The organism is Brevundimonas viscosa, from assembly GCF_900116065.1.
In the GTDB taxonomy this organism is placed as follows: Bacteria; Pseudomonadota; Alphaproteobacteria; order Caulobacterales; family Caulobacteraceae; genus Brevundimonas; species Brevundimonas viscosa.
In genome coordinates this window covers 1-107,895 of record NZ_FOZV01000009.1, presented here as the reverse complement: position 1 = coordinate 107,895, position 107,895 = coordinate 1, and the positions used below count along the sequence as shown (strand labels likewise).

The window sequence follows — 107,895 nt, the reverse complement described above, 5'->3', positions numbered from 1 at the left end:
CGACCACATCCAGCCGGCGTTCCCCCTGTTCGACCTTGGAGATGTACGACTGCGGCTTTCCTAAGCGGGCGGCGACTTCGGCTTGTGTCAGACCTGCCTCAAGACGAGCAGACGCAAGGATGGGCAGGATCGCCTGATAGGCCTCTGCCTTGATCGATTTGACCATCTGCGCCGCCTTCGAAGAACGACGCTTCCGGTAGAACCCGAAATGGAATATCCCAGATTGGGATATCGGGAGGGTTGCATGACGGAGGGGAGGATCGAGCCGGAGGCGGAGGCAACTCCTGAAGCTGAGTTCGCCCCCCGACTGTCGCGCCTCGACAAGAGCCAGAAGCTCCAAGCGAAGACGGAGATGTACGTTGCAGGCGTAGGCTGCCTAGGCGTGTTGGCGCTGGTGCTGTGGGGTCTGTACGCTGCAGGTGTAGGCGCAGCGAAGGGTGTTGCCACTGTCATGCGGGAGGGCGCTGAAGTACAGGCGCTTCTCGCTGAGGGCGATGCTCGTGATCGGCCTCGCGACCCAGCCTATTCCGATGCGGCTGTCATGGGCTCCGCCATGTCTCGAGTGAAGGACAAGCTGGTCGACCCCGGCTCCGCCCGCTTTCGGAACGTGAACGTTGTTCTGCAGCCGAGCGGAACAAAGGCTGTTTGCGGGGAGGTGAACGCTAAGAGCCGCGCCGGTGGCTACAGCGGGTACGAGCACTTCATCTCTGCGGGCACCGCGGAGTTCACGTGGCTGGAAAGTCAGGTCCCCGATTTCGCTACCGCTTGGAATGAGGTCTGCGTTCGCTAAGGCCTACGTCCGCTCTTCAAGGGTCTGCTTACGGCAATACGGCCAAAGGGAGCTTCCGACCCGTTGCGGACAATCCCTCCGTCACTCCTACTGAATCAAACGAGCACCGCCCCGTGGTCCGACCCCGGCCGGCACCGGCACATCGCTGGCGTCGTAGTTGGCATTGATGAACAGCGAGGGCGAGCCCTTCAGCTGCACGGACCGGGCGACGATGACGGTCCAGGCGCTGTCGCGCGCAACATCGGACTTGCCCTCCACGATGAGCTGGGCGGAGGGGACGTAGATCACGCCAAGAAGGCTGTCGACGTGGTCCGCGGAGATGATGAAGTCCTGCGTGTTGTCCCGGGTGCCCCCCATGACGATCCCCGCATATGGTCCCTCTTTCCTCCCGTCGAGGCGTATGAGGGCGCGGTCCTTGAAGTCGAACTTGGAGGCTTTGTCGAAGAACAGGACAACGTCCGACCCCTCAAGACGAGCGTCCTCCTTGACCGTCAGGTGGCCGCCCAGAAAGAAGTGCTCGCCCGAGTCAAGGATAAGCCGCGCCGTGCCAGAGGCGTCGATCCCCGCGCAGTGCTTGCCCGGAGGGATGTAGTGGGTGCCGCTCGAGACCTTGAGCGGCTTTCCTTTCTCGGCCGGCGTGCAGTCGGCCTTTTTGGACAAATCCAGATCGAGGGAGGTGAACGGATCCTCGATAGGCGCGGCGCCATTGTTGCCGGCCGGGCTGATGAAGCCGCGCGCCGTCGTCACCGCCTGTGTCGCAGCGGCAGAGATGCCGCCCCCTTCCACGTCGATGTCACGGTTCGAGTGAACCATGCAGGCGGGCGCGTTCATCCGCCCCGAATCCTTGATGTTGAGGAGTTTCGAGCCGGAGGAACCCGTGACCAGCACACACAACGGCACCAGCCCGGCCGTGGAGGCCGTCGCATCCGCGATGAAATCCCATCCGCCCGGCGGCAGCAGGTTTGCGAAGAAGGAAGGGCGGTTCGCCTCGATCAGAACGCGGATCGCCCGCTGACCGCCCCGGTCGAGAACCTCGTAGGTCGCCTCGTAGGACGGCGCATCGCCCCATTCAGAAATCTGCCCTTTGACAAAAGCATCGGCGCGCTCCCGGGCCGTCGAGCCATCGCTCGCCAGCGAAAGGGAGGGCGCGGCAACGAGCGCGGCGGCGTCGGCGATGGCCTGCAGGCGTCCCTTGGCGGAGTTCACCGCCATTAGGTCCATGCCACCCGCGCCCAGCATGATGATTGCGGGGCCGACCAAGGCGAACTTAAGCGCAATCGTGCCCTCATCCGCCCAGAGCAGAGTTCGGACGAACTTCGCCAGCATTTGGAATGGTGTGTTCGTGGCGGCCAACGAGTTGAACTCCTTCGTCGCCGCTCATCTGAACTGCGAAGTGCTAAGGTCTGGTTTTCTCTTAATGTCGGGCGTTTAACACAACGCTGGAGATGTCTGGCAGGCGATGGAACTTCCGCTGTCCACCCTCAGGTGACACTCAGCACGTCGGCTTCCGGCCGAGGAGCCCAAGCCAGTGCAACGCTTGCAACGGCCCTCACGCGAGGAAGGATTTTGTGGCGCGTTCTAGCTTCCTCAGGGAAAGGGGGCGGCAGGTAAGATTGCTGGAACTCGTCAAACCACCGGGCTCCCAATCGTAGCGGAGCCGTGAGACGCTGCCGCTCATGTGCAACCTCTACAGCCTCTCCAAACACCAAGCCGGCATTCGGCAGATGGTCGATGCCATGACGCCGGAGGTCGGCAACTTCCCACCCTTGCCGGGAATCTTCCCTGACTACCCCGCTCCGATCATCCGCCTGACTGAGGACGGATCGCGTGAGCTTCGGATGGCGCGTTGGGGCATGCCGAGTTCGAAGAAGGCGATCTTCGACGCTGCCGTGAAGCGGGCAGACAAACTGAGGGCGAAAGGCAAGGAAGTCGACTTTGACGAACTCCTGCGGATGGAGCCGGATGGCGGGACCACCAATGTCCGGAACACCAACAGCGCCCACTGGAAGCCCTATCTCAAGCCGGAGGCCAGGTGTCTCGTACCCTTCAGCGCCTTCAGCGAGCCCGACCAAGTGAACCGCGGTCCTGCGCCTGTGTGGTTTGCCCTTGGCGAGGATCGACCGTTGGCCTTCTTCGCCGGTGTCTGGACGCGGGAATGGGGCTGCGTCCGCAAGATCAGCAAGGGTTGGGAGGTCTGCGATCTCTTCGCCTTCCTGACCACCGACGCCAACGCTGAGGTGGCTGAGTTTCACCCCAAGGCCATGCCTGTGATCCTCACCACCGAGGAGGAGCGTGAGACATGGCTACGCGCCCCTTGGGAGGAGGCGAAGTCCCTGCAAAGACCCCTGCCAGACGGCTCCCTCAAGGTGGTGGCGAGGGGTGCGAAGAAGGATGGGGCCGAATAACAGGGCTCATCCACAGCGGCAGAACGAATGCGGAACATTTCTCTTGCTGCGCGCTCTGGCGGTCTCCTAGATCGCTTCCGGGTCGGTTGGCTCAGAGTTGGAGCGACCGTGATGGATCAGACTGTGTGCGATGCCGAAGGGCTCGCAAAGGTGCTCAAAGGTGTGGACCTCAGGAGCGCAGACGGACGGGCCGGGCTTGGCTCCCTGCTTCGGGAAATCGAGCGTGCCGAGCCGGGCATCGTCCAGCGCCTTTGTGCAGAGATTGAGCTAGGCAAGCTGCGACAGAGCCTGCCTGCCGCCTGACATGGGCCGACGGAATCCGGATCGTTACACAATCTCAGACTGGCGAACCGCCTGCCCAACCGTCCGATGGATGCGCGCGGAGCGATGGGATGTGATCACCGTCTGCACATCCTGCGGGCTGAAGATGCAGGCCAACCTTGAGCGGATCGAGCGCGAGAAGGGCAGCGACTTCAGCCTGTGGGATCGAACGGCGCCATGCAGGCGGCTAGGCTGCTCCGGGTTCGTCGAGTTTCGGGCGCTTCCAAGGAATGCGTCGGTTCGGTTCTCCTTAGGGGCGCGAGGCAAACCTAGGGCATGAATCAGTCTTCGCTTGCGAGATACGCACAATCGTGATATCCATATCGATATAACGTAAAGGGAGGCTTCTGTGGGTGATCGAAAAGCGCAGAACTGGTCGGCGGAAGAGTATGTCGAGCTCGGAAGGTTCGATGAGCGGGCAGCCAAGTCCATTCTCGTCCCAATCTCGATTGCTGCCGATGCTCTCGGCTACGAGCAGACAACGGTGCGGGCGCACGTCCGACAAGGGAAGCTGGCGGAAATCGTTGTCGCCTGTGGCGATCACAAGGTAAAAGGGGTGACCCTCGCGTCTATTAGAGAGGCGCTCGAAGCGCGAAGTGCCCGGATCGACGATCTAAAAGAGCCTCTGCGCGACATCATTTGGCACAATGGGCCACACTCCATTGAGTACAAGAAGGTCATGGAGGGCGTCGGCCTTTCGAGTAGCAATCCGCACGACCGCCGGCTAATTGGCGCGGCTCTTGACGGTCTAAGCAAAGAAAGTTTTGAAAGGGAAGGTTTTCTCATATCCGCGCTAGTTGTTCTCAAATCTTCGGGCCGCCCCAGCGAAGGCTTCTACAAGCTTGCTCGGAGTCTGGGTCTCGGGGGCGGTAAGGACGACGAGGCAATCTGGCAGGCCCAGATGCGCCTTATCCGGCGATGGTTCGACCCTCACGCGGATTGAGGATCAGAGCGCGCTGAAAGTCGAAGAGTTGGCCCTGTCTCGATGAAGCGACCGGGCTTCTGCTTGCCAGCCTGAGGCGACATTCAGCATGGCCGCTTCTGCCTGGAGGGGGCAAGCCAGTGCAACGTTTGCAACGTCCCTCACGGGAGGCTGCATTCTGTGGCGACTTATAGCTCTCTCGGGGAAAGGTGGTGGCGGGTGAGATTGCTGAAGTTCAACAGCCATTGATCCTCCCAAAGACTAGGGGCACGGTCGGGTGCTGGTGAGTCTTGGAGAGAGATATGGCTGAGGACGAACTGAACGAACTTCGCGGGATGACGGTCGAACTTGCGGCTGCCTATGTGTCCAATACGAACGTTCGGCTCGACCCTGAAGACTTTCAGAAGCTGATCCGAGACACGTTCGCTACGCTCAGCCCCTTGACCACCGCTCAGACGGAACAGGAGCCTGCAGAATCCATCACGCCTAAAACCAAGGCCGAAATCCGAAAGTCGATCACGCCGGATACCCTGATCAGCTTTGAAGATGGTCGGCCCTACAAGACGCTGAAGCGACACCTGACGGTAAGAGGGCTCAGCCCCGTTGAGTACCGTGAGAAGCATGGGCTGCCGGCGGATTATCCGATGGTAGCCCCGAACTACAGCGCCGCTCGGAGCCAGATGGCCAAGAATCTAGGGCTTGGCCAAAAGGGACGGAGGGCGAAGGTCTCCGCTAAGCCCAAGTCTCGCTAACCCTGATGAAGCAAACGACGATCATTGTCGGGGCTGGAGCGAGCGCGGACTTCGGTCTGCCTCTCGGGCGCGGTCTCGCTGAGCTCATCTATGCCCAACTGGATGAGAGCTTCGGCCCACACCACAGGGACGACGGAGCACTCCGCGGAGCGCTGGCACGGAGAGTTGGGCGTGGGCTGGCCCAAGAGGACGTTGGCGCGGCTTTGGCTCTGCGAGATGGGCTTATCGGCGCTTCGACGATTGACGATATCCTTGGCCAGAGAGGTCATCAGAGACCGATTGTCGAAATCGGCAAGATGGCCATAGCCAATGCTATTTTGTCAGCAGAGGCCGAGTCGCCGCTTGCCTTCGATAATCACGACAGGGAGGCGGCGAGAGCAGGTCTTTGGCGATGCAGAGACACTTGGCTAGCACGCTTGGTCCGAACGACCATCGGAGTCCCCAGCGCTGACCGGTTTGTGGATGCGCTTACATCCGTCTCATTCGTCACCTTCAACTATGATCGGTGCATCGAGAAATACTTTTACGCCTACCTTAGGTACGTCGTAGGTTTACCGCCAAGCGATGCGGCAAAGGCTCTCTCGAGGATTCATATCCATCATGTCTTTGGCTCACTAGGCGATGGAGTTCATGAGTCAGATTGCAAGGTGCCATTCGGCTCGGCAGTAAGACTCGAAGCGTGTGGACAAGCTATCCGCACGTTCACGGAGCCGATGACGCACGATGAACTTCGTCGGCTCTACGACATTTCTCGCCACGCAGAGCAGATAGTCAGCATAGGATTCGGATTCGCTGAAACTAACGTCGATAAGGTCTTCGGAAACGCGACAGTTTCGTGCCCCGTCTATTGCACTACTAAGGGTATGCGACAGCAGGCCGTGCAACGGATCGCGCATAGGTTTGATGACTTTAGGCCCTTCGACGGAACCGGCGCGGAGTTGTTCGATGAGTTCCCCGAGATTTTCGAGCGCTGATCGCTTCTGCATCGGAATTGACCGTTTTCGATTCACCACCGCAGCCCGTAGCGAAAACTAGCTTGCAGGCAATTACGATACAGCTACAATTCCGAACCTGAGTTTCGATACAGGAGGGGGATTGTGAGCCGTACGTTTGCCTATTGCCGCGTCAGCACCGCGGACCAGACCACCGATAATCAGGTGGCAGAGTTGAGGGCTGCCGGGTTCGAACTGGCGGACCACCGGATCATTACTGAGACAATCTCGGGCTCCGTCGCGGCCAGTGAACGTCCTCAGTTCGCCCGCCTGCTTGATCGGCTTGAGCCGGGCGACGTGTTGCTTGTGACCAAACTGGACCGCCTCGGCCGCAATGCCATGGATGTGCGGGCGACAGTCGAGCGGCTGTCTGTGTCTGGAGTGAGGGTCCACTGCCTTGCGCTCGGCGGAGTCGACCTAACTAGTCCTGCGGGCAAGATGACCATGAGCGTAATCGCCGCGGTGGCAGAGTTCGAGCGAGACTTGCTCATCGAGCGCACGCAATCAGGGCTTCAGCGCGCAAGAGCGAACGGGACTAAGTTGGGACGACCGGCCGCCCTTACTGAAGCACAACAAATAGAGGTATTCGCCAAGCGACTAGCTGGCGGTTCGCTCGGAGCCCTTGCAAGGGAATTCGGCGTGACGCGTTCGGCAATCCAAAGGATCGAACGACGTCTTTCCAAGGGTTAGACCCACCCCTGTTGATCCTCACCCTTCCTCCACGGAGCCAAGGGGGGGAGTGAGGCGTCTATAGCAGGGCTTTTACCTTATCCCGCCGATCCATCCTTGAATCGGAGCCCCACGAGAACCTTCAGTCGCTTGAGAGTCATAAGCAGAGTGAAGGTAAAGTTCACAAGAAGCGCAATTATTACGCCGCTGACCAGTCTCTCCAGTAAATCGTCGAATAGCGGAGCAATGCATAGAAGTACGATAGCTGTTATGGAGATGAGTACGGCAAAAAGTAGGTTTGCGTTGACCTGCTTTATTAGCGTGATCTGTTTTTCAACCTCCGCCTCTCCTGGCCCTACGGCCTTAACCGCGTATAGCAGAACCAGAACGTTAACCATCAGCCCGGCCATAATAGACAGCGCGCCAATCCAGATTCCGACTGATGTAGAGTCAAAGCCGTTCTCGCTGTAAATCATCAGGCCTCCGCCTATAATGACGGGAAGAACGAAGAAGACGAATAGGTCGAGCTTTGATGCCTTGCCGGTAGACTCATCACGCAATGTGGCGACGTGCTCAATAAACACATCGCGCAGATCAATCTTGGTCGTCATATCTTGATGCCGGTAGCATTTGCCAGCTCCTTTATAAGTATGACGGTCTGTGCGTCTACGTCTGCGCGTGCCGGGTATCCAGAAGAGGCAAGCTTCACATCATCAGTGATGTCGAAGGATGATCTAACGTTCCGCTGATTTTGTAAGCTGATTGTGCGGAGCTTGCCGTTGACATCGACCGTCATCTTGACATCGTCGGGTTCAAAGTCATCGAATGCGTAAACGGACTTGATACCTTGGGTTGATGTGATTGCGTTGGCGACCTCCTTCTTTCGAAAGAAGCCTTTCTCTTTCGACTTGTAAGTTACTTCAATGCTTCCTTCGGACTGAACGGACTTGCCTGATACTACGTCCGCGTAATCGGGGGGTATGGAGTGCTTTATAAACGTCACGGAGCGCGGCTCTCCGCCCTTAATAAAGCGCTTAACGATGAAGTCTGGCGCTAGGGAGCGGATATCGACAATGTATTCCGGGTGAGCATTCTCGAAATACTCGCGAAAGATGCTTTTTAGGTTTCCGCTTACGCCGCTCAAGCCAAGACGTTGTGTAATAAGATAACCCTTGTCCGCCCCAAGCGGAACGTAAACACGAAAGTAATACGGTATCTTTTCGGCGTGATGCTTCTTCTTCTTAAGTACGGAATTGCCTGTTGTAACGTCGATTACGTCGCCCTCTCGGCCGTAGGCACCCTGTTCGAAGGTGCCGATGAACCCGACCTTGTCCGTCTTCAGGTTTTTGACCGTAATCGTCTTTTCCGGAATCCCCTTGTAGTTCCCCTTCACCATTGGGATTAGAGATTTGGCGAGTTCGGCGACACCGGAGGTGCCTTTGCCATCGAAGTCGTGGAACGGAAGAAGCTTCAAGCCGCGCTTCCGCTTCCGACGGATCGAGATGAGGTAAAAATCGATTGCGACTTCCAAGATGCCCTCGTGCCCATTCCCCGAACCGATCCAACTTCAAATTGCGAATGGCCGCAACCTACCCGCAGCCTGCGTCAGTTCCGGTCGTAGTCACCACGGTCAGGTCTAGCGCTGCCTCGAATCCATTCTGTGGATAGTCCCTCTAGGGCGCAAATTAGGGCGCGGGGTGGGGATGTCACGTAAGCGGCGAAAAAAACAGGAAAAAACGGGACGCGGTGGCGGACAGAGAGGGATTCGAACCCTCGATAGGCTTTCACCTATACACGCGTTCCAGGCGTGCGCCTTCAACCACTCGGCCACCTGTCCGTATCCACCCGCGGCGGAAGGCCCGCCGGGAGTGGACCGGCGGGAGGGGCGCTGATTAGAACAGTCGGCCCCCCTCGGCAAGCGCCGCCTGAAGCCCCATATCGGCGGCGAGCGATCCGCCCGGAGTGACCCATGCTGTTCCAGAAGACCCACGACATGCCCACCGCCGACACCGCCCTGCCCGGGCGCGACCAGCCGGTTCGCACCGACGAGGTGCACTATGTCAGCGGCCGGCCGCTGAAAGGCCCGCATCCGGAGGGTTTCGAGACCGCCGTCTTCGGCATGGGCTGCTTCTGGGGCGTCGAGCGGGTGTTCTGGCAACTGCCGGGGGTGTGGGTGACCTCGGCCGGCTACGCCGGCGGCTTCACCCCCAATCCGACCTACGAGGAAGTCTGCTCGGGCCGCACCGGCCACGCCGAGGTGGTGCAGGTGGTCTTCAATCCGAAGGAGATCAGCTACGGCGAACTGCTGAAGACCTTCTGGGAAAACCACGACCCCACCCAGGGCATGCGCCAGGGCGGCGACGTCGGGACCCAGTACCGCTCGGCCATCTTCACCCTGGACGACGACCAGCGCGCCGAGGCCGAGGCCAGCCGCGACGCCTACCAGTCGGCGCTGACGGCGGCGGGGCAGGGGACCATCACCACCGAGATCGTCCCGGCCGGGCCGTACTGGTTCGCCGAGGACTACCACCAGGGCTACCTGGCCAAGAACCCGGGCGGCTACTGCGGCATCGGCGGCACCGGCGTGACCTGTCCGATCGGCGTCGGCGTCATGGCGGATTCGGGGGCCTGAGCATGGACCGGGCGGGGGTCGGCAAGGTCTGCCTGGCGCTGCCGGGCGCGACGCTGGACCACCCGTTCGGCGACGATCACGACGCCTACAAGGTCGGCGGCAGGATGTTCGCCATCGTCGGCGGCCTGGGCGGGCTGTCGTTCAAGGTCTCGGACATCGCCTTCGAGGTGCTGACGGAGGATGGCCGGGCGCGCCCGGCGCCCTATCTGGCGCGGGCGAAGTGGGTGCACCTCGAGGACCCGGCCGACTGGCCGGACGACGAGCTGGCGGAACACCTGACGATCGCGCATGGACTCATCGCGGCGAAGCTGCCGAAGACGCAGCGGGCGGCGCTCGGCCTCGCCTGAGGGTCAGTCCGCCCGCCGCGCCTTCTCCCCGGTGATCCAGCGGTCCATCCGCGCATCCAGCAGGCCCAGCGGCAGGGGCCCGTCGACGAGCAGGGCGTCGTGGAAGCGGCGCACGTCGAAACGGTCGCCCAGCTCGCGTTCGGCCCGGGCGCGGATCTCGCGCAGGCGGATCTCGCCGATCTTGTAGGCCGTGGCCTGGCCGGGCCAGCCGATGTAGCGCTGCAGCTCGGTCTCGATGTTCAGCGGGGCCAGCGCCGAGTTGTCGCGGAAGCAGGCGCGGGCCTGTTCGATGTCCCAGCCCAGCCAGTGGATGCCGGTGTCGGCGACCAGCCGGCAGGCGCGCCACATCTCGTAGCTCAGCCGGCCGAAGCGTTCGTACGGCGTGCGGTAGAAGTCCATCTCCTCGCCGAGGAATTCGGCGTACAGGCCCCAGCCCTCGGTGAAGGCGGTGACGTCGACGCTGCGCCGGAAGTAGGGGCCGGCCTCGGCCTCCTGCTGCAGCGCGATCTGCAGGTGATGGCCCGGCACGGCCTCGTGAAGGGTCAGGGCCGGGAGTTCGTAGAGCGGTCGCTGGTCGAGCGCGGAGGTGTTGACCATGTAGCCGCCGGCCACCCCGTTCTCCATCGAGCCGGGGAAGTAGCGGCCCGTGGTGTAGTTGGCCTCGATCTCCCGGGGGACCGGCCGAACGCCGTAAGGGGTGCGCGGCAAGGTTCCGAACAGGGCCGGCAGGCCGTCGTCGGCCCGCTTGGCCATCTCCGAGGCCTTCTCCAGCAGATCCTCGCGGGTCGGCGCGTAGAACCGGGGATCGCTGCGCAGGAAGGCGAGGAAGCCGGCGAAATCGCCGGTCCAGCCCGCGGCGCGCATCTCGGTCTCCATGCGGGCGCGGATGCGGGCGACTTCCTGGAGCCCCAGCTGGTGAACCTCGTCCGGGGTCATGTCGGTGGTGGTGTAGCCGCGCACCAGGAAGGCGTAGAGCTCGCGCCCGCCCGGCCGGTGCACGAGGCCGAGCGTCCCGGGCGCCCGCGGCAGGTAGTCCTCGCGCAGGAAGCGCGCCCATTCGCGCCGGGCCGGCATGATCCCCTCCGCCACTGCGCGGGCGGCGCGGGCGCGCAGCGCGGCCTGCTCGGCGGGGGGGATGGAGGCGGGAAGGGTCTCGAACGGCCGCAGCAGCGGGTCGGTTTCGGCGGTCAGGGCCGCCTCCGGCTCGATGAGGGTCAGGGCGTTCTCGACCGTGGGCCGGGGCTGGATCAGGCCGGTCTCCAGCCCGCGCCGGGCGCTGGCCAGCTGATCCTCGTAGAAGCGCGGCAGGGCCTCGAGGCGGGCGATCCACGCCTCGGCGTCGGCCCGGCCGGCGATGCGCGTCACGCTGGCCAGATAGCCCGCGGTCTGGCCCGGTCCGCCCTCGGAGCTGAAGGCGTCGATGCGGCCGGTGTCCAGCGGAATGCGGTCCAGCGCCCGTCGAAGCACGTAGCTGAGGAAGGCGTGGTTCAGGCGGTCGTCTTCGGACAGTCGCGCGGGATCGACCTGCGCAAGGCGCGCGGCCAAGCCGCTCAGCACCGGCTCCTGCGCCGCCTCGAAAGCCCGGGAGACGTCCGGGAGGCGCCGCTTGGCGTCCGCGTCGCCCTCCATCCCGGCCGTGACGGGATCCACGCTGCGCAGCCAGGCCTCGTAGTCGGCGAGGACGGATGCGAGCGCCGGATCGGCGGCTTGGCGCACCGTGCCGGCCGGGCGCGGATCGGTCTGCGCCATGGCCGGACCGGCGGCGAGAAGCAGGGCGGCGGCGCCCGCGGCGAGTATGGCTTTCATCGAGTCCCCCTCCGGAAGGGCGCAACTGCACCGGACGGGAGGCGGGGCGTCAACCGCAGAAGGCGAAGAAGCGTTCGATCCGGCCCGCCGACCCGGCGTGTGGAACATAGACCTCGCGTTCCCCGTCGTGCCATCGCGCCAGCCAGGCGAGGTGTCGGAACTGTCGGAAAACGGGCTCGTTCGTCCGGGCGGTGGCGCTGAGAATCAGGCCGTCGTGGATCAGATCGGTTTCCCCGGAGGCCGCGAACGTCCCTGCCTGTCCGCCGGACTCCAGCTGGATCACGGGCTCCGCGTCGGCCGCTGCGAGGGCGACCACCTCAAGGCGCCCTTCGCCGGGGCGGCAGTCAAGCGCGATGCGAAGGTCGTCGCTCTCGGGCGCGCCGTAGGCCAGTCGGGCCTCGCCGGCTTCCTCGTGGAGAATCCAGTCGTAACCCTCTGTCGGGGCCGGCGGCGGTTGCGGCGGCGCGCGGTCGACGGAGGGCGGCGTGCCGGCGCAGGCGGCGAGCGCCGCCGTCCCGATCAGCACCGACAGTGGGGCGCGGATGCGCATCCGGGTCTCCGGTTCAGCCGGAGCAGAGTTCTGCGAACCGGCGCAGCTTGGCAAGATGCGCCGGCGCCACCTCGACGATCCGTCGACGCTCCCCCGCCGTCACGGTCAGCTGCCCGTCCACCCCGAAGGCCGCAAACACCGGATGATCCGTGCGCAGGGCGAGCCTCAGGCCGCCGGCCCTGGCGGCGCTGGCTTCGGCCACGGCTGTGGCGTCGCCAGCCGTGACGCGGGCCATGCCGCCGCCGTCCTCGCCGCCGTACAGCGTCAGGTGAGCGACGCTCTGACCGGGCTCGCACTCGAGCGTGGCGCGGAGGTGCGCCGTGTCGGGCACTTCATCGGCCAGGACGATCGGCGACTCCTCGGCGTAGAGCGTCCACGTCCAGCCGGCGTCCGGCGGTGTTTCGGCGCGTGTCTGTCCGGCCGACAACATCAGCGCCCCGGCGGCGAGCAGGTCGATCATGGTCCAGCCCCTGTCGCCTGCCCGCGAAGGAGTCAGGCCTGGTTTCCGCCGCACCAGGCGAAGAACTCGCCGATCAGCCGGCGCTCCTTCGAGGTGGCGGTCAGCTCGAACCTACCCCCGTCGCCGTCGACCGCCAATGTTCCAGTCCGGACCAGTCGTCGAAGGACCGGATCGGCGGTCGGAATGCGGGTCTCGTCGAGCAGGCCGCCGCCCAGCGGATCGATTTCCGCGGGTCCGCTCGACGCATGAACGAGGCGCGGACTGTCGGGCTGGACGTCGCCGTAGACGGTCGCGGTCGGACGCCCCGGCTCGCAGGTCATCATCAGCGCAAGTTGATCCGAATTGGGCAGGCCGTAGGCGAGCTTGGCCATCGACCCCTCATGGCTCAGATGCCAGCCCATGCCGTCAGCGGCCGGCGGCGACGCGGAGTTCGTCGCGCCCGACTGGGCGGCGGCGGCGATCAGCCCTAGGGCGGCGACGGCGGGGATGGCGAACCGGAACATGAAGAGTACTCGCGTCTGACCCGGCAAACGCTGCTCTTCCGCAAGGGTTCACGGCCCCGCTTCGGCGAATTCCAACCGCGCCTTGATCTGTTGCCGATTTATCGCGAGCCCCTACGCCGCCCCTAGAAGGGGCTGAAGCGCTCCACCAGGGACTGGGCCGCCGGCGTCGCCTGCACCCGGCTGATGTCGCCGCGGCCGCCGTAACTGATCCGCGCCTCGGCGATCTGGGTGTGGCGGATGGTGTTGGCGGAGGAGATGTCCTCGGGCCGGACGATGCCGGCCACCGTCAGTTCGCGCACCTCGCGGTTGGTGCGCACTTCCTGCCGACCCTGGATCACCAGGTTGCCGTTGGCCAGCACGTCGGTGACGACGGCGGCGATGGTCAGATTGACCCGTTCGGAGCGGTTCACCGTGCCGGAGCCGCTCGCGTTGGACTCGCCCTCCATGCCGATCATGTTGCCGGCGTCGAAGCCGCCCGGGAAGGCGCGGCCGAGGCTGGTCTCGAGGCCGAACAGGTTGGTGACGCCCCCGGAGATGTCGTTGGAGCGGCTGCGCTGGGTCGAGTTCTGGGTCTGGGCGCGGTCGTCGATGTTGATGTCGACGGTCAGGATGTCGCCGACGTGCCGGGCGCGCTGGTCGCCGAAGAAGGTCCGGGCCCCGACGCGCCACAGGCTGTTGGCGCTGGCGGCGCGATCGGCGCGCTGTTGCTCGGGGGAGGGGAGGTAGGTCTGGCTGGTCGGCACCAGGGCGGCGGGATAGCCGATCGGAGCCAGTTCCGGCCCGCGCACCGCCTCGACGGCGGTTGAGCAGGCGGTCAGCGACAAGGCGGCGGCGGCGACGGTCAGGGCGGTGCGCATGGGTACTCTTCCCTCTAGCGGGCGGCGAACTGGTGGGTGCGGGCGGCGGGACCGGCGACGGCCCGGCCGGGGGCGACGGCGACGGCGTCGAAGATTCGCCCGGACTGCAGATTGCGGATGGCCAGCCGCTGGCCCTCGGCGGCGGCGCCCTCGGCCCGGCCCGAGATGGTCAGGCGCAGGCCGTCGGCCTCGTAGAGCACCTCGACGATGTCGTTGCGGCTGATGATCCGGTCGGCGTAGGCGCTGCGACGCGGGGCCGGGGCGAACGACGCCGCGACCGGCGCGGCGGCGGTCGTCGGCGAGCCGGCGTCGGCCGGAGCGGCCGCGGCGTGGCGCACGACCACGCGGCGCAGGCCGTTGGGATTGGTCCAGTCCAGCCCCGCCTGCCGGGCCATGGCCTGCAGCTGGCCGGCCTCGAACACCACCGACGGGCCCGAGCGGCGGCCGACCACCACGCCGGCGGCGGAGCCGGCGCCGTCGAAGACGTCGCCCAGCGTCACCGCGCCGTCGATGTCGACCGGATTGGCCTTCAGGCTCACCGGTCCGGCCAGCGCCGGAGCCGCGACCAGCAGGGCGGCGGCCGCGCCGAGGATCAGAGCCCTCACGACTTCACCTGCGCGCTGACCGACAGCATCTGGTCGGCGGTGGTGATGACCTTGGAGTTCATCTCGTAGGCGCGCTGGGCGATGATCAGGGCGCTGATCTCGGCCACGGCGTCGACGTTCGAGGCCTCGGTGTAGCCGTGCAGGATCTCGCCGAACCCGACCTCGCCCGGCGTGCCGACGTTGGCGGGCCCCGAGGCCGCCGTCTCCAGCAGCAGGTTGTCGCCGACCGCTTCCAGTCCGGCCTCGTTGAAGAAGCTGGCCAGCTCCAGCTGCCCGACGATCTGCGGCTCCGGCTCGCCCTGGGTGATCACCTGCACCTGGCCCGACTTGGAGATCGAGATGTCGACCGCGTCCTGCGGGATGGCGATGTTGGGCTGCACCGCATAGCCGTCGTCGGTGACCAGCTGTCCCTCGCCGTTGACCGCGAAGTTGCCGGCGCGGGTGTAGGCGGTCTCCCCGGAGGGCAGCAGGATCTGGAAATAGCCGCGGCCGTCGATGGCCATGTCGTAGCGGCCGCCGGTCTGGGTCGGGGTCCCCTGTTCGGTGACGCGATAGACAGCCCCCGCCTTCACCCCGGCGCCGATCTGGATGCCGGTCGGCACCACAGTCCCCTGGCTGGAGGACTGCGCCCCCATCCGTTCGACGTTCTGGTACAGCAGGTCCTGGAACTCGGCCCGCTGACGCTTGAACCCGACCGTGTTCATGTTGGCGATGTTGTTCGAGATGACCTCGACGTTCAGCTGCTGGGCGGCCATGCCCGAGGCGGCGGTTCTGAGCGCGCGCATGTCTCAGCTCTCCCTTACGAAACCCGGCCCAGCCGCTCGACCGAGCGGCGCGACAGGTCGTTGGTGTTCTCGATCATCCGCGTCACGCTCTCGTAGGCGCGCTGGATCTCGATGAGGTTGGTGATCTCGAGGATCGGATTGACGTTGGACCCTTCCAGCATGCCTTGCCGGATGCGGGCGTCGTTGGCCTCGACGGCGGCGGCGTTGGAGGCGTTGCGGTACAGGCCGTCGCCGCCCTTCTCGAGCACCCCCAGGGTGGCGAAGCGCACCACCGAAAGGCGGCCGACCGGCTGCCCGTTCTGGCTGATCGTGCCGTCCGCGCCGACCTGCGGCTCGCCCAGGGTGCGGTCGAGAATGATCTCGCCGGCGTCGCCCAGCACCGCCTGTCCGGCTTGCGTGGTCAGCCGGCCCTCCGGGTCGAGGGTGAAGGCGCCGTCCCGGGTGTAGGCTTCGCCCGCACCGTCCTGCACCTTGAAGAAGGCGCCCTCGCCCTCGATGGCGAAGTCCAGGGTCCGGCCGGTCTGCTCCAGCGCGCCCTGGCCGTAGTCGCGACCGACGCCGTTATCGAGCACGAAGCTGACGCCGGGCCGCACGAAGGCGTTGCGGGCCCGCTCGCCGACCTCGGCGCCGACCAGCAGCTGTTCGACCTTGAACCCGGTGGTATCCGCATTGGCGATGTTGTTGGCCACCACGTCGAGCTCGCGGCGCAGCGTCATCTGGCGGGACAGTCCGGCGTAGGCGGCGTTTTCCACGGGCGGCTCCTTTCGCCGGTCCATGTCGCAACCCCCGTGCCAGGGGGCCGAATCCAGTCGCAGCGGGCATTCCAGCGGCGAAGCTGGCTCCGGCGCCCGGCAGGATTTGCCGGTTCTAAACGGGTCGTTAACCAAACCCGGCTGGAATGACCCTGAGATTCTCGGGGCGTCGCGGCATGCTGAAGTTCGGCAAGAAGAAGGGCGGGAAGGGCGACGACGCCAATCTGCCCGCCGTCGCGGACGGCGAGGGCGGCGAGGGCGAGGCTGCGCCCGCGAAGAAGAAGCTGCCGCTGCTGTTCATCGTCATCCCCGCCGCCCTGCTGGTGCTCGGCGGCGGCGGCGGCGCGGCCTTCCTGCTCATGCAGCCGAAGTCGGCGGAGGCGGGCGACCATGCCGCGCCGAAGAAGGGCGGCCACGAGAAGAAGGCCGAGAAGAAAGGCGGTCACGGCGGCGGCGGCGGCGAAGCAGACGCTTCGCTCGGGGTGATCTCCGAGGGGCCGGACGGCGTGGTCTTCTACGCCCTGCCGGATATGGTGGTGAACATCCAGTCGGCTGACGGACGGCCGACCTTCCTGAAGCTGAAGCTCACGCTCGAGATGCATGACTACGCGCTCGCCGAGCACCTGCAGGCCGAGATGCCGCGGATGCAGGACATGTTCCAGGGCTTCCTGCGCGAGCTCAGGCCCGAGGACCTCGCCGGCTCGGCCGGCAGCTTCCAGCTGCGCGCCGAGATCCTGCGTCGCGTCAACCTGATCGCCGCCCCCGGCGAGGTCGACGCTGTGCTGATCGAAGAAATGCTGGTGCAGTAGGGATGAGCGACGCCGCCTTCGCTGACGCCGCCGATCCGTTCGCCGAGCCGCTGGAGCCCCCGATGGACGAGCGGCCCGCGCTGGGCGAGAGGGTGCTGAACCAGGACGAGATCGACAGCCTGCTCGGCTTCGATCTGGGCGAGGACGACGCCTCCGAACGCTCGGGCATCCGCGCCATCATCAACTCCGCGCTCGTCAGCTATGAGCGCCTGCCGATGCTCGAGATCGTCTTCGACCGCCTCGTGCGGCTGATGACGACCTCCCTGCGCAACTTCACTTCGGACAACGTCGAGGTCAGCCTCGACAACATCTCCTCGATCCGCTTCGGCGACTATCTGAACTCCATCCCTCTACCGGCCATCCTGGCGGTGTTCCGGGCCGAGGAACTGGACAACTACGGCCTCCTGACGGTCGACTCCAACCTGATCTACTCCATCGTCGACGTGCTGTTGGGCGGCCGGCGCGGCACCGCCGCCCTGCGCATCGAGGGGCGGCCCTACACCACCATCGAGCGGGTGCTGGTGCAGCGGATGATCGAGGTCGTGCTCAACGACGCCCGCGCCGCCTTCGAGCCGCTGACCCCGGTGCACTTCAACCTCGATCGGCTGGAGACCAATCCCCGCTTCGCCGCCATCGCCCGGCCCGCCAACGCCGCCATCCTGGTCAAGCTGCGCATCGACATGGAGGATCGCGGCGGGCGCATCGAGCTGCTGCTGCCCTACGCCACCCTGGAACCCATCCGGAAGATGCTGCTCCAGCAGTTCATGGGCGAGAAGTTCGGCCGCGACAACATCTGGGAAGGCCACCTCGCCACCGAACTCTGGACCACCGGCACGGAGGTTCGCGCGGTCCTCGACGAGCAGCAGCTGCCGCTCTCCAGGGTGCTCGACCTCAAGGTCGGCGACACCCTGATGCTCAACGCCACGCCGGACTCCGAGGTTTCGGTCCGCGCCGGCGCCATCCCGCTGACGGTGGGTCGCATGGGCCGCAAGGGTCAGCACATCGCTGTCCGGGTCGAGGCGCCGGTGAACGTCGAGGCCGCCTCCAGTCTGATGAAGGGAAGACGCTGATGACCGGAATGATCCTCGATGGCGTGCTGATGCTGCTGCTGGTCGCCGCGCTCGGCTACGGCGTCCGTCTGGAGAAGAAGCTCGGCGCCCTGCGCGCTGGTCAGCAGGCGTTCGCCTCGGCGGTGACGGAGCTGAACGCCGCCGCGGGTCGGGCCGAGGCCGCCCTGGCGTCGCTGCGGGCCTCGGGGCAGGAGACCGACCTGCTGCACGACCGCATCATCAAGGCGCGCGAGGTCAAGGCCCAGCTGGAGACCCTGATCGCCCGCGCTCCGGCGCCGGTCGTCGCTCCGTCCGCGGCTCCCGTCGCAGCCGCCCCGACCCCGCCGGCGACGGCGGTCCGTCCGGCCGCCGTTCCCGGTCCGTCCGCGGACGAGGAGCGCGCCCGTCGCATGGCCGCCCTCGCCGACCGCATCCAGGGTCTGGCCGCGCCCGCCCGTCCGGCCGGCCGGGACAACGTCGCCGCCATCGTCGGCGCGTTGACCGCTAACCAATCGGCGAAGCGAAGCCTCAACCGCGCGCGTCGTAGTCTCGACGAAGACCTGTTCGCCGCCTGATCCGAGTAGCCGATCATGAAGATTCCCCGTCTCCTGCCGCTCGTCGCCGTCGCCATCGGCGGGGTGGTCGCGGTGCGCGCCGCCGGCGTCGCTCCGGAGCTGTTCGAGGGGGCGCAGGCCTGGGCCGAGGAGGCGGTTCCGGCCGCCGGGTCCGGCGCCGCATCGGCTGCGCCGCCGGCGGTCTGCGCCCTGACACCCGAGCAACTCGCCCAGCAGGCCGGCATCTCGCCCGCCGAGCTGCGCGTCATCCAGTCCCTGTCCCAGCGTCGCACCGAACTGGACGCCCGTGACGCCGACCTGGCCTCCATGCTGCCGCTGCTGGCGGCGGCGGAGCAGAAGCTGGACGCACGGGTGCAGGCGCTCCAGACCGTGAAGGGGGAGGTCGAGCAGCTGCTCGGGCAGGTCGACGAGCGGGAGAAGGCCGAGCTCGACCGGCTGGTCGCCGTCTACTCCGCCATGCGGCCGCGCGACGCGGCGCGCGTGTTCGGTTCGCTGGACGACGACGTCCGTCTGCCCGTCGCCGCCGCCATGCGCCCTCGCGCTCTCGCCGCCGTCATGGCCCAGATGGACCCCGCCGCCGCCCGCGAACTGACGGAGAAGCTGGCCCGTCGGTTCGAGGGGCAGCAGCGCGCCGCCCGTGCGGCCGTAGCCGCGGCCGAGGCGGAGCCTGCGCCGGCAGCCGCCCCGGCTGCGCCGGCCGCCCAGCCCGCGGCCGGGACCACGCCTCCGCCGGCGGCACGCCCCGCCGCCCGGCCCCCGGCCCGCCGACCGGCGCCGCGACCCGCGGCTCGCACGCCCTCTCCGGCGCCGGCGCAGCCCGAGCCTGCAGGCGAACGCCCCTACCAGCCGTCGGCCCCCGCGCCCGCCGCTCCGGCCCAGCCCCGCCAGTCGGTAGAGTAGGCGCAGACCTCTCCGGCCGGGGCTGACTGACATCCAACGAGAAAGGGCCGCGTCCTTCCCGGACGCGGCCCTTCATGTCTCCGAACGGGCGTGACGCCTATTCGATGTCCTCGTTCAGCAGGCCGACCTTGTAGAAGCCGTTCTCCTGCAGGGTGTTCATGACTTCCATGAACTGGTTGTACTTCACCTCGGGCTGGGCGCGGACGAAGATGCGCTCTTCCTTGCACGCCGGGAAGCCGCCGCCCAGGGCGGTGCAGGCGTCGGCCGGCAGCGTCTCGATGGCGGACTGGCGGTCGGCCAGGAAGATCGAGCCGCTTTCCTGGATGGTGATGTAGACCGGCTCCTTCGGATTCTCGCTGGGATCCGGCGGCGTGGCCGGCGGCAGGTCGAGGCGGATCGACACGGTGGCCAGCGGCGCGGCGACCATGAAGATGATCAGCAGCACCAGCATGATGTCGACGAACGGCGTGACGTTGATGTCCGAGTTCTGCTCGATCGTGTGGGCCTTGCCGCCGCCCGGTCCCGAAAGTTTGGCGCCCATGCGCGAGATCTCCATCAGGCCCGCGCATCATGCGGCGAGCGTCGCTGAAAGCTTCGGTCCGTGTCTTGGCGTCCCGGAACCGCCTTGTAAAGCGGCTTCGGCCACGTTGCGGTTCCGGAGCGCCGCCGGGGAGGCGGAATTCGCCCGGCGCGGGAAGCCTCAGCCCCTCGCCAGCTTCAGAAACCGGTCCTTGAGCGCCGCGTCGGACTTGAAGACGCCAGTGAAGCGCGTTGTGATGGTCGAAACGTGGCGATGGTGCACACCGCGGGTGGTCATGCACTGGTGCTCGGCGTCGATCAGGATGGCCACGCCCCGCGGCTGCAGATTCGATTCGATGGCCTCGGCGATCTGGTTGGTCAGGACTTCCTGGGTCTGCAGGCGGCGCGCGTAGATCTCGACCACCCGCGCCAGCTTGCTGATGCCGACCACCTTCTCGTCCGGGATGTAGGCGACGTAGGCCTTGCCGAGAAACGGAGCCATGTGGTGCTCGCAGTGGCTCTCCACCTCGATGTCGCGCAGCAGGACCATGTCGTCGTAGCCCTGCACGTCCTCGAACGTCCGGCTCAGTTCCTTCGCCGCGTCGGCGTCGTAGCCGTCGAACCATTCGGCATAGGCGTCGACCACCCGCTTGGGCGTGTCCTTCAGCCCTTCGCGATCGGGGTCGTCCCCGGCCCAGGCGAGCAGGGTCCGCACCGCGTCCAGCGCCTGTTCGCGGCTGGGGCGTTTGATCTCGTCGTTGTCGCCGACCAGCACGGGCTTGACGGGGGTGACGCTCATTCTCGATCCTTCAGGCGGCGGGAAAGCGCGCGATGAAGCCCACAGCTCTCCCTCTATTCTCGGCCGAAACCCTGTCGAGTATGCGGCAAGGCGGCTATATGGGCGATCCCGCCCGTATCGCAAGAAAACTCAAGGCCCCGCAGCCGATGCCGCTGACGATCCATGACACCCTGCAGCGCGAGAAGCGCGTCTTCGAGCCGCGCGATCCGGGCCGGGTGACGCTCTATGTCTGCGGCCCGACCGTCTACGACTACGCCCATATCGGCAATGCGCGCCCGCCGGTGGTGTTCGACGTGCTGGTCCGGCTGCTGCGCCGCACCTACGGCGCGGACAAGGTGATCTACGCCCGCAACGTCACCGACGTGGACGACAAGATCAACGCCAAGGCCGCGAAGGAAGGCGTGCCGATCGGCGAGGTCACAGCCCGCTACGAGGCCGCCTATCTTGAGGACATGGCCCGGCTCAACGTCTCGCCGCCCGACATCGCGCCGCACGTCACCGACCACATGGCCGCCATCGTCGCCCAGATCGGCGCCATCATGGACCACGGCTGCGCCTACGCCGCTGAAGGCCATGTGCTGTTCGACGTCTCCTCCTACGAGACCTACGGCCGTCTGTCGGGCCGCAACCTCGACGACATGATCGCCGGCGCCCGCGTCGAGGTCGCGCCCTACAAGAAGAACCCCCACGACTTCGTCCTGTGGAAACCCTCGAAGGAAGGCGAGCCGTCGTGGCCGTCGCCCTGGGGCGAGGGCCGCCCCGGCTGGCACATCGAATGCTCGGCCATGATCGAGGAGACGCTGGGCCTGCCCATCGACATCCACGGCGGCGGCATCGATCTGGTCTTTCCGCACCACGAGAACGAGATCGCCCAGGGCGTCTGCGCCCACGGCCACGCCCATGAGGCGGGGGCCCATGCGGAGTACAGCCGCTACTGGATGCACAACGGCTTCCTGACCATGGACGCCGAGAAGATGTCCAAGTCGCTGGGCAACGTCCTGCTGCTGCACGACCTGGTTCAGTCCATCCCGGGAGAGGTGGTGCGCTGGGCGTTGCTGTCGGCCCACTACCGTCAGCCGCTTGACTGGAACCAGGCGCTGCTGGAGCAGAGCCGCAAGTCGCTGGACCGTCTTTACGGCGCCCTGCATCGCGCCGCCGCGGTGGAGTCCACGACCGACGCGCCGCCGGCCGAATTTCTCAAGGCGATCGAGGACGATCTCAACACGCCGGGCGCCATGGCTGTGCTGTTCAGCCTGTCCAGCGAGATCGAACGGGGCATGACCGCAGGCGATACGGCCGCCGTCGCCGCGGCGAAGGGGCAACTGGTCGCCTCCGCGGCGCTGCTCGGGGTGCTGCAGAGCGATCCGGCGGCCTGGCTTGAGGGCGACGTGCCGGATGACCTGAGAACCGAGGTGGAGGCGCTGCTCGAACAGCGCGCGGCCGCCCGGGCCGCGAAGGACTGGCCCGAGGCCGACCGCATCCGTGATCGCCTGAACGCCCTGAGCGTCGTCGTCATGGACGGACCGCAGGGGCCGACATGGCGGCTGAAAGGCTGACTGGAAAGCGGGACTCCCGAGACGTTCCCTCGCCCTTTCAGAGTCCCGAAGGTCAGAAGCGCGTAACCGTCAGGTGATCCGCTTCGCCGCTACCGGATCGCTGGCCGGAAAGGTCTCCTCGACCCCTTCGTCGACAAGCGCCTCCTGGCGGCTCTCCGCCATGCGTTCCTCTTCGCAGAGCTGATCCGGCTTCCCGGTTTCGGGCGCGGCCTTGCGGGCATGGGGCACGTCGTCGGCGGGCGCCTGCTGGTGATCGGGGTTATGGCCGTGAGGCAGGTTGGTCATGTTCGCTCCTCAGCTTGAGGGATGATCTTCATCGCCATCGGGGCCGTAGCCCAGGTCGGCGATATCGTCGTCGGAAAGGCGCTTCGCTTCCCAATGGGCGGCGCTGGCCTGGGCTCCGCGCACGTCTTCCATGAGGCCGGCGTAGACCAGCTCGACCTCGTCGTGCGTGCGGAGGTCACCGCCGCCGGCGTCGATCTCGGCGACCCGCGGGCTGTCGACGCCATAGAGAGGGTCGGCCTCCGGCTCCACTCCCGTGGCGGTGAGTTCGTCATCGATGTCGAGATCGCCCTCGTCGAGGGTCTCCACATCCTCCTCGGAGTCCTCGTCGTCTGCGTCGCCGACCGCCCGGGTTACGTCCAGGACCTCCGGCAGTTCCTCGAAGGTCTTGAACTCGTTGGTCGGCGCTCCGCCGTCGGCTTCGTCGAAATTGTCTTCGTCGAACACTTCGGAGAAGTCCTGGTCGTCGGGGCCGTTGTCGTCGATCTCGGGCATGGCGAAGCTCCTTCGCCCGATCAACGCCTCCCGGTCAGGCGGCGTTCCGTGCCTCAGCCGCGCGCCGCCGTCAGTTCCTCCAGCGCCATCCGAATCCGTCCGATGGTCTTCTCCCACTCGTCGAAGGCCTCGCGTCGGAAGAAGCGCAGGTGGGGATAGAAGGGGTACCGGTCGGTCCCGAGGAAGTGCCAGTCGTCAGGCGCGGCGATCATCCACGTGTTCGCGCCCACAGCCGCGGCGAGGTTGGTCCCGGCGATTCCGGGCCCGATCACCAGGTCAAGCGCCACCGAAAGCGCGGCGACGTCCTCAAGGTCGTCCTTGAGGTTGATCGGCGGCGTCCATATCCGCACTCCGGCGGCTTCCGCTGCCGCCAGGTCTTCGGACACATCGCCGCACTGCAGGTTCACCATCACCGTTCCGGGCGTGGTCAGCACCGGCTTCCAGCGCTCGAAACTGGAGAAGTACCGCGCCCGCGATCCGTTCAGCACCAGACTCTTCCAGTGCAGACCGACCTTCAGGCCGGGGCCCAACTGCTCGAGTTCACCTCGCCAGTGCGCCATCCGTTGCGGATCCGCCGACAGATAGCCGCGGCGCTCCGGGAAGAGGTCCAGCGTCGGCCGGAACACCGCCAGCAGCGAGGCCATCGGCGTCCAGCGGTCGACCCCGTCTTCCCGCGCCTCGACGAAGGGCGCGTAGCGGGTGATGCGCCCCTCCAGCTTCACTGTCCGGTGGGCCCCGACCTCGACGCCGGGGAAGGATCGCTGGAACAGGCCGATCAGGCGGGGCTCCACGGCGAGGATGACCTTGCCTTCGGGGCCGACAGCCTCGACCGCGTCCCCCACGCAGGTTCCGAACACCATTTCGTCGGCGATGCCCTGCTCGCCGATGATCAGCAGGCGCTCGCCCCGGATGTCGTCCTTCTCCGGATCCCATCGCGGGGCTTCGACCGCCACCTGCAGGGCCTCGGGGAGGTGCCGGTCCAGCCGGACTTCATAGGCGTTGAAACCCTCCGGAATCCGGCCGAGCGCCATCAACAGCAGAGCCCGCGCCATGTTCATCATGGCCTTCTCGTAGGGGCTTTCGGCCCCCGGCAGCGCCGCTTCGAGATCCTCCAGCGCCCCGGCCGCATCGCCCATCGGCTGCCGCGCGTTGGCCCGGTTGTAGCGGGCCTTGGCGAAGGCCGGGTTCAGTCTCAGCGATTCCTCGAAGAAGGTCAGGGCCGTAACCATGTCACCCTGGTCGCTCAGGACCGTGCCCAGCGTGTTCCACAGCACCGGCGATTCCGGCTCCACGGCCAGCATCGCTCGCAGCGTCTCGACCGCGTCGCCATAGCGCTTCTGCTCGCGCAGGACGCAGGCGAGATTGTTGGTCGCCTCGATGTGGCCCGGATGGGCTGCGAGGAACTTCAGCAGCAGCTTCTCGGCGATCTCAAGGTAGCCCAGTTGCTGGGCCAGACGACCCAGGTCCTGGGCCACATCGGTCTCGTGAGGCAACAGCTTCAGCGCCGCCTCGTAGGCCTGCAGCGCCTGGCCGAAGGCTCCGGACTTCTCCCGGCAGATGGCCAGCACATGCCACGCCACGCCGCTGGTTTCGTCCATCCGCAGGGCGTCGAGGGCGCGCCGGCCGCCGAGGTCGAAATCGCCCGCGCGTACGGCGGCCACCGCCGCCTTCAGCTTCTCGGCGACCTTGCGCTGGACCTTGGCGGCCTTCGTCCCCGCCAGCTGCCGGTTCAGCCGGCGCAGGGCGTCCGGCGAAGCGGCGTCGCCGGCGACGCCCTGCGCGGCCGGAGCCGGAGCGTGGATCTGTTCGGGAGATATCTCGGCAGCGGACATCGGTGAGTTCCTCCGGCGGCGGCACGAGGCTCGCGGACCGGTCACAAGAGACGGTTAACCACGTCTGTTTAATCTGCGTTCGTTCCCGGCTTCCTAACTTTCGGCCGGGCTCGAGGGGAACCCGCCGAGATGCCGCTGAAGCTGTCGCTCAAGCCGGGCGAAAAATTCGTCCTGAATGGCGCCGTCGTCCAGAACGGCGACCGTCGCGGTGTTCTGATCCTGCAGAACAAGGCCAGCGTCCTGCGCGAGAAGGATATTCTCCAGCCCGAGGACGCCAACACGCCGGCGAAGCGAATCTACTTCCCGGTCATGATGATGTACCTCGACGAGGCTGCGGCGCCGAAACTCTACGACGAGTTCGCCATTCGTCTGACCGAGTTCATGGGGGCCACGCGCAACCCCGCCGTGCTGGCCGACTGCGTCGCCGCGTCCCGGTTCGTAATGGGGCGCGAGTATTACAAGGCGCTGATGGCGGCCCGAAAGATAGTGGATTACGAGGAAGGTCTGGTGAATGTCGCTTCAGGCGTACAAGGCGGCCGCCACCCGGGCTGAGAACCCGCGTGAGATGGAGTACCGGCTGTTCGGGCAGGTGACCCGGGCGCTGATGCACGCCGCCACGGTGGATGCATCGGACATCGCCACCCGCATCGACGCGCTCGACTGGAACCGGCGGCTGTGGTCGGCGCTGGCTACCGACTGCGCCAGCCCCGACAATGGCATGGACCAGGCCCTTCGGGCCCGGATCATCTCGATCAGCCTGTTCGTCGGCCGGCACTCGTCGGCCGTGATGCGCGGCGAGGAGGACTTCGAGCCCCTCATCGACATCAATCGCACGATCATGCAGGGGCTTGCCGGACCCGGGGCTCCGGCGCAGGCCGCCTGACCCCGTCCCGCTAGGCAAGTTCGACCTCCCGCGGCGGAACCTGCCGCCCGGTGTCGGCCGGGCAACCGAGCTATCCATCGGAAAAGAAGCGACTTTCCATTGTCGGGGGAGCGGTCCGGGTCTTGCGTGGACGTGCGCGAACCAGAACCGGTTCGACGGCCAGAAGGCCGTTAACCAACCCGACCAGAATGGAAGGAACAGCCGATGGTCATGTCGGTCAACACCAACGTGGGCGCGATGATCGCGCTCCAGAACCTGAACGCGACCAACGCCCAGCTGGCGACGACGCAGAACCGGATCAACACCGGCAAGTCTGTGGCCAACGCCAAGGACAACGGGGCCATCTGGGCGATCGCCCAAGGCCAACGAGCCGAGATCGGGGCTTTGAGCGCGGTGAAACAGTCTCTCGATCGTGGCGTCGCCGCGGTCGATGTGGCGCTGGCGGCGGGCGAGACGGTTTCCGACCTCTTGCTCCAGATGAAGGAGAAGGCACTCGCGGCGACGGATGCGTCGCTGCTGACCGCGGCCCGGGCCGCCCTTAACGAGGACTTCGTCTCCCTGCGCGAGCAGATCGCATCGGTCACCGCCAATGCCGAATTCAACGGGATCAACCTGCTGAAGACGGGGGCGACGGGGTTCGAGGCGCTGGCCAATGCGCAAGGCACGTCGACGCTCACCGTCGACGCCGAAGTCATGGCTTTGGGCGGCACGATCGTCTCGGTAGGCGCGGCGCAGACGATCAGCACCCAGGCCGCGGCCGCGGCCGCCCACACGGCGGTCAGCAACTCCATCGATGCGGTTTCGGGCGCGCTCGCGCGTCTCGGCACCATGTCGAAGGCGCTCTCGACCCACACCACATTCGTCGGCAAGCTGACGGATGCGCTGGAGGCGGGAGTGGGCAACCTGGTCGACGCCGACCTGGCGAAGGAAAGCGCCAAGCTCCAGGCCCTGCAGACGAAGCAGCAGCTGGGGGTTCAGGCGCTGGGCATCGCCAACCAGACGCCGCAGCTGGTCCTGTCGCTGTTCCGCAGCTGATTCACGTCAGGTTCTCGCAGGCGCCGGAGAGGGAGACCTCTCCGGCGTCTCGCGTTCAGCCCAGGCCCGTGGCCTGGAAGAAGGAGGAGACGGCGGCGCTGACCAGCTCCCAGGCCAGCCAGATGAACAGGCCCACCCCGGCCACGCCCAGCCAGCCGAGCAGCACGACCAGCCCGTCGCGCTGCATCAGGCCGAATCCGAAGGTCGAGATGATCAGCGCCGGCACAAGATTGCCGCCCCAGATCGGCAGCACGAGAATGCAGGCGAGGGCGACCGTGGCGACGCCGATGAGCATCTCCGACAGCTCGCTGGTCATCACGTGAAGCCGGGGGCGTGACAGCCGCTCCACCATGCGCACGCGCGGGAGCACTTTCTCGACCCCCTCCCGGTAGGTCTTGCGCTCGATCCAGCGCTTCATCGCCCAGCGCGGCAGCCACAGCTGATCCGCCCGGGTGGCCAGTTGCAGGCCCATGAGCAGCAGGGGCGCGCCGAGAACGGTGGTCGTGCCCGGAATGATGCCGATGGCGATGTTGAGCAGCCCGAAGAACAGCATGAGCGCGCCGAAGCCGCGCTCGCCGAAGGCGTCGACCAGTTCTCCGAGATAGAGCCTGGGATCGTCCTTGCGGCCGATGTCCTCGATCACCTGGGAGAAGGACCGGATGTCGCTCTGATAGTCGTAGTCGGGCATCGGGCGACGGCCTGGCTGGACGGTTGTAGCGGCGATCTATGCACGTCGGGGCGCAAGCGCCACTTAACAAACATCCACATGCTGGGTCGCAGGCCAGGGCCTGGGACGGTGGTCAGTCGTCCGACTTGTGCTCCGGCTTGTCCTTGCGGCTGGTGCTGGCCATCTTCTCGAGCTCCTTCTCGCTCATCGACTCGGCCATCGACTTCGAGGGCCCCTTGAGCTCCGATTTCGGCGTATCGCCGCGCTTGGCCGACAGGGCGGCTCCGGCGGCCTTCTGCTGGGCGGCGGACTTGGCGGGCATAGCGGTTCTCCTTCCGTACGGAAGGCAACCGACAGGCTAGCCAGCCGGTTCCGAGGAAATCTCCAGCGTATATGCGGTGTCCACCAGCTCGCCGGCGCCATTCGGAGGAGGCGCATCTCCCTGCAAGCCGAAGACCATCCCCGAGATCATGAGCAACGGAGCCGCGGAATAGAAGAGCCGGCTCGCGATCACCAGGTTTCGCAACAAAGGACGATCTTTCGGCAGCCGGATCGTAAGGATCAGCCACACCAGACGGTTCATCCTCAGTGGCGCGTAAAGGTCGAACTCAGGAACGTCGACCGGTGGCGTCTGCCGCCGGAGATAGGCGCCCAGACGCGGCGCGGTGGCATAGATCAGAGCCATGCTCACGGCGAGGCTTCCCATCCCTGCGAAGAAGAGATTGATCGCGGCGAGCGGCACCTCAGCCTCCCAGAAGCTCCCGTCCGATCAGGAAGCGCCGGATTTCGTTGGTGCCGGCGCCGATGTCGTAGAGCTTGGCGTCGCGGACCAGACGCTCGACCGGCCATTCCTTCGTATAGCCGGCGCCGCCGAGGGCCTGCACGGCTTCCAGCGTCACCTTCACCGCGTTCTCCGAGGCCAGCAGGATGGCGCCGGCGGCGTCGTAGCGGGTGGTCAGGCCGGCGTCGCAGGCGCGGGCCACCGAGTAGACGTAGGCGCGGGCGCTGTTCAGGGCCACGTACATGTCGGCAATCTTGCCCTGCATCAGCTGGAAGGAGCCGATGGCCTTGCCGAACTGCTTGCGCTCGCGGACGTAGGGCAGAACCACGTCCAGCGCCGCCTGCATGATGCCCAGCGGACCCGCCGACAGCACCGCCCGTTCATAGTCGAGGCCCGACATGAGCACGGCCGCGCCGCGCCCCTCGCCGCCCATGATGTTCTCTTCGGGGACCTCGCAGTCCTCGAACACCAGCTCGGCGGTGTCCGAGCCGCGCATGCCCATCTTGTCCAGCTTCTTCGAGACGCTGAACCCCTTCATGCCCTTCTCGACCAGGAAGGCGGTGACGCCGCCGTTGCCGTCGCCGGTGCGGGCGTAGACCACCAGGGTGTCGGCGTGCGGGGCGTTGGTGATCCAGAACTTGGTCCCGTTGAGGACGTAGCGGTCGCCCTTCTTCTCGGCACGGGTGCGCATCGACATGACGTCCGACCCCGAGCCGGCCTCGGACATGGCCAGCGAACCGACGTGCTCGCCGGAGATCAGCTTCGGCAGGTAGCGCTGCTTCTGTTCGTCCGTGCCCCAGCGGCGGATCTGGTTGACGCACAGGTTGGAATGGGCCCCGTAGCTGAGGCCGATCGAGGCCGAGGCGCGGGAGACTTCCTCCATGGCGACCACATGCTCAAGGTAGCCGAGGCCAAGGCCGCCGTACTCTTCCTCGACGGTGATGCCGTGCAGCCCGAGCTCGCCCATCTCGGGCCACAGCTCGCGCCGGAACAGGTTGGTCTCGTCGATCTCTGCGGCCAGCGGGGCCAGACGGTCGGCGGCCCAGCGGGCGGTGGTCTCACGGATGGCGTCGGCGGTCTCGCCGAGGCCGAATTCCATGGATTGGGGGGCGTTGGGAATGCTCATGGCCGCGGGCGTAGCATCGCGGGCGCGCCGGGCAAAGTCAGTCGCGCCGACCCCAGCGCCGATACAGGTTCCATGAGGAGACGCCGACGCAGGTCAGGCCGATCAGCGCCAGCACCCACCCGATGATGGCGAAGTCGCCGGCGCCCCCGGTCATGGCCTTCCGGAAGGACGCGGCGGCGGCGGCGCAGGCGCCCAGTCCAACCATGCCCATGATCAGGAAGGCGCCCGTTTCGCCCCAGTCGAAGCGACGCGGACGTGGCGGCTCCCTCTCGTGTCGAAGCACCGAGAGCGAGGCTTCGTCGTCGAACAGCTCCGTTTCACCCTGCAGCGCGGCGGCGGGCTGCTCCGCCCCCCAGGGCTCGCGTTGGACCTCGGCGAAGTCGCCTTCCCGCGCCGGGGTGAGGACCAGCGGCTCGACCGGCTCGGAAGCGGGCCGGGCCTCAGGCGCGGGTTCCGGTTCGACCCGCGGCGCCTCGGCGGCGGCCGCGACAGGGTCGAATGAGGGCCCGGGCGTCGGCTGCGAGTCCGCGGATGGCCCGGACCCGGGTTCCGCGTCCCCGGCGGATGCGGGCGCATCGAGTGTCGGGAGCCCGGGCAACGGTCCGGTGGTCACCCCTGCGTAGGGTGAGAACCGCTGGTGCACCGAGGTCTGGGCCGGCGCGAGGAAGGCCGGCTCCTGCGGCGCCCAGCTCCCGAGGGCGGAGCCGACCGGCGCAGCAGCGGCCTCGTCGGGCTCCGCCGCTTCTCCCAGCAGGGCCGCGATTGCGGCCGCCCGGGCGTCGGAGGAAGCTGGCGACGTGCGCGGCGGGGGCAGGGGGGCCGCCAGCAGGTCGGCGAGATGGATCGGCGCCAGCGGATCGGCGACGAAAAGGGCGCGCTCCGCGGCGCGGCGGCGCAGCGCGCTGTCCGGCGCCGGCGGCTCGGGCCAGTCGAACAGGGCGTCGGCGGCCTCGCCGGCGTGACCGGCGTTCAGCCGCAAAAGCACATCTGACCGCAGGAAGCGGTCGACGCCGACGGAGACGGCGAAGCTGGCCAGGGCGTCGAACTGGTGCTGGTTCAGGGGGATGGCGACCTGCTCGTTCAGAGCCTTCACCACCGGCAGCAGATCGTACTGCAGCAGCAGTTCGGCGTCCTGTTCGCCGACCGTCAGGCCTTCGCGGGCCGAGGCCGTATGGCCGTAGCCGATCGTCCAGCGGCCCTCCTCATTGAGGACGGCGCGCGGGCGGAAGCCCTCGAAGCTCTTGATGAGCACGATCCCCTCGCGGGAGACCTTCAGACGTGATCTGGCCGTGTCGGACACCGGATTGACCCAAATCGAGACGCAAACGCTCGCTCGTCAAGGGAACCAGCAAGCCCCGGGCCTACAGCAGGACGACCGTCGCCAGGCCGAGGAAGATCAGGAAACCGAAGAAATCGGTCGTGGCCGTGACGAAGACGGCCGAGGAGACGGCCGGGTCGAACTTCAGGCGCGACAAGGTGAGCGGCGTCAGCACGCCCACGGTTGCGGCGACCAGCAGGTTGAGCACCATGGCGGCGGCGATGACCAGGCCGATCCTCCAGTCCTCGTCCCAGAACCAGAAGGCGGTGGCGACGCCGATCAGGGGCGCCAGCACCAGCCCGTTGGCCATGCCCACCAGCATTTCGCGCCAGAAGGTCCGCGGCGCGTTCGAGCTGTTCAGTTCGCGCGTGGCGAGGGCCCGGACGGTCACTGTCAGAGCCTGGGTGCCCGCGTTTCCGCCGATCGCTGACACAATCGGCATCAGAATGGCGAGGGCGACGATCTCCTGGATGGTGCCCTCGAACCAGCCGATGACGCTGGCTCCGAGAACCGCGGTGGCGAGGTTGATCGCCAGCCACGGCACCCGGCCGCGGACGATCTCGGACACCGAGGAGCCGCGGTCCTCGTCGGCGACGCCGGCGAGGCGGAGGATGTCCTCGCGGTTCTCCTCCTGGATGATGTTGACGATGTCGTCGACGGTGACCTGGCCCACCAGCCGGCCGGCGCTGTCGATGACCGGGGCCGAGATCAGGTGGTATTTCTCGAAGATGTAGGCGACCTCTTCCTGGTCCTGGTCGACGGCGATCTCGTTGACCGGGTCCATTATCTCGCTGAGCGGGGTGGCCCGCGGCGTGCGCAGCAGCCGGCTGACGGGGACGCCGCCGACGGGGCGGTTCAGCGGGTCGACGACGTAGATGTCGAAGAACAGCTCGGGCAACTCCTCGCCCTGGGCGCGGACGTGGTCGATGGTGTCGCCGACGTTCCAGAACTGCGGCGCGGCCATGACCTCGCGCTGCATCAGGCGGCCGGCGGAGTCCTCGGCGTAGCCCAGCGAGCTTTCGATGGCGGCGCGGTCGACCTCGGGCATGGCCGCCAGCACCTTCTCGCGCTGATCCTGCTCGAGGTCCTCGACGACGGCGGCGGCGTCGTCCGAATCGAGCTCCTGCAGGGCCTCGGCGAGGGTCAGGTGGGGGACTCGCTCGAGCACCTCCTCGCGGATGCCGTCGTCAAGCTCGGGCAGGGTCTCGGCGAGCAGATCCGGCGGCAGCCAGAGGGTGACGACGGCGCGATGCTCGGCCGTCAGGAAGCCCATCAGGTCGGCGACGTCGGCAGGGTGCAGGTCCTCGAGCAGGCCGCGGAGCTTCAGGCCGTCGCCGTCGTCGGCGGCGTCGACCACCTTCTCGACGAAGGCCGGGGTGAGGACGTAGTCCTCGTCGAGGGCGACGTGCTCGATGTCCTCATCGGCGACGGGGAGGGGCATTGTATTGGAGTTCATGCCGCGACTCCCGAAACGTCAGCTAGAAGCCGATGATTTTCCTCGAAAATAAATTCGGTTCCGATTTGGTGCGGTCGAGAAGACTCGAACTTCCACGGGTTGCCCCACAGCGACCTCAACGCTGCGCGTCTACCAATTCCGCCACGACCGCTCGCATCGGAGGGGGGCAGATAGCGGGTGTCGGGGCGAAAGGGAAGGGGCCCTACGCCGCCCCCGCCATGAAATCGTATACGTCGGCCGGGCGGGTGACGGTGATGGCGATGCGGTCCTCGCGGATCTCGATGGCGCCGCGGGCGACGGGGTGGTTGTTGGCGAGGATCCAGACCTCGTCGTTCTCGGAGGCGTCGAGCGGAATGACGGCGCCGCGGCCCATGCGCAGCAGCTGGGCCATGGGCAGCACCGAGCGCCCCAGCACAACCGAGATCTCCACGTCGACGGCTTCGATCTGGCTCATGGGGGGACTCGACGCGGACTGAACTTCGGAGGGGTGATCTTGCATGACGCTCCCGACCCCCACATTGGAGCGTCATGGTTTCCCCAACCTTAAGCGAATCGACGGCGAAGCTGGTCCGGGCCGACGGACGGCCGGCGGGCTGGGCCGTGTCGCCGGGCTACGTCGGCTACCCCGAGGCGGTGGCGGCGATGGAGGCCCGGGCCGCGGCCATCGCGGCCGGCGAGGCCGACGAGCTGGTCTGGCTGCTGGAGCACCCGCCGCTCTACACCGCCGGGGTGTCGTCGAAGGACAGCGACCTGCTCGATCCCGGCCGATTTCCGGTGCACCGCACGGGGCGCGGGGGGCAGTTCACCTATCACGGTCCCGGCCAGCGGGTGGCCTATGTGATGCTCGACCTCGACCGGCGCGGCCGCGACGTGCGCGCCTTCGTGCGCGGGCTGGAGCAGTGGATCGTCGGCGCGCTGGGCGAGTTCGGGGTCCCCGCCGGAACGCGCGAGGGCCGGGTCGGCGTGTGGGTCGAGCGCAAGGGCGCGGGGTGGTCGCGGCCCCCCCTCGTCGGCTACGCCGACACTCCCCCCGCGAGCGGGGGAAGAGATGACAAGATCGCCGCCATCGGGGTCAAGGTGCGCCGCTGGGTCAGCTTCCACGGCGTCAGCCTGAACGTGGAGCCCGACCTGTCGCACTTCGCCGGCATCGTGCCGTGCGGCATCCAGGAGCACGGCGTCACCAGCCTCGTCGACCTCGGCGTGCCGGCCACGCTGGACGAGGCCGACGCGGCGCTGAAGACGAGCTTCCGCCGGGTGTTCGGAGCGGTGCGGGAGGCGGAGGCGCCGGTGAGAGGCGAGATCGCTGCCGACACACCGCGGCGATTCTGAGCGTCGCCTGAGGTGCAAGACGCAGCATCACCCAGTTTGGCGGGGCTGACCGTCAGCGACGGACAATCGCTCGCTCTCCGGCGGCGCTGGTCGAGCGACCTGTTGGAAGCACGGACCGGAGGTGGGGCCTGCTCGGAGCCAAGGGCGCCGATGACGCGATCTGACCGCTGCCGCTCGAGCCCTTGACGCCTTGGTCGACGACGGTTTCAGTCAAGCTGTTTCTCACCGGCTCGGGCGCTCCAGGCGAGATCAATCCCGAGGCGATCCACAGTTCGAGCTGCAGGTTTATTCTATGGGCAAGGGTCTGAAATTCCGCTCGCTGGCCTTCGCCAGCCTGATGCTCTTCTGTCTTGATAGTCCGGTTAAGGCGCAGCAGGCCGAGGGCGGCGGCTCCCGGGCGGTCGTCAGCCGGGTCCAGTTCATCGGGCCAATGATCGCGCTGGACGAGGTCTTTCGCGAAGGCGTCAAGCGGACGGCGCGGCGGGTGACGGGCGTGGAGGGCTGCCGGGCCCCCTGCACCCCGCTTCGGCCCGGGATGCGGGTCACCGTGGTGGGTCACTCGCACTTCCGGGACACCAAGGAGATGGATCGCGCCATGCGCTCGCAAATCCGGGCCAATCTGGTTCGGGAGCTGCTCGTGGAAGGCGGCATTCCTGCAGACCGCGTCTGGACGATCGCTTGCGGAGATGCGGTCGCGTGGGCGGTGAACGACGAGCGTGTCGAGATCGTGGTCGAGCCGGAGAACGCACAACCGACCTGCGGATGACGGGGCGACTGGAGCTTCCCTGGACGCCAGCGTGAAGCTCTCCTCAGCTGACAGACCTCGCCCGGTACGTCGTCTGGAGCGGCTGCCCTGTCGGGAGAGGTGCGGGACCCCAAGCGCAGCATGACGCAATCTGACGCACGTCCGGTTCAACCTTGACGTTTTAGACAAGGCCGGTTCCAGTCACGGTCGGCGCGGGGGTGAGAAATGTCGGTCGCACGGACTATCGTGGCCTTTGCAGCGGCTCCCTTCGCCTCCAGTTTCGCATTGGGAGCGGCCCTCAGCGCCTCGTCGGGCGCAGAGCCTGCGTCATGGTTTTTCGGCGCGCTCGCCTACGCGCTTTTCGGTCTTCTGTTCACTGTTCCGGCCGCCCTGATCGGCGGCCTGCCGTCCTTCCTGATTCTGAAAGCGGTCCGGCGGGACAGCCTGCCCTGGTTCGTGGCGGCGGGCGCGATCGTCGGGCTGCTCGCCGGGGTGCTCCTCCTCTCCAGCGGCGGAACCCCGGACGACCAGCGAGAGCCGGGCTGGATCCTGTTGCTGATGACGGCGGGCGCGGGCGCGGTCGGCGGCGCCGTCTTCGGCCTGGTTCGCGAAACCCGCGGGCGGCTTGCTGTCGGCGGCGGGAGGGCTGCTGATGTTGTTTGAGCTTCTGGTGGACGAAATCGCGCCAGCGCCCTGGCAGCAGAGTCCCGCTGAATGCCGAGTGGCTTCTCCAGAACAAATCGCCCGCATCGAAGCGGCGCGGAGCGATCCGTCAACGGCCGAGCTGCGTGCTCGCAACATGGCCTATGAAGATCAGCTGTTCGCCGAATTCGTGATCCCCGAAGGGCCATGGCCCTCACCACCCCGTGACGCGCGTGTGTTGTTTCGAACGATCGCCCCGCCGGGCGGCCTTTACGGCAACACCATCTGGACGGCCGTCTGGCAGGAGAGCGACGGCTCGTGGTGGTTCTGGAAACAGGACCGTGACCCACGGGTGGTCCAGCAGCCACCCCATCCCGGCAGCGCCCCGAGGGTTGTATTGGACGCTGAGCGATGGCGACCGGCCAGCGGTCGCCTGCGCGCGCAGGATGTGCAGGCTATCGAAGCCAGCCTCTCCGACCCCTGCCGCGCCGCGGCGGGTCCCTTCTGGCCCGGCGAGGCCCCCTATGTGCCGCCGCCTCCGCCTCCCGGAGCGCCCATGCTTCCGCCGCCGCCACCCACTCCGCCCGTTCCTGATTCGACCGCCGTCCATGTCCAGATGACCGAAGAGGGAGTGCCCATGCGGCGGCTCGGCGCCTGGCGCACGGGGCACGGCAACCGCCTCATCAGCGCCGTCGCCTGGCCTCAGCCGGAGGTGGAGTAGGCGATGTTCCGAGCCGCTCTCGCTCTGGCGCTCGCTTTCGCGCCGCCCAGCCCTGTAAACGGCGCTTCCTCCGTGCCCGAGGCGGAAATCGTCGTGCTCGCCACTGGCGGGCCTGGCGACCCGCTTGCCGGCCAGACCGTGCGGCTGCTGGAGGCGCTCGAAGCCGACGGCCGCTTGCGTTACGGCCGCCCCTCGTTCGACGGCGAAGTTTTCCGCCACTGCCTCACCCACGACCCCGACCCCACGCACGAGCGCGTCGACTGCGTGCGAACTTCCACACCCGAACGTGCAACCGCGGCGCCATTGGTGGTCATCGTGCTGGGCTACACGCGCGAACGCGGCTCGTATCAGCGGATGCAGTGCATCGGCCGGGCGAGAGAGGGCTTCCTCCGGTCGATCTACGTCCGGGACTTCGATCATCCGAGACCCGACGTCTCGGGCGGGACCCGCACCGCGGCGCTTCGATGTATCGAGGAAGCGCTGGGTTCCCGGCCCCAGAACAGAGATTGATCCCCTCGCACTCCAGCCGCGGACCTGCGGGCCGCATTCCGGGAGCCAGTTGAATGAGGCACCTCACACCCATCGCCCGCTCGCTCGCGACCCTCGCGATCCTGTCGTCCGGGGCGGCAAGCTGGCCCGCGGCGGCGCAGCACATCGAGCCCGAGCGTCCCTCGTCGACCCAGCAGCGGGGCAGCATCGGTCAGCCGTTCCCGGGCATCGTCAAGGATCTTGAAGTGATCGGGCCCGATCGCTTCGTGCTCACGATCAGTGATCGGCCCGAAGGCCGAGGCATGGATCAGGTTCAGGTCTACACCTCCTCCGAGGGCCTGGTTGGCCGCCCCTTCGTGCCCGACCAGAGAACGGTCTTCGATGTGGCGCCCGCCTCGGATGGCGGTTTCTGGGTGCTCTACTACACAGCCGATGAGGTCGCCGAAGCGCATGCTCCGGCGGCGGGCATGAGGCTCCAGCGGTTCGACAGGTCGGGGGAGCCTGTCGGGGAGAGCCGGCTGCTGACGGAGTCGTTGGCCGACGGCGCCGCCGCCCAGGAGGCCCGCAGGGGATGGATCATCCCCCTCAGGGACAACGCGGTGGCCGTCGCATTCACGAGCTTCACCGCGGCTACCCGATTGCACGCCTTGCGGTTCGCGGCCTTCGATCCCCACGGTCGGGAGGGATCGACGGAAACGCTTGAGGACAGTCTCTCGCACATGCCGAATGTATCCTCCCACGCGCTTCTCGACGGCGGCGCGGCTCTGGCATGGGGAACCGGCGATCCGTTGGGCGAGCGCATGTCCCTGACGACCCTGGACCCCGATGGTGGATGGATCGACTCCGTACAGTCGATCTGGTCGTCGTCGCCCCGTCGAGGCTCCGCCTTCAACGTCCGCCTGACGCCCGTCGCCGGCAGCGACCAGTTTGCGGCAGTCTTCCTGACGCAGTCCGGCCATGTCTGGCAACGCTTCGGCCAGAATGGCGTGGCCACATCCGGCGTTGAGGGCCACGGCTCGATCAGTTCTTTCCTCGCCCCCATCGCGCTCGACGGACGGCGCCTTGTGTATGTTGCGGGTGGCCGTGGCTGGCCGGCCCGCCTTTACACCGGCGGCGCAGGTGAACCTCCCGTTGAGAGTGGGGCGGGGCCGGATGGAGAGATCACGGCCCTTGCGGCGGAGAGTCCCGAAAGCGTCGTCGTGGCCGCGGTCGTGCCTCCCGTCGCCGATCCGAACGGTCAGCGGCAGCCGTTCTCTTACCTCTTCCGTTTCCGGCCCTGACGCCGGCGGAGCAGTCCCGGGCCACCGGTCCCGCGGGCGTCTCGGCCGCCCGCCCCGGCGCGGGTCGAGCGCGTACGGGGGGGGGGGGGATGGGCGCGGAGGCCTCCTCGACCCCTCCACCCCGCTTCGCCTGGTCCCCCTCCACATCGCATGGGGAGGAGACGGAGGACGGGTTCAGGCGCCGGGGTGGGGCCGGCCGCCGCCGTGGTCGTCGGCGCGGCGGCGGAGGATGTCGGCCCAGTGGTCCGCCAGCACCAGCAGGGCCTGGCGGCGCTCGGGGTCGTCCTCGGGCACCGCGTCGCCGATCAGGGCCGAGAGCTCCTCGCGTATGTCGTCGACCGACTTGCTCATGCGGATTCAAGGCGTTGGCGGGAAAGAGGTTTCAGCGGAGCGGCAGATTTCCTGCGGCGCCTGGCGCGGGCGGTCAGGCGGCGCGGCGCAGGCGCTGGAGGTGGAGTTCGGCGACCATGCGCTCGAGGGCGGCGGGATGGTGGGTCTGGACGTGGCGGAGCAGGGCGCGGACGCCGACCACGGCGTCGGAGCCGCCCTGGGCGACGAGACCGGCGGCGAGGGCCACGAGGGGGTCGTCCCGGCTCTCCGCTTCGCTGCGGGCGGGATGACGGGGGTGGTCCGCTTCGGCGGAGGCGGCTGGGGGTGGGGTGTGGGTCATGGTCAGGCTCTCCCGGGGCGCCATCCGACGGGAGGTCGACACGAGAACAAAACCGGAACGGGTGGCGAGGGGGCGGGCGCGATGGTCCACAGGAAGGTGGAGGGGCGCGGGCGACGCGGACCGGCGGCGCGGTCGGGAATTGCGCCGGCGCGCGAAACCGGACAAGAGCCGCGCCATGCGCACGCCCTCTCCGACCACGATGTTGCTGCCGCTCGCCCTGTGCGGCGGAATTATCGCCGGGGGCGAGGCGCGGGCGCAGGTCGCGGACGACGCGGCGGCCCGGCTCGGCGAGGTGGTGGTCACGGGCTCGCTGATCCCGCGGCCGAACGCGGCGGCGCCGGTGGAGACGCTGGGGCGGGCGGAACTGGAGCGGCGCGCCGTACTGGACGCCTCGGCCCTGCCGTCGCTGACGCCGGCCAACTCGGGCTCGGAGTGGCAGGTCGACCAGCTGGGCCAGCCGCAGACCTCGGGAACGTCGCAGTTCAACCTGCGCAACCTCGGCCTCGGCTCGACCCTGGTGCTGGTCGACGGCCGGCGCTCGGCGGTCAGCGCGGTGGCGGCCACCGACGGCTCGACCTTCGTCGACGTCGGGACGCTTGTCCCGCTGATCGCGCTGGAGCGCATCGACATCCTCAAGGACGGGGCTTCGGCGACCTACGGTTCGGATGCGGTGGCCGGGGTGGTCAACCTGATCACCCGCCGGCGGGTGGACGGGATTGAGGCGCGGGTGCGCCATGCGGCGGCCGACGGCACGGGCGAGACCGCGCTGGAGGCCGTCGGCGGCGGCCGCTGGCTGGGCGGCGACCTGGTGCTGGCGGGGGCGGTGTTCCACCGCGCCTCGCTGGGCAGCGACGACCGCGCCTTCACCCAGGCGGCGACCTACGGCTATGCGCCGTGGGCGGCGGTGACCAGTTTCGGCCAGCCGGGATCCTACTTCCGGCCGTCGACCGGCGGTTTCGCGCCCGATCCGGACTGCGACGACCCGGCCTTCGGCAAGGCCTTCCGCGCCTCGGCGAGCGATCCGTTCTGCCGGCTGGACTACTCCGACTTCTTCGACCTGGCGGCCGGGGAGGATCGCGGCCAGGCGTGGGCGAGCTGGCGCGGGGCGCTGACGCCGACGGTGGACCTGCGCCTGCAGGCCGGCTGGGCGCGGACGGAGACGACGGTGCGGCAGTCGCCGTCGCTGCCCATCCTGGCGGGGTCGCCGGTCGTTCCGGCGAGCCACCCGGACAACCCGTTCGGCGAGGACGTGGGCTTCCGCGGCCGGCTGCTGGGGGCCGAGGCGGGCGCGTCGACTGCCGACTTCGCCTATGATGCGCGGCGGGCGGCGGCGGAGCTGGACGGCGGCTGGGGCGGCGGCTGGCGGTGGAACGTGGCGGCCGCGGTCAGCCGGCAGACGGTCGCCTACGACAAGCCGGACGTGATCGGCAGCGCCTTCGCCAACGCCCTGCGCGGCCTCGGCGGGCGCGACTGCGACCCGGCCACGGGGCAGCCGGGGCAGGGCGGCTGCCTGTACTTCAACCCGTTCGGCAGCGCGCAGCTGGGAACCGGGACCCCCAACCCGGCGGCGCTGATCGAGGATCTGACCGGCTCGACCGGACTGCGCGGCGCCTCGAGCCTGGCGACGCTGGACGGGCTGGTCGCCGGACCGGCGGCGGAGGGCCGCTGGGGCGCGCTGGACGTCGCCGTCGGGGCGCAGGCGCGACGCTCTGCCTTTCGTCAGGACTGGAGCGACCTGGCCAATGCGGGCGAACTGCTGACCGCGGGCCTGTCGCCGGACTTCGGCGGCGCGCAGACGGCGGGCGCGGTGTTCGGCGAGGCGCGTCTGACGCTGGGCGACCGGCTGGAGGCGCAGGTCGGGGCCCGCTACGAGCGGGAGGCGGGGACCGGCTCGCTGAGCCCGAAGGCGGCGGCGGCCCTGCATCTGTCGGACCGGCTGACCCTGCGCGCCTCCTGGGCCGAGGGATTCCGCTCGCCGTCGGTGTTCGTGCGCGAGGGGGCGCAGGCGTCGCAGCCCTCGGTGTTCGACGGGGGAGCCTTCGTCTTCGTCAATACGGTGACGCGGGGCGATCCCGACCTGAAGCCGGAGCGGTCGGAAACGTGGACGCTGGGCGCGGTGTGGCGGCCGTTCGAGGGCGCGGTCGTGTCGCTGGACGGCTGGCGCTTCGACTATCGCGACCTGGTGGTGAAGGCGCCGGCCCAGCCGCTGATCGACCAGGCCCGGGCCGACGACGCGGCGGGGCTGAGCGGCACGGAGGCGCAGCGGCGCGTGCAGCGCGACGCGACCGGCGCGCTGAGCCTGGTCGAGCTGGACTTCATCAACGCCGCCTCGATCGAGACCAGCGGGCTGGATGTGGCCGTGCGGCTGGATCGATCCACGCGATGGGGAAGGCTGTGGGCCTCGACGCAGTGGGCCTGGGTGCACAGCTACGAGGTGCGGCTGACCGTCGACGCCCCGCCGGTGTCCGGGGTGGGTTCGACCAACCTGTCGAACATCGCCCGCTCGCTGCCGCGCCTGCGCGGCGAGGCGGAGATCGGCTGGGCGGGTGACGGCTGGTCGCTCGCCGCCCTGGCGCACCATGTCTCGGGCTATCGCAACGACCGGGCCGGGATCCCCGACCCGCACATCCGCTCGCAGCTGACCTTCGACCTGGTGGGAGAGACGGCGCTGGGCCCGGACCTGTCCGTCAGCCTCGGCGTCCGCAACCTGGCGGACCGCGACCCGCCGCTGGCCCAGTTCGCCCTCGGCTACGACCCGATGGTGGCCGATCCGCGCGGGCGGGTGGCGTTCGTGTCCGTATCGCGGCGGTTCTGATCGCGCAGACCGGGGGGCCTCGCTCAGACCCGATGTGGGTGGAAGATAATCGAGATCAAGGATTGGCGGCGGGCCGATTTTTCGCAGGCTGGGGCGCTTCGCAACCCGGGAGAGCCGCCCATGACCGCCGCCGCCACGCCGTTCGCCGCCGCCTATTTCCACGGGACGCGCGCCGCGCTGACGCCCGGAGAGACGCTCGAGGCGGGACGGGCGTCGAACTATGGAGCGCGCCGGGCGGCGGGGTGGGTCTATGTGAGCGCGACCCTGGACGCTGCGGTGTGGGGCGCGGAGCTGGCGGTCGGCGACGGTCCGGGACGGATCTATGTGGTCGAGCCGACCGGGGCGCTGGAGGACGATCCGAACCTGACCGACCAGCGTTTCCCCGGCAATCCGTCGCGCTCGTACCGGACGCGGGAGCCGCTGCGGGTGCTCGGCGAGGTGGTCGGCTGGGTGGGGCATTCCCCCGCGCAGGTGGCGCAGATGAAGGCGGGGGTGGCGGAGCTGGAGGCCCGGGGGATCGGGGCGATCGAGGACTGAGGCGCGACACGCCGCCGCGACGTCGAAACATTAACTCCTGACATATCGGCGCGCCTCCGCCCCTTGATCGGAAAGGGTTTTCAGGAGGAGGCAGCGTCATATTCCCGACGGCTTTCCGGACCGGCGGATAATGCCGTTCGGGATGAACCGGACGGGGCGAAGGGCGTGGCGGAGCGGGCGGCGACGAGGGCGAAGGCGAAAAGGCGGGGGGCGAAGGCCGGGCGGCCGTTGAAGGCGGACTGGGTCAAGGTGGTCGACCGCTACCTGGCGGGGGAGCCGGTGGCGGCGGTGGCGGCCGCCTGCGGGGTGTCGCCGAGTTCGATCTTCCACCACGCGCGGAAGCAGGGACGGCGCAAGCGCGACCTGGGGATTCCGACCCTGGCCAAGGGGCCGCCGCCGGTGCTGCTCGAGGTGGCGAGCGCCGTGCCGGCGGCGGTCGGCGAGCGGGAGGCGCCGCATCCGGAGGTGGTGCGGATGACCGTGCGCTGCGCCGAACTGGCTTTCGACTTCGATCCGGGCGACCCGGCGGGCGCGGCGGAGGCGGTGCTGGCGAGGGCGGCGCCGACGGCGGCGGCGGGGGCGTGGAAGCTCGTCGGCTGGCAGGTGCGCATGGCCGGGGCGCTGCAGCGCTTCGCCGAGGGCCAGTGGCGGGCGCGGTCTCGGGCGGTCGCGACCGGGGCGGCGCGCGCGGCGGCGGCCGGGACGCCGCGGCCGGCGCATGTGCTGCGCGACAGCCAGCGGCCGCCGGCGGGAGGCTGGACGACCTGGCTGTTCCTCGGCGGGCGCGGGGCGGGCAAGACCCTGGCCGGGGCCGAGTGGCTGGCCGACATGGCCGAGGCGCTGGGGCCGGAGGGACGGCTGGCGCTGGTCGGGCCGACCCTGCACGACGTGCGCGAGGTGATGATCGAAGGGGTCTCGGGGCTGCGGTCGCTGCCGCGCTGGACGACCGCGACGCGGCCGGTGTTCGAGGCGGCGCGGCGGCGGCTGCGGTTCGCCAGCGGGGCGGTCGCCTACGCCTTCTCGGCCGAGGATCCGGACAGCCTGAGGGGGCCGCAGTTCGCGGCGGCCTGGGCCGACGAATTCTGCGCCTGGCGGGCGAAGGGTAGCCGCGGGGCGGCGGAGACGCTGGCCCTGCTGCGGATGGGGCTGCGCCTCCCGGGGCCGGGCGGGGCGGCGCCCCGGCTGTGCGTGACGACGACGCCGCGGGCGACCCGGGCGCTGAAGGCGCTGCGGGAGGAAGCGGGCGGCGTGGAGACCCACGCCCCGACCACGGCCAATGCGGCGCACCTGTCGGAGGGCTTCGTCGAAGGCCTGCGGGCCGTGTACGGCGGCACCCGGCGGGAGGCCCAGGAACTGGAGGGGCGGGTCGTGGACATGGACGGGGCCCTGTTCACGGCGGAGATGCTGGCGGCGGCGCGAGAGGTCGTCTCCGCCCCGCCGGATGGGCGGACGGGATGCGGCGTCCCCTCCACCGCCCTTCGGGCGGTCCAGGGATGCGGCGCCCCCTCCACCGCCCTTCGGGCGGTCGCCCTCCCCCAAGGGGGGAGGATCGAGGGCTTCGAGCGGCGGGTGGTGGCGGTGGATCCGCCGGCGACGGCGGGCGGGGACGCCTGCGGCATCGTGGCGGCCGGGGTGCGACGGCGGGCGGACGGGCGGCGCGAGGCGGTGGTGCTGGCCGACCGCTCGATCGCCGGGCTGGGGCCGGACGCCTGGGCGCGGCGGGCGGTGGAGCTGGCGCGCGAGATCGGGGCGACGACGATCGTGGCCGAGGTCAACCAGGGCGGCGACATGGTGCGGCAGGTGCTGCGCACGGCGGGCTGTTCGATCCGCCTGCGGGAGGTGCGGGCGACGAAGGGCAAGCGGTTGCGGGCCGAGCCGGTGGCGGCGCTGTACGAGCAGGGGCGGGTGCGCCACGCCGGCGCCTTCCGAGAGCTGGAGGAGGAGCTGATGGCGCTGGGCGGCGAGGGCGAGGGGTCGCTGGACCGGGCCGACGCCCTGGTCTGGGCGGTGACCGACCTGCTGGTCGATCCGCCCGGCCCGGAGCCGAGGATCCGGCAGGCCTAGGCGGCCACGGCCGCCGGTCGGTCGGTGAGCGCCCACGGGCCGGGACGGGAGGCGGGTTCAGCGAGAAGACGCTCGACCGTCGCAGCGAAGCTCGCCAGCCGCAGCGGCTTGGTCATCACCTCGTCGGCCCCGAAGACCCGCGCCGCCTCCAGATAGCTGAGGGCGCCGCCGCGGCCGCCGGACGAGATAGCGAGGATGCGGATGTCGGGGTGCGAGCCGCGCACCCGTCGGATGACTTCCAGTCCGTCGACGTTCGGCATCAGCAGGTCGAGTACGATCAGGTCGACCTGGGCCGCCTCCACGATCTTCATGGCCAGGGCGCCGTCGGCCGCCTCCACGATCGCATGATCGCTCCTGCGCAGCAGTTCGGTGGCGATCAGACGCACGGTCGGGTCGTCGTCGACAATCAGGATCGAAGCCATGGCGGTCCCCCAAACCGGTTGAGCCCGACGAAACACAGGTCAAGCCGGACCGTTGCAAACGGCGGCGCTTGCTAACCCTCTTTCCGGGACTTGAGCGGCCGGCGGCCATGGCGCATGCAGGGAGACTGTCCGGAGGGGAGCCCGATGCAGCACGAACAGACCGCCGACCTGCCCTATCTGCGCAAGGTGGTCGGCGCCTCGATGGCCGGGACGGTGGTCGAGTGGTACGAGTTCTTCCTCTACGGCACCGCCGCCACCCTGGTGTTCGGGCAGCTGTTCTTCCCGCAGACCGGCAACGAGCTGGACGGCATCATCGCCGCCTTCGCCACCTATGCCGTGGGCTTCATCGCGCGGCCGCTGGGCGGGGTGGTGTTCGGACACATCGGCGACAGGGTGGGGCGGAAGTCGCTGCTGCAGTTTTCGCTGCTGCTGATCGGCGCCTCGACCTTCCTGATGGGCTGCCTGCCCAGCTTCGCCTCGATCGGCTACCTGGCGCCCGTCCTGCTGGTGACGCTGCGCTTCATCCAGGGCTTCGCCCTGGGCGGCGAGTGGGGCGGGGCGGTGCTGCTGGTGACCGAGCACAGCCCCAACCGCAGCCGGGCCTTCTGGGGCAGCTTCCCGCAGGCGGCGGTGCCGGTGGGCAACCTGCTGGCCACGGTGGTGATGCTGGCCCTGTCGGCGCTGCTGAGCGAGGCCGACTTTCTGGCCTGGGGCTGGCGCATCGGCTTCTGGCTGTCGGTCGTGATCATCGCCGTCGGCTACTACATCCGCACCCAGGTGACGGACTCGCCGATCTTCACCAAGGCGCGGGAGGAGGCGGAGCAGCGGGCCGCGGCCGGCTACGGCCTGACCGAGGTGTTCCGGCGGGAGCCGCGCGGGGTGTTCACCGCCATGGGCCTGCGGTTCGGCGAGAACATCCTCTACTACATGGTGGTCACCTTCTCGATCACCTACCTCCACCACCGCGAGGTGGACACGACGCGCATCCTGGCGCTGCTGTTCCTCGCCCACATCCTGCACGTGGTGGTGATCCCCTTCGTCGGGCGGGCGGCGGACCGGGTGGGCCGGCGGCCGGTGTACCTGGCCGGGGCGGCGCTGACGCTGGTCTGGCCGTTCGTCGCCTTTCCGATGTTCGACACCGGCGGCACGGCGATGATCCTCGGGGCGATCATGCTGGGGCTGGCGGTGCACGGGCTGATGTACGCGGCGCAGCCGGCGATCATGACCGAGATGTTCCCGACGCGGATGCGCTATTCGGGGGTGTCGCTGGGCTACCAGGTGACCGCCATCGTGGCCGGCAGCTGGGCGCCGCTGATCGGCACGGCGCTGCTGCGACAGTACGATTCCTGGGTTCCGATCGCCTGGTACATCCTCGCGGCGGGGGCGGTCAGCCTGGTCGCGGCCCTGATCATGCGCGAGAGCCGGGGCGCCTCGCTGGCGGCGATCGACGCCGCCGACCTGCAGCGGCTGGAGGCCGGCGGCCGCTAGAGGAAGGCGCCGGCGGTGCGGACCAGCATGTAGATCGCCACGACGAAGATCAGGCCGGCGAACAGCAGGTTGAGGGCGCCGCGGCGACGGCCGAGGCTGCGGGCGGCGCGGGCCCCGAGCAGGCCGCCACCCATGCCGCCGGCCACGAACAGGCCGGCGACGGGCCAGTTCACCAGTCCGGCCGCGGCGTAGCTGGAGGCGGTGGTGACGCCGAAGCCGGTGACCGCCAGCAGCGACGAGGCCATGGCGTTGAGGATCGGCATGCCGGTGGCGGCGATCAGGCCGGGCACGATCAGGAAGCCGCCGCCGATCCCGAAGAAGCCCGACAGCAAACCCGTGCCGAGGCCGAAGCCGACCAGCTTCGGCAGGTTGTCGCGGCCGAGGCGGACCCCGGCGAGGCCCTCGCCCTTGCGGCCGCGCAGCATCAGGCCGGCGACGACCATCATCAGCAACGCGAACAGGGCCAGCAGTTTCTCGCCGTCGACCTGGCGGCCGAACCAGGCGCCGACGAGGGCGCCGAGCACGCCGGCGACGGTGAAGACGGCGGCGCAGCGCCACTTCACCGCCCCGGCGCGGGCATGGTTCATGAGGTTGAGCAGGGCGTTGGCGGCCACCGCCACGGCGCTGGTGCCGATGGCCACGTGGGGGTTGGTGATGCCGACCAGGTAGACGAGAAGCGGCACGGCCAGCACCGATCCACCCCCGCCGACGAGGCCGAGCGAGAAGCCGACCAGCGAGCCGGAGCCCACGGCGAGGATGGAAGGGAGCAGGTCCATGCCGGCCTCCGTCAGCGGCCCGGCTGGACCGGCAGGCCGGCGGCGCGCCAGCCGTCGATGCCGCCCTCGAGCAGGTAGATGTCGTCGCTGGCCACGGCTCCGACGAGGGTTCCGGCGTTCATGCGGGTGCGGGCCCCGCTGCGGCAGTGAAAGATCACCGGCCGGCCGGGCTCGGCCTCGACGCCGCGGGCGCCCGTGGACAGGGGGGCGGAGCGGGCGCCGGCGATGACGAGGGCGCATTCCTCGGGCTCGCGGATGTCGACGAGCACGGCGCCCTGTTCGACGAGGCGGGCGGCGTCCTTGGGGGTGATGGGTCGGGCGGTCATGAGGTTCTCCGGTAGGGGAGGGTGGAGGGACTTGCTGTAAATTAGGAAGTGCTAATATATCCGTCAACAGCGAACCCCTTCAGGGAGCCCCCGATGACCGCCCGACCCGAGATCCACGCCTTCTTCGACGAACCGACCCACACCGTCAGCTACCTCGTCGCCGACCCGGCCGCCCGGCAGGCGGCGGTGATCGACCCGGTGCTGGACTACGATCCGGCCACCGGCGCCTTCGACACCCGCTCGGCCGCCGCCATCCTCGCCGAGGCGGAGCGCCTGGGGCTGAACATCGTGTGGGCGCTGGAGACCCACGTGCACGCCGACCACCTGAGCGGGGCGCCCTTCTTCAAGGCGCGCACCGGCGCGGCCATCGGCATCGGCGAGCACATCCGCGACGTGCAGCGCATCTTCCGGCCGGTGTTCGGGGCCGACGACCTGGTCGCCGACGGCGGCGACTTCGACCGGCTGTTCGCCGACGGCGACCGCTTCGCCCTGGGCGAGCTGGAGGTGGAGGTGCTGCACACCCCCGGCCACACCCCGGCCGACGTCAGCTACCGCATCGGCGACGCGGTGTTCGTGGGCGACACCCTGTTCATGCCCGACTACGGCACGGCCCGGGCCGACTTCCCCGGCGGCGACGCCCGCCAGCTGTACCGCTCGATCCGCCGCCTGCTGGACCTGCCGGCGGAGACGCGGCTGTTCATGTGCCACGACTACAAGGCCCCCGGTCGCGACGACTACGCCTGGGAGACCACGGTGGCCGCCCAGCGGCGGGACAGCGTGCACGTCCGCGACGGGGTCAGCGAGGACGACTTCGTGGCCATGCGCACCGCCCGCGACGCCGGGCTGGCGGCGCCGAAGCTGCTGCTGCCCTCGATCCAGGTGAACATGCGCGCCGGCCGCTTCCCGCCGGCCGAGGCCAACGGCGTGCGCTACCTGAAGATCCCGGTGAAGGCGGCGGGCGGCGCGTAGGCGTCAGGCCGCCGAGCGCCGCGCCCCGGCCAGGCAGTAGCCGACGGTCACCGCCATGCCTGCGGCCACCGCTGCGCAGCCGGCCCACAGGGCGACGTCGAAGGGGGCGAAGGCCCAAAGGCCGCCGTAGACCAGGCCGCTGAGGGCCATCGACCAGCCGCCGACGCGGTTGACCCGCCGCGCCTGCGCCGCCGGGACGAAGCGCTTGGGCATGCGGTTGCCGACCCAGGCCAGCATCAGCCCGGTGCCGGCCATGACGATGCGCGTCGCCGTATCGCCGTCGATCCAGCCGGCCTGCCGCGCCGCCGTCGCCGCCAGGGCCGCGGCGACCAGGCCGCCGGCGATCACGAGGTTGGGGACCAGTTCCGATTTCAGTTCGCTCATGTCGCCGGCTCCTTGTCGGGGATGTCGTCGGGAACGGCCCGGGACCCCTCGGCCCCCGCCCCGAACGAATGGACGAAGCCCAGCAGCGCCTCTTCAAGCACCGACAGCTTCAGATGGTAGATCACGCTCTTGCCGGCCTTCTCGGCATGGACGAGGTCGGCCTCCCTGAGCACCGCGAAGTGGGCCGACATGGTCGGCTTCGACACCTCGAACCGCGCCGCGATCTCGCCCGCGCTCATCGGCCCCGCGCGCAGCAACTGCAGCACGCGGCGACGGGTGGGATCGGACAGGGCCTTGAAGACGGAGCTCATGGACGATGTTTAGCTAAATATCGAAACGAGAGTCAAGGGCTCGTCAGCCCGGACCGGCGGGGACGTTCGAGCGGGAGGCATGCCCGCAGCGCCGAAAGGATCGACCCTGATGGGGTTCGCAGTCGGGCCCGTCAGCCGGTCGCCGACGACAGCTCCTGTTCCAGCCGGGCGAGGAGTTGGTCCTGGGTGAAGGGCTTCGGGAGGCAGCCCCGGGCGGCGTCGCCCTGGGTCTCGAGGTCGGGGAAGCCGGAGGTGATGACGACCGGGAGATCGGCGCGCAGCTTGCGGATTTCGTCGCGCAGCACGGCTCCGTTCATCTTCGGCATGACGAAGTCGGTCAGGACCACGTCCAGTTCCGGACGACGCGCCACGAGGGCGAGAGCTTCAGGCCCGGAGTTGGCCACCGCCACCTCGTAGCCCAGATCCTCCAGAAGGGCGGTGGTGTTGACCAGGACCAGATCGTCGTCGTCGACGACAAGCACGCTGCGACGGCCGGCAGGGCGGGCGGGGCCTTTGGTCTCCGGTCGGGATGAGGCGGGCGTCTGATGATCCGGCGCCAGCGGGAACCAGAGCTCGACGGTGGCGCCTTCGCCCGGCTTGCTGGAGATCGTCATCTCGCCGCCGGATTGGGCCATCAGGCCGTGCACCATCGGCAGGCCGAGGCCTGTGCCGCGGCCCACGCCCTTGGTGGTGAAGAACGGTTCGGCCGCCCTCGCCAAGGTGGCTTCGTCCATGCCCTGGCCGTTGTCGCGCACCTGCAGGCGGACGTAACTTCCGGGCTCCAGGCCCGGCCGGTCCTCGCCGACCTCGCAGACCTCGGCGGAGAGGTCGACCCTGCCACCCTCCGGCATGGCGTCGCGGGCGTTGACCATGAGGTTCAGCAGCGCGCTTTCAAGCTGCGTCGGATCGGTCTGCACCCGGGGCAGGGACGCCGCGAGGTGGTTGTTGATCTCGATATGGCCGCCGATGGTCCGGCGCAGGAAATCGAGCATGCCGCGGACCAGCCCGCCGAGTTCGACCGGCTGAAGCTGAAGGTCCTGTTTCCGCGCGAAGGCCAGCATGCGCTGGGTCAGGGCGGCGCCGCGCTGGGCTCCCTGGACGGCGTTGTCCAGCAGGGGCGAAACCCTCGGGTCCCAGGCGAGCCGCTTGCGGACCAGTTCGAGGCTGCCGAGCACGGCGGTCAGAAGATTGTTGAAGTCGTGGGCGACGCCTCCGGTAAGCTGGCCGATCGCCTCCAGCTTCTGCGACTGGAACAAGGCTTCCCGGGTGGCCGCCAGCGCCTCCTCGGCCTTCATCCGTTCGGTGACGTCCCGCGTGATCTTGGCGAAGCCGATCAGCTCGCCCCCCTCGCCGCGAACGGCATGTATGACGACGTGGGCCCAGAAGCGCGTCCCGTCCCGGCGGACGCGCCACCCCTCCCGCTCGACCCGGCCCCGCGCGGCGGCGGTGCGAAGGATGAGATCGGGGAGCCCGGCCGCCTGGTCCTCGGGGGTGTAGAACAGCGAGAAATGTCGCCCGATCACCTCGTCGGGGCGGTACCCCTTGATGCGCTCCGCACCCGAGTTCCAGTTCGTCACCTCCCCTTCGGGGCTGAGCATGTAGATCGCGTAGTCCGTCACGCTCTGGACGAGAAGCCGGAACTGTTGCTCGCTCTGCCGCAGCGCTTCCTGGGCCGCCCTCCGCTCGGAGAGGTCCCGGGTGATCTTCGCGAAGCCGATGATCTCGCCGGACGGGCTTCTGATCGGATCGATCACCACGTGGGCCCAGAAGCGCTCGCCGGATTTGCGGACCCGCCAGCCTTCCTGCTCGAAGCGGCCCTGCTCCGCCGCCTGCTTCAGCGCCCGAGCGGGAAGGTCGGTCGCGAGATCCTCGGGCGTGTAGAAGCGGGAGAAGTGGGCTCCGAGAATCTCGTCCGCCGCATACCCCTTGAAGCGCTGGGCGCCGGGGTTCCAGCTGACCACATGCCCGGCGGCGTCGAGCATGTAGATGGCGTAGTCCTCGATCGCCTCCACGAGTAGCTGGTACCGGCGGGAGTCCGGGCTGATGGAGCGCTGTCCGCCCATCGTCAACGCGCGCCTGACCTGACGCGCACCGACGGTCGTCGGCTGGCGGGGTTGCATCCTGTCGTCAAACTCATCCTCCGCCCGCCCCGGGGCGCCCCGCAACCCGCCCCGGGGCGCTCCGCAACAGCAGCGAACGCGACCGCCGGCCGCCGGTTCCGTCGCCGCGGTCCATCCCGCAGCAGGGCGGCCGTCCGACGCGCGGCCTACTCCACCAGCCGCACGCGGTTGATCGAGGCGGCGATGGCGGCGAAGGAGTCGCGCAGGGCCGCGGTGTCGCGGGCGTCGAAATAGTGGTCGGCGTCGGTGGCGCAGTCCTCGAGGAGGTTGCGCGCCGTGGTCGAGCCCACGGCGAGGGCGACGGTGAACACCTCCATGTCCTTCGCGCGGGCGTAGTCGCAGATGGCGGCGGTGTCGTCGTTGGTGGCGCGCAGCTGCTGTGCGCCGCTGTTCCCGTTGGTGCTCGGGGTCACATGGCGGCCGCTGGAGGGATCGAAGCGCAGGGTGTTCTCGCCGTCGGTCATCAGCACGAGGATCTTGCGCGGCTTGCGGTTGGCGGCGTCATAAGGGTCGCCGTCGGTGAACGGGGCGGTGGGCGACAGGGTGTTGACCCCCCAGATCAGGCCGGACGGGATGTAGGTCAGCGGCCGGTAGCCGCCGACGTTGACGATCAGGGCGTCGATGGCCGAGAGCACCGTATTGCGGCGGTCGGTCAGGGGGGTGATCGGGGTCAGGCAGTTCTGGCTGGTCGACAGCAGGCCGGGGTAGGGTTTCTGCGGCTGGCTGTCGTTGAGGCGCATGATCCCCTCGGTGCGCGAGGCGACGCAGCCGTACCAGCGGTAGCGGGTGGTCCCGCCGCCGGTGCACCTTTCGTAGGGGGTGACCGGGTGGTTGGTGCAGGTGGAGGGGGTGCAGTCGTAGCTTTCGCGCACGCCGTCGACGTAGCGGGTGCAGGTGCGCGGGGCGCCGCGGGTGCAGCGCCGCTCGCTGGTGATGGTCTGGCAGGTGCGCGCCGAGGTGGTGCTGTAGTCGGCGGGCACCGACACCCAGGGCTGGCTGCGGTTGGACGTCCCGACGTTGACGTAGTCGGCGTAGGGCACCACCGCGACGCGCACCTTGCCGCCGCCGTCCTGCATCAGCTCGTTGACGAGCAGGCGGGCGGCCGACTTCAGGGCGTCGATCTTGCGCGTGCCGCTGGCGTCGCGGTCGGACATCGACCAGGTGTTGTCGAGCACCAGGGCCAGTTCGATCTCCTCGGCGGCGCCGCGCGTGGCGGTGGCCGAGACCACCACCGGCATCTCGGCGATGCCGATGAGGCCGAGGAACATGGTCGGCGCCGCGCCCTCCAGCCGCACCCGCACGTGGGCCTCGCGGGGCCGGTCGACCGTGCTGACCGGCTGGCCGTCGAGGTAGCGGTCGTCGAGGTTCTCGACGAGGTAGTTGCGCACCACCCCGGTCATGGCCCCGAGGTCCTGGGTGCGTGAGGCCGCGGCGGCGAGCACGGCGGCGTCGGCGGCGTCCTGGGCCGCCGAACGGGCCACCGAGGCGCGCTGCAGGTCCAGCGCGGCGCCGCCGGCGACGATCAGCACCGGCAGGGCGAGGGCGAAGATCATGGCCACGTTGCCGGCCTCGGAGCGCCGCCAGCGCCGGAACAGATCCGCCCACATGCTCATCCCCACTCCCGTCTCTCCCGCCCGGCGGCCGCTGCGGGCGCGCTCGAGGGCCGGCAGTCTGGCACGTGAAGCTTAAGAGATGGCGCCGGCCGGCGCGCGCACGGGCCCGGGGCCGGATCGGGCGCCGCGAAGGTGGGCGGAGGGGAGGGACGATGGTGGGTGATGTAGGGTTCGAACCTACGACCCGCTGATTAAGAGTCAGCTGCTCTACCAACTGAGCTAATCACCCGGACCGGTCGTCGTCTCGCGCGCCCGGAGGCGGCGAGGGGCGGGACATAGAGGCTCGGCCGGCGGAACGCAAGCGGCTTTTCCGTGGTCGTTCCGGTTTGGCGCGCGAGCGGCTAGGGTCGCGGAATCAGCCGCGGGAGGCGGCGGGGGGACGACGACCATGGCCTTCTGGAACCGCCGGCGCTCGATCGACGCCATGAACGCGCCGCACGACGGGCCCGCGCTGAAGAAGACGCTGGGCTGGCCGCACCTGATCGCGCTGGGCGTCGGGGCCATCGTCGGCACCGGCATCTACACCCTCATCGGGGTCGGCGCGGCCAAGGCGGGGCCGGCGGTGATGCTGGCCTTCGTCATCGCCGGGCTGGTGTGCGTGTTCGCCGCCCTGGCCTACGCCGAGCTGGCGGCGATGATGCCGGCCTCGGGCAGCGCCTACACCTACAGCTATGTGGCCCTGGGCGAGCTGCTGGCTTGGGTGATCGGGTGGAGCCTGATCCTCGAATACTCGCTGGTGGTGTCGGCGGTGGCGGTCGGCTGGTCAGGCTATTTCAGCGGCTTCCTGGAGAGCGTCGGCCTCGGCCTTCCCGTCTGGCTGACGACAGGCCCGTTCGGGAGCGAGACGCCCGGACTGGTCAACCTGCCCGCGGTGGCCATCGTCGGGGTGGTGGCCGGAATGCTGATGCTGGGCACCCGCGAGAGCGCCACCGTCAACGCCGTGCTGGTGGCGGTGAAGGTGCTGGCCCTGGCGGCCTTCGTGGCCATCGCCGCCCCGCACTTCGATCCGGCCAACCTGCAGCCCTTCATGCCGTTCGGCTTCGGCAAGTCGCTGGACGCCGAGGGGGTCGAGGTCGGGGTGATGGCGGCGGCGGCGATCATCTTCTTCGCCTTCTATGGCTTCGACGCCGTGTCGACGGCGGCCGAGGAGACCAAGAACCCGGGCCGCGACCTGACCATCGGCATCGTCGGCTCGATGGTGGTGTGCATCATCATCTACCTGGCGGTCGCAGCCGCGGCAGTGGGGGCCATGCCGTTCACCGAATTCGCCGCCTCGCCGGAGCCGCTGGCCCACATCGCCCGCACCCTGGGCAGCGATACGGCGGCGACGGTGATCGCCGGGGCGGCCATCGTGGCCCTGCCGACGGTGCTGCTGGCCTTCATGTACGGGCAGAGCCGGGTGTTCTTCGTCATGGCCCGCGACGGCATGCTGCCGCGCAAGCTGGCCCGGGTCAGCGAGAAGCGCGGCTCGCCGGTGCTGATGACCGGCGTGACGGCGATCCTGATGGCGATCATCGCCGGCCTGTTCAGCCTCGGCGAGCTGGCGGCGCTGGCCAACGCCGGGACGCTGGCGGCCTTCGTCGCGGTGGGCGCCTCGCTGATCGTGCTGCGCATCCAGCAGCCGAAGCGCGAGCGGGTGTTCCGCGCCCCGCTGTGGCCGGTGGTCGGGCTGGGAGCCATCCTCGGCTGCCTGTATCTGTTCGTCAGCCTGCCGGTCTCGACCCAGGTCAACTTCCTCACCTGGAATGCGGCGGGTCTGGTGCTCTACCTGGTGTTCGCGCGGCGCAACACGCGGCTGGCCAAGGGCGAGGAGGCCGAGGCCTGATGGCGCGCCGGGACCTGTCGGGCGCGGTCGACTTCGCCGTGCTGGAGCGGATGACCGGCGGCGACGACGCGATCACCGAGGAGGTGCTGGGCCTGTTCGTGCAACAGGCGGGGCTGTGGTCGCCGCTGCTGGACGTGCGCGAGGACGGCTGGCGCGACGCGGTGCACACCCTCCGCGGCGCCGCGGCGGGGATCGGGGCGGCGGCGCTGGCGACGGCCTGCCAGACGGCCGAGGCGGCGGCCAAGCCCGAGGCGCCTCCGCTGCTGGAGCGGGTGCGGGATGCGCTGGAGGCGGCGCTGGCCGACGTGGCGGCCTACCGGCACGAGCTGATGCTGAGATCGCTGCGGTGACATTTGCCGACTATGCCGGTCTGGTCGTGGCCGCCACGCCGTGGTGCGCCTACGCCGTCCTGGTCCTGCTGGTCGTGCTCGGGGTTCGCCGGCTGAAGTCCCGGGCGCGGCGCCCGCTGCTGGCGTTCCTCGCCCCGTCGGCCTTCTTCGTCTGGGGCCTGTTCAATCTCGCTTCCTATGCCGAGGCGCATTCCGCCTTCGTCGGAGGGGCTGCGCTGCTGGGCTGTCTCGGGCTGGGCTGGGCGTCGGCGCGGGCGTTTTCGAGCGAGCGGATCGAGCCACTGGATGACGGTCGCTTCCTGTTCCACGGCACGCCCGAGCCGCTGGCGACCTATATGGCCGTGTTCGCCACGAGGTTCGGCCTCGAGGTATGGGCCGGGTTCGTGCCGTCCGCCGACGCCGTGGCCGGCGGGATGGCGATCGGGATCTCTGCCCTGGTCGCGGGCCGGACGGCGCAACGGGCATTCTGGATGCTCGGGGCCCGGCGGCGTCTCGCTGCGGCGGCTGCCTCCTCGTAGGAGGCGTGACGGGCCGAACGGCGCGTTTCAGGTCCGCGTGCGGTCCCAAGCGGCGAGCTCGTGGGCGATGCAGCGGTCGATGAGGGTGCGCCAGACCGGTTCGGCGATGGCCGGGGACAGGCCGGCGGGGCCGGCGGCGGCGAGCACCTTCTGGACCACGTCCTCGATGCGGGCGTCGTCGTGGACCACGTCGCGGCTCGGCTTGATGCGGGCGGCGGCGTCCATGTAGCGCTGGCGCTCGGCCAGCAGGACGACGAGGGCGCGGTCGAGGGCGTCGACGCCGTGGCGGACCTCGGCCATGGAGGCGCAGGCCTCGGGGGCGACGCGGGCGTCGACGGCGATGGCGACGGGGGCGTCCTTCACTTCAGCCGACAAAGGCGCGCTCCAGCACATAGTCGCCGGGCTCGGCGTTCGAACCCTCCTTCAGGCCGTAGCCTTCCAGCAGCTCGGCCGTCTCCTTGATCATGGCCATGGAGCCGCACAGCATCACCCGGTCCCGTTCGGGCGAGAAGCCTTCCGGCAGGCCGAGGTCGCGGAACAGGTCGCCGGAGCGGATGCGGTCGGTGATCCGGCCGGGCGTCTCGAACGGCTCGCGGGTGACGGTGGGGTAGTAGGTCAGCTGCGCCTTCGCCTCGTCCCCGATGAGGGGATCGTCGTGGATCCCCGAGGTGAGGAATTCGCGGTAGATGAGGTCGGCCACGGTGCGAACCGTATGGCACACGACGACCTGGCCGAAGCGGCTGTAGGTTTCCGGGTCGCGGGCCACGCTGAGCCAGGGGGCGAGGCCGGTGCCGGTGCCGATCAGCCACAGGCGCTCGCCGCCGGTCAGGGCGTCCAGCACCAGGGTGCCAGTGGGCTTCTTGCCCATCAGCACCGTGTCGCCGGGGCGGATCTTCTGCAGGCGGGAGGTGAGGGGGCCGTCGGGCACCTTGATCGACAGGAACTCGAGCTGCTCGTCCCACTGCGGCGAGGCGATGGAGTAGGCGCGCAGGATCGGCTTGCCGCCGCCTTCGCCGGGCAGGCCGATCATGACGAACTCGCCCGAGCGGAAACGGAAGTCCTCCGGGCGCTCGACGCGGAAGCTGAACAACTGGTCGGTCCAGTGGTGGACCCACAGCACCTTCAGCTCGTGGAAGGGGGACGCCTTGGCGGGCGGGGCGGAGACGGCGACGTCGGTCATCGAGCGCTTATTAGGAGGTGCGGCGGCCGGGGGAAAGGGTTGCCGGCGTCGCGCCCGCGGCAGGAACCGCGGCGTCACGCAGGGGATGACGGCGACGGAATTCGCCTCTAGCGTCGCCGCCATGCGCAACATTCTTCTCGCCTCGACCGTCCTCTTCGCCACCCTGTCGCCGCTGGCGGCCGCGGCCCAGGAGGCGCCGGCGTCCGCCATCCTGACGCCGGAGCGGGTGTTCGCCGATCCCGCCCTGTCCGGTCCGGTGGCCAAGGGGGTGTCGCTGTCGCCGGACGGCGAACTGGTGGCATTCCTGCGCTCGCGGGAGGACGACGTCGACGTGCAGGACCTGTGGGCGGCGCCGACGGGAGAGGGGGAGCCGTTCAAGCTGATCGACGCGCGGGCGCTGGTCCCCGACGCCGGCGAGCTGTCGGAGGCCGAGAAGGCCCGGCGCGAGCGGATGCGGATCAGCGCCCGCGGCGTGGTCGAATATTCGTGGGACGAGCAGGGTCGCTACATTCTCGCGCCGCTGGAGGGCGATGTCTTTCTGGCGGAGCGGGAGGGCGGGGCGGTGCGCCGGCTGACCGAGACCGAGGCGGACGAGATCGACGCCAAGGTGTCGCCGGACGGCAACTTCGTCTCGTGGGTGCGGGACCAGGATCTGGTGGTCTACGACCTGGCCAGCGGGCGCGAGACGCCGATCACCACCGACGGCGAGGGGCTGGTCACCTGGGCCACGGCCGAGTTCATCGCCCAGGAGGAGATGGACCGCGACACCGGCTACTGGTGGAGCCCGGACGAGCGCTACATCGCCCTGCAGCGGACCGACGAGTCGACCGTGGACGTGATCCCGCGGCTGGACATCACCGGCGGCGGGGCGACGGTGATCGAGCAGCGCTACCCGCGCGCCGGGCGGCCGAACGCGGTGGTCGAGCTGTATGTGCATGACCGCGAGAGCGGCCGGCGGACCAGGGTCGACCTGGGCGACAACGCCGACATCTATCTGGCGCGGGTGAACTGGTCGGCGGACGGGCGGACGCTCTACGTCCAGCGCCAGTCGCGCGACCAGAAGAGGCTGGACCTGTTGAGCGTCGATCCGGCCACCGGCGCGAGCCGGGTGATCCTGACCCAGCGCTCGGACGCCTGGGTTCCGCTGGGCCACGACTTCAAGGCGCTGGAAGACGGGAACTTCATCTGGTCGTCCCAGGAGTCGGGCTGGAAGCACCTGCATCTGTACGATCGCGACGGGCGGCTGGTCCGGCCGATCACCCGGGGCGAGTACGCCGTCAAGGCGCTGGAGGGGGTCAACCAGCAGACCGGCGAGGTGTTCTTCACCGCCTCGATGCGCGACGGCCGGGAGCTGCCGATCGAGCAGCAGCTGTTCCGCGCCTCGCTGACCGACACGGTCGAGCCGGTGGCGGTGACGCCGGCGGGCGGCTGGTGGTCGGCGTCGATGAACCGGACGGGAACGGCCTACGTCGGCAACTACTCCGACCCAGCGACGCCGCCGCAATCCGGTCTGTACCGGGCCGACGGGACCTTCGTGCGCTGGATCGAGGAGAACCGGCTGGACGAGAGCCACCCCTATTACCCCTACGCCTCGCGTCGGCAGACGCCGCAGTTCGGGACGCTGGAGAGCGCGGGCGAGACCCTGGTCTGGCAGATGACCACGCCGCCGGGTTTCGACCCGTCGAAGAGCTATCCGGTGGTGATGCAGGTGTACGGCGGGCCGTCCGGGGGCGGGGTGCGGCGGGCCTGGCAGCCGCTGACCAATCAACTGTTGACGGAGGCGGGCTACGTGGTCTTCCGCCTCGACAACCGCGGCGAGGGCGACCGGTCGGCGGCCTTCAAGGAGGCGCTTTACCTGAAGATGGGGCAACCTGAGATCGAGGATCAGGTGATTGGCGCCAACTATCTGAGGTCGCTGCCGTTCGTGGACGACGACCGCATCTCGGCCATGGGCTGGAGCTACGGCGGCTTCATGACCCTGCACATGCTCACCGAGCCGGAGATGGGGCTGGCCTCGGCCATCTCGGGCGCGCCGGTCACCGACTGGAGCCTGTACGACACCCACTACACCGAGCGGTTCATGTCGACGCCGCAGGCCAATCCCGACGGCTACGCCGCCTCGGACGTGGTCAGCCAGCTGGACCGGATGACCGGCCGCCTGCTGCTGCTGCACGGCATGGCCGACGACAACGTCATCTTCGAGAACACCACGCGGGTGCTGAACGCGCTGCAGGAGGCGAGCCTCCCGTTCGAGACCATGCTCTATCCCGGCCAGCGTCACGGCATCCGGGGCAATCCGAGGCAACTGCACCAATGGCGAACCTATCTCGACTTCCTCGACCGCACGATCGGCTCAAGGGCGCCGTCCGCGCAGGACTGATCGCCGCTCTCGCCGGGCTCGGCGCCTGCGCCGGCGGGCCGTCGCCCGACGTCAGCGCGGGTCCCGGATCGCCGGCCGCTGCGGCCGCCGTCGAGCGGATCGCCCGGCTGGACCGCGGCATGCCCGACGTCGCGGCCAACAGCGTGCTGCTGGTGAGCCCGACCGCGCTCGCCGTCGCGCCGGCGGCGGGTGGGCCGCTCGCGGGCATGCCCATCCTGCTCAAGGACAACATCGAGACCGCCGACATGCCGACGACCGCCGGCTCGCTGGCGCTTTCGCACAACGCCCCCGGCCGGGACGCGCCGCTGGCGGCGCGCCTGCGCGCGGCGGGGGCGATCATCATCGGCAAGGCCAACCTGTCGGAGTGGGCCAATATCCGCTCGTCGGAATCGATCAGCGGCTGGAGCGCCGTGGGCGGTCAGACCCGCAACCCGTACGATCCCGAGCGGACGCCGTGCGGCTCGTCCTCGGGCAGCGCGGTGGCGGTGGCCATCGGACTGGTCCCGGTGGCGATCGGGACGGAGACGGACGGCTCGATCACCTGCCCGGCCTCGGTCACGGGGGTGGTCGGGTTCAAGCCGACGGTGGGACTGGTCAGCCGCACGCACATCGTGCCGATCAGTCATTCGCAGGACACCGCCGGACCGATGGCGACCACGGTCGAGGACGCGGCGCGGGTGCTGACGGTGATCGCCGGCAGCGACCCGATGGACCCGGCCACGGCCGAGGCCGACGCGCGCAAGGTCGACTATGCGGCGGCGCTGGACGCCGACAGCCTGCGCGGGGCGCGGATCGGGGTGATGCGCTTCCTGCTGCCGAACTATTCGGAGGAGACGCGGGCGGCGTTCGAGACGGCGCTGCGGGCGATGCGGGACGCCGGGGCGGAGATCGTCGACATTACCGAGGCGCCGGCGGATTTCCGCCGCATCGGCGGCTGGGAGCTGACCGTGCTGCTGACCGAGCTGAAGCACGACCTCAACCTCTATCTCGCCTCGACGAACCCGGCCCAGGTGCGGACGCGGACCCTGGCCGACGTCATCGCCTTCAACGCCGCCGAGCCGCGCGAAACCGTGCTGTTCGGCCAGGACCTGTTCGAGCGGGCCGAGGCGACCGGCGGGCTGGACGATCCCGAGTATGTCGAGGCGCGGACGAACTCGCTGCGCGCGGCGGGGCCGGAGGGCATCGACCGGATGATGGCGGAGCATCAGGTCGTGGCGCTTGTCGCCCCCACCACCTCGCGGGCGTGGACCAACGATCGCGAGGACGAGGACGACATGCAGGGCTCGGCCAGCCGGCTGGCGGCGGTGGCGGGCTATCCGCACCTGACCGTGCCGATGGGTTTCGACCGCGGCATGCCGGTGGGGATCAGCTTCATCGCCGGCAAGTGGGAGGATGCGAAGGTGCTGTCGCTGGGCCACGCCTTCGAGCAGCGGACGCTGGCGCGGCGTCCGCCGGGGGCGACGGTCCATTAGCAACCAAGGACGAGCGGCGCCGTTGAGGCGGAATGCAGCTCCCGTTCCCCCGCCCGGCGTCCCGTTTGCAGCTTCCGGAGGCCGCCGCGTGAGCGAGGTGGTGGCGAACGCCTTCGGGGTCGGCGCGGCCCTGTGCTCGATCACCAGCTTCGCGCCCCAGATGATCAAGATCTGGAAGGAACAGGACGCCACGGCGGTGTCGCTGAAGACCTACTCGCTGACCGTGACCTGCTTCGCCCTGTGGGTGGTTTACGGCGTGATGACCGGGGCCTGGCCCGTCACCTTCGCCAACACCTGCGCCCTGCTGATGGCGTCGGGCGTGCTGGCGATGAAGTGGCGGTTCAGTCGGCGAGCGCGGAGCGGATCAGCCGCATGACCTCCTCCGCGGCCTGGGCGGGCGTGCAGGCCGAGGTGTCGATGCGCAGGTCGGGCGACGTGGGCGGCTCGTAGGGACTGGCGATGCCGGTGAAGTTGGCCAGTTCTCCGGCCCGGGCGCGGGCGTAGAGGCCCTTGACGTCGCGCGCCTCGACCACCGCCAGCGGGGCGTCGACGTGCACCTCGAGGAACTCGCCGGGGGCCATGATCTCGCGGGCCGCCTGCCGTTCGGCCTCGAACGGCGAGATGAAGGCGACGAGCACGATCAGGCCGGCGTCGGTCATCAGCCGCGCGACCTCGGCGACGCGGCGGATGTTCTCGACCCGGTCGGCCTCGGTGAAGCCGAGATCGCGGTTCAGGCCGCGCCGGACGTTGTCGCCGTCGAGCATGACCGCGTGCAGGCCGTCGGCGAGCAGTCGCTGGTCGACGAGGTTGGCGATGGTCGACTTGCCGGCGCCGGACAGGCCGGTGAACCAGACCACCAGCGGCTTCTGGCCCTTGAGGGCGGCGCGCTGGTCGCGGTCCACGGACAGGCGCTGCGGCCGCACGGTGGCGGCCCGGCGGAGGGCGAAGCGGATCATGCCGGCGCCGACCGTCTCGTCGGTGATGCGGTCGATCAGGATGAAGCCGCCGAACTCGCGGCTCTCGGCATAGGGGGCGAAGGGGATCGGCGCGTCCAGCGACAGGGTCGCCACGCCGAGGTCGTTAAGGGCGAAGGTGCGGGCCGGCCGGGCTTCGCCGGTGTCGATGTCGATGCGGCGGCGGACGTCGCCGATGCGGGCGGCGACGGTCTGGGTCGCGAGCTGCAGCCAGTAGGACCGACCGGGGAGAAGGGCGTGCTCGGACATCCAGACGATGTCGGCCTCGAACTGGTCGGCGACGTCGAGCGGGGCGTCGGGGGCGGCCAGCACGTCCCCGCGGGAGACGTCGACGGCGCGGTCGAGGACGAGGCTGATCGACTGGCCTGTGGCCGCCCGGGGAAGATCGCCGTCGAAGGTCACGATGCGGGCGACGGCGGCCTCGGTCCCGGCGGGGAGGATGCGCAGGCGGTCGCCGGGGCGGACGGTTCCGCCGGCGACCCGGCCGGCCAGGCCGCGGTAGCCGGCGCCATGGCGGATGACCGACTGCACCGCCATGCGGAAGGGGCCGGCGGCCTGGGCCGGCGCCGGGGTCGCCGCCAGCCAGTCGACGAGGGTCGGCCCCTCGAACCAAGCCATGTGCACGCTGCGGGCGACGACGTTGTCGCCGCCGCGGGCGCTGATCGGGACGGCCGCGATATCGGAGAGACCGAGCTCCGCGGCGAAGGCCAGCCATTCGCCGGCGAGGCGGTCGAAGGTCTCCCGGGACCAGTCGACCCGGTCCATCTTGTTGACCGCAAGAAACACGCGGCGGACGCCCAGCAGGGCCAGCAGGCGGGTGTGCCGCCGGGTCTGGGTCAGCAGGCCCCGGGTGGCGTCGAGCAGCACCACGGCCACGTCGGCGGCCGAGGCGGCGGTGACCATGTTGCGCGTGTACTGCTCGTGCCCGGGGGCGTCGGCGAGGATGAAGCGGCGCTCGCCGATGTCGAACGACCGCCAGGCGACGTCGATGGTGATGCCCTGCTCGCGCTCGGCGCCGAGGCCGTCGAGCAGGCGCGACAGGTCGGGGTCGCCGGCCTCGTCCGCCTCCAGCGCCGCCAGGGTGTCGGCCGGCACCGCGTCGCTGTCGTGGAGCAGGCGGCCGATCAGGGTCGACTTGCCGTCGTCGACCGAGCCGCAGGCGACGAGGCGGACGATGCCGGAGGCGGCCATCAGAAGTAGCCCTCGCGCTTCTTGCGCTCCATCGAGGCGGCGGAGTCGTGGTCGATGATGCGGCCGTGGCGCTCCGACAGGCGGGTTTCGGCGACCTCGGCGATGACCTCGTCGAGGGTCGCGGCGTCGCTCTCGACGGCGGCGGTGAGGGGCCAGCAGCCGAGGGTGCGGAAGCGCACCCGGCGGGTCTCGACGCGCTCGCCCGGCCGGAGCGGGAAGCGGTCGTCCTCCACCGGCAGCAGCACGCCGTCGCGCTCGACCACCCGTCGCCCGGCGGCGAGGTAGAGACTCGGGAGGGCGATGTTCTCGCGGCGCACGTAGCGCCACACGTCGAGTTCGGTCCAGTCCGACAGGGGGAAGACGCGCAGCGACGCGCCGCCGGAGACGCGGGTGTTGTACAGGCTCCAGAGCTCCGGCCGCTGGGCGCGGGGATCCCAGCCGTGCGACGGCGAGCGGACCGAGACGATGCGCTCCTTGGCGCGGCTCTTCTCCTCGTCGCGGCGCGCTCCCCCGAAGGCAGCGCCGAAGCGGTGAAGGTCCAGCGCCTGCTTCAGGCCGGCGGTCTTCCAGAGATCGGTGTGGACCGCGGGGCCGTGGTCGAAGGGGTTGACGCCGGCGGCCTCGGCCTCGGGATTGCGATGGACGATCAGGCGCATGCCGGCGGCCGCGGCGGCGGCGTCGCGATAGGCGTACATCTCGGCGAACTTCCAGGTCGTGTCGACGTGGAGCAGGGGAAAGGGCGGCGGAGCCGGGAAGAAGGCCTTGCGGGCCAGGTGCAGCATCACCGCCGAGTCCTTGCCGCCCGAGAACAGCATCACCGGCCGCTCGCGTCCGGCGGTGACCTCGCGCAGGATATGGATGGCCTCGGCCTCCAGTCCGTCCAGCACCGCGTCACGCTCGTCGCCCATGGGCAGCACCTGTGACGGCGGAATCGCCCGGCGCCAAGCCCTGCGCGGGGGGATGGCCCGGAGCCGCGCGGCGGGGCAGGGTGAGCGGATGATCGAGCACAGGGACCTTGCGCCGGCGGCCGGCGTCGAACTGGGCGGCACCAAATGCGTGTGCCTGCTGGCGTCGGGGCCGGACAGCATCGTCGAGGAGGTCCGACTGCCGACGCGGGGGGCGGACGAGACGCTCGCGGCGATCGGCGAGGTGCTGGCGCGCTGGCGGGCCGGGCCGGGGTTCCGCGCCCTCGGGATCGCCGGCTTCGGGCCGCTGGAGCTGGACCCGGCCGCCGCGGACTTCGGCCGGGTGACGGCGACGCCGAAGCCGGGCTGGCGCGGGGCGGACCTGCTGTCGCTCGGAGCCGGACTGGACTGCCCCGTGGCGGTCGACACCGACGTCAACGGGGCGGCGCTGGCGGAGGGGCGCTGGGGCGCGGCGCAGGGGCTGCGCAGCTACGCCTACGTCACCGTCGGCACCGGCATCGGCGTGGGATCGGTGGTCGACGGTCGGACCGTGCGGGGACTGGGCCACAGCGAGGCGGGGCACCTGCGGGTGGCGCGGCGGCCGGGGGACGACTGGCCGGGCGTCTGCCCCTATCATGGCGACTGCGTCGAGGGGCTGGCCTCGGGCCCGGCGATCGCCGCACGGGCGGGTCAGCCGGGGGACCAGGTCCCGCCGGACCATCCGGCGTGGGAGACGGCGGTCGGGGCGATGTCGGGCATGCTGCACAATCTCGTCCTGACCACCTGCCCGCAGCGCATCCTGATCGGCGGCGGGGTGGCCGAGGGGCAGCCGTGGCTGTTCCCCCGCCTGCGCCGGGGCCTGATCGACAGCCTCGGCGGCTACGCCACGTCCGACCGGATCGCGGCGGACCTCGAGGCCTTCGTGCAGCCGCCGGCGCTGGGGCCTCGCGCCGGTCCGCTGGGAGCCATCGCCCTGGCCCTCGACGCGCTGGAGCGCTAGCGACCGGGCCCGATTCCGCCCATGCTGGCGTTTCAGGCAGGGAGGCGACATGGCGCGGAAGCCGGGGACCACGGGAGCGGCGACGCGCAGGCGGACGGCGCCCGCGCCAGAGGTCGCGGCGCAGCCGATCACACCGCCGCCGACGCCGCCGCGGCCGTTCTGGCGCAGCCTGTACTTTCTCGTCCTCGTGGCCATCCTCGCGGGCGGCCTGGTGGGCTACCTGTGGCCTGATCTCGGGCGCGACCTGAAGCCGCTGGGCGACGGCTTCATCAAGCTGGTCAAGATGATCATCGCCCCGGTGATCTTCCTGACCATCTCCACCGGCATCGCCGGGATGAGCGACCTCCGCTCGGTCGGCCGGGTGGCGGGGCGGGCGTTCGCCTACTTCCTGACCTTCTCGACCCTGGCCCTCATCGTCGGGCTGGTGATCGCCAATGTGGTGCGGCCGGGCCGGGGCCTGAACATCGATCCGGCGACGCTCGACGCCGGCGCGGTGAGCCAGTACGCCCAGGCGGCGCACGAGACGACAATCACCGGCTTCCTGCTGGGGGTGATCCCCGACTCGCTGGTCGGCGCCTTCGTCAGCGGCAACATCCTGCAGACGCTGTTCGTGTCGATTCTGTTCGGCCTCGCCCTGGCACTTGTCGGCGAGCCGGCGCGACCGGTGACCCGGGCGCTGGAGTCGCTGTCCCAGGTGGTGTTCCGGCTGGTCGCCATCCTGATGAAGGCGGCGCCGGTCGGGGCGTTCGGGGCCTTCGCCTTCACCATCGGCGCCTACGGCCTGCAGTCGGTGGTCAATCTCGCGGCGCTGGTCGGGACCTTCTACCTGACCTCGCTGGTCTTCGTGCTGGGCGTGCTGGGGCTGGTGGCGCGCGCCTTCGGCTTCTCGATCTTCCGGCTGATCGCCTATCTGAAGGCCGAGCTGCTGCTGGTGCTCGGCACCTCGTCGTCCGAGGCGGCCCTGCCCAGCCTGATGGAGAAGCTGGAGCGGGCCGGCGCCCCCAAGTCGGTGGTCGGGCTGGTGGTGCCGACGGGCTATTCGTTCAACCTCGACGGCACCAACATCTACATGACGCTGGCCGCGCTGTTCATCGCCCAGGCGATGAACATCGAACTGAGCCTCGGCGACCAGATCCTGCTGCTGCTCGTGGCCATGCTGAGCTCGAAGGGGGCGGCGGGGATCACCGGGGCGGGGTTCATCACCCTGGCGGCGACGCTGGCCGTGGTGCCGTCGGTGCCGGTGGCGGGGATGGCCCTGATCCTCGGCATCGACCGCTTCATGAGCGAGTGCCGGGCGCTGACCAACTTCGTCGGCAACGCCGTGGCCACGCTGGTGGTGGCGCGCTGGGAGGGGACGCTGGATCGCGTCGCCCTCGCCGAGGCGCTCGGCGGCGGGCCCGCCCCGCTGGCGGCCGCGCCCGATCCGGCGGCGGGCCCGGGGGACCGGGAGCATGTCACCGCCGACTGAGGCGGGGCTGACGCGGCGCCGCCGCTTCTGTACCAGTGGCGGCCTGCGCCGCCGGAGGATTCCATGACCGACACCCTCGAGCTCCGCCACTGGATCGACGGCGAGAAGGTCGACGCCGAGCGCCCGAGCGAGGGGCTGAACCCGTCGGACACGCGCGAGATCGTGGCGCGGCGGCCCGAAGGGGGCGAGGCGGAGGTCAACGCGGCGGTGGCGGCGGCGAAGGCGGCCTTCCCCGCCTGGGCGGGGGCGTCGCCGGAGGTCCGTTCGGACGTTCTGGACCGGGCCGGGACGCTGCTGATGGAGCGGCGCGAGGCGATCGGGACCCTGCTGTCGCGCGAGGAGGGCAAGACGCTCGCGGAGGGGATCGGGGAGACGGTGCGGGCCGGGCGCATCCTGAAGTATTTCGCGGGCGAGGCGCTGCGCCTGCACGGCCAGAACCTGGCCTCGGTGCGGCCCGGCGTGGAGGTGCAGACCCGCCGCGAGGCGGTGGGCGTGTTCGGCCTGATCACGCCGTGGAACTTCCCGATCGCCATCCCGGCGTGGAAGGCGGCGCCGGCGCTGGCCTTCGGCAACACCGTGGTGCTGAAGCCGGCCGGTCCCACCCCGGCGACCGCCGAGGCGCTGGTCGCCGTGCTGCACGAGGCGGGCCTGCCGAAGGGCGTGCTGAACATGGTCGTCGGGCGCGGCAATGTCGGCCAGGCGCTGGTCGACCACCCGGACGTCGATGGCCTCTCGTTCACCGGCTCGCAGGGCGTCGGCGCGGGCGTGGCCGCGGGCGCGGCGGCGCGGCAGGCGCGGGTGCAGCTGGAGATGGGCGGCAAGAACCCGCTGATCGTGCTGGACGACGCGGACCTCGACCGGGCCGTGGCCATCGCGCTGGACGGCTCCTTCTTCGCCACCGGCCAGCGCTGCACGGCGTCGAGCCGGTTGATCGTGCAGGACGGGATCCACGACCGCTTCGTGGCGGCGCTGGCGGAGCGGCTGCGGGGGCTGAAGGTCGGGCCGGCGCTGGACCCCGCCACCAACATCGGGCCCGCGGTCAGCGAGGCGCAGATGGAGACGTCGTACCGCTATATCGAGATCGCGCGCGGCGAAGGCGGCCGGGTGGTCGCCGGCGGGGACCGGCCGCAGCTGGAGACGCCCGGCTGGTACGTGCAGCCGACCCTGATCGCCGAGACGGCGGCGGGGATGCGCATCAACTCGGAGGAGGTGTTCGGCCCGGTCGCCTCGACCATCCGGGTGAAGAGCTACGAGGAGGCGCTGGAGATCGCCAACGGGGTCGAGTTCGGCCTGTCGGCGGGGATCGTCACCGGCTCCCTGAAGCACGCCCGCGACTTCCAGCGCCGGGCGAAGGCGGGGATGACCATGGTCAACCTGCCGACCGCCGGGGTCGACTACCACGTGCCGTTCGGCGGCACGAAGAAGTCCAGCTACGGGCCGCGCGAGCAGGGCTTCGCGGCGGTGGAGTTCTTCACCTGGACGAAGACGGCCTACACCGCCCTGTAGCGGGAGGCGCCGGCGTGGGGACACGCCGCCGGGTCCGTCTTCGACGGGGGCGCCGCGGCGGCGGCGCGTGGAAGGGCGCGCGACGTCAGCGGCACTCCCTTGAGCCAGAGCCGCAACGCCTCCCAGTGGATCCCTGCCGTCACCTTGAGGGTGAGCAGGGGGATGGACAGCGCCGTGGTCAGGACCGTCCGGTCGGTCAGCGGGCGGCGGCGACCGCGCATCGCCGTGGCGATCAGCAGGCCCTCGTCGTCGAAGCCGTCGATGAGGAGGGTGAGGGCGTCCGACGGCGCCTTGCCGCGGAAGCCGTAGCGCATGCCCATGCCCATGAACGGGGAGACGTAGAGGCGCTTGTCGGCGGCCTGTCGGATGCGGTCCTCCGCGGCGTCTTCGGCGGCGACGGGTAGGACATAGGCGTGCCGCTCGCCGAAGGTGCTGGTGACCTCGTAGACCATGGCCGCCAGCCGGCCGTCGGGTCGGTGGCAGTAGTAGAGGCTGATCGGGTTGAAGACGTAGCCGAGCACCCGCGGCATGGTGAGCAGGCGGACGGCGCCGGCGCCGATGTCGACGCCCTCGCGGGCCAGCAGCTCGACGATCTGCTCGCGCAGCGGCCGGCCGGAGCCGTCGCCGTGATCCCGGTCGTGGAAGCCCAGCAGGTTGAACCGGTTGCGCGAGAACAGCCGCAGCCGGCCGTCCACCGCGTCCAGTTCGGCGAGGTCGAGCAGCAGCCAGAAGACGCGGTAGCGCAACCTGTGCCGCCGCGGGCGGAGCCGCGCGTGGACCACGTCGCCCGTGTACAGGGCCGAGATCACGCCGCCTCCGCCCGGCTTCGGGCGGCCTGCAGGTGGATGCGACCGCTTTCGTTCGGGACCGACCAGGGACGGCGGACGCCGCCGAGCTGCTCGGCGACGGCAAGGCCCGCCTGCAGGCCGTCCTCGTGGAAGCCGGCGCCGAAGTACGCGCCGCAGAACCAGACGCCGTCCTGTCCCTGCAGGTCCCACAGGCGCTTCTGGGCGCGGATGGCGGCGGGGTCGAACACGGGATGCTCGTACAGCTCGGTGCGCAGCAGGGTCTCGGGCCGCGGCGGCCGCGGCGGGTTCAGGGTGACGAACAGATCCTGTCCCGCGAGACCCTGCAGGCGGTTCATCCAGTAGGTGACGCAGAGACCGTCGTCGACGCCGATGTAGTTCCACGCCGCCCAGGCCCGCCGCCGGCGGGGCATCAGCCCGGCGTCGGAGTGAAGGACGGTCAGGTTGCGGCTGTAGCGGAAGGCGCCGAGAAGCGTCCTCTGCTCGACGGTCGGCTCGGCCAGCATGGCCAGCGCCTGGTCGGCGTGGGCGCCGATGACGACGTGGTCGAAGCGCTCGACGCCGCCCTGCAGGTCGCGCACCTCGACCTTGCCGTCCACCCGCCGGACCGAGGCCACGGACCGCGCCAGACGGACATGGTCCAGCTCCTCGGCGAGCCGGGCGACATAGGTCCGGCTGCCGCCCTCGACGGTCCGCCACACCGGCCGGCCGGTGAGCCTCAGCAGGCCGTGGTTGCTGCAGAATCGGATGAAGGACTCCGCGGGGTAGTCGAGCAGGGTGCTGGCCGGCGAGGACCAGACCGCGGCGGCCATCGGCAACAGGTGATCGTCGCGGAAGGCTTCGCTGAAACCCTCGCGCTTCAGGAAGTCGCCGAGCGTCAGGTCCGGATCGGCGCGGGCGATGCTCAGCGGCGCCTCGCGATAAAAGCGCATGATCTCGGAGAGCATGTTCCAGAAGCGCGGCCTGAAGGCGTTGCGGCGCTGGGCGAACAGGGCCGGCGCGGCGTATTCGAAGCGGCCCTGGTCCAGAGACACGGCGAAGGACATGTCGGTGGCCCGGCTGCGGACGCCGAGATGGTCGAACAGGGCGACGAGGTTGGGGTAGGTGGCGTCGTTGAAGACGATGAAGCCGGTGTCCACGGCGGTGTCGGAGCCGGCGGGCGACCGCACCTCGACGGTGTTGGAGTGACCGCCCAGCCGGTCGGCCCGCTCATAGACCACCACGCGATGACGGTCCGACAGCAGCCAGGCGCAGGAGAGCGCCGCTATCCCCGAACCGATCACTGCGATATTCAGCCGACGGTCGCTTCCCGACCCGGGCGTACTGACAGACATGGAGACTCCGGCGAGATTTTCGGCTCCGATACGCAGCGGCCCCGCCGCCGGATGCCGAAATCCGATCGCCCCCGGGCGACGTAGAAGCCGGACATGCATGGCCAGATCGAAATCGCTCCCCGATCCGAGAGGCGCGCCGTGACCGGCGCCGTCGACGACTACGGCCGCCTGATCGAGGCGGTGGCGGCGACCCGCGACCGCGACGCCTTCGCCCGCCTGTTCGAGCATTTCGCGCCGCGGCTGAAGGCCTATCTGATGCGGGCGGGCGCCCCGCCCGGAGCCGCCGAGGACTTCGCGCAGGACGCCATGCTGACGGTGTGGCGCAAGGCCGACCTGTTCGATCCGCGGCGCGCGTCCGCCGCCACCTGGATCTTCACCATCGCCCGCAACCGGCGCCTCGACGCCCTGCGCCGGGAATCGCGGCCGTTGCCGGCGCCCGAGATGAGCCTCGCGCTGGAGGAACCGGAGCAGCCCGACGCCCTGGTGTCGGAAGCCGAGGAGGCGGCGCGCCTGAACGCCGCCATGTCCGAACTGCCGCCGGAGCAACTGGACCTGCTCCGGCTGGCCTTCTTCCAGGGCGACGCCCATTCGGAGATCGCTCGCAAATTGAACCTGCCCCTGGGCACCGTGAAATCCCGTATCCGCAAGGCCATGATCAAGCTTCGCATCGCCCTCGAGCCGCTGAGGGAAACCCCATGACGGCGGCGCAACACAATGTCTCGGACGAACGCCTGCTGTCCTATGCGGCGGGAACCCTGAGCCCGCCGGAGGCCGTGGTCGTGGCCACGCATCTGGCGCTGCGCCCCCGCGTGGCGGCGGTCGCCCGCCGTCTGCAGGGCGTGGGCGGACGCCTGCTGGAAGAGCTCGAACCCCAGGCCATGCAGCCGGACGCGCTGGCGCGGGTGCTGGCCCGGGCCGAGACCGATTCCGGCCGGGTCGAGGCGGCGCCGCCGGCCAACGACATGCCGGGGTTGCCCGAACCGTTGCGCCGCTACGGTCTGGGTCCGTGGCGCTGGATGGGGCCCGGCGTTCGGGTGCGCGACGTGCATGCGCCGCGCGACGGGGACTGTCGGGTCATCCTTCTGGAGATCCAGCCGGGCCGCCAGACGCCGCGGCATACGCACGGCGGCGTCGAGCTGACCTGCGTGCTGGAAGGCGCCTATGCGACCGAGATCCAGCGCTTCGACGTCGGCGATCTGGAAGAGGCGGGGGAGGAGACCCTGCACCAGCCGCGGGTGGTGTCCGATGCGCCCTGCCTGTGCGTGGCGGCGCTGGACGGGCAAATCCTGCTGGACGGCTGGCTCGGCCGGATTTTCCAGCCCTTCGTCAAGCTCTGACGCCGGGGGCATCCGCCGGGGCGCTCCGCGCGTAGCTGATGCGCAATCCCCGGGAGGCCGATGCTCGTCCTGCTGTTCGCCGCCGTCGCCTCGGTCGCCGCCATGTCGGCGGCGTGGGCGGTCGCGCGCGCTGCCGGCGACGGCGGCTGGGTCGACGCCATCTGGGCGCTGTCGGCCGGCCTGATCGCCGCGGCGGCGGCCCTGTGGCCGGCGCCCGACGCCGTGTTCTCACGGCAGGCCCTGGCCGCGACGCTCATCGCGCTGTGGGGCGTGAGGCTGGGGGCCTACCTCGCGTGGCGAACGGCCGCGGCGGAGCGCCCGGACCCGCGTTACGAGCGCCTCAAGGCCGAATGGGGCGGGTGGAACGCGAAGGCGTGGCGGTTTCTGATGATCCAGGCGGCGACGGTCGTCGTGCTGGTGCTGGCGGTGCGGGCGGCGGCGGTGCGGCCGGATCCGGGGCTGGACGTCCGCGACGCGCTGGCGGCGGCGATCGTGCTGCTGGCCATCGGCGGCGAGGCGCTGGCGGACCGGCAGATGGCGGCGTTCCGGCGCGATCCTCGCAATCGCGGCAAGGTCGCCGACCGCGGCCTGTGGGGCTGGAGCCGGCATCCGAACTACTTCTTCGAGTGGCTGGTCTGGCTGGCCTGGCCGGCCATGGCCTTCGACCCCGCGGTTCCGGCCAGCTGGCTGACCCTGCCGGCGGCGCTGATGATGTGGTGGCTGCTCAACCATGTCAGCGGCGTGCCCATGCTGGAAGCCGAGATGCTCCGGTCCCGGCCCGAGGCCTACCGGGCCTACCAGGCGCGGGTGTCGCGCTTCTTTCCCCTGCCTCCCAAGCCGCGCTGAAAGGAAGAGTCACATGCGCTATCTCTGGGCCTTCATCGGAAGCGGCGCCGCCATGGCCGTGCTGGACGCCATCTGGCTGACCCAGGTCGGGCCGCGGCTCTATCGCCCCGCCATCGGCGAGCTGCTCGCCGACAAGCCGGACATGCGGGCGGCGGTCGCCTTCTACCTGATCTACGTCTGCGGCATCGTCTTCATCGCCGTCAGCCCCGCCCTGCGAGACGGCTCGTTGTTGCGGGCGACGACCATGGGCGCGGCGCTGGGCTTCGTGGCCTATGCGACCTACGACCTCACCAACCAGGCCACGCTGAAGGTCTGGCCGCTGCACGTCACCCTGATCGATGTGGCCTGGGGGACGGTGCTCACCGCCGCGGCCGCCGCGGCCGGCCACTGGCTGGCGGCGCGGTTCGGGTGACGGCGGCGCGTCCGGGGTCGCTCAGGCCAGCGCCCCGGCCTTCGCCTGGTGCCGGGCGTCGAGGATCGATCGCAGGCGCTGCGCCAGGGTGGAGCGGGCGTAGGGCTTCTCGATGAAGTTGAACTCGCGGACGTCGCCGAGCGCTTCCTCCCCTACGTAGCCGGAGGTCAGCAGCACGGCGACGCCGGGATAGGAGTCCCGGCAGCGTCGCGCCAGCTCGATACCGTTGATGCGGCCCGGCATGACGACGTCGGAGAACAGCAGGTCGAAGTCGGGATCGGCCGCCAGCCGCGCCAGCGCGCCTTCGGCGTCGATGGCGTACTCGCAACGGTAGCCGAGGCCCTGCAGGGTCTCGAAGCTGACGCCGAGCACGGAAGGATCATCCTCGACGATGAGCAGCCGCTCGGTGCCGCGGGGAGCCTCCTCGTCCAGTTCGACCCGCTTGGCCTCGACCGGACGCTGCTCAGTCAGCGGCAGGATGAGCCGGAAGGTCGATCCCTCGCCGAGGACGCTGTCGATCTCGACGCGGCCGCCCGACTGCTGGATGAAGCCGTAGACCTGCGACAGGCCCAGTCCCGACCCCCGGCCCACCTCCTTGGTGGTGTAGAAGGGCTCGAAGAGGCGTTCGCGGGTTTCGGCCGAAATGCCGCAGCCGGTGTCCGATACGGTGATGACGCCGTGGTCGTCCGCCCGGCCGACCTGGAGCACCAGACGACCCGTCCCCTCCATGGCGTCGCGGGCGTTGACGGCGAGATTCAGCAAGGCGTTCTCAAGCTGATTGGCGTCGACCATCACGAACACCGGCTCGGGGCTGCGGCGCCAGTCCAGAACCACGGCGTCGCCCATGGCCTGCCGGATGAGGGGCAGGAAGCCGTCGACCAGACGGTTGAGGTCGACGGCTTCGGGGGCGAGGGCCTGCCGGCGCGCGAAGGCCAGCAGCTGGCGGGTCAGGGTCTGGCCCCGGTCGGCGGCGAGCCTGATCGCTTCCAGCTGGCGCCGCTCGAACGGCTGCTCCGCCTTGCGCAGGAGGATGTCGGCGTTGCCGAGGACGACGGTGAGCAGGTTGTTGAAGTCGTGGGCGATGCCGCCCGTCAGCTGGCCGACCGCCTCCATCTTGCGCGCGTGCGACAGCTGTTCCTCCAGACGGCGGCGATCCGTGACGTCGAGCAGGGTGCCGAAGATCTCCCCGTCGGCGCCGCTCTCGTCGGGGACCCAGACGCCCTGGTCGAGGAAGATGCGATATTGGCCGTCGGCGCACATCCACCGGTACTCGCACGCATAGGCGCCCGTCTCGCTGGCCTGCATCAGACAGTCGACCACGCCCTGGATGTCGCCCGGGTGGATGCGGCCGAGGCCGATCTCCGGGTCCTCGATGAAGCGTGACGGCTCGAACCCGGTGAGCGGCGCGATGCTGTCGCTGACGAACAGGGCCGGGAAGGGATGCTGGCGCGCGCGCGAGGTGAAGACCACCGGCAACGATCGCAGGATGGCGTCCTGACGCTCGCGGGTCTGTCTCAGCTCCATTTCCGCCGCCAGACGGGCCTCGGCGATCGCGGCGTTCTCGGTGAGCAGCTTCGTCTGTTCCGCCGCCTGGTGATGGATCTGCAGGGTCTTCAGGTACAGGTCGACCAGCACCGACACCTTGGACCGCAGGATGAACGGGTCGACCGGCTTGAACACGACGTCGACGGCCCCGGCCTGGTAGGCCTGGAAAATGTGCGTCTCGTCGCGGAAGACCGCGGTCACGAAGACGATCGGCGTGTCCCGGGTGCGGGGATGTTCGCGGATCAGGCGCGCCGTCTCGTAGCCGTCCATTCCCGGCATGTGCAGGTCGAGCAGGATGACCGCGAACTCCTCGGCGAGCAGCAGCCTCAGCGCGTCCGGGCCGGATCGCGCCACCCTCAGGTCGTGGCCGAGCACCTTCAGCGCCTCGGTCGCGGCGAAGGCGTTGCGCTCGTCGTCGTCGACGATCAGGATTCTGGCCTTGAGGCCCGTGGAGCCCGACGGGCCGGAGGAGGCGGTCATGAGCCCGCCTGCTCGCGCACGGCCAGACGATGGGCGTCCGCCCGCTGGATCGATACCCGCATGACCGAGATGAGGAAGTCGATGTCGACGGGCTTGGAGACGTAGTCGGAGGCGCCGGCCTGGATGCATTTGGCGCGGTCGCCCTTCATCGCCTTGGCGGTCACGGCGATGATCGGCAGGTCGTTGAAGCGGGCGTCGGCGCGGATTTCCCGCATGGTCTCGTAGCCGTCCATGTCCGGCATCATGATGTCGACGAGGACGACATCGATGTCGGGATGCTGGTTCAGCAACTCGAGACCGGCGCGGCCGCTTTCGGCGTAGTGAAGGCCGACGCCGAACTCCTCAAGGGCGCTGGCCATGGAGAAGATGTTGCGGATGTCGTCGTCGATGACGAGCGCCGTCCTGCCGGTGAGGATCGCATCGACCTTGCGCACCTGGTTCAGGTCGTCGCGGGCCGCCGGTTTCAGGTTCTCGATCGGCTCGTGCAGCAGCAACGCCGCCTGGTCCATGAGCTGGGCGGGGGTGCGGGCGATCCGGGCGAGCCCGGAGAAGACGGCGAGCCGCAGGCGTCGCTCGTCGGCCGGCGCCAGCGTCTCCTCGACATAGAGAACCACGGGCCCGCTGGCGGTCTTCAGCCAGGACACGAGAGCGGCGGGAGACGCGACGGCGGCGTCCACGACGACGCCGTCCGCCGGGCGCAGCTTGAGCCGCTTGAGGCCCTTCAGCTCGTCGACCCGCGTGACGTTGGAGAAGGCGGATTTCAACGTCGCCAGCGTCGGCCCGGGACGGCCGACGAACACGAGGCGGCGATCCGACGCGGCGGCGAGGGTGCGGACCTGGTCAAGACTGGCGGTGACGTCCTCCTGCGCGACAGGCTTGGGCGTGACTCCCACGGCGCCGATGGCGAGGCTGAGACTGGCCTGGTCGTCCGCCGACATCACATGCACCGGAATGTGCCGCGTCTCCGGCGTGCGCTTGAGCAGGTCGAGCAGGGCCAGGCCGTCCATGTCGGGGAGGCCGACGTCGAGCATGATCGCCTTCGGCCCGTAGCGCCGGGCGAGGGCGATGGCCGCCACGCCCTGCTGGGTGACGACGGCCTTGAAGCCGGCGTCGTGCACCAGCGCCAGCAGGATGCGGGCGAAGCGGGGATCGTCCTCGATGATCAGGATCACGGCGTCGCCCGGCGCGAGGCTGTCCCGATCGTCGCCGACGGTTTCGACGATCTCGGCCGCGCCCTCGGTCTCGCGCTGGCGGATGACCACGGACTTGCTGCCCGCCGCGGCGGCGGACGGGGCCGCGGCCGGACTGAAGTTCAGCGGGAGATAGAGGGTGAAGGCGGAGCCCTCGCCGGGCTCGCTCTGCACCGTCAGTTCGCCGCCGAGGGTGCGGGTGATCTCGCGGCTGATCGAGAGACCGAGGCCGGTGCCGCCGTATTTGCGACTGGTGGTGCCGTCGGCCTGCTGGAAGGCCTCGAAGATGATCCGTTGCTTGTCCTCGGGGATGCCGATGCCGGTGTCGCGGACAGAGAAGGCCAGCACCTGACCGGCGTTGTTGAGGTGCTCGTTGTCGGCGCTCCAGCCTGCCGCGGCGCGGGCCACGCGGAAGGACACCCCGCCGGTGGCCGTGAACTTGAAGGCGTTGGACAGCAGGTTCTTGATGATCTGCTGGAGGCGCTTGTCGTCGGTGTACATCGCCGCCGGGAGGTCCGGGTCCAGTTCGATGGTGAAGTCGAGCTTCTTGTCCTGGGCGATCTGGGAGAAGGTCCGCTTCATCTGGTCTTCCAGATCGACGAACTGCATCTCGCCGATGTCGAGCGTGACCGTGCCGGACTCGATCTTGGACAGGTCGAGGATGTCGTTGATCAGGCCGAGGAGGTCCGAGCCGGCGGCGTGGATGTTGCGGGCGAACTCCACCTGCTTGTCGGTCAGGTTGCCCTGGGTGTTCTCGCTGAGCATCTTCGACAAGATGAGCAGGCTGTTCAGCGGGGTGCGCAGTTCGTGGCTCATGTTGGCCAGGAACTCGGACTTGTACTTGGACGTCAGGGCCAGCTGTTCGGCCTTTTCCTCGAGGGCGAAGCGGGCCTGCTCGACCTCGAAATTCTTGGCTTCGACCTGCTTGTTCTGGGCCGAGAGAAGCTGCGCCTTCTCCTCCAGTTCGGCGTTGGACCTCTGCAGCTCCTCCTGCTTGGCCCGCAGCAGCTCCTCGGACTGACGCAGGGAGGCGGCCTGCTGCTCCAGGCGGTCGTTGGTGGTCTTCAGCTCCTCCTGCTGGGCCTGCAGCTCGGAGGTGAGCAGCTGCGACTGGGTCAGCAGGCCTTCCGTCCGCATGTTGGCGGCGATGGTGTTCAGGACGATGCCGACGGATTCCATCAGCTGGCTGAGGAAGGACTGGTGGGTTTCCGAGAACTCGCCGAAGGTCGCGAGTTCGATCACCGCCTTGACCTCGCCCTCGAACAGGGCCGGCAGAACGATGATGTTGAGCGGCGCCGAGGCTCCCAGGCCGGAGCCGACCTGGATGTAGTCGCGCGGCACATTGGTCAGGATGATGCGGTCCTTCTCCTTGGCGCACTGGCCGATCAGGCTCTCGCCGAAGCGGAAGGTGGGCGACGCCTGCTCGCGCTCGGTCGAGGCGTAGGCCGCCGCCAGCACCAGCACCGGCTGGTCCTCCTCGTCCCGGTTGGCGACGTAGAAGACGGCGTGCTGGGCGTTGATCAGCGGCGCCAGCTCGGACAGCACCATGTTGGAGACGGTGGCGAGATCGCGCTCGCCCTGCAGCATGCGGGTGAACCGGGCGAGGTTGGTCTTCAGCCAGTCCTGCTCGGTGTTCTTCAGCGTCTGATCCTTCAGGTTGCGGATCATCTCGTTGATGTTGTCCTTCAGCGCCGCGACCTCGCCCGAGGCCTCGACGGTGATGGACCGCGTCAGGTCGCCCTTGGTCACGGCGGTCGAGACCTCGGCGATGGCGCGCACCTGGGTGGTCAGGTTGCCGGCCAGCTGGTTGACGTTGTCGGTCAGATCGCGCCACAGGCCGGCCGCGCCGGGCACGCGCGCCTGGCCGCCCAGCTTGCCTTCCGAACCCACCTCGCGGGCCACGTTGGTCACCTGGTCGGCGAAGATGGCCAGGGTCTCGATCATGCCGTTGATGGTGTCGGCCAGGGACGCGATCTCGCCCTTGGCGTCGAGGGTCAGCTTGCGCTTGAGATCGCCGTTGGCCACCGAGGTCACCACCTGGGCGATGCCGCGGACCTGGCCGGTCAGGTTGGCGGCCATCATGTTCACGTTGTCGGTGAGGTCCTTCCATGCCCCGGTCACGCCCGGGACCTGGGCCTGACCGCCCAGCTTGCCCTCGGTGCCGACCTCCTTGGCCACGCGGGTGACTTCCGAGGCGAAGGCGTTGAGCTGGTCCACCATGGTGTTGATGGTGTTCTTCAGCTCGAGGATCTCGCCCTTCACGTCGACGGTGATCTTCTTGGAGAGGTCGCCCTTGGCCACGGCGGTGGTGACCTCGGCGATGTTGCGGACCTGGCCGGTCAGGTTGCCGGCCATGAAGTTCACGTTGTCGGTCAGGTCCTTCCAGGTGCCGGCCACGCCTTTCACATTGGCCTGGCCGCCCAGCTTGCCCTCGGTGCCGACCTCGCGCGCCACGCGGGTGACTTCCGAGGCGAAGGCGTTGAGCTGGTCCACCATGGTGTTGATGGTCGACTTCAGCTCGAGGATCTCGCCCTTCACGTCGACGGTGATCTTCTTCGACAGATCGCCGTTGGCCACGGCGGTGGTCACTTCCGCGATGTTGCGGACCTGGCCGGTGAGGTTGTCGGCCATCAGGTTGACGTTGTCGGTCAGGTCCTTCCACGTGCCGGTCACGCCGGTGACCTGGGCCTGGCCGCCCAGCTTGCCCTCGGTGCCGACCTCGCGGGCCACGCGCGTCACTTCGGAGGCGAAGGCGTTCAGCTGGTCCACCATCACGTTGATGGTCGACTTCAGCTCGAGGATCTCGCCCTTCACGTCGACGGTGATCTTCTTGGACAGGTCGCCGTTGGCCACCGCGGTGGTGACCTCGGCGATGTTGCGCACCTGGCCGGTCAGGTTCGCGGCCATGGAATTCACGTTGTCGGTCAGGTCCTTCCAGGCGCCGCCGACCCCGCGCACGTTGGCCTGGCCGCCCAGCTTGCCCTCGGTCCCGACCTCGCGGGCCACGCGCGACACTTCCGAGGCGAAGGAGTTCAGCTAGTCCACCATGGTGTTGATGGTCGACTTCAGCTCGAGGATCTCGCCCTTCACATCGACGGTGATCTTCTTCGACAGGTCGCCGTTGGCCACGGCGGTGGTGACCTCGGCGATCTCGCGCACCTGGCCGGTGAGGTTGGCGGCCATCGAGTTCACGTTGTCGGTCAGGTCCTTCCACGCCCCGGTGACGCCCTCCACCTGGGCCTGGCCGCCCAGCTTGCCGTCGGTGCCGACCTCCTTGGCCACGCGGGTCACCTCGGAGGCGAAGGCGTTCAGCTGGTCCACCATCACGTTGATGGTGTTCTTCAGCTCCAGCACCTCGCCGCGCACCTGCACGGTGATCTTCTTGGACAGGTCGCCCTTGGCCACGGCGGTGGTGACCTCGGCGATGTTGCGGACCTGGCCCGTGAGGTTGTCGGCCATCAGGTTCACGTTGTCCGTGAGATCCTTCCAGGTGCCGCCGACGCCTTCCACCCGCGCCTGACCGCCCAGCTTGCCCTCGGTGCCGACCTCCCGGGCCACGCGGGTGACTTCCGAGGCGAAGGCGTTCAGCTGGTCCACCATGGTGTTGATGGTGACCTTCAGCTCAAGGATCTCGCCCTTCACGTCGACGGTGATCTTCTTGGACAGGTCGCCCCTGGCCACGGCGGTGGTGACCTCGGCGATGTTGCGCACCTGGCCGGTCAGGTTGGCGGCCATCGAGTTGACGTTGTCGGTGAGGTCCTTCCAGGTGCCGGTCACCCCCTTCACCTGGGCCTGGCCGCCCAGCTTGCCCTCGGTGCCGACCTCGCGGGCCATGCGGGTCACCTCGGAGGCGAAGGCGTTCAGCTGGTCCACCATGGTGTTGATGGTGTTCTTCAGCTCCAGCACCTCGCCCTTCACGTCGACGGTGATCTTGCGGCTGAGGTCGCCGTTGGCCACCGCGGTGGTGACCTCGGCGATGTTGCGGACCTGGCCGGTCAGGTTGGCGGCCATGAAGTTCACGTTGTCGGTCAGGTCCTTCCAGGCGCCGGCGACGCCCTTGACGTTGGCCTGGCCGCCCAGCTTGCCCTCGGTGCCGACCTCGCGCGCCACCCGGGTCACCTCGGCGGCGAAGGAGCTGAGCTGGCCGACCATGGTGTTCACCACCCGGCCGATGCGCAGGAACTCGCCGCGCAGGGGACGCTCCTCGTCGTCGACCTCCATGGTCTGGGTCAGGTCGCCCTTGGCCACCGCCCCGATGACGCGCGCCATCTCGGCGGTGGGGTGCATCATGTCGGCGATCAGGTCGTTCACCGCCTCGACGCTGTCGGACCAGGCGCCGGCGGCCCCGGGCAGTCGGGCCCGGGCGGTGATCCGTCCCTGTCGTCCGACTGTGTCCGCGAGCCGGCTGAACTCGCGGCTCATGCGGTCGTTCATCTCGACGACGTCGTTGAACGCCTCCGCCAGCTCCCCGTCGACGCCCTCGAGATCGAGGGGCAGGCGCACCGAGAAGTCGCCCCGACGGAAGGCCCTGAGGGCCGCCAGCAGGCTTCGCTTGTCCAGACCCGTATCTAGGCTCAGCGCAGGCATGGACATGGAGCACTCCGGACGTATGACGATGCGCGAGAGGCCGCGCGCCAGTCGGCGGGCAGGCGGAACGACGTCGCGATTGCGAATGTCACGAGATGACGCACTCCCCCAACTCAACCCTGCAGAATGCCTTATCCCGATGTCGGTTCCGTGCGGCGCCGGCCCTATTTTTCGTTGCCATCGGGAGGCTTCCGACTAGGTTCTGCGCCCATGACTCCACTCACCTTGCGCAGGTCGCCGTGGTGACGGGCCACGGCCTCGACGCGCCGGATTCGGGACTGCGCGCCTTCATCGAGGCGGCGTTTCCGACGGTCTGGGCGCTGGAGACGCTGCTGAGACTGCACCGCGAGCCGGAGCGTTCCTGGACGCCGGAGGCGCTGGTCGCCGACCTGCGCGCCAGCGGTCCGCTGGTCGAGGATTGTCTCGCGATCCTCGAACGGGCGGGCCTGATCGCGCAGCTGGACGGACGCTGGCGCTATCAACCGGCCTCGACGACGCTGGGCGAGCTGGTGGACCGGCTGGCCCTTACCTATGCCGAGCGGCCGTTCAGCGTCACCGGCGTCATCACCAAGAAGGGTTCCGGCGCCTTGCAGGGCTTCGCCGATTCGTTCCGCCTGGGAGGCTGGAAGTCATGACGCCAAGCGGACCGACGATCGTCTATCTCCTCTGTCTGGTCACCAGCGCGGCGTGTGCCGGGCTGTTGATCCGGTCCTGGCTGCGCAACCGCCAGCCGCTCCTGATGTGGAGCGCCGGCTGCTTCTCCCTGCTGGCCGTGAACAACCTGCTGGTGGTGATCGACATGACCATGCTGACGGACAGCAACCTGTCGGTGGCCCGCTCACTGACGGCGTTCGCCGCGGTGGGCGTGCTCATCTACGGCTTCATCTGGGAGGTCGATCGATGAGCCAGCTGGCGGTCCTCAACGGCGCCGTGATCATGGGCTACGCCGTGGCCTCGCTGTTCTTCCTCAAATTCTGGCGCAGGACCGGAGACGCCCTGTTCCTCGCCTTCTGCGCGTCCTTCCTGCTCCTTGCGGCGGTGCCGCTGATCACCGTCTGGCTGCAGATCCCGCGGGAGGAACAGAGCGCCGTCTACCTGCTTCGGGCGGCGGCGTTCATGATCATCATCGTCGCCATCGTGATCAACTCGCGACGCTCAAGATCCTGAGTCCGGCGGAGAGCCGGCGAGGACGCCTCCGGTTCGCCGCCCGGGAAGCCGGGATTCGTCGGGCGGTCAGTCGGCGGCGAGCGTCAGGGCCATGCGCACCAGCGACGAGAGGCTGTCGGCCGCCATCTTGTCCATCACCCGGGCGCGGAAGATCTCGACGGTGCGCGGGCTGATGTCGAGTTCCCGGGCGATCTCCTTGTTCGAAAGCCCCTCGACCAGGGCGTCGAACACCTGCCGTTCGCGGGGCGTCAGCGCCTCGAGACGGGCCAGGGCGGTCAGTCGTTGCTCGCGCTGCAGGGAGAGCTTGCCGATCCTCCCGAGCACCCCCTTCACCGTTTCGACCAGGCGGGCCGGATCGACCGGCTTCTCGATGAAATCGACGATGCCCGACTTCATCATCTGCACCGCGGTGGGCACGTCGGCATGGCCGGTGATGACGATCATCGGCCATTCCCGGTCCTGCAGGGCGGCCAGCCGTCTGACCACCTCCGAGCCGTCCATGCCGGGCATGCGCACGTCGGTGATCACGCAGGCGAGGCGGTCGTCCGGCAGATGATCCATGAAGTCGCTGCCGCTCGCAAAGGCGCGGGCCCGGATGCCCTCGCCGCGAAGGACCATGACGAGGGAATCCCGCACGGCTGGATCATCGTCGATGACGAAAACAGAGGCGTCGGTGTTCATGCCGCCCGTTCCTCCTGCGGCAGACGGATCGAGAAGGCGGCGCCGCCCAGGGCGCTGCGGTCGAGCCGCAGCGACCCGCCATGGCTCTCGACGATGGTCCGGGTCACGGACAGGCCCAGGCCCATGCCGTTGGCCTTGCTGGTGGTCATCGGCCGGATCACGGATTCCAGGTCGTTGGCGGGAATCCCGGGGCCGTTGTCCTCGACGGAGATTTCGTAGCCGTCGCCGGTGCGGCGGCCGCTGATCGACACGACCGGGTCGTGGGTGCAGGCGGCGGCCTCGATCGCGTTGCGGACAAGGTTGATGACGGCCTGCTGAAACTGGATGCGCTCGGCCAGCACGGTGTCGGCGCGGCCGTCGATGTCGATCCTCACCTCGATCCCCGCGTCGCGGCCGAGAAGGCGGAGGGACGGGCGCAGGTCCTCGATCATGGACGAGACCCGCTGAAGCTCCAGCGCCGCCGAGCCGGTGGTGAGCAGGTCGCGCATGCGCCGGATGATGCCGCCCGCCCGCAGGACCTCGCCCTTGGCGAGATCCAGGGTGCGGCCGGCGCTTTCGCCCAGCGGACCCGTTCGCTCGATGTCGCGTCGGCTGGCGTGCATGTAGGAGGCGGCGGCGCTGAGCGGCTGGTTCAGCTCGTGGGCGAGGGTGGCGGCCATCTGACCCAGAGAGTTGAGGCGCCAGACACGGTTTAGCTGGGCGTCGAGCTCCAGGGCCCGGGTGGTGGCGACCCGGGCCTGGGTGACGTCCGTCACCGATACCGCGGCGTAGTCCTCGCCGCCCGCCGTGTCCGCGGTCACGCCCGCCTGAAGGGTGAGCAGGAGCGGCTGGCCGTCGGGCCGGCGGCCCCGCCACTCGCGCGCGTCCTCCGTCGCGCCGTCGGCCGGGCTCGAGACGAGCGCCTGCAGGTCGAAGTCCTCGACCAGTCGCGAAAACGGCGAACCGACCGCTTCCGTGTTGGTCACGCCGAACAGGAGGGCGGCGGCCGGGGTCAGCCGACGGATGCGGCCGGCGCGGTCGAGAATGACGACGGGAACGGCGGCCAGCACGGTGTCGAGGACGGCGTTCCGGTCGGCCAGGGTGCGGGCGAGGGCGCCGGCCCGCCGATGGATACGGCGTTGCGCCCAGCACAGTTCGGCGAGCAGCCAGCTGACGGCGAGGAAGAGCACGGCGTTGACGACCGTATCGGTCAGTCCCTCGCGCGGGACGATGGAGACGTTGACCGCGATCGAGAGGGCGATGGCCAGTCCCGTCGGGCCCGGACGGGACAGCAGGGCCGTGATCACCGCGGCCGGGACCATCGGCAGGTAGTAGAACTGTCCGAAAGGCTCCAGGGCGGTGCGCAGGACGACGCAGGCCGCCACCGAGACCACCGCCAGACCGTACCCGCGCCAGCCCCGGTAGGACCGATCCACCATGGCGGTGATCAATCGGGGCAGGGCGGTTCTCACGCTACGTCAGCATCCTGTACGCCGTTTACATGCGCCGCCGGCCCCGACTCGTCGGGCAGCTGCGACCTACCGGATACCAGCATTTGGCGACGGTGCGAACCGCTGCGCGTCCGCCGGATACGCGTTTCTACGTATGCCGCGGTTTACCAGCAATATTCCTGTCCCCCCGAGGATGCAGCCAACGTCCAAGGGAAAAGAATGTCCAGTACCGATTCGTCGCGTGTGTTCCTCAGAATGCGGAACGTCTCCATCGCCCTCGCCCCGATCGCCGCCCTGTCTCTCGCCGGGGCCGCCCAGTCCGCCGAGCTTCCGACCCCTGACCTTGAATGGCAGATCGGCGTCGCCACCGAGAACGTCGCCAAGGGCCTCGGCAAGAGCGGCGGCGACCCGAGCGTCTCCGGCTCGGTCGGCGCCAGTCTCGGGGCCTTCTACGCCGAGTTCAGCGGATCGACGGTCGAGCTTGGCGGCGGGGCCGACAGCGAACTGGTGACGACGGTCGGCTATGCGCCGGAGATCGGCGGCTTCGAGTTCGACTTCTCGGCCATGCACAAGGTCTTCACCGGAACTGTGCCCGGTTACGACGATCGCTTCATGGAGTACCAGGCCGACGTGTCGCGCGATGTCGGGCCGGTCGGCGTGCGTTTGCGGGCCAACTACACTCCCGATGGTTCGGGTTCGATGGAAGACGCCTGGTGGTTCGAGACCCAGGCCAGCTACGCCCTCGGCGCCCGGACCCGCGCGAGCGTCGCCGTCGGCGAACGGGTCAGCGACACCAGCGCCGAGTACACGGCCTGGAACGTCGGCGTGAAGCACAAGCTGACCCGCCAGCTCGCCGCCGACGTGCGCTGGTACGACACCGACCAGCACGACCTCGGCGACCGCTACGAGGGCCGTCTCGTCGGCGCCCTGACCTACGCCTTCTGACCCACGCCGTCTGACCTACCGATTGATCGAGGCTCCCGTGAACATGCTCAACAACCTGGCGGTCGGCCGCAAGCTGATGCTGTCCTTCGCCGCCGTGCTCCTGGCCATCATGGCCATGGGCGGGGTGATCTTCCTGCAGCTCGCCTCGATCGACCGGGCGAGCGCCGATCGCGCGGTCCTCAACGAAATGACGCGAGCCACCGCCTCCGCGGAGTTCTACCTGTCCCGACAGGAAGGCAGCTTCCGGGGCTTCCTGCTGTCGGGCGATGAGTACTACGTGGAACGCGCAACTGCGCACCGGGAGCGGTTCAGCACCTTCGTCGCCACGATGCGCGAAAACGCGGGCCCGGATCTGGCCGGCGAGATCGACGCCCTCGAACAGTCGGCCGAGGCCTGGTTCGAGCACGTCGTCGTGCAGGGCGCGGAACTCGCCCGCGACCCGGCCACCCATGCCAGCGCCGTGGCCATGGTCGGGCGCAGCGGGTCGGCGGATCGACTGATCGAGCCGGTAGAAGCCTCGATCGAGAAGATCCACGGGGTGCTGGACGCCGAGCGTGACCAGGTCCGTGCAGCGCAGGCGGCGGCGGCGAACACCGCCCGTTGGTCCCTGATCGCCGGCATCGTGCTGGCCGCCCTGCTCGCGGTGGGCGTCGGCTGGCTGCTGACCCGCGGCATTGCCGGGCCGATCGGACGCATGGTCGGGCACATGAACCGGCTGCGCGCCGGCGACACCTCGATCGAGGTCGTCGAGGCCCAGCGCAAGGACGAGTTCGGCGCCATGGGCGTGGCCGTCCTCGCCTTCCGCGACGCCGCCATCGAAAAGGCGCGGGTCGAGGCCGAGGCCGCCGCCGCACGCGAGACGAACGAGCGCGAACGCGCCGCCGCCGAGGCGGAGAAGGCGCGCGTGGCCGAGGAGGACCGGATCACGGTCGAGGCGCTGGCCCGCGGCCTGTCGGCCATGGCCGAGGGCGACCTGACCCACCGGATGAACGCGCCGGTGCCGGCGCGGGCCGAACAACTGAAGGCGGACTTCAACTCGGCCATCGGCCAGTTGCAGCAGGCGGTGTCGGTGGTGGTGCAGAACGTGGCGGCGATCCGCTCCGGTTCGGGCGAGATCAGCCACGCCGCCGACGACCTGTCGCGGCGCACCGAGCAGCAGGCGGCGAGCCTGGAGGAGACGGCGGCGGCGCTGGACCAGATCACGGCGACGGTGAACCGGACGGCTTCCGGCGCACGTCAGGCCTCGGACGTGGTGCAGGCGGCGCGCGGCGACGCGGAGACCTCGGGCGTGGTGGTGCGCGACGCGGTGGCGGCGATGAGCGCCATCGAGCAGTCGGCCCAGCAGATCAGCCAGATCATCGGGGTGATCGACGAGATCGCCTTCCAGACCAACCTGCTGGCCCTGAACGCCGGGGTCGAGGCGGCCCGGGCCGGCGACGCCGGCCGCGGCTTCGCGGTGGTGGCCTCGGAAGTGCGGGCCCTGGCCCAACGCTCGGCCGACGCGGCGCGCGAGATCAAGACGCTGATCTCGGCCTCGACCAGCCAGGTCGGCTCGGGCGTGCAGCTGGTCGGCCAGACCGGCGAAGCGCTGCAGCGCATCGTCGGCCGGGTGGCCGAGATCGACGGCCTGGTGTCGGAGATCGCCGCCTCGGCCCAGGAGCAGGCCACGGGCCTCCAGCAGGTCAACACCGCGGTCAACCAGATGGACCAGGTGACCCAGCAGAACGCCGCCATGGTCGAGGAATCCACCGCCGCCAGCCACTCGCTGGCCCAGGAGGCCGAGAGCCTGGCCGCCTCGGTGGCGCGCTTCCGCATCGGCGACGAGGCCCCGGCCGCCGCGGCCCGGACGGCCCCGGCCCCGGCCCGCAGCGAGCGCACCGCCCGCGCCGTCGCCCAGCTGAAGACGATCGGCCACGGCGGCGCGGCGCTGAAGCCGGCCCCGGCGGCCGCCGAGGACGGATGGGAGGAGTTCTGATGACGGAGCCTGTCGTCCTTCCCGCCGTGCTGGACCTTCGCGCCGCCGGCGCCCTGACCTCGGAATTTCTGGCGCGGCGGGGACAGCCGCTGACCGTGGACGCCTCGGGCGTCGAACGGCTGGGCGGTCTGTCCCTGCAGGTCCTGTTGTCCGCCGCGAAGACCTGGGCGGCCGACGGCATGGATCTGACCGTCGCCCCTGTGTCGGAAGCCTTTGTGGAGCAGTGCCGCGCCTTCGGCGCCGCCGCGCTCGCCCCTGATTTCGCCGGAGACCCCGCGTGACCAAGACCGTCCTGACCGTCGACGACTCCCGGACCATGCGCGACATGCTGCTGCTGGCGCTGGAGGGCGCGGGCTACCGGGTCATCCAGGCCGAGGACGGCGTGCATGGGCTGGAGGTGCTGGCCGCGAGCGGCGGCGCCGACGTGGTGATCACCGACATCAACATGCCGCGCATGGACGGCTTCGGCTTCATCCAGGGCGTGCGCTCGAATCCCGCCTATGACTCGACCCCGGTGCTGGTGCTGACCACCGAGAGCGACGCGACCAAGAAGGCCCGCGCCCGGGAAGCCGGGGCGACGGGCTGGATCGTCAAGCCGTTCGATCCGGCCAAGCTGGTGGACGCCGTCCGCCGCGTCGCCGCCTGAGTTCCGGACCCGCCCCCATGGACACCTTCGAGGCGATCAAGGCGACCTTCTTCCAGGAGTGCGACGAGCTGCTCGCCGACCTGGAGACGAAGCTTCTCGATCTGGAGAGCGGCGCCGCCGACGACGAGACGATCAACGCCGTCTTCCGCGCCGTGCACTCGGTCAAGGGCGGGGCGGGCGCCTTCGGCCTCGAGGCCCTCGTACGCTTCGCCCATGTCTTCGAGACCCTGCTGGACGAGCTGCGCGCGGGCCGCAAACCGTGCGACGAGCTGACCGTCCGCACCCTGCTGAGGGCCTCCGACGTCCTCGCCGACCACGTCGCCGCCGCCCAAGGGACCGGGCCCGAGGTCGAGGAGGCGCGTTCCGCCGCTCTCGTCGCCGAGCTGGAGGTGCTGACCCACGGAGAGGGGGGCTCGCCTGCGCCGGACGAGGCGGAGGACGACTTCGGCTTTCAACCGGTGGCCTTCGATCTGCCGTCGCTGGACCTTCCGTCGCTGGACCTGCCGTCGCCGGACGCGCCCGGGGCTCCGGCCGCCGGCGGCTGGCGCATCGTCTTCCGGCCGCACGGCCGCATGTACGTCAACGCCAACGAGACCGGGCTGCTGCTGCGCGAACTGGGCCGCCTGGGACCGCTCGAGGTGGAGCTCGACGACAGCGCCGTGCCGATGCTGGACCGGCTTCAGCCGGAGGAGAACGAGCTGGTCTGGACGATCCGACTCACGGCTCCGGTCGACGAGGCGGCGGTGCGCGAGGTGTTCGACTTCGTCGAGGGCGACTGCGACCTGCGCATCGAACCGATCGCGGGGGAGGGCCCCGAACTGCCGCCGCTGATCGAAACGCCGGACGCGCCGGCCGACGACATCGACATCTCGGCCCTGCTGGCGAAGGTGCAGGACGAACCGGCCGCCGCCGTAACGCCTGCCGCCCCCGCGACTTCGGCGCCGGCGGCGGCCGCGCCTGCCGCCTCCGCGACCGCCCCGACCGCCAGCTCCCCGCCGGCCGCGGCGGCTCCGGCCACCATCCGCGTCGATCTGGAGCGGGTCGACCGGCTGATCAATGTGGTCGGCGAACTGGTGATCCAGCAGGCCATGCTGGCCCAGCGCGTGACCGAGAGCGGCCTCGCCCGCTCGTCCGGCATCTCCGTCGGTCTCGAGGATCTGGAGCTGCTGACCCGCGAGATCCAGGACAGCGTCATGGCCATCCGGGCCCAGCCTGTGAAGTCGGTGTTCCAGCGCATGCCCCGTCTGGTGCGCGAGGTCGCCGAGATGACCGGCAAGCGGGTGCGGCTGGTGACCGAAGGGGAGGCGACCGAGGTCGACAAGACCGTGGTCGAGCGGCTGGCCGAGCCGATCACCCACATGCTGCGCAACGCCATCGATCACGGGCTGGAGACGCCGGAGGAACGAACCGCGGCGGGCAAGCCGAGCGAGGGCACTGTTCGTCTGGCCGCCCTGCACCGGTCCGGCCGCATCGTCATCGAGATCAGCGACGACGGCCGGGGCATCAACCGCGAGCGGGTGCGCGGCATCGCCGTCTCGAAGGGGCTGATCGCCGAGGACGCCGCGCTGACGGACGACGAGATCGACAACCTGATCTTCCTGCCCGGCTTCTCCACCGCCGACGCGGTGTCGGACATCTCGGGCCGCGGCGTCGGCATGGATGTCGTGCGGCGCTCGATCCAGTCGCTGGGCGGGCGCATCTCGATCAGCTCCAATCCCGGCAAGGGCTCCACCTTCACCCTGAGCCTGCCGCTGACCCTCGCGGTCCTGGACGGCATGGCCCTCGGCGCGGCCGAACAGACGCTGGTGGCGCCGCTCTCCGCGATCGTCGAGAGCCTGACGCCGAAGGCCGAAGATGTGCACTACGTCGGCGGCCACGACGCGGTGATCCGCTTCCGCGAGGCCTTCGTTCCGCTGGTCGACGTCGCCCGCACCATGGGATTCCGCGACGCTCCGGTCCCGCCGGGCCAGGGCGTGGCGGTGGTCGTCGAGACCGAGTCCGGCGCCCGGGCCGCCCTGATGGTCGACGCCATTCACGGCCAGCGCCAGGTCGTGATCAAGAGTCTGGAGACCAACTACCAGCAGGTGGAGGGCGTCGCCGCCGCCACCATCCTGGGCGACGGACGGGTCGCCCTTATCCTCGACGTCGACGCCCTCGTCGCCAACGCCCGCCGCCGCCCCGCCGCGGCCGATCTCAAGCTTGCGAGCTGACATGACCGAAGCCCCGACCAACGCCGCCGCCCGCGAACTGATCGCCTTCCGTATCGGCGAGCAGGAATTCTGCGTCGACATCATGTCGGTGCGCGAGATCCGCGGCTGGACGCCCGCGACGCCTCTGCCCCGTGCGCCCGGCTACATGAAGGGCGTCATCAACCTGCGCGGCGCGGTGCTGCCGATCATCGACCTCGGCGCGAGGTTCGGCCTGCGCACCTCGGAGCCGACCGCCCGCCACGTGATCATGGTCGCCCACATCGGCGGGCGCATGGTCGGGCTGCTGGTCGACGCCGTGTCGGACATCATCCAGCTGGACGACGGCGCGGTGCAGCCCACGCCGGACGTCGCCAGCGAGGAGGTCCGCGCCTTCGTCAAGGGCATCTTCGCCCTCGAGGGACGGATGGTCAGCCTCGTCGACCTCGGCCTCATCCTGCCGCCGGCGGAGGCCGAAGCCGCATGACCGCCGCCGCCGGCACGGTGTCGTTGGTGGAGGGCGAGTTCGCCCTCACCGCCGAGGACTTCCGCCACATCGCCCAGGTCCTGCACAGCCACGCCGGCATCGCGCTGGGCGAAGGCAAGGCGGCGCTCGTCTATTCCCGGCTGGCCAAGCGGCTGCGCGCGCTCGGCCTGCGCAGCTTCCGCGAATACTGCGCCCTGATCGACGGGGTCGAGGGGGTCGACGAGCGGCAGGCGATGACCGCGGCGCTGACCACCAACGTCACCCGCTTCTATCGCGAGCCGCATCATTTCGACGACCTGTTGAACCGGGTCATGCCGCGGCTGGCGGAACGCGCCCGCGCCGGGGGACGGGTGCGGCTGTGGTCGGCGGCGTGCTCGAACGGGCAGGAGCCATATTCGATGGCGCTGACGGTGCTCGCCGCCCTGCCCGAGGCGGCCGAGCTGGACGTCCGCATCCTCGCCACCGACATCGATCCCAACATGGTCGCCGAGGGCGCGAACGGCGCATACGCCGAGGAAGCGCTGGAGCAGGCGCCGGCCACGCTCTGGCGGCGCTATTTCAACCGGACCCCGGGCGCCGGGCGGGACCGCTGGACCGCGGGTCCGGAGCTGCGCCGGCTGGTCGCGTTCCGCGAGCTGAACCTGATCGGCGACTGGCCGATGAAGGGCCGCTTCGACGTCATCTTCTGCCGCAACGTGGTGATCTACTTCGACGAGGCGACCCAGGAGCGGGTGTGGAGCCGGTTCGCGCCGCTGATGACGCCGGGCGCGACCCTGTACATCGGCCATTCCGAGCGGGTCTCCGGCCCGGCCTCGGCCCTGCTGCGTCCGGACGGCCTGACCACCTACCGGATCGGAGGCGCCGCATGACCCGCCGGGTGACCGTACTCGTCGTCGACGACAGCCCGACCATGCGCGGCCTGATCACCGCTGCGCTGCGGCGCGATCCCGACATCGAGGTCGTCGGCTCGGCCGCCGATCCGCTGGAGGCGCGCGAGGCCATCAAGCGTCTGAATCCCGACGTCATCACCCTCGACGTCGAGATGCCGAACATGAACGGGATCGAGTTCCTCGAGAAGATCATGCGTCTGCGGCCGATGCCGGTGGTGATGGTCTCGACCCTGACCCAGGCCGGGGCCGACGTGACCGTAGCGGCGCTCGAGATCGGGGCGGTCGATGCGATCGGCAAGCCGGTCGACGGGACGCCGCCGGCGGTCGCCTTCGCCGAACTGGCGCAGAAGGTGAAGACGGCGGCGGCCTCGCGCGTGCGGGCCCGGGGCGACGCCCCGCCCGCGCCCCCCGAGGCGGCCGCTGACTACCGCCCGGACCCCGCCCACATCCTCGCCATCGGGGCTTCCACCGGGGGGGTCGAGGCGCTGCTCACGATCCTGACCGGCTTCCCCGAGGCCTGTCCGGCGACGGTGATCACCCAGCACATGCCGGCCACCTTCACCCGCAGCTTCGCGGCGCGTCTCGACAAGATGTGCGCGCCGCACGTCTCGGAGGCCGAGGACGGCGCGCCGATCAAGCCCGGCTGCGTCTATATCGCCCCGGGAGGAGAGACCCATCTGGAAGTCGTCGGCGCCAGTCCCCGCTGCCGCCTGACCCGGACCGAGCCGGTCAACGGTCACCGTCCGTCGGTGGACGTCCTGTTCGACTCGGTCGCCCGCGCCCGCCGGCCGATGACCGGGGTCATTCTCACCGGCATGGGCAAGGACGGCGCGCGCGGCCTGCTGGCCATGCGTGAGGCCGGCGCCCGGACGCTCGGACAGGATGAGGCCTCCTGCGTGGTCTACGGCATGCCGCGCGCCGCCTTCGAACTGGGCGCGGTCGAGCGCCAGTTGCCGTTACACCGCCTTCGCCCCGCCATTCTCGACCTGTGCGCCGCACCCGCCGCCTGAGGATCTGTCCAGTACCATGCCCGCCGCTTCCGCCCTCCACGTCCTGATCGTCGACGATCAGCAGACCATGCGCTCCCTGGTCCGCAACAGCCTGCAACAGCTCGGCGTGCGCGAGATCACCGAGGCCGCCGACGGCGAAGCCGGTCTGCGCCAGGTGATCAGCAAGCCCGTCCACCTGGTGATCTCGGACTTCAACATGCCGAACCTGGACGGTCTCGGCCTGCTGCGCGCGATCCGGGCGCACCCGCCGATCAAGACCACCGCCTTCATCATGCTGACCGGCCGGGCCGATCGCGAACTGGTGCAGCGCGCCGTGCAGTTCGGCGTCAACAACTACCTGGTCAAACCCTTCACCGTGGCCCAGCTCAAGGAAAAGCTGGAGGCGGTCTTCGGTCCGCTGACATGACGGTCGCGGCCCGCGTCGAAAGCCTTGAGCGCCGCCTCCATGTCGGGCAGGGCGAGCACCATGTGACCTCGGACCGCGACGTGGTCCTGACCACGGTGCTGGGCAGTTGCGTGGCCGCCTGCCTGTGCGACCCCCTGGCCGGGGTGGGGGGGATGAACCACTTCCTGCTGCCTGACGGCTCCGGCGCCGGGACGGACGCCGGCCGGCGCTACGGCGCCTACGCCATGGAACTGCTGATCAACGACCTGCTCAAGTCCGGCGCCCGCCGCGAGCGGCTTGAGGCCAAGCTGTTCGGCGGCGGGCGGATGTTCGACTCGCTGCGCGACGTCGGCCAGGCCAACGCCGACTTCGCCGAGCGCTTCCTCAGGGACGAGGGCATCCGTGTCGTCAGCGGCAGCCTGCGGGGGATGGGCGGTCGGCGCCTGCACTACTGGCCGGCCTCGGGCCGGGCGTTGCAGCGAAGCGTCGCCGACGCGGCGGCGCCCCGGCCCCGGCCGGCGCCCGTCGCGCTGCCCGCCGGCGGCGAACTGGAGCTGTTCTGATGGCGCCCCCGGACCGGACCCTGCTGGCCGCCATGGCGACGGAGGCCTGCGCCTTGCGCGGCGAACTGGACGACGTCGCCGGTCGACTGGGCGCGTGGATGCGGGATCTGCCGCCCGGTCTCGCCGACGGCGTCGTGACGGAGGTCCAGGCCTTCGACTCCATGGGCCAGCGGCTGGAGGTGCTGACGAGGCTGCTGGAGGGGATCGCCGGAGGGAAGGCGGCCGCCGATCTGGTCGCCGCGGTCCCGCTGGCGGACATGGCGGCTCGCCTCGGCGGAAAAGAGCCGGCGCCGGCGGTCGCCGCCGGCGACTTCGTGCTGTTCGATTGACCGATGGCGAGCGCTTCCCGATCCCGGGTCAATCTGGAGCATTCGTCGGTCTTGCTGATCGACGACAACCAAAAGTCGCTCGACATGCTCAGTTCGATCTTTCACGGCTTCGGCGTGAAGGAGCAGATCAAGTGCGAGAGCGCGATCGCGGCGACGGACATCCTGAAGCGCCGGATGGTCGACCTGGTGCTCGTGGACTGCTCGATGCCCGAAATGGACGGCTACGATTTCGTGCGCTGGCTGCGGCGCGAGACGACGCCGCCGCTGCGCTATGTCCCGATCATCATGCTGACCGGACATGCGGCGCAGTCGCTGGTCCACAAGAGCCGTGACTGCGGGGCCAGCTTCGTGGTCGCCAAGCCCCTGACGCCGGCGGTGCTGCTGAAGCGCATTCTCTGGCTTGGGATGGACGAACGTCAGTTCGTCGAAGCCGACGACTACGTCGGCCCGGACCGCCGGGTCCGGAATTTCGGGCCGCCCCTCGGGCAGCCGGGCCGGCGCGCCGGCGACCTTTCGACCCACGTGGGGGCGGCCAGCGAGCCGAACCTGGATCAGGCGGACATCGACATGCTTCTCAAACCCCAGCGGGTGGTGCTGTGACCGGGGCGCGGCTGGTTACGGTGAAAAGCGGCCTTGCGCGCCAGCTGTCCCGACCCGGCGGGCGCAGTCTGGCCGATGCCGAACGACTGGCCGACGCGGCCCTGCAGACGCACCGGACGGACGCCTTCGATGAACTGGGACGCCTTGTCGCCCAGCTGGAGACCGCGTGCACCACGCGTTCACCGGAAGACCGCGTCCGGGCCTACGCCCTGGGGGCGAGCATCGTCGATCTCGCCGGCTTCTTCGATACGGGTCCGTTCTATGACGCGGCCTACAGCCTCTGCGACCTGATCGACCGCTCCCGCGACAGTCCCCTGTGGAGCTGGGATGCGGTGCAGGTGCACGTCCAGGCGCTTCGCCTGCTTCACCTCGCGGGCCTGGGCAACGCCGGTCCGGACGCCGCCGGTCTTGTCGCCGGCCTGCGCCGCGTGGTCGCCGCGATCCTGGATTGACGGGGCCGGCGTCCGCCTGTCCGGCGGGCGTCGACTGGCCGGTCGAGCGCGCCCTCTAGGGGCGGATGAAGTGGGGCAGGAAACGGGACGTGTTGCGCGTGATGCGGCCGGGATCCTCCCTGAGGCTGATTCCGGCAGGTTCGTCTCCGACTAGCCACGACCCGACGATGACGTGCTGGCCGTCGAAGAGCGGCGGCGGATGGAAGGCCTGGAGGATGTGGCGACCTTCGCCGTACCCGCCGTCCTCGACGCCGCCGCTGATCCCGCGCTCGACCAGTTCGATGTTGGCCCCCTCGCGTGAGAACAGCGGCTTGCGGGCATAGCTGTCCCCCAGTGCCGAGCGCCGCGGATCGTCCTCGAAGTAGGCCTCGAGCAGGTTCGGGTGACCGGGGTGCCGTTCCCACAGCAGCGGGAGGACGCCCTTGTTCGACAGGAGGCTCTTCCACGCGGGTTCAAGTACGGTGACGCGCGCTTCCGGCAAGGGGCCGGCGTAGTCGTCCCGGAGCATCTGTTCCCACGGATAGAGCTTGAACAGCGCCTGGATGATCCAGTTCTCATGGTCGACGAAGCGACCATCGGCGTTCAGGCCGATCTGCTCGATCGCCACGAACTGCGGGTCCAGGCCCGCCTGGCGCGCCAGATCCTCAAGAAAACGCACCGTCTGCCGATCCTCGACGAAGTCGGGGTCGGAGCTGAAGTGGATGAAGCCGCCGCCCGGGAAGATGGCGCGGAACCGGTCGACGAGCTTCTCGTGAAGGCTGTTGAATTGGTCGGCATCGGGGGGAAGCACGCCGGCGGAAATCTGGTCCTCGAGCCACAGCCACTGGAAGACGGCGGTTTCGTAGACGCTGGTGGGGGTGTCGGCGTTGTACTCGTAGAGCCTTGCGGGTCCGGTCCCGTCGTAGGCGAAGTCGAACCGGCCGTAGAGCGAGGGATCGCCGCGTTTCCAGCTGTCGGCCACGTAGTCGCGGAGACCTTCCGGGATCTCGAGGCGCTCCATCAGACGCTCGGACGCGACGGCCTCGTCGACGAGGGCGAGGCACAGCGCGTGGAGCTCGCTGGTCGGTCCCTCCAGATCCTCCTCGATCTCGGCGAGCGAAAAGGCGTAGGCCGCCGTCTCGTCCCAGTAGGGCCTGCCATCGTCATGTCGCCAGGTGAATCCGAGGGCCTCGGCCCTGGCGTCCCAGTCCGGTCGGGGTTCGAAGCGCAGGCGCTCCATGGTCAGGCGGGATCCTTGTCCTTGAGCGCATGGCCGATCTGCGGCGTGACGATGGTCACCTCCTGCCGGGTCAGGCGCGCGAGAACATCGTCGGCCGACGTCTGCCCGGGCAGGATCCCCGCGTCGCGCAATTTCGAGTCGAGATCCGCACCCGTCCGCCGGTCCTCGAGCTCCTGGCTGACGCGGAGCTTCTCCTCCTGCACCGCCTGCCGCTGCTTGATGCGCTGCAGGCTGTCGGCGGCCGAGCCGATCCGCGACTGGGCGCCGGCCGAGTTGAGGGCGACGGAGGCCTGGGCGCGCTGGACCGAGTCGTTGACCTTCACGATGTCGATCTCGCGCCGCAGCGTCTCGATCTTCTGGTCCGTGGCGGCGATGGCGGTGCGGAGGCGAGCCTCGGCGCCCTTCATGTCCTCGATCATCGGGCTGCGGGTCGCGATCTCGCTTTCCAGTTCGGCGATCCGCTGGGCGACTTCCCGCGCGAGGTCGGCCTTGCCCTGGGCGATCGCGGCGCGGGCGGACGTCTCGTACTTGCCGATCTGGTCGTGGAAGCTCTGCACTTCGCCCTCGGCGGTGCGGCGGCGGGCGACCAGCCCTGCGAGATCATCCCGGGCCTTGCCCTGGGCGTTGTCGGCGTCGCGGATCTCCTGGTCGAGGATGCGCAGGGCGTTCGCGTCCACCACCGAGAGGGCCGCGTCGTGGGCCGTCCCGCGGAACAGGGCTGAGAGTTTTCTGAGCATGGACATGGGGGTCTCCGAAGATCAGGCGGCCGCGCCGAAGGTTTCGCGCAGCTCGGTGGCGTCGATGGCGTTCTCGGCGAGGGTGCGCAGTTCGATAAGGATGGTCTGCAGCGTCGTCTTGCACGACAGCTCGCCCATCAGCTCGTAGATGTCCTCGCCCCCGACATTGGTGATGGCGAAGTTCGACAGCGGCACGATGCGTTGGGCCTTGAGCAGGAACTCGTTGAAGGCGGCCGTGTCGGGCTGTTCGGCGACGGGCCACAGCAGCACCGAGCAGACGATCTGCGCCCCGCCGACGCTCAGGTAGATCGGGAGATCCCCGTACTCGTGCATGGTGGCGAGGAGGACCGGGTCCGCGCCTTCCAGCACGCGAACGCTCAGCTCGCCCTCCCGCACCAGTTCGGATGTCTCCAGGGCGGACTTGATGGCGGGAACGGTCCAGGGAGTTTCAATCACGGCGTCCATCTGGTGGTGTGCTCCGGAACGGGGGATGGCGGTTGAACGGGGACGGAGGCTCGGGCTTCGGGTGGAATCGGTCACGATCGCGCGGACGGCGGCCTTGATGTCGTCGCGGACCGCAGCCGGCGCCCAGAACTCCATCTTGACCATGCCGGCGGCCCGCCGCGCACGCCGCCAGGCCTGCATACGGTCGCGCGCACCGACTTTGCTGTCCTGCACCCTGGCCATGTTTCATGTTACGCGTAACATGAAGGCTTGACTTCGCCTAGGGGGCGCCAGCAACCTCGGTCGCGGAGGAACCGATGCTGCTTCCGCGCATGAAACTGGCGGTGATCTTTGATCGCGCCTTCCACGCCATGGCGGACATGCACTGGCGCATGTTGTGGATTCTGATCGCCTTTCACGCGGCGTCGTCATGGGCGATGCTGGGCGCGGCGGGCGAGACCGGATTGAGGGCCGCGGCCGACTTCCTCTAATGGTACGCCACCACCGCTTACACTGTCGGCTACGGGGATATCAGTCCGCAGACCCAGGCCGGACGGCTGATCACCGCCGTCTGGGTCTTCCCCGGCGCGATCGCGGCCTTTACGACCGTGGTTGCGAAGGTCCTGGGGGCGATCGGGGAGATCTGGCGCGCCCGCAGGGCTGGGAAGGGAGATTTTTCGCGGATGGCGGGCAGCATCCTGATTGTGGGCTACAATGCCTCGCGGACGCCGAAGATGATCGACGAACTGTGCGCCGAGAAGTCGCCCGGCCAGACGCTGGTGCTGCTGACACGCCAGTCGCTCACGGATCCGGACCCGAGAGTCCGGTATGTGCAGACGGAAAACCTCACCTCGCCCGCCGCTCTCCGGAGAGCGGGCGCGCCGACCGCGAGCCGCATCCTGATCTACGCGGCGACGGACGCCGACACCCTGGCCGCCACCCTGGCCGCCGCCGCCACGGCCGAGCCGGCCGCGCACATCGTCTGCTTCTTCGAGGAGGCGGACAATGCGCGGCTGCTCGCCCAGCACTGCCCGCGTGTGGAAGTGGTCGTGGCGTCCGGCGCCGAGATGCTGGTCAGGGCGGCTGCCGATCCCGGAGCCAGTCACGTGATCAGCGCTCTCACCAGCCGCCTCGATGAAGGGGCGACGCTCTTCTGTCTCGCCTGGGCGGGCGAGCCCGCGCCGGTCGATGATGTGGCGCGGCGGCTCTGGAGCAGCAAGGCGACCCTGCTGGCGCTTCAGTCCATGACCGCCGACGAGCCGCGCTTCAATCCGCCCTCCGATCTGGCGATCACCCGGGGGGACCGGCTGTTCTATGTGGCCAGGTCGCGGCTGGATCCGCACCTGCTCGCAGCCTGATCATGTTCGGCAAGCTTTTCGGCTCGAAAGACAAGACCCCGCCGGCGCGGCTGGCGCAGGTGCGCAATGTGACCGTCGGCCGGGCGGTGGCCCTCGATCCGCTGGCGTGGCGCCGACTTGGGGATGAGACCGTCTTCGCGCTCGACCGGGACGCCCTCGACATCACCGCCCAGGGGCTGATCACGCTCGAAAGCGGGCAGTACGTGCACCGCTTCTATACGGACGACCACGTGATGCTGCAGGCCATGAGCGATGATGCGACGGGCGAGCAGAGTTACGATTTCAGTCTTTTCATCCCTTGGACCTCGGCCTACCCGCCGGGGGAGGCCGAACGCCGCGCCTGGCGGGATCGCCTGTCGGAACCCCTGTTCCGCGGCGGGCGGGAAGACCTGCCCGATTACCCGAGGTTCTGGTTTTCGGAGACCGACGCCCGACAGCCGCCCGTGACGCTCTGGGAGACGATCTGGGATGATCGCGCGGCCGTCGCCCCCTATGCGCGAATCTTCCAGACCTGCATGCTGTACGCGCGGGACCTGCCCAGCGGTCGCGAACTCATGCTGGCGCTCGAGCAGCAGCCGGAGGGCGGCGAAACCACGCACGAGATCATGGTCGGCATTCCGCTGGAAATGGCCGAGTTTCGCGCCTAGGCGCCGGAGGGACTTCACGGATGTTCGACTGGTTCATGTTCCAGCAGGGGGCGCTGTCGTTCCTTGTCGCCTTCGTCGCCGCGGGGGCGTTCACCGTCGCCTTCAAGCTGCTGTACCAGTGGGTGACGCCCTATCATGAGCGCAGCCTGATCCGGCAGGGCAACCCGGCCGCGGCGATCACCCTCGGCGGGGCCTTGATCGGCTACGTCCTGCCGCTCGCCTCGGCGTTGTCGCACACCGTGAGCCTGCTGGAGTTCGCCGCCTGGGCGGTCCTCGCCGCGGTGATCCAGATCGCGGCCTTTGTCGTCATCAGCCGCCTGGCGTTCCGGAACTTCGTCAGCCGCATCGAGGCGGGAGAGATCGCCGCCGCGTTCTACATGGCGTCGATCTCCATCTGCGTCGGCCTGCTCAACGCCGCCTGCATGACGGTGTGACGGCGATGACGGAACAGAACGGTTCGCCCGAGACCACCACCATGCGCCGGCTCAAGCGGTCGCGCGTACTCCAGGTCAGCAGCCTGATGGCGACCGCCGGCTTCACGCTCGCCGCCTGCGGCTCTCCGGCCCAGAACGTCCCCGTCGAGGAGTCCGAGCCGGCGCTGGCCTATACCTCGCTGGAGGAATGCCGGACCGCCGACGTGGTCCCGGACGCCGAATGCGATGCGGCCCTGGCGGAGGCGCAGAGGCAGGCCGCCGAGACCGCGCCCCGCTACGGCAACCGCGAGACGTGCGAGGCGACCTGGGGGACCTCGGCCTGTCAGGAGACCCCCTCCGGCGGCGGCTCCTTCTTCACGCCGCTGGTCGCGGGCTTCGTGATCGGACGCCTTCTGGACGGGGGGCGCTACTACGGCGGCGGACCCCTGTACCGCGACCGCGAGGACCAGTACTCGAACGGCTTCGGCGGCGGCTACACCTATCGCGATTACCGCACGGGACGCCGGCTGACCAACGCGCGGGAGCACGGCCCGATCGCGGGCCAGGCGCCGGCGCGGATGCAGAGCCGCACCGCCGTGGTCTCGCGCGGCGGTTTCGGCGGCGGCGGTCGCGGCTTCGGCGGATGAGGCGCGCGGCCTGAGCGTCTGCGGGGGGGCCGGGCCGGCAGTCTGGACGTGGCGCGGACAAGCCGCGCCGGGCGTGGGCGGACAACCAGCCAGGGCGGACGCTCGGGAGCTGCCGGGTCCCCGATCGCCACACGGCCCGGCGAGCAGGTGGGCGCTGTTCGCGCATCAGTTCCCACAGCGCTCCGAGCAGATCGCGCCTCCCGTGAGATGCAGGTCCACGCGCAGCCGGAAGTCGCCCGGGCCCGGACTGGCGAAGCTCTTGTCGCGCGGGATTCCGTTTGTGCGGCGGGCTGGCGAGGCCCGGACCGCGTCAGAGACCCGAAGCAGGGCCGGTGGCGGTGCAGGCGGTCTGCCGGCAATTTTTCTCTGCAAGGGGGGCCCGAGGCACGCACGGAAAACCTGTTGGGCGCGTGGGGTTTGAGTCCGTTCTGAGAACGCACCTTATGCGCATTTCGCGAACGGGACGGGAACATCAGTTGGGCGCGTCCGGTTGGACCCCCGCTAACGATTACACGCCCGAGGCGCACAGCTTGGCGCAACCCACGTCGCCGTCTGTTTCGCCCCTACGGCCCCTCCCGCACGACGGCTAGTTTGAATTCGGCGGCGCTTGAACGGCCCGGCCCCTACGACCGCCGACCGCCATCATCGTCTGCAGCGATGCGACGCTGGCGGGCGGGTCGGTCCGGTGGGCGATCGCGTGGCAGTTCGGACAGAGCGGCACGAGATCGGTGAGGGGATCGACGACATAGCCGGTGCCGAGCTTCGATACCGGGACGACGTGATGGACGTGGATGAACCCGTCGCCGATCTCGCCGTACCGTTCGCCGAGATCGAGGTCGCACGCCTTGCACCGGGTGCCGTGCAGGGCGAGGCAGTTCGCGCGGTTGATACGGCTGCGCTCGTAGCGATTGACCTCCATGCGGACGCTCGCGCCCTCGGGCAGGCCCTCCGGGTTTGAAGGGGTCGTCTCGTCCAGCCGCTCGACGGGGACAAGGGCGAGGACCAGGCCGGTGAAACGGATGGCCCACGCCCCCGTCTCCGCGTCATTCGCCGCATCGTCCTCCGTGTTGACGACCGCCGGCGACCGGCGCAGCCGCAGGTCGAGCTGGCGCCAGTCCGCGGGCCAGGCCTCGTCACCTGGGGCCTCGGTCTCCCCGTTCACGACAAGAGTGACGGCGGCGCCCCGGCTCCGGGCGTCCTCGGCGAGCCTCCGGAACGCCAGGCGCGGGCCCGGACCGGCGAGACCCATCTGGGCGATCAGCGGGCCGGCGAACGGGCCGGGCCGGAACGAGAGATCCAGGCTCCGCCGTCCGCTATCCACCCCAAGGCGACAAAGACCGGACCCGCTTTCGGGCCCGGCCGTGAGTCATAGATCGATCTGTTCTGACATCTCCAAGGCGTCGTCCACCTCGATACCGAGGTACCTGACAGTGCTCTCCAGCTTCCTGTGACCCAGCAGGAGCTGGCAGGCGCGAAGGTTGCCGGTCTTTTTGTAGACGAGAGACACCTTCGTGCGCCTGAGGCTGTGGGTCCCGTAGCCCTGCGGTTCGAGGTCAATCATCCGAACCCACCGATCCACGATCCGCGCGTACTGCCGGGTGCCGATGTGCTGGCCGGGCCGGCTACGGCTGGGGAACAGCCAATCATCGTCCCGCTGGCCGCGGATCTTCAGCCAAGCCGTGATCGCGTCACGCGCTGGCTCGGTGATCTCGAAAGGCACAGGCCTTCCGGTCTTTTGCTGGATGATGATCGAACGCTGGCGGAGCGCGCCGCCGGGAGCCACGTCGCTGACCCGGAGGCGAACCAGGTCACAGGCCCGCAGCTTCGCGTCCAGGGCGCAGTTGAACATCGCAAGGTCACGCACTCTCCTCGCGACCTTCAGCTGCTGTCGAATGGCCCAGATGTGCTTCGGCTTCAGCGGCGCCTTGGGGCCGATCGGACGGCCGGCATTCCATGGGCGCTTCGGTTGGATGAACAGGTCAGACTGGCGCATGGCCAACCTCCGATGAGGTCGCCACCCTGTCGCTCCTATCCTACTCCCGAAGCAGCTCTTCAGCGCCAGGAGCGGACATTGGCGCCGGGTCGATGAGCGGACTCTCACACGCCTCACCGGCTGAGAAACAAGGTTACCCGTGGAAACGTAGCCGCAGGTAGGAGTTCGTTTAGTCCGCCCGTCGGATGATGCCGGTTCGGGGGGCGCTGTGACGGAGGTCCGACGCCCGATGCCTGCCAGCCGCATACTGATCGCCGACGACGATCCCTTGCTGCGCGCCCTGCTGGTCCACCGCCTGTCGGCCGACGGGCACGAGCTCTCCACCGCCGAGAACGGCGGCGAGGCGCTGGCTGCGATCCGGGAGCAGTCGCCCGACCTGATCGTTCTCGACGCCCTTATGCCGGTCATGGACGGCTTCGAGGTGCTGCGGCGCATCAAGAGCGGCGCTCTGTCAGAGGCGCCGGTGATCATGCTCACCGCCCTCAAGCGCGAACAGGATATCGTCGGCGCGCTCCAGCTCGGCGCCGCCGACTATCTCGTCAAACCCTTCATCCCCGACGAACTCAGCCAGCGCGTTCGGCGGCTGCTGCTGACGTCCGGCGCATCAGAAGGAGGGGCGCGTGATCGGCGTCCCGCTTGAACCACCGCCTGCCGCAGTCCAGGTCGATCCCGACAGCCTCTACAGGTCGGCGGTTTCCGACCGCAGGGCGGGACGGGCTGCTGAAGCCGCCGCGAAGCTGGAACAGGTTCTCCTCGCCCGTCCGGAGGACGTGGACGCCCGCCTCAACCTCGGCCTGGCGCTGCTGACGCTCGGACGATTGGACGAGGCCCATGGCGAACTCGAACGGGTGACGGATCGCGCGCCGGTCTATGCGGACGCCTGGATCGGTCTGGCCCGCATCGCACAACGTCGTGGCGATCCGGTCGCCGCGCGGGACTACCTTGAGCGGGCCCAAGCCGCGGGGTCCGACAGCCTTGAGGTTGCAGGGCTCCGCCGTTCGCTCCGGCCGGAGGAGACTTGGAGGGTGGAAGTGGCGGCCGCCCGCAGCAGGCTCTCGGGCGGCTTGCCGGACTGGAGCGAGGCACGCGTCGCCACCTCGCGGCGTCTGGGCGATCTGTGGACCGTGGGACTGGCGGTTGAGAGCACCGAGCGATTCGACGATCGGGACGTCCACCTCGAGGCGCGGGTCGACCGGAGGTTCGCACGCGGCGCGGCCTATGTCGCGGTCGGCGGCGCGCCTGACGCCGACTATCGCCCCGAGCTGGCCGTAGCCGCTGGGGGACAGGCGCGACTGGCCGGAAGTCTCGCCGCGACGTTCGACGCCTCATTGGCCCGCTATCCGACAGGCACGGTCACAGGACTGCATCCCGGGCTCGCTCTCGACCTCGCCGGAGGCCGTTTTCAGCTTTCCGGACGATGGATCAACGTCTGGGATGAGCGGGGGGACTACCGGTCAGGCTATGCCGCGTCCGCGCGGTGGCAGGCGACCGATCGCCTGGCCCTGCGTGTCGGTCACGCCGACGCGCCCGAATCGTCTGACGGCTCCACCACCCAGGTGGCTGCGTGGAGCGTCGGGGCGGAGTTGGGCCTGACCGACCGACTCCTCCTCAGGACGGGATACGTCTCCGAGGACCGCGACGCCTACGACCGCCATGAACTGTCGCTGGGGCTTGGCTGGCGATTCTGATGGGCGAGCTGCTGCTGATCTGGTCGGTGTCGATCATCCTTTCCGCCGCCGCCCTGGGGTGGATGGTCGCTCTCATTCTCGCTCGCGTCCTGCGGGAGCGGACCGAGCAACGGCGCGAGCGCGATCGCCGGCTTATCCAGCAGGGCCTGCTCGACATCATGAACGGGGCGGGGGATGCAGTTGGCCGGCTGCGCGGCGTCCGCCACCGCGCTCGCCTGATGGCTGAAGCGCTGCTCGAGATCCTGTCCCTCGTACGGGGCGAGGAGCGGGAACGACTGATCTCGGCCCTCCACGCTTTCGGTGTGGATGAGATCTTTCGCCGGCGTCTGTCGCGAGGCTCGGTCGCAGGCAGGTTAGCCGCGGCGGAAGCGCTGGCGATCTTCCCGGGCGAGGCTGCTGTCACCGCCCTTCGAGAGGCGCTGGCGCACGCGCACTCGGCCGAACTTCGCGTCGGAATAATGCACTCATTGATCGAACTGTCCGCGCCGCCCGAGCTGGACGAAGTCCTCACCGACCTCGCCGGACGCCAGACGTCGGATTCTCTGCTCTACCTTCCGGTCATCGGCCAGTTGGTAACGGAGCGCCCTTGGGCCGCCCTTCAGTCGTTCGGAGACACGCGGCTGTCGGGGGAGGCGCGGGTCATCCTTGCGGAGGCCTTGGGGGCCAGCGGCGACTTCCGGGCGTTGCGGCCTCTCTGCCTTGCGGCCCGGGCCCCAGAGATCGAACTCCGCATAGCAGCTATCCGCGGGCTCGCCGCCCTCCGCCATCCGGCTGCGGAAGCGACGATCGTCTCCGCTCTGGCCGACGAGGTGTGGATGGTCAGATCTGCAGCCTGCGAAGCGGCCGGCAGGATCGGGCTTCGGTCCGCCGTCCCAGCCTTGGCCGATCGGCTGGAGGACCCTGTCTGGTGGGTTCGCTTCCGCGCGGGCGAGGCCTTGGGAGCGCTCGGAGACACCGGTCGCGCCCACCTCCGCAGCATGGCCATCTCTGGTGGCGATCTCTCGCGCAGGGCCGCTTCTCTGGCCTTGGCGGAGCGCGGTCTGACGGTGGAGGCTGCATGATGGCGGCGATCGCCAGCGGGCTCCAGGTCATGGCGGAGATCATCGCCCTGTTCGTCATCGGGACGGGCCTTCTGCAAAACGGGATCTATCTCATCCAGCTGGGGCTCGCCGCCGCGGCCCTGATCCAGACGCCGCCGACGGCTTCCGGAGGGCTCCTCTGGCGGCGCTACGCCGACGCCGCCCCGCCCATCGCGCTGCTCGCGCCGGCCTATAACGAGGCCCTGACCATCGCCGAGAGCGTTCGGTCCCTGCTGTCGCTGCACTACCCCAGTTTCGAGGTGATCGTGATCAACGACGGTTCGCGGGACGGGACCCTGCAAGTTCTGATCGACACCTTCGAACTGCGCCCGATCCAGAGACACCACGAACAGGCCATCGCCCACGCGCCTATCCGGGGCGTCTATGGAGCCGCCCATCAGCCGCGCCTGATCGTCGTGGACAAGGAGAACGGCGGCAAGGCGGATGCCCTCAACGCCGGCATCAACGTCTCGCGCGCGCCGATCTTCTGCTCCATGGACGCCGACTCGCTGCTCGAGCCCGACGCCCTGCTGCGCGCCGTGAAGCCTTTCGTGGAGGATCCAGAGCGCACCGTGGCGGTCGGTGGCACCGTGCGCATCGCCAACGGCTGCACCATCTCGCACGGGCGGGTTCTGGAGGTTCGGCCGCCGCGCAACCTGCTGGCCCTGCTCCAGACGGTTGAGTATTTACGGGCCTTCCTCATGGCCCGGCTGGCGTGGAGCCGGATCAACGCTCTGACCATCATCTCGGGTGCCTTCGGCCTGTTCCGGCGCGCCCGCGTCATCGAAGCGGGCGGCTATACCCACGGGACCGTCGGCGAGGACATGGAGCTGGTTGTAAAGCTGCACCGACTCATGCGTGACAAGCGACTGCCCTACCGGATCGCCTTCGTGCCGGAGCCGGTGTGCTGGACCGAGGCGCCGGAGGATCTGCGCGTCCTGGGCCGGCAGCGCGCCCGCTGGCACCGCGGGGCTCTCGAGACCTTCGAGCGGCACCGGGACGTGCTCCTGAAGCCGCGATATGGCCGGGTCGCGGTGGTCGGCTTCGGCTACATCCTGCTCGTCGACGTCCTGGGCCCGATCGTCGAACTGCTCGGCTATGTGCTCATCCCGCTGTTCTGGCTCGCCGGCGTGCTCTCCACCGCCTACCTGTTGGCCTTTCTGGCCGTCAGCTTCACCTTCGGCGTGGTCATATCGGTCGGAGCGCTCGCCCTTGAGGAATCAGAGCTCCGCCGCTTCCCGCGGGCCCGCGACTTGGTTCTGCTCACCGGCGTCGCCGTGCTTGAGAACTTCGGCTACCGCCAGCTCAACAACTTCTGGCGGCTGCGCGGGGTGTGGCAATACCTGAATCGCAGCCAGTCGTGGGGAACCATGACTCGCAAGGGCTTCGGGGGAACGGCTGCCGCGCCTCAATCGGGAGGCCGGCCGTGACGAATCTGACCCGGCCTGCGCCCCAGGACGAGCAGGGGCGCCTGCAGGCGCTCCGGGCGCTTCGTATTCTCGATACGCCGCCGGAGCCGCGCTTCGATCGCCTCACGCGGTTGGCGGCCAGCCTCTTCGACGTTCCGACAGCCCTGATCTCGCTGATTGATGAGGAGCGGCAGTGGTTCAAGTCCCGCCACGGTATGGAGCTCTGCGAGACCCGCCGCGAGGACGCCTTCTGCAATCGCGCCATCCAGCTTCCCCCCGGCGCCGTGATGGTGGTGCCGGATGCGACCCGTGATCAGCGCTTCGTCGACAATCCCTACGTCACGGCCCCGGGCGGCGTGCGCTTTTACGCCGGGGCAGTGCTCACCGACGACACCGGTCACAATCTGGGCACCCTCTGCCTCATCGACGACAAGCCGCGCGATTTCGGCGAGGCGGAGCGGCAGCGGCTCCGCGAGATCGCCGACCTCGTCTCGGAACAGATCGCCCTGACCGCCGAGCGCCTCGTGGCGGACGAGAAGCGACGTCTTCTGGAGCTCGCCGAGGCCGTCTCCCGCGTCGGCCATTGGCGCTGGCGGCTGGACACCGGCGAGCTCGCCTGGTCCGATGAGGTCTACCGCATCTACGGCCTGCCGCCAGGCAGCCCTGTCAGCAGGGACGCGCTGGCCGATTTCTATACGCCCGAGGAGCGTTCCGCCCGCGACGCCTTCATCCGGCGCGTACTGCGGGAGGGCAGCCGAGAGGAGTTCGAAACTTCAATTCAGCGACCGGATGGCGAAATGCGCCGGGTTGTCCTGAGCGCTCTTCGGCAGGTGGCGGAGGACGGGCGGGTCGAAGCCCTGTTCGGGGTCGTGCAGGACATCACCGAACGCCACACGGCCATGAATCGGCTTCGACGAAGCAAGGCCCGGTACCGCCTGCTTGCCGACCACATGGACGACGTGGTGACGCGCCTGCATCTGGACGGTCGCAGCGGTTACATTTCACCGGCGGTGACCTCGCTGCTGGGGTACCGGCCTGCCGAGATGGCCGGCCGTCCGGCCCAGGATTTCGTGCATCCGGACGACCGCCCCGAGTTGCTACGGGCCTTCTCGAAGCTGGCGGGTGGCCTCCGGCGGTGCACGCTGCAGCAACGGGCGCTCCGCAAGGATGGCGGCACGGTCTGGGTCGAAACCAGTTTCCAAGCCGTAACCGGAGATGATGGCGCGCCGTCTGAAATCATCGCTGTGATCCGCGACATCTCGGAACGTCGCCGCCTGGAAGAGGAACTTCGCGAAGCCTGTGACCGCGCCGAGGCCGCATCGGAGGCGAAGTCCCGCTTTCTCTCCAACATGAGCCACGAGCTGCGCACGCCTCTGACGAGCGTGATCGGGTTCGCCCGCATCCTGCAGTCTCGGGAGGGTCTGGGCCCCATCGAACGCCAATGCGCCGACCGCATCCACCTGTCCGGCGAGGTGCTGCTCGGTGTGATCAATGACGTGCTCGACTATTCGAAGCTGGAAGCGGGGGCCCTGGCCCTCGACCGGCGGCCCTTCGATCCGAGCGTTCTGGTGAGGGAGGCGGCGGAAGTCGTCCTCGGCCAGATCGAGGAGAAGGGCCTGTGGTTCAGCCACGAGATTGCGCCGGACGTTCCTGAAGTCTTGATCGGTGACCCGACACGCCTGCGGCAGGTGCTGCTGAACTTTCTCGGCAACGCAGTGAAGTTCACCGCCGCCGGCGGCGTGAGCGTCGCGGTTCGATCCTCGCCGTGCGCCGACGGTCGAGCAGGCCTTCATGTCTCCGTTTCCGACACGGGCGTAGGCTTGGAGCCCGCGCTCGCCGGGAGTTTGTTCGAACGGTTCGTTCAGGCCGACGAGTCGACCAGCCGCCGCTTCGGGGGCACCGGTCTCGGCCTCAGCATCTGCCGGGAACTGGTCGAGCTGATGGACGGCCGCATCGGCGTCGACAGCGTGCCCGGGCAGGGATCCACCTTCTGGTTTGAGGTCCCCCTCGAACTGCCGGAGTAGCGCCAGTGTCTGAACTCTGCATCCTTCATGTCGACGACGACCAGAACATCCGCGCGCTCACGGCCCTCGCCTTCGAGCTCAGCGGCGACGCCCGGGTGCATTCCGCGGTCTCCGGCGCCGACGCACTGCGCTTGCTGGCGGACGGGCTGCAGCCTGACCTCCTTCTGCTCGACGTGATGATGCCGGACATGGACGGGCCGGCGCTTCTGGCGGAGATCCGTGGGATGTCGAAGTCGATGCCGGCGATTTTCATGACCGCTCAGACCCAGGATCACGAAATTGCCCGCCTCCTCGGCCGGGGTGCCATCGGCGTGGTGATCAAGCCCTTCGACCCCCTGACCCTCGGAGACCAGGTGCGGGGAATGCTCAGGGGTTCCGCTTGAGCGATCCGATCTCTCAGCTGCGCGCCGACTTTGTGAGACGCTGCCGGGACGACCTCAAGCGCCTCGCGCTGGCGTCGCCTGACGACGATGATTTCGCTTCTATCACCCACCGCTTGGCAGGAGCGGCGGGCTCCTTCGGCTTCTCGTCCCTGAGCGAGGCGGCGGCGGCGGTCGATCACTCGATCCGGAGCGGGGAGCAGCCCGCGACCAACGGGGTCGATTTGCTGATGTGCGAACTCGCTCGCGTGGCTGACATCCCTGACTAGCCTGCCTGCGGCCCGCCCCGGACCTTGAGGCGATGGGCGATTTCACCAACCACCGATGAGCGGACCTCCCCCGCCCCGACCAACAAATCAGAAGCCAGCCACCCTTCCACACGATTGCATCACGCTGCGGTCCGGAAACGGACCTTCGGAATGTCTGCAATGAGTCAGAAGGCGACCTTCGGCGCCCTCACCTCGATGATGTCCGCTCCTCACTCAAAGCGGCGGTCAGATAGGTCCGCTCTTGAGCGTGCCGACGAGACCGCTCCGTTTCCTACTTGGCAGACGCTTTCCGCTTGCCACGCCAGCCCAAGCGCCCGCACGCTCGGGCCGAACAGGAGAGGGAGCGATGCAAGGGCCAACGATGGATCGAAGGCTTCTGCTTGCCTCGGGAGCCTTGGCTGGTTTGGCGGGGCTCACCGGTTGCGGCAGCCGGCCGATCGGCCGTCGCTACGAGATGGAAGTCAGCCTCAGCGACGCAGGTAGACGCCTAGCCTCTTCAGTAGTGCAGCGGTTCGTCTTTCAGGAAGACAAGGGCGGGATCGTCGAGCCCACTACTGCCCTCTACGGACCGGAAGGACGAACTGCGACTATCCGCCTTAGTTCCG

Annotated in this window: 118 protein-coding genes, 3 tRNA genes and 1 pseudogene; 70 read left to right on the top strand and 52 right to left on the bottom strand. The window is 69.3% G+C overall.

What is annotated here, in order from left to right; translation table 11 throughout:
• A partial coding sequence (locus BM333_RS16355; protein WP_092313154.1) for a helix-turn-helix domain-containing protein occupies positions 1 to 166 on the bottom strand: 166 nt, incomplete at its 3' end.
• A gap of 78 nt (positions 167 to 244) precedes the next feature.
• On the opposite strand from BM333_RS16355, the gene BM333_RS14190 reads away from it, so the two are divergent.
• Positions 245 to 790, top strand: coding sequence for a hypothetical protein (locus BM333_RS14190; RefSeq protein ID WP_092313127.1), 546 nt, complete (start codon positions 245 to 247; stop codon positions 788 to 790).
• Between the two features lie 87 nt (positions 791 to 877).
• On the opposite strand, the gene BM333_RS14185 is transcribed toward BM333_RS14190, so the two are convergent.
• Positions 878 to 2,143, bottom strand: a complete 1,266-nt coding sequence (locus BM333_RS14185) for a TadE/TadG family type IV pilus assembly protein (protein ID WP_143105843.1) — start codon at positions 2,141 to 2,143, stop codon at positions 878 to 880.
• A 323-nt stretch (positions 2,144 to 2,466) separates the two neighbouring features.
• Here BM333_RS14185 and BM333_RS14180 point away from each other — a divergent pair, with 323 nt between their 5' ends.
• The 6 genes from BM333_RS14180 to BM333_RS14170 all read left to right on the top strand — a co-directional run bounded on the left by BM333_RS14180 (position 2,467) and on the right by BM333_RS14170 (position 6,872).
• Positions 2,467 to 3,195 (top strand): SOS response-associated peptidase, encoded by a 729-nt coding sequence (locus BM333_RS14180; protein ID WP_092313121.1) that lies wholly within the window; start codon positions 2,467 to 2,469, stop codon positions 3,193 to 3,195.
• Between the two features lie 111 nt (positions 3,196 to 3,306).
• The gene (locus BM333_RS15745; RefSeq protein ID WP_143105842.1) at positions 3,307 to 3,498 is read left to right on the top strand and encodes a hypothetical protein; all 192 of its coding nucleotides are present in this window, start codon (positions 3,307 to 3,309) and stop codon (positions 3,496 to 3,498) included.
• 367 nt (positions 3,499 to 3,865) lie between these two features.
• The gene (locus tag BM333_RS15740; protein WP_143105841.1) at positions 3,866 to 4,459 is read left to right on the top strand and encodes a hypothetical protein; all 594 of its coding nucleotides are present in this window, start codon (positions 3,866 to 3,868) and stop codon (positions 4,457 to 4,459) included.
• A 281-nt stretch (positions 4,460 to 4,740) separates the two neighbouring features.
• A complete protein-coding gene (locus BM333_RS14175; protein WP_092313118.1) occupies positions 4,741 to 5,190 on the top strand; it encodes a Ros/MucR family transcriptional regulator in 450 nt (149 codons plus the stop codon).
• A 5-nt stretch (positions 5,191 to 5,195) separates the two neighbouring features.
• Positions 5,196 to 6,164 carry an SIR2 family protein gene (locus BM333_RS15735; protein WP_143105840.1) on the top strand — a complete coding sequence of 323 codons (969 nt, stop codon included), beginning with the start codon at positions 5,196 to 5,198 and terminating at the stop codon, positions 6,162 to 6,164.
• A gap of 123 nt (positions 6,165 to 6,287) precedes the next feature.
• Entirely contained in the window at positions 6,288 to 6,872 is a 585-nt protein-coding gene (locus tag BM333_RS14170) for a recombinase family protein (protein ID WP_092313115.1), read from the top strand.
• Positions 6,873 to 6,949: 77 nt separating this feature from the next.
• Here BM333_RS14170 and BM333_RS14165 read toward each other — a convergent pair whose 3' ends face one another.
• The 3 genes from BM333_RS14165 to BM333_RS14160 form a co-directional block, all read right to left on the bottom strand.
• Entirely contained in the window at positions 6,950 to 7,462 is a 513-nt protein-coding gene (locus tag BM333_RS14165) for a hypothetical protein (RefSeq protein WP_092313112.1), read from the bottom strand.
• A complete protein-coding gene (locus tag BM333_RS15730; protein WP_143105839.1) occupies positions 7,459 to 8,382 on the bottom strand; it encodes a hypothetical protein in 924 nt (307 codons plus the stop codon). The genes BM333_RS14165 and BM333_RS15730 overlap by 4 nt, the downstream gene beginning before the upstream one ends.
• Before the next feature lie 216 nt (positions 8,383 to 8,598).
• Positions 8,599 to 8,688, bottom strand: a tRNA-Ser gene (locus tag BM333_RS14160).
• A gap of 132 nt (positions 8,689 to 8,820) precedes the next feature.
• Between BM333_RS14160 and msrA the strand changes: the two genes are divergently transcribed.
• Both msrA and BM333_RS14150 read left to right on the top strand, forming a co-directional pair.
• A complete protein-coding gene (gene msrA, locus BM333_RS14155; RefSeq protein WP_092313109.1) occupies positions 8,821 to 9,483 on the top strand; it encodes a peptide-methionine (S)-S-oxide reductase MsrA in 663 nt (220 codons plus the stop codon).
• 2 nt (positions 9,484 to 9,485) lie between these two features.
• Positions 9,486 to 9,830, top strand: a complete 345-nt coding sequence (locus BM333_RS14150; protein ID WP_092313106.1) for an MmcQ/YjbR family DNA-binding protein — start codon at positions 9,486 to 9,488, stop codon at positions 9,828 to 9,830.
• A gap of 3 nt (positions 9,831 to 9,833) precedes the next feature.
• Here BM333_RS14150 and BM333_RS14145 read toward each other — a convergent pair whose 3' ends face one another.
• The 8 genes from BM333_RS14145 to flgF all read right to left on the bottom strand — a co-directional run bounded on the left by BM333_RS14145 (position 9,834) and on the right by flgF (position 16,148).
• Positions 9,834 to 11,636, bottom strand: coding sequence for a DUF885 domain-containing protein (locus BM333_RS14145; protein ID WP_092313103.1), 1,803 nt, complete (start codon positions 11,634 to 11,636; stop codon positions 9,834 to 9,836).
• Positions 11,637 to 11,685: 49 nt separating this feature from the next.
• Complete coding sequence (locus BM333_RS14140; protein WP_092313100.1) at positions 11,686 to 12,186, bottom strand: P-loop NTPase family protein; 501 nt, start codon at positions 12,184 to 12,186, stop codon at positions 11,686 to 11,688.
• Positions 12,187 to 12,199: 13 nt separating this feature from the next.
• Positions 12,200 to 12,646, bottom strand: coding sequence for a hypothetical protein (locus tag BM333_RS14135; protein ID WP_245777292.1), 447 nt, complete (start codon positions 12,644 to 12,646; stop codon positions 12,200 to 12,202).
• A gap of 32 nt (positions 12,647 to 12,678) precedes the next feature.
• On the bottom strand, positions 12,679 to 13,149 hold the full coding sequence (locus BM333_RS14130; protein WP_092313097.1) for a hypothetical protein: 471 nt from the start codon (positions 13,147 to 13,149) through the stop codon (positions 12,679 to 12,681).
• A 122-nt stretch (positions 13,150 to 13,271) separates the two neighbouring features.
• Complete coding sequence (gene flgH, locus BM333_RS14125; RefSeq protein WP_092313094.1) at positions 13,272 to 14,006, bottom strand: flagellar basal body L-ring protein FlgH; 735 nt, start codon at positions 14,004 to 14,006, stop codon at positions 13,272 to 13,274.
• Positions 14,007 to 14,020: 14 nt separating this feature from the next.
• Positions 14,021 to 14,611 (bottom strand): flagella basal body P-ring formation protein FlgA, encoded by a 591-nt coding sequence (locus BM333_RS14120; protein WP_092313091.1) that lies wholly within the window; start codon positions 14,609 to 14,611, stop codon positions 14,021 to 14,023.
• Positions 14,608 to 15,396: a flagellar basal-body rod protein FlgG gene (flgG, locus tag BM333_RS14115; protein ID WP_092313088.1), complete on the bottom strand. Its 789-nt coding sequence runs from the start codon at positions 15,394 to 15,396 to the stop codon at positions 14,608 to 14,610. The genes BM333_RS14120 and flgG overlap by 4 nt, the downstream gene beginning before the upstream one ends.
• Before the next feature lie 14 nt (positions 15,397 to 15,410).
• Positions 15,411 to 16,148 carry a flagellar basal-body rod protein FlgF gene (flgF, locus tag BM333_RS14110; protein WP_092313086.1) on the bottom strand — a complete coding sequence of 246 codons (738 nt, stop codon included), beginning with the start codon at positions 16,146 to 16,148 and terminating at the stop codon, positions 15,411 to 15,413.
• A gap of 146 nt (positions 16,149 to 16,294) precedes the next feature.
• Here flgF and BM333_RS14105 point away from each other — a divergent pair, with 146 nt between their 5' ends.
• Genes BM333_RS14105 through BM333_RS14090 form a run of 4 tightly spaced genes read left to right on the top strand, consistent with a single transcriptional unit; the run spans position 16,295 to position 19,481 of the window.
• Positions 16,295 to 16,957: a flagellar basal body-associated FliL family protein gene (locus BM333_RS14105; protein ID WP_245777291.1), complete on the top strand. Its 663-nt coding sequence runs from the start codon at positions 16,295 to 16,297 to the stop codon at positions 16,955 to 16,957.
• A 2-nt stretch (positions 16,958 to 16,959) separates the two neighbouring features.
• Entirely contained in the window at positions 16,960 to 18,027 is a 1,068-nt protein-coding gene (gene fliM / locus BM333_RS14100) for a flagellar motor switch protein FliM (RefSeq protein ID WP_092313081.1), read from the top strand.
• Entirely contained in the window at positions 18,027 to 18,581 is a 555-nt protein-coding gene (locus BM333_RS14095) for a DUF6468 domain-containing protein (RefSeq protein WP_092313079.1), read from the top strand. Before fliM ends, BM333_RS14095 begins: the two co-directional genes overlap by 1 nt.
• A gap of 15 nt (positions 18,582 to 18,596) precedes the next feature.
• Positions 18,597 to 19,481: a MotE family protein gene (locus tag BM333_RS14090; RefSeq protein ID WP_245777290.1), complete on the top strand. Its 885-nt coding sequence runs from the start codon at positions 18,597 to 18,599 to the stop codon at positions 19,479 to 19,481.
• A gap of 97 nt (positions 19,482 to 19,578) precedes the next feature.
• On the opposite strand, the gene BM333_RS14085 is transcribed toward BM333_RS14090, so the two are convergent.
• The gene (locus BM333_RS14085; RefSeq protein WP_092313148.1) at positions 19,579 to 20,022 is read right to left on the bottom strand and encodes an ExbD/TolR family protein; all 444 of its coding nucleotides are present in this window, start codon (positions 20,020 to 20,022) and stop codon (positions 19,579 to 19,581) included.
• 159 nt (positions 20,023 to 20,181) lie between these two features.
• Positions 20,182 to 20,799 (bottom strand): GTP cyclohydrolase I FolE, encoded by a 618-nt coding sequence (gene folE, locus BM333_RS14080; protein WP_092313074.1) that lies wholly within the window; start codon positions 20,797 to 20,799, stop codon positions 20,182 to 20,184.
• 146 nt (positions 20,800 to 20,945) lie between these two features.
• On the opposite strand from folE, the gene cysS reads away from it, so the two are divergent.
• Positions 20,946 to 22,355, top strand: a complete 1,410-nt coding sequence (cysS, locus tag BM333_RS14075) for a cysteine--tRNA ligase (RefSeq protein ID WP_092313071.1) — start codon at positions 20,946 to 20,948, stop codon at positions 22,353 to 22,355.
• A gap of 69 nt (positions 22,356 to 22,424) precedes the next feature.
• Here cysS and BM333_RS14070 read toward each other — a convergent pair whose 3' ends face one another.
• From BM333_RS14070 to BM333_RS14060, 3 genes are read right to left on the bottom strand one after another with little or no spacing between them, the layout of a single operon-like run.
• Positions 22,425 to 22,640 carry a hypothetical protein gene (locus BM333_RS14070; RefSeq protein ID WP_092313068.1) on the bottom strand — a complete coding sequence of 72 codons (216 nt, stop codon included), beginning with the start codon at positions 22,638 to 22,640 and terminating at the stop codon, positions 22,425 to 22,427.
• 9 nt (positions 22,641 to 22,649) lie between these two features.
• Positions 22,650 to 23,132, bottom strand: a complete 483-nt coding sequence (locus tag BM333_RS14065) for a hypothetical protein (protein WP_092313065.1) — start codon at positions 23,130 to 23,132, stop codon at positions 22,650 to 22,652.
• Positions 23,133 to 23,185: 53 nt separating this feature from the next.
• The gene (locus tag BM333_RS14060; protein ID WP_092313062.1) at positions 23,186 to 24,964 is read right to left on the bottom strand and encodes a tetratricopeptide repeat protein; all 1,779 of its coding nucleotides are present in this window, start codon (positions 24,962 to 24,964) and stop codon (positions 23,186 to 23,188) included.
• A gap of 129 nt (positions 24,965 to 25,093) precedes the next feature.
• On the opposite strand from BM333_RS14060, the gene flbT reads away from it, so the two are divergent.
• The 3 genes from flbT (at position 25,094) to BM333_RS14045 (ending at position 26,882) form a co-directional block, all read left to right on the top strand.
• A complete protein-coding gene (gene flbT / locus BM333_RS14055) occupies positions 25,094 to 25,516 on the top strand; it encodes a flagellar biosynthesis repressor FlbT (RefSeq protein WP_092313059.1) in 423 nt (140 codons plus the stop codon).
• The gene (gene flaF / locus BM333_RS14050) at positions 25,476 to 25,847 is read left to right on the top strand and encodes a flagellar biosynthesis regulator FlaF (protein ID WP_092313056.1); all 372 of its coding nucleotides are present in this window, start codon (positions 25,476 to 25,478) and stop codon (positions 25,845 to 25,847) included. The genes flbT and flaF overlap by 41 nt, the downstream gene beginning before the upstream one ends.
• A 204-nt stretch (positions 25,848 to 26,051) precedes the next feature.
• Complete coding sequence (locus tag BM333_RS14045) at positions 26,052 to 26,882, top strand: flagellin (protein ID WP_092313053.1); 831 nt, start codon at positions 26,052 to 26,054, stop codon at positions 26,880 to 26,882.
• 55 nt (positions 26,883 to 26,937) lie between these two features.
• Here BM333_RS14045 and BM333_RS14040 read toward each other — a convergent pair whose 3' ends face one another.
• The 8 genes from BM333_RS14040 to BM333_RS14005 form a co-directional block, all read right to left on the bottom strand.
• Positions 26,938 to 27,570: an exopolysaccharide biosynthesis protein gene (locus BM333_RS14040; protein ID WP_092313050.1), complete on the bottom strand. Its 633-nt coding sequence runs from the start codon at positions 27,568 to 27,570 to the stop codon at positions 26,938 to 26,940.
• Positions 27,571 to 27,682: 112 nt separating this feature from the next.
• Positions 27,683 to 27,871 (bottom strand): DUF3008 family protein, encoded by a 189-nt coding sequence (locus tag BM333_RS14035; protein WP_092313047.1) that lies wholly within the window; start codon positions 27,869 to 27,871, stop codon positions 27,683 to 27,685.
• Between the two features lie 36 nt (positions 27,872 to 27,907).
• A complete protein-coding gene (locus tag BM333_RS14030; RefSeq protein ID WP_092313044.1) occupies positions 27,908 to 28,291 on the bottom strand; it encodes a hypothetical protein in 384 nt (127 codons plus the stop codon).
• A gap of 1 nt (position 28,292) precedes the next feature.
• On the bottom strand, positions 28,293 to 29,456 hold the full coding sequence (locus tag BM333_RS14025; RefSeq protein ID WP_092313041.1) for an isovaleryl-CoA dehydrogenase: 1,164 nt from the start codon (positions 29,454 to 29,456) through the stop codon (positions 28,293 to 28,295).
• A 37-nt stretch (positions 29,457 to 29,493) separates the two neighbouring features.
• Entirely contained in the window at positions 29,494 to 30,756 is a 1,263-nt protein-coding gene (locus tag BM333_RS14020; protein ID WP_177221907.1) for a lysozyme, read from the bottom strand.
• Positions 30,757 to 30,817: 61 nt separating this feature from the next.
• On the bottom strand, positions 30,818 to 32,230 hold the full coding sequence (gene mgtE / locus BM333_RS14015; RefSeq protein ID WP_245777289.1) for a magnesium transporter: 1,413 nt from the start codon (positions 32,228 to 32,230) through the stop codon (positions 30,818 to 30,820).
• Positions 32,231 to 32,296: 66 nt separating this feature from the next.
• Positions 32,297 to 32,381 (bottom strand) — tRNA-Leu (locus BM333_RS14010).
• Positions 32,382 to 32,432: 51 nt separating this feature from the next.
• Positions 32,433 to 32,729, bottom strand: coding sequence for a FliM/FliN family flagellar motor switch protein (locus tag BM333_RS14005; RefSeq protein WP_177221906.1), 297 nt, complete (start codon positions 32,727 to 32,729; stop codon positions 32,433 to 32,435).
• A 29-nt stretch (positions 32,730 to 32,758) separates the two neighbouring features.
• On the opposite strand from BM333_RS14005, the gene lipB reads away from it, so the two are divergent.
• The 6 genes from lipB (at position 32,759) to BM333_RS13980 (ending at position 37,436) form a co-directional block, all read left to right on the top strand.
• Positions 32,759 to 33,559 (top strand): lipoyl(octanoyl) transferase LipB, encoded by an 801-nt coding sequence (gene lipB / locus BM333_RS14000; RefSeq protein ID WP_092313030.1) that lies wholly within the window; start codon positions 32,759 to 32,761, stop codon positions 33,557 to 33,559.
• A gap of 190 nt (positions 33,560 to 33,749) precedes the next feature.
• Complete coding sequence (locus BM333_RS13995) at positions 33,750 to 34,325, top strand: OmpA family protein (protein ID WP_143105838.1); 576 nt, start codon at positions 33,750 to 33,752, stop codon at positions 34,323 to 34,325.
• A gap of 204 nt (positions 34,326 to 34,529) precedes the next feature.
• A complete protein-coding gene (locus BM333_RS13990; protein WP_092313024.1) occupies positions 34,530 to 34,967 on the top strand; it encodes a hypothetical protein in 438 nt (145 codons plus the stop codon).
• Entirely contained in the window at positions 34,957 to 35,667 is a 711-nt protein-coding gene (locus BM333_RS15725) for a hypothetical protein (protein WP_143105837.1), read from the top strand. Before BM333_RS13990 ends, BM333_RS15725 begins: the two co-directional genes overlap by 11 nt.
• Positions 35,668 to 35,670: 3 nt before the next feature.
• Positions 35,671 to 36,177 carry a hypothetical protein gene (locus BM333_RS13985; protein ID WP_092313021.1) on the top strand — a complete coding sequence of 169 codons (507 nt, stop codon included), beginning with the start codon at positions 35,671 to 35,673 and terminating at the stop codon, positions 36,175 to 36,177.
• Positions 36,178 to 36,230: 53 nt separating this feature from the next.
• Positions 36,231 to 37,436: a hypothetical protein gene (locus BM333_RS13980; protein ID WP_092313018.1), complete on the top strand. Its 1,206-nt coding sequence runs from the start codon at positions 36,231 to 36,233 to the stop codon at positions 37,434 to 37,436.
• Between the two features lie 174 nt (positions 37,437 to 37,610).
• Here BM333_RS13980 and BM333_RS16030 read toward each other — a convergent pair whose 3' ends face one another.
• Positions 37,611 to 37,787, bottom strand: a complete 177-nt coding sequence (locus BM333_RS16030; RefSeq protein WP_177221905.1) for a hypothetical protein — start codon at positions 37,785 to 37,787, stop codon at positions 37,611 to 37,613.
• A gap of 73 nt (positions 37,788 to 37,860) precedes the next feature.
• The gene (locus BM333_RS15720) at positions 37,861 to 38,106 is read right to left on the bottom strand and encodes a hypothetical protein (RefSeq protein WP_143105836.1); all 246 of its coding nucleotides are present in this window, start codon (positions 38,104 to 38,106) and stop codon (positions 37,861 to 37,863) included.
• Between the two features lie 175 nt (positions 38,107 to 38,281).
• On the opposite strand from BM333_RS15720, the gene BM333_RS13975 reads away from it, so the two are divergent.
• The 3 genes from BM333_RS13975 to BM333_RS13965 all read left to right on the top strand — a co-directional run bounded on the left by BM333_RS13975 (position 38,282) and on the right by BM333_RS13965 (position 43,522).
• Positions 38,282 to 40,921 (top strand): TonB-dependent receptor plug domain-containing protein, encoded by a 2,640-nt coding sequence (locus BM333_RS13975; protein WP_245777288.1) that lies wholly within the window; start codon positions 38,282 to 38,284, stop codon positions 40,919 to 40,921.
• A 120-nt stretch (positions 40,922 to 41,041) separates the two neighbouring features.
• On the top strand, positions 41,042 to 41,458 hold the full coding sequence (gene arr, locus BM333_RS13970) for an NAD(+)--rifampin ADP-ribosyltransferase (protein ID WP_092313015.1): 417 nt from the start codon (positions 41,042 to 41,044) through the stop codon (positions 41,456 to 41,458).
• Positions 41,459 to 41,623: 165 nt separating this feature from the next.
• The gene (locus tag BM333_RS13965; RefSeq protein WP_342741671.1) at positions 41,624 to 43,522 is read left to right on the top strand and encodes a DNA-packaging protein; all 1,899 of its coding nucleotides are present in this window, start codon (positions 41,624 to 41,626) and stop codon (positions 43,520 to 43,522) included.
• Here the strand turns inward: BM333_RS13965 and BM333_RS13960 are convergent.
• The gene (locus BM333_RS13960; RefSeq protein ID WP_092313012.1) at positions 43,519 to 43,944 is read right to left on the bottom strand and encodes a response regulator; all 426 of its coding nucleotides are present in this window, start codon (positions 43,942 to 43,944) and stop codon (positions 43,519 to 43,521) included. The two genes, BM333_RS13965 and BM333_RS13960, sit on opposite strands and share 4 nt — an antisense overlap.
• 144 nt (positions 43,945 to 44,088) lie before the next feature.
• Here BM333_RS13960 and BM333_RS13955 point away from each other — a divergent pair, with 144 nt between their 5' ends.
• Entirely contained in the window at positions 44,089 to 45,432 is a 1,344-nt protein-coding gene (locus BM333_RS13955; protein ID WP_092313009.1) for an MFS transporter, read from the top strand.
• Here BM333_RS13955 and BM333_RS13950 read toward each other — a convergent pair.
• Positions 45,429 to 46,208 carry a sulfite exporter TauE/SafE family protein gene (locus BM333_RS13950; RefSeq protein ID WP_092313006.1) on the bottom strand — a complete coding sequence of 260 codons (780 nt, stop codon included), beginning with the start codon at positions 46,206 to 46,208 and terminating at the stop codon, positions 45,429 to 45,431. The two genes, BM333_RS13955 and BM333_RS13950, sit on opposite strands and share 4 nt — an antisense overlap.
• Before the next feature lie 11 nt (positions 46,209 to 46,219).
• Complete coding sequence (locus BM333_RS13945) at positions 46,220 to 46,534, bottom strand: rhodanese-like domain-containing protein (RefSeq protein WP_092313003.1); 315 nt, start codon at positions 46,532 to 46,534, stop codon at positions 46,220 to 46,222.
• 93 nt (positions 46,535 to 46,627) lie between these two features.
• Here BM333_RS13945 and BM333_RS13940 point away from each other — a divergent pair, with 93 nt between their 5' ends.
• Positions 46,628 to 47,503: an MBL fold metallo-hydrolase gene (locus BM333_RS13940; RefSeq protein WP_092313000.1), complete on the top strand. Its 876-nt coding sequence runs from the start codon at positions 46,628 to 46,630 to the stop codon at positions 47,501 to 47,503.
• Between the two features lie 3 nt (positions 47,504 to 47,506).
• Here BM333_RS13940 and BM333_RS13935 read toward each other — a convergent pair whose 3' ends face one another.
• The 5 genes from BM333_RS13935 to BM333_RS13915 all read right to left on the bottom strand — a co-directional run bounded on the left by BM333_RS13935 (position 47,507) and on the right by BM333_RS13915 (position 52,160).
• Positions 47,507 to 47,887, bottom strand: a complete 381-nt coding sequence (locus tag BM333_RS13935; protein ID WP_245777287.1) for an ammonium transporter — start codon at positions 47,885 to 47,887, stop codon at positions 47,507 to 47,509.
• Positions 47,884 to 48,198 (bottom strand): autorepressor SdpR family transcription factor, encoded by a 315-nt coding sequence (locus BM333_RS13930; RefSeq protein WP_092312997.1) that lies wholly within the window; start codon positions 48,196 to 48,198, stop codon positions 47,884 to 47,886. Before BM333_RS13930 ends, BM333_RS13935 begins: the two co-directional genes overlap by 4 nt.
• 131 nt (positions 48,199 to 48,329) lie before the next feature.
• Positions 48,330 to 50,261: a hybrid sensor histidine kinase/response regulator gene (locus BM333_RS13925; protein ID WP_092312994.1), complete on the bottom strand. Its 1,932-nt coding sequence runs from the start codon at positions 50,259 to 50,261 to the stop codon at positions 48,330 to 48,332.
• A 203-nt stretch (positions 50,262 to 50,464) separates the two neighbouring features.
• Positions 50,465 to 51,931, bottom strand: coding sequence for a vWA domain-containing protein (locus tag BM333_RS13920; protein WP_092312990.1), 1,467 nt, complete (start codon positions 51,929 to 51,931; stop codon positions 50,465 to 50,467).
• Positions 51,932 to 52,084: 153 nt separating this feature from the next.
• Positions 52,085 to 52,160 (bottom strand) — tRNA-Lys (locus BM333_RS13915).
• 159 nt (positions 52,161 to 52,319) lie between these two features.
• On the opposite strand from BM333_RS13915, the gene BM333_RS13910 reads away from it, so the two are divergent.
• From BM333_RS13910 to BM333_RS13900, 3 genes are read left to right on the top strand one after another with little or no spacing between them, the layout of a single operon-like run.
• On the top strand, positions 52,320 to 53,756 hold the full coding sequence (locus BM333_RS13910; RefSeq protein WP_092312986.1) for an amino acid permease: 1,437 nt from the start codon (positions 52,320 to 52,322) through the stop codon (positions 53,754 to 53,756).
• Positions 53,756 to 54,106, top strand: coding sequence for an Hpt domain-containing protein (locus tag BM333_RS13905; RefSeq protein WP_092312983.1), 351 nt, complete (start codon positions 53,756 to 53,758; stop codon positions 54,104 to 54,106). The genes BM333_RS13910 and BM333_RS13905 overlap by 1 nt, the downstream gene beginning before the upstream one ends.
• Positions 54,103 to 54,624: a hypothetical protein gene (locus BM333_RS13900; RefSeq protein WP_092312980.1), complete on the top strand. Its 522-nt coding sequence runs from the start codon at positions 54,103 to 54,105 to the stop codon at positions 54,622 to 54,624. The genes BM333_RS13905 and BM333_RS13900 overlap by 4 nt, the downstream gene beginning before the upstream one ends.
• Before the next feature lie 27 nt (positions 54,625 to 54,651).
• Here BM333_RS13900 and BM333_RS13895 read toward each other — a convergent pair whose 3' ends face one another.
• Positions 54,652 to 55,017 carry a chorismate mutase gene (locus BM333_RS13895; protein ID WP_092312977.1) on the bottom strand — a complete coding sequence of 122 codons (366 nt, stop codon included), beginning with the start codon at positions 55,015 to 55,017 and terminating at the stop codon, positions 54,652 to 54,654.
• Complete coding sequence (locus BM333_RS13890; RefSeq protein WP_092312974.1) at positions 54,989 to 55,804, bottom strand: ferredoxin--NADP reductase; 816 nt, start codon at positions 55,802 to 55,804, stop codon at positions 54,989 to 54,991. The genes BM333_RS13895 and BM333_RS13890 overlap by 29 nt, the downstream gene beginning before the upstream one ends.
• A 121-nt stretch (positions 55,805 to 55,925) precedes the next feature.
• On the opposite strand from BM333_RS13890, the gene BM333_RS13885 reads away from it, so the two are divergent.
• The 3 genes from BM333_RS13885 to BM333_RS13875 all read left to right on the top strand — a co-directional run bounded on the left by BM333_RS13885 (position 55,926) and on the right by BM333_RS13875 (position 60,032).
• Positions 55,926 to 58,184 carry a S9 family peptidase gene (locus BM333_RS13885; protein ID WP_092313136.1) on the top strand — a complete coding sequence of 753 codons (2,259 nt, stop codon included), beginning with the start codon at positions 55,926 to 55,928 and terminating at the stop codon, positions 58,182 to 58,184.
• Positions 58,118 to 59,656, top strand: coding sequence for an amidase (locus tag BM333_RS13880; RefSeq protein WP_092312971.1), 1,539 nt, complete (start codon positions 58,118 to 58,120; stop codon positions 59,654 to 59,656). Before BM333_RS13885 ends, BM333_RS13880 begins: the two co-directional genes overlap by 67 nt.
• A 160-nt stretch (positions 59,657 to 59,816) precedes the next feature.
• Positions 59,817 to 60,032, top strand: coding sequence for a SemiSWEET family sugar transporter (locus BM333_RS13875; RefSeq protein ID WP_425425137.1), 216 nt, complete (start codon positions 59,817 to 59,819; stop codon positions 60,030 to 60,032).
• On the opposite strand, the gene cysC is transcribed toward BM333_RS13875, so the two are convergent.
• Together cysC and cysD are read right to left on the bottom strand one after the other, a co-directional pair.
• Entirely contained in the window at positions 59,998 to 61,821 is a 1,824-nt protein-coding gene (gene cysC, locus BM333_RS13870) for an adenylyl-sulfate kinase (RefSeq protein WP_092312965.1), read from the bottom strand. The genes BM333_RS13875 and cysC overlap by 35 nt on opposite strands.
• On the bottom strand, positions 61,821 to 62,729 hold the full coding sequence (gene cysD / locus BM333_RS13865; protein WP_092312962.1) for a sulfate adenylyltransferase subunit CysD: 909 nt from the start codon (positions 62,727 to 62,729) through the stop codon (positions 61,821 to 61,823). The genes cysC and cysD overlap by 1 nt, the downstream gene beginning before the upstream one ends.
• Before the next feature lie 88 nt (positions 62,730 to 62,817).
• On the opposite strand from cysD, the gene BM333_RS13860 reads away from it, so the two are divergent.
• From BM333_RS13860 to BM333_RS13850, 3 genes are all read left to right on the top strand, one after another.
• A complete protein-coding gene (locus BM333_RS13860) occupies positions 62,818 to 63,726 on the top strand; it encodes an ROK family protein (protein WP_092312959.1) in 909 nt (302 codons plus the stop codon).
• A gap of 49 nt (positions 63,727 to 63,775) precedes the next feature.
• Positions 63,776 to 65,194, top strand: a complete 1,419-nt coding sequence (locus BM333_RS13855) for a dicarboxylate/amino acid:cation symporter (protein WP_092312955.1) — start codon at positions 63,776 to 63,778, stop codon at positions 65,192 to 65,194.
• Between the two features lie 63 nt (positions 65,195 to 65,257).
• Complete coding sequence (locus BM333_RS13850) at positions 65,258 to 66,700, top strand: aldehyde dehydrogenase family protein (protein ID WP_092312952.1); 1,443 nt, start codon at positions 65,258 to 65,260, stop codon at positions 66,698 to 66,700.
• Here BM333_RS13850 and BM333_RS13845 read toward each other — a convergent pair.
• Both BM333_RS13845 and BM333_RS13840 read right to left on the bottom strand, forming a co-directional pair.
• On the bottom strand, positions 66,685 to 67,509 hold the full coding sequence (locus BM333_RS13845; protein ID WP_092312949.1) for a DUF1365 domain-containing protein: 825 nt from the start codon (positions 67,507 to 67,509) through the stop codon (positions 66,685 to 66,687). The two genes, BM333_RS13850 and BM333_RS13845, sit on opposite strands and share 16 nt — an antisense overlap.
• On the bottom strand, positions 67,506 to 68,840 hold the full coding sequence (locus BM333_RS13840) for an NAD(P)/FAD-dependent oxidoreductase (protein ID WP_092312946.1): 1,335 nt from the start codon (positions 68,838 to 68,840) through the stop codon (positions 67,506 to 67,508). The genes BM333_RS13845 and BM333_RS13840 overlap by 4 nt, the downstream gene beginning before the upstream one ends.
• Before the next feature lie 138 nt (positions 68,841 to 68,978).
• On the opposite strand from BM333_RS13840, the gene BM333_RS13835 reads away from it, so the two are divergent.
• Genes BM333_RS13835 through BM333_RS13820 form a run of 4 tightly spaced genes read left to right on the top strand, consistent with a single transcriptional unit; the run spans position 68,979 to position 71,435 of the window.
• On the top strand, positions 68,979 to 69,539 hold the full coding sequence (locus BM333_RS13835; RefSeq protein WP_245777286.1) for a sigma-70 family RNA polymerase sigma factor: 561 nt from the start codon (positions 68,979 to 68,981) through the stop codon (positions 69,537 to 69,539).
• The gene (gene chrR / locus BM333_RS13830) at positions 69,536 to 70,177 is read left to right on the top strand and encodes a cadmium/peroxide/UV radiation responsive anti-sigma factor ChrR (protein WP_092312940.1); all 642 of its coding nucleotides are present in this window, start codon (positions 69,536 to 69,538) and stop codon (positions 70,175 to 70,177) included. The genes BM333_RS13835 and chrR overlap by 4 nt, the downstream gene beginning before the upstream one ends.
• Positions 70,178 to 70,237: 60 nt before the next feature.
• Positions 70,238 to 71,023, top strand: a complete 786-nt coding sequence (locus tag BM333_RS13825; RefSeq protein WP_092312937.1) for a DUF1295 domain-containing protein — start codon at positions 70,238 to 70,240, stop codon at positions 71,021 to 71,023.
• Positions 71,024 to 71,036: 13 nt separating this feature from the next.
• Entirely contained in the window at positions 71,037 to 71,435 is a 399-nt protein-coding gene (locus BM333_RS13820; protein ID WP_092312934.1) for a DUF2177 family protein, read from the top strand.
• Positions 71,436 to 71,456: 21 nt separating this feature from the next.
• On the opposite strand, the gene BM333_RS13815 is transcribed toward BM333_RS13820, so the two are convergent.
• The 3 genes from BM333_RS13815 to BM333_RS16190 are packed head-to-tail and all read right to left on the bottom strand — an operon-like array spanning position 71,457 to position 79,243.
• Entirely contained in the window at positions 71,457 to 73,460 is a 2,004-nt protein-coding gene (locus BM333_RS13815; protein WP_092312931.1) for a response regulator, read from the bottom strand.
• The gene (locus BM333_RS13810; protein ID WP_245777285.1) at positions 73,457 to 77,656 is read right to left on the bottom strand and encodes a HAMP domain-containing protein; all 4,200 of its coding nucleotides are present in this window, start codon (positions 77,654 to 77,656) and stop codon (positions 73,457 to 73,459) included. Before BM333_RS13810 ends, BM333_RS13815 begins: the two co-directional genes overlap by 4 nt.
• Before the next feature lie 30 nt (positions 77,657 to 77,686).
• Positions 77,687 to 79,243: a HAMP domain-containing protein gene (locus tag BM333_RS16190; RefSeq protein WP_245777284.1), complete on the bottom strand. Its 1,557-nt coding sequence runs from the start codon at positions 79,241 to 79,243 to the stop codon at positions 77,687 to 77,689.
• A 236-nt stretch (positions 79,244 to 79,479) separates the two neighbouring features.
• Here BM333_RS16190 and BM333_RS13805 point away from each other — a divergent pair, with 236 nt between their 5' ends.
• Genes BM333_RS13805 through BM333_RS13795 form a run of 3 tightly spaced genes read left to right on the top strand, consistent with a single transcriptional unit; the run spans position 79,480 to position 80,404 of the window.
• Positions 79,480 to 79,872 carry a hypothetical protein gene (locus BM333_RS13805; RefSeq protein ID WP_143105835.1) on the top strand — a complete coding sequence of 131 codons (393 nt, stop codon included), beginning with the start codon at positions 79,480 to 79,482 and terminating at the stop codon, positions 79,870 to 79,872.
• The gene (locus BM333_RS13800) at positions 79,869 to 80,141 is read left to right on the top strand and encodes a DUF5985 family protein (protein ID WP_092312925.1); all 273 of its coding nucleotides are present in this window, start codon (positions 79,869 to 79,871) and stop codon (positions 80,139 to 80,141) included. The genes BM333_RS13805 and BM333_RS13800 overlap by 4 nt, the downstream gene beginning before the upstream one ends.
• Entirely contained in the window at positions 80,138 to 80,404 is a 267-nt protein-coding gene (locus BM333_RS13795; RefSeq protein WP_092312922.1) for a DUF5985 family protein, read from the top strand. The genes BM333_RS13800 and BM333_RS13795 overlap by 4 nt, the downstream gene beginning before the upstream one ends.
• A gap of 66 nt (positions 80,405 to 80,470) precedes the next feature.
• On the opposite strand, the gene BM333_RS13790 is transcribed toward BM333_RS13795, so the two are convergent.
• Both BM333_RS13790 and BM333_RS13785 read right to left on the bottom strand, forming a co-directional pair.
• On the bottom strand, positions 80,471 to 81,085 hold the full coding sequence (locus tag BM333_RS13790; RefSeq protein WP_092312919.1) for a response regulator transcription factor: 615 nt from the start codon (positions 81,083 to 81,085) through the stop codon (positions 80,471 to 80,473).
• Positions 81,082 to 82,536: a two-component system sensor histidine kinase NtrB gene (locus tag BM333_RS13785; RefSeq protein WP_245777283.1), complete on the bottom strand. Its 1,455-nt coding sequence runs from the start codon at positions 82,534 to 82,536 to the stop codon at positions 81,082 to 81,084. The genes BM333_RS13790 and BM333_RS13785 overlap by 4 nt, the downstream gene beginning before the upstream one ends.
• A gap of 198 nt (positions 82,537 to 82,734) precedes the next feature.
• Here BM333_RS13785 and BM333_RS13780 point away from each other — a divergent pair, with 198 nt between their 5' ends.
• The 13 genes from BM333_RS13780 to BM333_RS13720 are packed head-to-tail and all read left to right on the top strand — an operon-like array spanning position 82,735 to position 92,983.
• Positions 82,735 to 83,460: a TorF family putative porin gene (locus tag BM333_RS13780; protein WP_245777282.1), complete on the top strand. Its 726-nt coding sequence runs from the start codon at positions 82,735 to 82,737 to the stop codon at positions 83,458 to 83,460.
• A gap of 43 nt (positions 83,461 to 83,503) precedes the next feature.
• A complete protein-coding gene (locus tag BM333_RS13775; protein ID WP_092313130.1) occupies positions 83,504 to 85,435 on the top strand; it encodes a methyl-accepting chemotaxis protein in 1,932 nt (643 codons plus the stop codon).
• On the top strand, positions 85,435 to 85,716 hold the full coding sequence (locus tag BM333_RS13770) for an STAS domain-containing protein (protein WP_092312913.1): 282 nt from the start codon (positions 85,435 to 85,437) through the stop codon (positions 85,714 to 85,716). The genes BM333_RS13775 and BM333_RS13770 overlap by 1 nt, the downstream gene beginning before the upstream one ends.
• Entirely contained in the window at positions 85,713 to 86,081 is a 369-nt protein-coding gene (locus BM333_RS13765; protein WP_092312910.1) for a response regulator, read from the top strand. Before BM333_RS13770 ends, BM333_RS13765 begins: the two co-directional genes overlap by 4 nt.
• A 17-nt stretch (positions 86,082 to 86,098) precedes the next feature.
• Positions 86,099 to 88,291 carry a chemotaxis protein CheA gene (locus BM333_RS13760; RefSeq protein ID WP_092312907.1) on the top strand — a complete coding sequence of 731 codons (2,193 nt, stop codon included), beginning with the start codon at positions 86,099 to 86,101 and terminating at the stop codon, positions 88,289 to 88,291.
• A 1-nt stretch (position 88,292) separates the two neighbouring features.
• Positions 88,293 to 88,754, top strand: a complete 462-nt coding sequence (locus tag BM333_RS13755) for a chemotaxis protein CheW (protein ID WP_092312904.1) — start codon at positions 88,293 to 88,295, stop codon at positions 88,752 to 88,754.
• Positions 88,751 to 89,623, top strand: coding sequence for a protein-glutamate O-methyltransferase (locus tag BM333_RS13750; RefSeq protein WP_092312902.1), 873 nt, complete (start codon positions 88,751 to 88,753; stop codon positions 89,621 to 89,623). Before BM333_RS13755 ends, BM333_RS13750 begins: the two co-directional genes overlap by 4 nt.
• Positions 89,620 to 90,654, top strand: coding sequence for a protein-glutamate methylesterase/protein-glutamine glutaminase (locus BM333_RS13745; RefSeq protein WP_092312899.1), 1,035 nt, complete (start codon positions 89,620 to 89,622; stop codon positions 90,652 to 90,654). The genes BM333_RS13750 and BM333_RS13745 overlap by 4 nt, the downstream gene beginning before the upstream one ends.
• A gap of 16 nt (positions 90,655 to 90,670) precedes the next feature.
• On the top strand, positions 90,671 to 91,060 hold the full coding sequence (locus BM333_RS13740) for a response regulator (RefSeq protein ID WP_092312896.1): 390 nt from the start codon (positions 90,671 to 90,673) through the stop codon (positions 91,058 to 91,060).
• Complete coding sequence (locus BM333_RS13735) at positions 91,057 to 91,602, top strand: chemotaxis protein CheD (protein WP_092312893.1); 546 nt, start codon at positions 91,057 to 91,059, stop codon at positions 91,600 to 91,602. Before BM333_RS13740 ends, BM333_RS13735 begins: the two co-directional genes overlap by 4 nt.
• Complete coding sequence (locus BM333_RS13730; protein ID WP_092312890.1) at positions 91,602 to 91,931, top strand: hypothetical protein; 330 nt, start codon at positions 91,602 to 91,604, stop codon at positions 91,929 to 91,931. The genes BM333_RS13735 and BM333_RS13730 overlap by 1 nt, the downstream gene beginning before the upstream one ends.
• Positions 91,932 to 91,934: 3 nt before the next feature.
• Positions 91,935 to 92,531, top strand: coding sequence for a response regulator (locus tag BM333_RS13725; protein ID WP_092312887.1), 597 nt, complete (start codon positions 91,935 to 91,937; stop codon positions 92,529 to 92,531).
• A gap of 20 nt (positions 92,532 to 92,551) precedes the next feature.
• A complete protein-coding gene (locus BM333_RS13720; RefSeq protein WP_143105834.1) occupies positions 92,552 to 92,983 on the top strand; it encodes a chemotaxis protein CheE in 432 nt (143 codons plus the stop codon).
• Positions 92,984 to 93,038: 55 nt separating this feature from the next.
• Here the strand turns inward: BM333_RS13720 and BM333_RS13715 are convergent, their stop codons facing one another.
• Genes BM333_RS13715 through BM333_RS13705 form a run of 3 tightly spaced genes read right to left on the bottom strand, consistent with a single transcriptional unit; the run spans position 93,039 to position 95,617 of the window.
• The gene (locus BM333_RS13715; protein ID WP_092312882.1) at positions 93,039 to 94,202 is read right to left on the bottom strand and encodes a glutathionylspermidine synthase family protein; all 1,164 of its coding nucleotides are present in this window, start codon (positions 94,200 to 94,202) and stop codon (positions 93,039 to 93,041) included.
• 2 nt (positions 94,203 to 94,204) lie between these two features.
• Positions 94,205 to 94,945 (bottom strand): PspA/IM30 family protein, encoded by a 741-nt coding sequence (locus tag BM333_RS13710; protein WP_092312879.1) that lies wholly within the window; start codon positions 94,943 to 94,945, stop codon positions 94,205 to 94,207.
• A 15-nt stretch (positions 94,946 to 94,960) separates the two neighbouring features.
• A complete protein-coding gene (locus BM333_RS13705; protein ID WP_342741670.1) occupies positions 94,961 to 95,617 on the bottom strand; it encodes a YjfI family protein in 657 nt (218 codons plus the stop codon).
• Between the two features lie 83 nt (positions 95,618 to 95,700).
• Here BM333_RS13705 and BM333_RS16025 point away from each other — a divergent pair, with 83 nt between their 5' ends.
• The 6 genes and pseudogenes from BM333_RS16025 to BM333_RS13685 all read left to right on the top strand — a co-directional run bounded on the left by BM333_RS16025 (position 95,701) and on the right by BM333_RS13685 (position 98,448).
• Positions 95,701 to 95,874 carry a hypothetical protein gene (locus tag BM333_RS16025; protein WP_177221904.1) on the top strand — a complete coding sequence of 58 codons (174 nt, stop codon included), beginning with the start codon at positions 95,701 to 95,703 and terminating at the stop codon, positions 95,872 to 95,874.
• A 12-nt stretch (positions 95,875 to 95,886) separates the two neighbouring features.
• Positions 95,887 to 95,991, top strand: a pseudogene (locus tag BM333_RS16350) (ion channel); the annotation flags it as partial.
• Positions 95,992 to 96,066: 75 nt separating this feature from the next.
• Positions 96,067 to 96,741 carry a hypothetical protein gene (locus BM333_RS13700; RefSeq protein WP_143105833.1) on the top strand — a complete coding sequence of 225 codons (675 nt, stop codon included), beginning with the start codon at positions 96,067 to 96,069 and terminating at the stop codon, positions 96,739 to 96,741.
• 2 nt (positions 96,742 to 96,743) lie between these two features.
• On the top strand, positions 96,744 to 97,388 hold the full coding sequence (locus BM333_RS13695; protein ID WP_092312870.1) for a YjfK family protein: 645 nt from the start codon (positions 96,744 to 96,746) through the stop codon (positions 97,386 to 97,388).
• Between the two features lie 20 nt (positions 97,389 to 97,408).
• Positions 97,409 to 97,822 carry a DUF350 domain-containing protein gene (locus tag BM333_RS13690; RefSeq protein ID WP_092312867.1) on the top strand — a complete coding sequence of 138 codons (414 nt, stop codon included), beginning with the start codon at positions 97,409 to 97,411 and terminating at the stop codon, positions 97,820 to 97,822.
• Positions 97,823 to 97,827: 5 nt separating this feature from the next.
• Positions 97,828 to 98,448, top strand: a complete 621-nt coding sequence (locus BM333_RS13685; RefSeq protein ID WP_092312865.1) for a DUF1190 domain-containing protein — start codon at positions 97,828 to 97,830, stop codon at positions 98,446 to 98,448.
• Positions 98,449 to 99,034: 586 nt separating this feature from the next.
• Here BM333_RS13685 and BM333_RS13680 read toward each other — a convergent pair.
• Together BM333_RS13680 and BM333_RS13675 are read right to left on the bottom strand one after the other, a co-directional pair.
• Positions 99,035 to 99,697 carry an HNH endonuclease gene (locus BM333_RS13680; RefSeq protein WP_143105832.1) on the bottom strand — a complete coding sequence of 221 codons (663 nt, stop codon included), beginning with the start codon at positions 99,695 to 99,697 and terminating at the stop codon, positions 99,035 to 99,037.
• Between the two features lie 117 nt (positions 99,698 to 99,814).
• Positions 99,815 to 100,441, bottom strand: a complete 627-nt coding sequence (locus tag BM333_RS13675) for a tyrosine-type recombinase/integrase (RefSeq protein WP_092312859.1) — start codon at positions 100,439 to 100,441, stop codon at positions 99,815 to 99,817.
• Positions 100,442 to 100,670: 229 nt separating this feature from the next.
• Here BM333_RS13675 and BM333_RS13670 point away from each other — a divergent pair, with 229 nt between their 5' ends.
• The 7 genes from BM333_RS13670 to BM333_RS13640 are packed head-to-tail and all read left to right on the top strand — an operon-like array spanning position 100,671 to position 107,290.
• Positions 100,671 to 101,081: a response regulator transcription factor gene (locus BM333_RS13670; protein WP_092312856.1), complete on the top strand. Its 411-nt coding sequence runs from the start codon at positions 100,671 to 100,673 to the stop codon at positions 101,079 to 101,081.
• Positions 101,062 to 102,129 (top strand): YaiO family outer membrane beta-barrel protein, encoded by a 1,068-nt coding sequence (locus BM333_RS13665; protein ID WP_092312853.1) that lies wholly within the window; start codon positions 101,062 to 101,064, stop codon positions 102,127 to 102,129. The genes BM333_RS13670 and BM333_RS13665 overlap by 20 nt, the downstream gene beginning before the upstream one ends.
• A complete protein-coding gene (locus BM333_RS13660) occupies positions 102,129 to 103,190 on the top strand; it encodes a HEAT repeat domain-containing protein (protein WP_092312850.1) in 1,062 nt (353 codons plus the stop codon). The genes BM333_RS13665 and BM333_RS13660 overlap by 1 nt, the downstream gene beginning before the upstream one ends.
• The gene (locus tag BM333_RS13655) at positions 103,190 to 104,638 is read left to right on the top strand and encodes a glycosyltransferase family 2 protein (RefSeq protein WP_245777281.1); all 1,449 of its coding nucleotides are present in this window, start codon (positions 103,190 to 103,192) and stop codon (positions 104,636 to 104,638) included. The genes BM333_RS13660 and BM333_RS13655 overlap by 1 nt, the downstream gene beginning before the upstream one ends.
• The gene (locus tag BM333_RS13650) at positions 104,635 to 106,641 is read left to right on the top strand and encodes a sensor histidine kinase (RefSeq protein WP_143105831.1); all 2,007 of its coding nucleotides are present in this window, start codon (positions 104,635 to 104,637) and stop codon (positions 106,639 to 106,641) included. Before BM333_RS13655 ends, BM333_RS13650 begins: the two co-directional genes overlap by 4 nt.
• 5 nt (positions 106,642 to 106,646) lie before the next feature.
• On the top strand, positions 106,647 to 107,024 hold the full coding sequence (locus tag BM333_RS13645) for a response regulator (RefSeq protein ID WP_092312841.1): 378 nt from the start codon (positions 106,647 to 106,649) through the stop codon (positions 107,022 to 107,024).
• On the top strand, positions 107,021 to 107,290 hold the full coding sequence (locus BM333_RS13640) for an Hpt domain-containing protein (protein WP_092312838.1): 270 nt from the start codon (positions 107,021 to 107,023) through the stop codon (positions 107,288 to 107,290). The genes BM333_RS13645 and BM333_RS13640 overlap by 4 nt, the downstream gene beginning before the upstream one ends.
• Positions 107,291 to 107,895 lie beyond the last annotated feature (605 nt).

Excerpts from the sequence above, each read along its gene's own strand:
- BM333_RS13815 (WP_092312931.1), bottom strand. The coding sequence starts at position 73,460 with ATGACCGCCTCCTCCGGCCCGTCGGGCTCCACGGGCCTCAAGGCCAGA.
- BM333_RS13920 (WP_092312990.1), bottom strand. The coding sequence starts at position 51,931 with ATGAGCATGTGGGCGGATCTGTTCCGGCGCTGGCGGCGCTCCGAGGCC.
- BM333_RS13990 (WP_092313024.1), top strand. The coding sequence starts at position 34,530 with ATGTCGGTCGCACGGACTATCGTGGCCTTTGCAGCGGCTCCCTTCGCC.
- BM333_RS13745 (WP_092312899.1), top strand. The coding sequence starts at position 89,620 with ATGACCCGCCGGGTGACCGTACTCGTCGTCGACGACAGCCCGACCATG.
- BM333_RS13755 (WP_092312904.1), top strand. The coding sequence starts at position 88,293 with ATGACCGAAGCCCCGACCAACGCCGCCGCCCGCGAACTGATCGCCTTC.
- BM333_RS13860 (WP_092312959.1), top strand. The coding sequence starts at position 62,818 with ATGATCGAGCACAGGGACCTTGCGCCGGCGGCCGGCGTCGAACTGGGC.
- flaF (WP_092313056.1), top strand. The coding sequence starts at position 25,476 with ATGTCGCTTCAGGCGTACAAGGCGGCCGCCACCCGGGCTGAGAACCCG.
- BM333_RS13950 (WP_092313006.1), bottom strand. The coding sequence starts at position 46,208 with ATGGACCTGCTCCCTTCCATCCTCGCCGTGGGCTCCGGCTCGCTGGTC.
- BM333_RS14025 (WP_092313041.1), bottom strand. The coding sequence starts at position 29,456 with ATGAGCATTCCCAACGCCCCCCAATCCATGGAATTCGGCCTCGGCGAG.
- BM333_RS13875 (WP_425425137.1), top strand. The coding sequence starts at position 59,817 with ATGATCAAGATCTGGAAGGAACAGGACGCCACGGCGGTGTCGCTGAAG.
- BM333_RS13735 (WP_092312893.1), top strand. The coding sequence starts at position 91,057 with ATGACGGTCGCGGCCCGCGTCGAAAGCCTTGAGCGCCGCCTCCATGTC.
- BM333_RS13855 (WP_092312955.1), top strand. The coding sequence starts at position 63,776 with ATGGCGCGGAAGCCGGGGACCACGGGAGCGGCGACGCGCAGGCGGACG.
- BM333_RS13850 (WP_092312952.1), top strand. The coding sequence starts at position 65,258 with ATGACCGACACCCTCGAGCTCCGCCACTGGATCGACGGCGAGAAGGTC.
- BM333_RS13685 (WP_092312865.1), top strand. The coding sequence starts at position 97,828 with ATGACGGAACAGAACGGTTCGCCCGAGACCACCACCATGCGCCGGCTC.
- BM333_RS13655 (WP_245777281.1), top strand. The coding sequence starts at position 103,190 with ATGGCGGCGATCGCCAGCGGGCTCCAGGTCATGGCGGAGATCATCGCC.
- BM333_RS13895 (WP_092312977.1), bottom strand. The coding sequence starts at position 55,017 with ATGTGCTGGAGCGCGCCTTTGTCGGCTGAAGTGAAGGACGCCCCCGTC.
- BM333_RS14085 (WP_092313148.1), bottom strand. The coding sequence starts at position 20,022 with ATGGGCGCCAAACTTTCGGGACCGGGCGGCGGCAAGGCCCACACGATC.
- BM333_RS13795 (WP_092312922.1), top strand. The coding sequence starts at position 80,138 with ATGAGCCAGCTGGCGGTCCTCAACGGCGCCGTGATCATGGGCTACGCC.
- BM333_RS13780 (WP_245777282.1), top strand. The coding sequence starts at position 82,735 with ATGTCCAGTACCGATTCGTCGCGTGTGTTCCTCAGAATGCGGAACGTC.
- BM333_RS14175 (WP_092313118.1), top strand. The coding sequence starts at position 4,741 with ATGGCTGAGGACGAACTGAACGAACTTCGCGGGATGACGGTCGAACTT.
- BM333_RS14045 (WP_092313053.1), top strand. The coding sequence starts at position 26,052 with ATGGTCATGTCGGTCAACACCAACGTGGGCGCGATGATCGCGCTCCAG.
- BM333_RS14140 (WP_092313100.1), bottom strand. The coding sequence starts at position 12,186 with ATGCGCATCCGCGCCCCACTGTCGGTGCTGATCGGGACGGCGGCGCTC.
- BM333_RS14065 (WP_092313065.1), bottom strand. The coding sequence starts at position 23,132 with ATGCCCGAGATCGACGACAACGGCCCCGACGACCAGGACTTCTCCGAA.
- BM333_RS16030 (WP_177221905.1), bottom strand. The coding sequence starts at position 37,787 with ATGAGCAAGTCGGTCGACGACATACGCGAGGAGCTCTCGGCCCTGATC.
- BM333_RS14035 (WP_092313047.1), bottom strand. The coding sequence starts at position 27,871 with ATGCCCGCCAAGTCCGCCGCCCAGCAGAAGGCCGCCGGAGCCGCCCTG.
- BM333_RS13985 (WP_092313021.1), top strand. The coding sequence starts at position 35,671 with ATGTTCCGAGCCGCTCTCGCTCTGGCGCTCGCTTTCGCGCCGCCCAGC.
- BM333_RS14090 (WP_245777290.1), top strand. The coding sequence starts at position 18,597 with ATGAAGATTCCCCGTCTCCTGCCGCTCGTCGCCGTCGCCATCGGCGGG.
- BM333_RS14165 (WP_092313112.1), bottom strand. The coding sequence starts at position 7,462 with ATGACGACCAAGATTGATCTGCGCGATGTGTTTATTGAGCACGTCGCC.
- BM333_RS13925 (WP_092312994.1), bottom strand. The coding sequence starts at position 50,261 with ATGGGCGGACAGCGCTCCATCAGCCCGGACTCCCGCCGGTACCAGCTA.
- msrA (WP_092313109.1), top strand. The coding sequence starts at position 8,821 with ATGCTGTTCCAGAAGACCCACGACATGCCCACCGCCGACACCGCCCTG.
- BM333_RS13690 (WP_092312867.1), top strand. The coding sequence starts at position 97,409 with ATGTTCGACTGGTTCATGTTCCAGCAGGGGGCGCTGTCGTTCCTTGTC.
- cysS (WP_092313071.1), top strand. The coding sequence starts at position 20,946 with ATGCCGCTGACGATCCATGACACCCTGCAGCGCGAGAAGCGCGTCTTC.
- BM333_RS13910 (WP_092312986.1), top strand. The coding sequence starts at position 52,320 with ATGGCCTTCTGGAACCGCCGGCGCTCGATCGACGCCATGAACGCGCCG.
- BM333_RS14070 (WP_092313068.1), bottom strand. The coding sequence starts at position 22,640 with ATGACCAACCTGCCTCACGGCCATAACCCCGATCACCAGCAGGCGCCC.
- BM333_RS13905 (WP_092312983.1), top strand. The coding sequence starts at position 53,756 with ATGGCGCGCCGGGACCTGTCGGGCGCGGTCGACTTCGCCGTGCTGGAG.
- BM333_RS13960 (WP_092313012.1), bottom strand. The coding sequence starts at position 43,944 with ATGGCTTCGATCCTGATTGTCGACGACGACCCGACCGTGCGTCTGATC.
- BM333_RS14005 (WP_177221906.1), bottom strand. The coding sequence starts at position 32,729 with ATGCAAGATCACCCCTCCGAAGTTCAGTCCGCGTCGAGTCCCCCCATG.
- BM333_RS13775 (WP_092313130.1), top strand. The coding sequence starts at position 83,504 with ATGCTCAACAACCTGGCGGTCGGCCGCAAGCTGATGCTGTCCTTCGCC.
- flbT (WP_092313059.1), top strand. The coding sequence starts at position 25,094 with ATGCCGCTGAAGCTGTCGCTCAAGCCGGGCGAAAAATTCGTCCTGAAT.
- chrR (WP_092312940.1), top strand. The coding sequence starts at position 69,536 with ATGACGGCGGCGCAACACAATGTCTCGGACGAACGCCTGCTGTCCTAT.
- BM333_RS15735 (WP_143105840.1), top strand. The coding sequence starts at position 5,196 with ATGAAGCAAACGACGATCATTGTCGGGGCTGGAGCGAGCGCGGACTTC.
- BM333_RS13750 (WP_092312902.1), top strand. The coding sequence starts at position 88,751 with ATGACCGCCGCCGCCGGCACGGTGTCGTTGGTGGAGGGCGAGTTCGCC.
- BM333_RS13885 (WP_092313136.1), top strand. The coding sequence starts at position 55,926 with ATGCGCAACATTCTTCTCGCCTCGACCGTCCTCTTCGCCACCCTGTCG.
- fliM (WP_092313081.1), top strand. The coding sequence starts at position 16,960 with ATGAGCGACGCCGCCTTCGCTGACGCCGCCGATCCGTTCGCCGAGCCG.
- BM333_RS13935 (WP_245777287.1), bottom strand. The coding sequence starts at position 47,887 with ATGAGCGAACTGAAATCGGAACTGGTCCCCAACCTCGTGATCGCCGGC.
- BM333_RS13825 (WP_092312937.1), top strand. The coding sequence starts at position 70,238 with ATGCTCGTCCTGCTGTTCGCCGCCGTCGCCTCGGTCGCCGCCATGTCG.
- mgtE (WP_245777289.1), bottom strand. The coding sequence starts at position 32,230 with ATGAACTCCAATACAATGCCCCTCCCCGTCGCCGATGAGGACATCGAG.
- BM333_RS14190 (WP_092313127.1), top strand. The coding sequence starts at position 245 with ATGACGGAGGGGAGGATCGAGCCGGAGGCGGAGGCAACTCCTGAAGCT.
- cysD (WP_092312962.1), bottom strand. The coding sequence starts at position 62,729 with ATGGGCGACGAGCGTGACGCGGTGCTGGACGGACTGGAGGCCGAGGCC.
- BM333_RS15720 (WP_143105836.1), bottom strand. The coding sequence starts at position 38,106 with ATGACCCACACCCCACCCCCAGCCGCCTCCGCCGAAGCGGACCACCCC.
- BM333_RS13660 (WP_092312850.1), top strand. The coding sequence starts at position 102,129 with ATGGGCGAGCTGCTGCTGATCTGGTCGGTGTCGATCATCCTTTCCGCC.
- BM333_RS13890 (WP_092312974.1), bottom strand. The coding sequence starts at position 55,804 with ATGACCGACGTCGCCGTCTCCGCCCCGCCCGCCAAGGCGTCCCCCTTC.
- cysC (WP_092312965.1), bottom strand. The coding sequence starts at position 61,821 with ATGGCCGCCTCCGGCATCGTCCGCCTCGTCGCCTGCGGCTCGGTCGAC.
- BM333_RS13695 (WP_092312870.1), top strand. The coding sequence starts at position 96,744 with ATGTTCGGCAAGCTTTTCGGCTCGAAAGACAAGACCCCGCCGGCGCGG.
- BM333_RS15745 (WP_143105842.1), top strand. The coding sequence starts at position 3,307 with ATGGATCAGACTGTGTGCGATGCCGAAGGGCTCGCAAAGGTGCTCAAA.
- BM333_RS13675 (WP_092312859.1), bottom strand. The coding sequence starts at position 100,441 with ATGCGCCAGTCTGACCTGTTCATCCAACCGAAGCGCCCATGGAATGCC.
- BM333_RS13715 (WP_092312882.1), bottom strand. The coding sequence starts at position 94,202 with ATGGAGCGCCTGCGCTTCGAACCCCGACCGGACTGGGACGCCAGGGCC.
- BM333_RS13940 (WP_092313000.1), top strand. The coding sequence starts at position 46,628 with ATGACCGCCCGACCCGAGATCCACGCCTTCTTCGACGAACCGACCCAC.
- BM333_RS13700 (WP_143105833.1), top strand. The coding sequence starts at position 96,067 with ATGGCGGGCAGCATCCTGATTGTGGGCTACAATGCCTCGCGGACGCCG.
- folE (WP_092313074.1), bottom strand. The coding sequence starts at position 20,799 with ATGAGCGTCACCCCCGTCAAGCCCGTGCTGGTCGGCGACAACGACGAG.
- flgH (WP_092313094.1), bottom strand. The coding sequence starts at position 14,006 with ATGCGCACCGCCCTGACCGTCGCCGCCGCCGCCTTGTCGCTGACCGCC.
- BM333_RS13800 (WP_092312925.1), top strand. The coding sequence starts at position 79,869 with ATGACGCCAAGCGGACCGACGATCGTCTATCTCCTCTGTCTGGTCACC.
- flgG (WP_092313088.1), bottom strand. The coding sequence starts at position 15,396 with ATGCGCGCGCTCAGAACCGCCGCCTCGGGCATGGCCGCCCAGCAGCTG.
- BM333_RS13790 (WP_092312919.1), bottom strand. The coding sequence starts at position 81,085 with ATGAACACCGACGCCTCTGTTTTCGTCATCGACGATGATCCAGCCGTG.
- BM333_RS13680 (WP_143105832.1), bottom strand. The coding sequence starts at position 99,697 with ATGGGTCTCGCCGGTCCGGGCCCGCGCCTGGCGTTCCGGAGGCTCGCC.
- BM333_RS13740 (WP_092312896.1), top strand. The coding sequence starts at position 90,671 with ATGCCCGCCGCTTCCGCCCTCCACGTCCTGATCGTCGACGATCAGCAG.
- BM333_RS13975 (WP_245777288.1), top strand. The coding sequence starts at position 38,282 with ATGCGCACGCCCTCTCCGACCACGATGTTGCTGCCGCTCGCCCTGTGC.
- BM333_RS13730 (WP_092312890.1), top strand. The coding sequence starts at position 91,602 with ATGGCGCCCCCGGACCGGACCCTGCTGGCCGCCATGGCGACGGAGGCC.
- BM333_RS13725 (WP_092312887.1), top strand. The coding sequence starts at position 91,935 with ATGGCGAGCGCTTCCCGATCCCGGGTCAATCTGGAGCATTCGTCGGTC.
- BM333_RS15725 (WP_143105837.1), top strand. The coding sequence starts at position 34,957 with ATGTTGTTTGAGCTTCTGGTGGACGAAATCGCGCCAGCGCCCTGGCAG.
- BM333_RS14135 (WP_245777292.1), bottom strand. The coding sequence starts at position 12,646 with ATGATCGACCTGCTCGCCGCCGGGGCGCTGATGTTGTCGGCCGGACAG.
- lipB (WP_092313030.1), top strand. The coding sequence starts at position 32,759 with ATGGTTTCCCCAACCTTAAGCGAATCGACGGCGAAGCTGGTCCGGGCC.
- BM333_RS13930 (WP_092312997.1), bottom strand. The coding sequence starts at position 48,198 with ATGAGCTCCGTCTTCAAGGCCCTGTCCGATCCCACCCGTCGCCGCGTG.
- BM333_RS14180 (WP_092313121.1), top strand. The coding sequence starts at position 2,467 with ATGTGCAACCTCTACAGCCTCTCCAAACACCAAGCCGGCATTCGGCAG.
- BM333_RS14130 (WP_092313097.1), bottom strand. The coding sequence starts at position 13,149 with ATGTTCCGGTTCGCCATCCCCGCCGTCGCCGCCCTAGGGCTGATCGCC.
- BM333_RS14040 (WP_092313050.1), bottom strand. The coding sequence starts at position 27,570 with ATGCCCGACTACGACTATCAGAGCGACATCCGGTCCTTCTCCCAGGTG.
- arr (WP_092313015.1), top strand. The coding sequence starts at position 41,042 with ATGACCGCCGCCGCCACGCCGTTCGCCGCCGCCTATTTCCACGGGACG.
- BM333_RS14105 (WP_245777291.1), top strand. The coding sequence starts at position 16,295 with ATGACCCTGAGATTCTCGGGGCGTCGCGGCATGCTGAAGTTCGGCAAG.
- BM333_RS13840 (WP_092312946.1), bottom strand. The coding sequence starts at position 68,840 with ATGTCTGTCAGTACGCCCGGGTCGGGAAGCGACCGTCGGCTGAATATC.
- BM333_RS13760 (WP_092312907.1), top strand. The coding sequence starts at position 86,099 with ATGGACACCTTCGAGGCGATCAAGGCGACCTTCTTCCAGGAGTGCGAC.
- BM333_RS14095 (WP_092313079.1), top strand. The coding sequence starts at position 18,027 with ATGACCGGAATGATCCTCGATGGCGTGCTGATGCTGCTGCTGGTCGCC.
- BM333_RS13880 (WP_092312971.1), top strand. The coding sequence starts at position 58,118 with ATGGCGAACCTATCTCGACTTCCTCGACCGCACGATCGGCTCAAGGGC.
- BM333_RS13955 (WP_092313009.1), top strand. The coding sequence starts at position 44,089 with ATGCAGCACGAACAGACCGCCGACCTGCCCTATCTGCGCAAGGTGGTC.
- BM333_RS14150 (WP_092313106.1), top strand. The coding sequence starts at position 9,486 with ATGGACCGGGCGGGGGTCGGCAAGGTCTGCCTGGCGCTGCCGGGCGCG.
- BM333_RS13770 (WP_092312913.1), top strand. The coding sequence starts at position 85,435 with ATGACGGAGCCTGTCGTCCTTCCCGCCGTGCTGGACCTTCGCGCCGCC.
- BM333_RS13980 (WP_092313018.1), top strand. The coding sequence starts at position 36,231 with ATGAGGCACCTCACACCCATCGCCCGCTCGCTCGCGACCCTCGCGATC.
- BM333_RS13945 (WP_092313003.1), bottom strand. The coding sequence starts at position 46,534 with ATGACCGCCCGACCCATCACCCCCAAGGACGCCGCCCGCCTCGTCGAA.
- BM333_RS16025 (WP_177221904.1), top strand. The coding sequence starts at position 95,701 with ATGCTGCTTCCGCGCATGAAACTGGCGGTGATCTTTGATCGCGCCTTC.
- BM333_RS14060 (WP_092313062.1), bottom strand. The coding sequence starts at position 24,964 with ATGTCCGCTGCCGAGATATCTCCCGAACAGATCCACGCTCCGGCTCCG.
- BM333_RS13670 (WP_092312856.1), top strand. The coding sequence starts at position 100,671 with ATGCCTGCCAGCCGCATACTGATCGCCGACGACGATCCCTTGCTGCGC.
- BM333_RS16190 (WP_245777284.1), bottom strand. The coding sequence starts at position 79,243 with ATGTCCATGCCTGCGCTGAGCCTAGATACGGGTCTGGACAAGCGAAGC.
- BM333_RS13710 (WP_092312879.1), bottom strand. The coding sequence starts at position 94,945 with ATGTCCATGCTCAGAAAACTCTCAGCCCTGTTCCGCGGGACGGCCCAC.
- BM333_RS13820 (WP_092312934.1), top strand. The coding sequence starts at position 71,037 with ATGCGCTATCTCTGGGCCTTCATCGGAAGCGGCGCCGCCATGGCCGTG.
- BM333_RS14145 (WP_092313103.1), bottom strand. The coding sequence starts at position 11,636 with ATGAAAGCCATACTCGCCGCGGGCGCCGCCGCCCTGCTTCTCGCCGCC.